General features: G+C 46.1%; 90 protein-coding genes, 1 tRNA gene, 5 pseudogenes and 1 riboswitch (2 of these 97 cut by a window edge). Of the genes and pseudogenes, 88 read left to right on the forward strand and 8 right to left on the reverse strand.

The window, feature by feature from the left end:
• The 4 genes and pseudogenes from Ga0451573_RS04605 to Ga0451573_RS20215 form a co-directional block, all read left to right on the forward strand.
• Positions 1 to 3,514, forward strand: partial view of an S-layer homology domain-containing protein gene (locus Ga0451573_RS04605; protein WP_231682714.1) — the 3' portion only. Its footprint begins 683 nt before the window's first position; only the last 3,514 of its 4,197 coding nucleotides appear in the window; the start codon falls outside the window, past its left edge; its stop codon occupies positions 3,512 to 3,514.
• Between the two features lie 30 nt (positions 3,515 to 3,544).
• Positions 3,545 to 7,567: an S-layer homology domain-containing protein gene (locus Ga0451573_RS04610; RefSeq protein ID WP_231682715.1), complete on the forward strand. Its 4,023-nt coding sequence runs from the start codon at positions 3,545 to 3,547 to the stop codon at positions 7,565 to 7,567.
• 117 nt (positions 7,568 to 7,684) lie between these two features.
• On the forward strand, positions 7,685 to 11,341 hold the full coding sequence (locus Ga0451573_RS04615; RefSeq protein WP_231682716.1) for a leucine-rich repeat protein: 3,657 nt from the start codon (positions 7,685 to 7,687) through the stop codon (positions 11,339 to 11,341).
• A gap of 168 nt (positions 11,342 to 11,509) precedes the next feature.
• Positions 11,510 to 11,602: pseudogene (locus tag Ga0451573_RS20215) on the forward strand (hypothetical protein); the annotation flags it as partial.
• 113 nt (positions 11,603 to 11,715) lie between these two features.
• Here Ga0451573_RS20215 and Ga0451573_RS04620 read toward each other — a convergent pair.
• On the reverse strand, positions 11,716 to 12,042 hold the full coding sequence (locus tag Ga0451573_RS04620) for a type II toxin-antitoxin system RelE/ParE family toxin (RefSeq protein WP_231682717.1): 327 nt from the start codon (positions 12,040 to 12,042) through the stop codon (positions 11,716 to 11,718).
• A complete protein-coding gene (locus Ga0451573_RS04625; RefSeq protein ID WP_231682718.1) occupies positions 12,026 to 12,298 on the reverse strand; it encodes a type II toxin-antitoxin system Phd/YefM family antitoxin in 273 nt (90 codons plus the stop codon). Before Ga0451573_RS04625 ends, Ga0451573_RS04620 begins: the two co-directional genes overlap by 17 nt.
• A 171-nt stretch (positions 12,299 to 12,469) precedes the next feature.
• Here Ga0451573_RS04625 and Ga0451573_RS04630 point away from each other — a divergent pair, with 171 nt between their 5' ends.
• From Ga0451573_RS04630 to Ga0451573_RS04675, 10 genes are all read left to right on the forward strand, one after another.
• Positions 12,470 to 16,255: an S-layer homology domain-containing protein gene (locus Ga0451573_RS04630; RefSeq protein ID WP_231682719.1), complete on the forward strand. Its 3,786-nt coding sequence runs from the start codon at positions 12,470 to 12,472 to the stop codon at positions 16,253 to 16,255.
• 208 nt (positions 16,256 to 16,463) lie between these two features.
• A complete protein-coding gene (locus Ga0451573_RS04635; protein WP_231682720.1) occupies positions 16,464 to 17,612 on the forward strand; it encodes a sensor histidine kinase in 1,149 nt (382 codons plus the stop codon).
• A gap of 15 nt (positions 17,613 to 17,627) precedes the next feature.
• Positions 17,628 to 18,281 carry a response regulator gene (locus tag Ga0451573_RS04640; protein ID WP_231682721.1) on the forward strand — a complete coding sequence of 218 codons (654 nt, stop codon included), beginning with the start codon at positions 17,628 to 17,630 and terminating at the stop codon, positions 18,279 to 18,281.
• Between the two features lie 23 nt (positions 18,282 to 18,304).
• Positions 18,305 to 21,010, forward strand: a complete 2,706-nt coding sequence (locus Ga0451573_RS04645; protein ID WP_231682722.1) for a leucine-rich repeat protein — start codon at positions 18,305 to 18,307, stop codon at positions 21,008 to 21,010.
• A 75-nt stretch (positions 21,011 to 21,085) separates the two neighbouring features.
• A riboswitch (ZMP/ZTP riboswitch) is annotated at positions 21,086 to 21,169 on the forward strand.
• A 128-nt stretch (positions 21,170 to 21,297) separates the two neighbouring features.
• The gene (locus tag Ga0451573_RS04650; RefSeq protein WP_231682723.1) at positions 21,298 to 22,467 is read left to right on the forward strand and encodes a phosphoribosylaminoimidazolecarboxamide formyltransferase; all 1,170 of its coding nucleotides are present in this window, start codon (positions 21,298 to 21,300) and stop codon (positions 22,465 to 22,467) included.
• Positions 22,468 to 22,630: 163 nt separating this feature from the next.
• On the forward strand, positions 22,631 to 23,314 hold the full coding sequence (locus Ga0451573_RS04655; RefSeq protein WP_231682724.1) for a response regulator transcription factor: 684 nt from the start codon (positions 22,631 to 22,633) through the stop codon (positions 23,312 to 23,314).
• A gap of 10 nt (positions 23,315 to 23,324) precedes the next feature.
• Positions 23,325 to 24,572 (forward strand): sensor histidine kinase, encoded by a 1,248-nt coding sequence (locus tag Ga0451573_RS04660; protein ID WP_231682725.1) that lies wholly within the window; start codon positions 23,325 to 23,327, stop codon positions 24,570 to 24,572.
• Positions 24,573 to 24,657: 85 nt separating this feature from the next.
• Positions 24,658 to 25,341 (forward strand): ABC transporter ATP-binding protein, encoded by a 684-nt coding sequence (locus tag Ga0451573_RS04665; RefSeq protein WP_231682726.1) that lies wholly within the window; start codon positions 24,658 to 24,660, stop codon positions 25,339 to 25,341.
• The gene (locus Ga0451573_RS04670) at positions 25,338 to 27,752 is read left to right on the forward strand and encodes an ABC transporter permease (protein WP_231682727.1); all 2,415 of its coding nucleotides are present in this window, start codon (positions 25,338 to 25,340) and stop codon (positions 27,750 to 27,752) included. The genes Ga0451573_RS04665 and Ga0451573_RS04670 overlap by 4 nt, the downstream gene beginning before the upstream one ends.
• Positions 27,753 to 28,049: 297 nt before the next feature.
• The gene (locus Ga0451573_RS04675; RefSeq protein ID WP_231682728.1) at positions 28,050 to 29,081 is read left to right on the forward strand and encodes a PIN domain-containing protein; all 1,032 of its coding nucleotides are present in this window, start codon (positions 28,050 to 28,052) and stop codon (positions 29,079 to 29,081) included.
• Positions 29,082 to 29,169: 88 nt separating this feature from the next.
• On the opposite strand, the gene Ga0451573_RS04680 is transcribed toward Ga0451573_RS04675, so the two are convergent.
• The gene (locus Ga0451573_RS04680; protein ID WP_231682729.1) at positions 29,170 to 30,105 is read right to left on the reverse strand and encodes a tyrosine recombinase XerC; all 936 of its coding nucleotides are present in this window, start codon (positions 30,103 to 30,105) and stop codon (positions 29,170 to 29,172) included.
• A 168-nt stretch (positions 30,106 to 30,273) separates the two neighbouring features.
• Between Ga0451573_RS04680 and Ga0451573_RS04685 the strand changes: the two genes are divergently transcribed.
• The 5 genes from Ga0451573_RS04685 to Ga0451573_RS04705 all read left to right on the forward strand — a co-directional run bounded on the left by Ga0451573_RS04685 (position 30,274) and on the right by Ga0451573_RS04705 (position 35,735).
• Positions 30,274 to 31,068 (forward strand): Hachiman antiphage defense system protein HamA, encoded by a 795-nt coding sequence (locus Ga0451573_RS04685; RefSeq protein ID WP_231682730.1) that lies wholly within the window; start codon positions 30,274 to 30,276, stop codon positions 31,066 to 31,068.
• Complete coding sequence (locus Ga0451573_RS04690; RefSeq protein WP_231682731.1) at positions 31,065 to 34,382, forward strand: DEAD/DEAH box helicase; 3,318 nt, start codon at positions 31,065 to 31,067, stop codon at positions 34,380 to 34,382. The genes Ga0451573_RS04685 and Ga0451573_RS04690 overlap by 4 nt, the downstream gene beginning before the upstream one ends.
• Before the next feature lie 226 nt (positions 34,383 to 34,608).
• Positions 34,609 to 35,121 carry a helix-turn-helix transcriptional regulator gene (locus Ga0451573_RS04695; RefSeq protein ID WP_231682732.1) on the forward strand — a complete coding sequence of 171 codons (513 nt, stop codon included), beginning with the start codon at positions 34,609 to 34,611 and terminating at the stop codon, positions 35,119 to 35,121.
• A 16-nt stretch (positions 35,122 to 35,137) separates the two neighbouring features.
• The gene (locus Ga0451573_RS04700; RefSeq protein ID WP_231682733.1) at positions 35,138 to 35,494 is read left to right on the forward strand and encodes a hypothetical protein; all 357 of its coding nucleotides are present in this window, start codon (positions 35,138 to 35,140) and stop codon (positions 35,492 to 35,494) included.
• Between the two features lie 25 nt (positions 35,495 to 35,519).
• A complete protein-coding gene (locus tag Ga0451573_RS04705) occupies positions 35,520 to 35,735 on the forward strand; it encodes a hypothetical protein (protein WP_231682734.1) in 216 nt (71 codons plus the stop codon).
• Between the two features lie 637 nt (positions 35,736 to 36,372).
• Here the strand turns inward: Ga0451573_RS04705 and Ga0451573_RS04710 are convergent.
• Together Ga0451573_RS04710 and xerA are read right to left on the reverse strand one after the other, a co-directional pair.
• The gene (locus Ga0451573_RS04710) at positions 36,373 to 37,521 is read right to left on the reverse strand and encodes an IS91 family transposase (protein ID WP_231682735.1); all 1,149 of its coding nucleotides are present in this window, start codon (positions 37,519 to 37,521) and stop codon (positions 36,373 to 36,375) included.
• Between the two features lies 1 nt (position 37,522).
• Positions 37,523 to 38,377, reverse strand: coding sequence for a site-specific tyrosine recombinase/integron integrase (xerA, locus tag Ga0451573_RS04715; protein ID WP_231682736.1), 855 nt, complete (start codon positions 38,375 to 38,377; stop codon positions 37,523 to 37,525).
• A 239-nt stretch (positions 38,378 to 38,616) separates the two neighbouring features.
• Between xerA and Ga0451573_RS04720 the strand changes: the two genes are divergently transcribed.
• The 15 genes from Ga0451573_RS04720 (at position 38,617) to hisF (ending at position 52,014) form a co-directional block, all read left to right on the forward strand.
• Positions 38,617 to 38,937 (forward strand): hypothetical protein, encoded by a 321-nt coding sequence (locus tag Ga0451573_RS04720; protein ID WP_231682737.1) that lies wholly within the window; start codon positions 38,617 to 38,619, stop codon positions 38,935 to 38,937.
• A 163-nt stretch (positions 38,938 to 39,100) separates the two neighbouring features.
• Positions 39,101 to 39,280 (forward strand): transcriptional regulator, encoded by a 180-nt coding sequence (locus tag Ga0451573_RS04725; RefSeq protein WP_231682738.1) that lies wholly within the window; start codon positions 39,101 to 39,103, stop codon positions 39,278 to 39,280.
• Positions 39,277 to 39,996 carry a DUF169 domain-containing protein gene (locus tag Ga0451573_RS04730; RefSeq protein WP_231682739.1) on the forward strand — a complete coding sequence of 240 codons (720 nt, stop codon included), beginning with the start codon at positions 39,277 to 39,279 and terminating at the stop codon, positions 39,994 to 39,996. Before Ga0451573_RS04725 ends, Ga0451573_RS04730 begins: the two co-directional genes overlap by 4 nt.
• A gap of 217 nt (positions 39,997 to 40,213) precedes the next feature.
• A complete protein-coding gene (locus tag Ga0451573_RS04735; RefSeq protein WP_231682740.1) occupies positions 40,214 to 40,543 on the forward strand; it encodes a PadR family transcriptional regulator in 330 nt (109 codons plus the stop codon).
• 18 nt (positions 40,544 to 40,561) lie between these two features.
• Positions 40,562 to 41,281, forward strand: coding sequence for a pentapeptide repeat-containing protein (locus Ga0451573_RS04740; RefSeq protein WP_231682741.1), 720 nt, complete (start codon positions 40,562 to 40,564; stop codon positions 41,279 to 41,281).
• A gap of 218 nt (positions 41,282 to 41,499) precedes the next feature.
• Positions 41,500 to 42,132 carry a TetR/AcrR family transcriptional regulator gene (locus Ga0451573_RS04745; RefSeq protein ID WP_231682742.1) on the forward strand — a complete coding sequence of 211 codons (633 nt, stop codon included), beginning with the start codon at positions 41,500 to 41,502 and terminating at the stop codon, positions 42,130 to 42,132.
• A gap of 131 nt (positions 42,133 to 42,263) precedes the next feature.
• Positions 42,264 to 43,637: an MFS transporter gene (locus Ga0451573_RS04750; protein ID WP_231682743.1), complete on the forward strand. Its 1,374-nt coding sequence runs from the start codon at positions 42,264 to 42,266 to the stop codon at positions 43,635 to 43,637.
• Complete coding sequence (locus Ga0451573_RS04755) at positions 43,600 to 45,948, forward strand: ABC transporter permease (protein ID WP_231682744.1); 2,349 nt, start codon at positions 43,600 to 43,602, stop codon at positions 45,946 to 45,948. The genes Ga0451573_RS04750 and Ga0451573_RS04755 overlap by 38 nt, the downstream gene beginning before the upstream one ends.
• An 11-nt stretch (positions 45,949 to 45,959) precedes the next feature.
• Positions 45,960 to 46,676 (forward strand): ABC transporter ATP-binding protein, encoded by a 717-nt coding sequence (locus Ga0451573_RS04760; protein ID WP_231682745.1) that lies wholly within the window; start codon positions 45,960 to 45,962, stop codon positions 46,674 to 46,676.
• Positions 46,677 to 46,878: 202 nt separating this feature from the next.
• Entirely contained in the window at positions 46,879 to 47,046 is a 168-nt protein-coding gene (locus tag Ga0451573_RS04765; RefSeq protein ID WP_231682746.1) for a hypothetical protein, read from the forward strand.
• A 124-nt stretch (positions 47,047 to 47,170) separates the two neighbouring features.
• Complete coding sequence (locus Ga0451573_RS04770) at positions 47,171 to 47,428, forward strand: DUF1540 domain-containing protein (protein ID WP_231682747.1); 258 nt, start codon at positions 47,171 to 47,173, stop codon at positions 47,426 to 47,428.
• 175 nt (positions 47,429 to 47,603) lie between these two features.
• Positions 47,604 to 48,326, forward strand: coding sequence for a hypothetical protein (locus tag Ga0451573_RS04775; RefSeq protein ID WP_231682748.1), 723 nt, complete (start codon positions 47,604 to 47,606; stop codon positions 48,324 to 48,326).
• 164 nt (positions 48,327 to 48,490) lie between these two features.
• The gene (locus tag Ga0451573_RS04780) at positions 48,491 to 50,620 is read left to right on the forward strand and encodes a DUF3160 domain-containing protein (protein ID WP_231682749.1); all 2,130 of its coding nucleotides are present in this window, start codon (positions 48,491 to 48,493) and stop codon (positions 50,618 to 50,620) included.
• 44 nt (positions 50,621 to 50,664) lie between these two features.
• The gene (locus tag Ga0451573_RS04785; RefSeq protein ID WP_231682750.1) at positions 50,665 to 51,219 is read left to right on the forward strand and encodes a hypothetical protein; all 555 of its coding nucleotides are present in this window, start codon (positions 50,665 to 50,667) and stop codon (positions 51,217 to 51,219) included.
• Between the two features lie 54 nt (positions 51,220 to 51,273).
• Positions 51,274 to 52,014: an imidazole glycerol phosphate synthase subunit HisF gene (gene hisF / locus Ga0451573_RS04790; RefSeq protein ID WP_231682858.1), complete on the forward strand. Its 741-nt coding sequence runs from the start codon at positions 51,274 to 51,276 to the stop codon at positions 52,012 to 52,014.
• 54 nt (positions 52,015 to 52,068) lie between these two features.
• On the opposite strand, the gene Ga0451573_RS04795 is transcribed toward hisF, so the two are convergent.
• Positions 52,069 to 52,479 carry a hypothetical protein gene (locus Ga0451573_RS04795; protein WP_231682751.1) on the reverse strand — a complete coding sequence of 137 codons (411 nt, stop codon included), beginning with the start codon at positions 52,477 to 52,479 and terminating at the stop codon, positions 52,069 to 52,071.
• Positions 52,480 to 52,930: 451 nt separating this feature from the next.
• Between Ga0451573_RS04795 and rsgA the strand changes: the two genes are divergently transcribed.
• Positions 52,931 to 54,028 carry a ribosome small subunit-dependent GTPase A gene (rsgA, locus tag Ga0451573_RS04800; protein WP_231682752.1) on the forward strand — a complete coding sequence of 366 codons (1,098 nt, stop codon included), beginning with the start codon at positions 52,931 to 52,933 and terminating at the stop codon, positions 54,026 to 54,028.
• A gap of 160 nt (positions 54,029 to 54,188) precedes the next feature.
• Here the strand turns inward: rsgA and Ga0451573_RS04805 are convergent, their stop codons facing one another.
• Complete coding sequence (locus tag Ga0451573_RS04805) at positions 54,189 to 54,896, reverse strand: ATP-binding protein (protein ID WP_231682753.1); 708 nt, start codon at positions 54,894 to 54,896, stop codon at positions 54,189 to 54,191.
• 239 nt (positions 54,897 to 55,135) lie between these two features.
• On the opposite strand from Ga0451573_RS04805, the gene Ga0451573_RS04810 reads away from it, so the two are divergent.
• From Ga0451573_RS04810 to Ga0451573_RS05025, 44 genes and pseudogenes are all read left to right on the forward strand, one after another.
• Positions 55,136 to 55,561: an EamA family transporter gene (locus Ga0451573_RS04810; protein ID WP_231682754.1), complete on the forward strand. Its 426-nt coding sequence runs from the start codon at positions 55,136 to 55,138 to the stop codon at positions 55,559 to 55,561.
• 180 nt (positions 55,562 to 55,741) lie between these two features.
• Positions 55,742 to 58,993 (forward strand): S-layer homology domain-containing protein, encoded by a 3,252-nt coding sequence (locus Ga0451573_RS04815; RefSeq protein WP_231682755.1) that lies wholly within the window; start codon positions 55,742 to 55,744, stop codon positions 58,991 to 58,993.
• Between the two features lie 165 nt (positions 58,994 to 59,158).
• Entirely contained in the window at positions 59,159 to 60,784 is a 1,626-nt protein-coding gene (locus tag Ga0451573_RS04820; RefSeq protein ID WP_231682756.1) for a methylamine methyltransferase corrinoid protein reductive activase, read from the forward strand.
• A 360-nt stretch (positions 60,785 to 61,144) separates the two neighbouring features.
• A complete protein-coding gene (locus tag Ga0451573_RS04825; RefSeq protein ID WP_231682757.1) occupies positions 61,145 to 61,792 on the forward strand; it encodes a corrinoid protein in 648 nt (215 codons plus the stop codon).
• A gap of 19 nt (positions 61,793 to 61,811) precedes the next feature.
• Positions 61,812 to 63,200: pseudogene (locus Ga0451573_RS04830) on the forward strand (monomethylamine:corrinoid methyltransferase).
• A gap of 100 nt (positions 63,201 to 63,300) precedes the next feature.
• Positions 63,301 to 63,894 (forward strand): hypothetical protein, encoded by a 594-nt coding sequence (locus Ga0451573_RS04835; RefSeq protein WP_231682758.1) that lies wholly within the window; start codon positions 63,301 to 63,303, stop codon positions 63,892 to 63,894.
• Positions 63,891 to 64,061, forward strand: a complete 171-nt coding sequence (locus Ga0451573_RS04840) for a hypothetical protein (RefSeq protein ID WP_231682759.1) — start codon at positions 63,891 to 63,893, stop codon at positions 64,059 to 64,061. Before Ga0451573_RS04835 ends, Ga0451573_RS04840 begins: the two co-directional genes overlap by 4 nt.
• Positions 64,061 to 65,452 carry an APC family permease gene (locus tag Ga0451573_RS04845; protein ID WP_231682760.1) on the forward strand — a complete coding sequence of 464 codons (1,392 nt, stop codon included), beginning with the start codon at positions 64,061 to 64,063 and terminating at the stop codon, positions 65,450 to 65,452. The genes Ga0451573_RS04840 and Ga0451573_RS04845 overlap by 1 nt, the downstream gene beginning before the upstream one ends.
• Positions 65,453 to 66,112 (forward strand): hypothetical protein, encoded by a 660-nt coding sequence (locus Ga0451573_RS04850; protein WP_231682761.1) that lies wholly within the window; start codon positions 65,453 to 65,455, stop codon positions 66,110 to 66,112. It abuts the gene before it with no gap.
• Positions 66,096 to 66,359, forward strand: a complete 264-nt coding sequence (locus tag Ga0451573_RS04855) for a hypothetical protein (protein ID WP_231682762.1) — start codon at positions 66,096 to 66,098, stop codon at positions 66,357 to 66,359. The genes Ga0451573_RS04850 and Ga0451573_RS04855 overlap by 17 nt, the downstream gene beginning before the upstream one ends.
• Before the next feature lie 247 nt (positions 66,360 to 66,606).
• The gene (locus tag Ga0451573_RS04860) at positions 66,607 to 67,254 is read left to right on the forward strand and encodes a corrinoid protein (protein ID WP_231682763.1); all 648 of its coding nucleotides are present in this window, start codon (positions 66,607 to 66,609) and stop codon (positions 67,252 to 67,254) included.
• A 19-nt stretch (positions 67,255 to 67,273) separates the two neighbouring features.
• Positions 67,274 to 68,662 (forward strand): annotated as a pseudogene (locus Ga0451573_RS04865) (monomethylamine:corrinoid methyltransferase).
• Between the two features lie 231 nt (positions 68,663 to 68,893).
• A complete protein-coding gene (pylSn, locus tag Ga0451573_RS04870; RefSeq protein ID WP_231682764.1) occupies positions 68,894 to 69,223 on the forward strand; it encodes a pyrrolysine--tRNA(Pyl) ligase small subunit in 330 nt (109 codons plus the stop codon).
• 15 nt (positions 69,224 to 69,238) lie between these two features.
• A complete protein-coding gene (gene pylSc, locus Ga0451573_RS04875) occupies positions 69,239 to 70,069 on the forward strand; it encodes a pyrrolysine--tRNA(Pyl) ligase large subunit (RefSeq protein ID WP_231682765.1) in 831 nt (276 codons plus the stop codon).
• 24 nt (positions 70,070 to 70,093) lie between these two features.
• Positions 70,094 to 71,281 (forward strand): methylornithine synthase PylB, encoded by a 1,188-nt coding sequence (gene pylB / locus Ga0451573_RS04880; protein ID WP_231682766.1) that lies wholly within the window; start codon positions 70,094 to 70,096, stop codon positions 71,279 to 71,281.
• Entirely contained in the window at positions 71,190 to 72,383 is a 1,194-nt protein-coding gene (gene pylC, locus Ga0451573_RS04885; protein ID WP_231682767.1) for a 3-methylornithine--L-lysine ligase PylC, read from the forward strand. The genes pylB and pylC overlap by 92 nt, the downstream gene beginning before the upstream one ends.
• Positions 72,364 to 73,203 carry a 3-methylornithyl-N6-L-lysine dehydrogenase PylD gene (pylD, locus tag Ga0451573_RS04890; protein ID WP_231682768.1) on the forward strand — a complete coding sequence of 280 codons (840 nt, stop codon included), beginning with the start codon at positions 72,364 to 72,366 and terminating at the stop codon, positions 73,201 to 73,203. Before pylC ends, pylD begins: the two co-directional genes overlap by 20 nt.
• Positions 73,204 to 73,634: 431 nt before the next feature.
• Complete coding sequence (locus Ga0451573_RS04895) at positions 73,635 to 73,934, forward strand: hypothetical protein (RefSeq protein ID WP_231682769.1); 300 nt, start codon at positions 73,635 to 73,637, stop codon at positions 73,932 to 73,934.
• Entirely contained in the window at positions 73,931 to 74,707 is a 777-nt protein-coding gene (locus Ga0451573_RS04900; protein ID WP_231682770.1) for a 4Fe-4S double cluster binding domain-containing protein, read from the forward strand. The genes Ga0451573_RS04895 and Ga0451573_RS04900 overlap by 4 nt, the downstream gene beginning before the upstream one ends.
• 67 nt (positions 74,708 to 74,774) lie before the next feature.
• Positions 74,775 to 75,782, forward strand: coding sequence for an MtaA/CmuA family methyltransferase (locus Ga0451573_RS04905; protein WP_231682859.1), 1,008 nt, complete (start codon positions 74,775 to 74,777; stop codon positions 75,780 to 75,782).
• A 27-nt stretch (positions 75,783 to 75,809) separates the two neighbouring features.
• Positions 75,810 to 77,756 (forward strand): ASKHA domain-containing protein, encoded by a 1,947-nt coding sequence (locus tag Ga0451573_RS04910; protein WP_231682771.1) that lies wholly within the window; start codon positions 75,810 to 75,812, stop codon positions 77,754 to 77,756.
• Between the two features lie 48 nt (positions 77,757 to 77,804).
• On the forward strand, positions 77,805 to 78,791 hold the full coding sequence (locus Ga0451573_RS04915; protein WP_231682772.1) for a tetrahydromethanopterin S-methyltransferase subunit H family protein: 987 nt from the start codon (positions 77,805 to 77,807) through the stop codon (positions 78,789 to 78,791).
• Positions 78,792 to 78,803: 12 nt separating this feature from the next.
• Positions 78,804 to 79,856, forward strand: a complete 1,053-nt coding sequence (locus Ga0451573_RS04920; protein WP_231682773.1) for an MtaA/CmuA family methyltransferase — start codon at positions 78,804 to 78,806, stop codon at positions 79,854 to 79,856.
• 32 nt (positions 79,857 to 79,888) lie between these two features.
• Complete coding sequence (locus Ga0451573_RS04925; RefSeq protein ID WP_231682774.1) at positions 79,889 to 80,545, forward strand: cobalamin B12-binding domain-containing protein; 657 nt, start codon at positions 79,889 to 79,891, stop codon at positions 80,543 to 80,545.
• Between the two features lie 332 nt (positions 80,546 to 80,877).
• Positions 80,878 to 81,534, forward strand: coding sequence for a corrinoid protein (locus Ga0451573_RS04930; protein WP_231682775.1), 657 nt, complete (start codon positions 80,878 to 80,880; stop codon positions 81,532 to 81,534).
• Between the two features lie 58 nt (positions 81,535 to 81,592).
• Positions 81,593 to 82,996, forward strand: a pseudogene (gene mttB, locus Ga0451573_RS04935) ([trimethylamine--corrinoid protein] Co-methyltransferase).
• Positions 82,996 to 83,961 carry an AAA family ATPase gene (locus Ga0451573_RS04940; RefSeq protein WP_231682776.1) on the forward strand — a complete coding sequence of 322 codons (966 nt, stop codon included), beginning with the start codon at positions 82,996 to 82,998 and terminating at the stop codon, positions 83,959 to 83,961. The pseudogene mttB (Ga0451573_RS04935) and the gene Ga0451573_RS04940 overlap by 1 nt, the downstream one beginning before the upstream one ends.
• Before the next feature lie 50 nt (positions 83,962 to 84,011).
• Positions 84,012 to 84,815 (forward strand): vWA domain-containing protein, encoded by an 804-nt coding sequence (locus tag Ga0451573_RS04945; protein ID WP_231682777.1) that lies wholly within the window; start codon positions 84,012 to 84,014, stop codon positions 84,813 to 84,815.
• A gap of 93 nt (positions 84,816 to 84,908) precedes the next feature.
• Positions 84,909 to 86,288: pseudogene (gene mttB / locus Ga0451573_RS04950) on the forward strand ([trimethylamine--corrinoid protein] Co-methyltransferase).
• A gap of 152 nt (positions 86,289 to 86,440) precedes the next feature.
• Complete coding sequence (locus Ga0451573_RS04955) at positions 86,441 to 88,543, forward strand: sigma 54-interacting transcriptional regulator (RefSeq protein ID WP_231682778.1); 2,103 nt, start codon at positions 86,441 to 86,443, stop codon at positions 88,541 to 88,543.
• Between the two features lie 580 nt (positions 88,544 to 89,123).
• On the forward strand, positions 89,124 to 91,562 hold the full coding sequence (locus Ga0451573_RS04960; RefSeq protein ID WP_231682779.1) for a DUF8725 domain-containing protein: 2,439 nt from the start codon (positions 89,124 to 89,126) through the stop codon (positions 91,560 to 91,562).
• Positions 91,559 to 92,488 (forward strand): ABC transporter ATP-binding protein, encoded by a 930-nt coding sequence (locus Ga0451573_RS04965; RefSeq protein ID WP_231682780.1) that lies wholly within the window; start codon positions 91,559 to 91,561, stop codon positions 92,486 to 92,488. Before Ga0451573_RS04960 ends, Ga0451573_RS04965 begins: the two co-directional genes overlap by 4 nt.
• Complete coding sequence (locus tag Ga0451573_RS04970; protein ID WP_231682781.1) at positions 92,485 to 93,339, forward strand: ABC transporter permease; 855 nt, start codon at positions 92,485 to 92,487, stop codon at positions 93,337 to 93,339. The genes Ga0451573_RS04965 and Ga0451573_RS04970 overlap by 4 nt, the downstream gene beginning before the upstream one ends.
• Positions 93,340 to 93,341: 2 nt before the next feature.
• Positions 93,342 to 95,123, forward strand: a complete 1,782-nt coding sequence (locus tag Ga0451573_RS04975; protein WP_231682782.1) for a DUF8809 domain-containing protein — start codon at positions 93,342 to 93,344, stop codon at positions 95,121 to 95,123.
• 36 nt (positions 95,124 to 95,159) lie between these two features.
• Entirely contained in the window at positions 95,160 to 96,188 is a 1,029-nt protein-coding gene (locus tag Ga0451573_RS04980; protein WP_231682783.1) for an AAA family ATPase, read from the forward strand.
• A gap of 1 nt (position 96,189) precedes the next feature.
• Entirely contained in the window at positions 96,190 to 97,071 is an 882-nt protein-coding gene (locus tag Ga0451573_RS04985; RefSeq protein ID WP_231682784.1) for a DUF58 domain-containing protein, read from the forward strand.
• 176 nt (positions 97,072 to 97,247) lie between these two features.
• Positions 97,248 to 97,397 (forward strand): hypothetical protein, encoded by a 150-nt coding sequence (locus tag Ga0451573_RS04990; RefSeq protein ID WP_231682785.1) that lies wholly within the window; start codon positions 97,248 to 97,250, stop codon positions 97,395 to 97,397.
• A 19-nt stretch (positions 97,398 to 97,416) separates the two neighbouring features.
• On the forward strand, positions 97,417 to 99,240 hold the full coding sequence (locus tag Ga0451573_RS04995) for a vWA domain-containing protein (RefSeq protein WP_231682786.1): 1,824 nt from the start codon (positions 97,417 to 97,419) through the stop codon (positions 99,238 to 99,240).
• On the forward strand, positions 99,230 to 102,100 hold the full coding sequence (locus Ga0451573_RS19995) for a VWA domain-containing protein (protein ID WP_231682787.1): 2,871 nt from the start codon (positions 99,230 to 99,232) through the stop codon (positions 102,098 to 102,100). Before Ga0451573_RS04995 ends, Ga0451573_RS19995 begins: the two co-directional genes overlap by 11 nt.
• Positions 102,101 to 102,166: 66 nt before the next feature.
• A complete protein-coding gene (locus Ga0451573_RS05005; protein ID WP_231682788.1) occupies positions 102,167 to 102,598 on the forward strand; it encodes a nucleoside recognition domain-containing protein in 432 nt (143 codons plus the stop codon).
• Positions 102,595 to 103,056 carry a nucleoside recognition domain-containing protein gene (locus Ga0451573_RS05010; RefSeq protein WP_231682789.1) on the forward strand — a complete coding sequence of 154 codons (462 nt, stop codon included), beginning with the start codon at positions 102,595 to 102,597 and terminating at the stop codon, positions 103,054 to 103,056. The genes Ga0451573_RS05005 and Ga0451573_RS05010 overlap by 4 nt, the downstream gene beginning before the upstream one ends.
• Before the next feature lie 38 nt (positions 103,057 to 103,094).
• Entirely contained in the window at positions 103,095 to 103,271 is a 177-nt protein-coding gene (locus Ga0451573_RS05015) for a hypothetical protein (RefSeq protein WP_231682790.1), read from the forward strand.
• Between the two features lie 39 nt (positions 103,272 to 103,310).
• A complete protein-coding gene (locus tag Ga0451573_RS05020) occupies positions 103,311 to 103,916 on the forward strand; it encodes a DUF2238 domain-containing protein (RefSeq protein ID WP_231682791.1) in 606 nt (201 codons plus the stop codon).
• Positions 103,917 to 103,922: 6 nt separating this feature from the next.
• The gene (locus tag Ga0451573_RS05025; RefSeq protein WP_231682792.1) at positions 103,923 to 104,825 is read left to right on the forward strand and encodes a S1C family serine protease; all 903 of its coding nucleotides are present in this window, start codon (positions 103,923 to 103,925) and stop codon (positions 104,823 to 104,825) included.
• Positions 104,826 to 104,870: 45 nt separating this feature from the next.
• Here the strand turns inward: Ga0451573_RS05025 and Ga0451573_RS05030 are convergent.
• Positions 104,871 to 104,946 (reverse strand) — tRNA-Met (locus Ga0451573_RS05030).
• A gap of 80 nt (positions 104,947 to 105,026) precedes the next feature.
• Here Ga0451573_RS05030 and Ga0451573_RS05035 point away from each other — a divergent pair.
• The 9 genes from Ga0451573_RS05035 to Ga0451573_RS05075 all read left to right on the forward strand — a co-directional run.
• The gene (locus Ga0451573_RS05035; protein WP_231682793.1) at positions 105,027 to 105,221 is read left to right on the forward strand and encodes a transcription initiation factor TFIIIB; all 195 of its coding nucleotides are present in this window, start codon (positions 105,027 to 105,029) and stop codon (positions 105,219 to 105,221) included.
• 51 nt (positions 105,222 to 105,272) lie between these two features.
• Positions 105,273 to 107,120, forward strand: a complete 1,848-nt coding sequence (locus tag Ga0451573_RS05040; RefSeq protein ID WP_231682794.1) for an ABC-F family ATP-binding cassette domain-containing protein — start codon at positions 105,273 to 105,275, stop codon at positions 107,118 to 107,120.
• 17 nt (positions 107,121 to 107,137) lie between these two features.
• Entirely contained in the window at positions 107,138 to 108,259 is a 1,122-nt protein-coding gene (locus Ga0451573_RS05045) for an SGNH/GDSL hydrolase family protein (RefSeq protein ID WP_231682795.1), read from the forward strand.
• Positions 108,213 to 109,424, forward strand: a complete 1,212-nt coding sequence (locus Ga0451573_RS05050; RefSeq protein ID WP_231682796.1) for an MBOAT family O-acyltransferase — start codon at positions 108,213 to 108,215, stop codon at positions 109,422 to 109,424. The genes Ga0451573_RS05045 and Ga0451573_RS05050 overlap by 47 nt, the downstream gene beginning before the upstream one ends.
• A 181-nt stretch (positions 109,425 to 109,605) precedes the next feature.
• Complete coding sequence (recD2, locus tag Ga0451573_RS05055; RefSeq protein WP_231682797.1) at positions 109,606 to 111,750, forward strand: SF1B family DNA helicase RecD2; 2,145 nt, start codon at positions 109,606 to 109,608, stop codon at positions 111,748 to 111,750.
• A gap of 67 nt (positions 111,751 to 111,817) precedes the next feature.
• A complete protein-coding gene (locus tag Ga0451573_RS05060; protein WP_231682798.1) occupies positions 111,818 to 112,264 on the forward strand; it encodes a BsuPI-related putative proteinase inhibitor in 447 nt (148 codons plus the stop codon).
• Positions 112,265 to 112,625: 361 nt separating this feature from the next.
• Entirely contained in the window at positions 112,626 to 112,793 is a 168-nt protein-coding gene (locus Ga0451573_RS05065; protein ID WP_231682799.1) for a hypothetical protein, read from the forward strand.
• A gap of 309 nt (positions 112,794 to 113,102) precedes the next feature.
• Positions 113,103 to 113,834, forward strand: a complete 732-nt coding sequence (gene cas6, locus Ga0451573_RS05070) for a CRISPR-associated endoribonuclease Cas6 (RefSeq protein ID WP_231682800.1) — start codon at positions 113,103 to 113,105, stop codon at positions 113,832 to 113,834.
• 19 nt (positions 113,835 to 113,853) lie between these two features.
• Positions 113,854 to 115,343 carry the 5' portion of a hypothetical protein gene (locus tag Ga0451573_RS05075; protein WP_231682801.1) on the forward strand. 214 nt of this gene lie beyond the right edge of the window, so only the first 1,490 of its 1,704 coding nucleotides appear in the window; it begins with the start codon at positions 113,854 to 113,856; the stop codon falls past the right edge of the window.

Below are 115,343 nucleotides of genomic sequence, written 5' to 3' on the forward strand. Positions count from 1 at the left end.
TAATATACAGGGTGCATATAAAGGGATTACCGCTTATGGGACCAATGGCGGTACTGCTCATATAGAAGGCACTGTTACGGCAAGCAATAACCTGGGTGTGGAAGCCTCCGGCGGTTCTAATGTTACTATTGACGGGGACGTTACAAGCAAAAATGGCATTTATGCTTATGGTGAAGGTACTTCAGTCTTCATCAAAAACAATACCACCTCAACCGGTGCAACCGCTGCAGGTGCAACAGCCCTAGGCGGCGGGCAGATAACCATAGATGGTACAATTACGGCTAATACATATATCCAGGTCGGGGAGCTTACAAAAGACGGCAGTGCAGGCAGCCGGACTGAACCGACCACAAAATCCGGGTATTATACATATACAGATGACGGGACAAATATGGTATGGGTTAAAATAGATACCTGCCTTCTTTCCGACTGTGGTTTGTCAGATGATGAGGGCGGATTCACAGAGTACACGGACATTGACGGGGAGAGATATTACCATGTTGCCAACGGGAAACAGCTGGCCCACATAAATGACCACCTGGACCTGAATTTTATCCAGACTGCAGACATCGACCTGGCTGTTGATTTTGCCGGGGGCTGGAATCCCATTGGCGGCATCGTGGATGGTGACCAGTCAACTGATGATGACGAATTTAGAGGCAAATACCTGGGTAATGGCCATACCATTGATAATCTTTACATAGAATACGCAGGTCCGGAAGCTGTCCACATTCAGGTGGGCCTTTTTGCCCGGATAACAGGTGAAGAGTCGCTGGTAGAGGATTTAAATGTCATTATAAACGGCATAAACACTGAAAATTATGGGTCTGCCAAGGTTGGTGCCATAGTCGGGACAATAGATGACGGCAGCATCAGAAATTGCAGCGTAACCTTTGATGGTAATATTGTTACTGATTGTCCCAATGGCAGCACAGGAGGCATAGCCGGAGGTTCCTATTTCGGCGAAATAGACAACTGTTCCGTTGTATTTTCAGGTGGCAGTATCATTACTGACGGGTGGGATAAATATGCCGGGGGCATAGTGGGACAGTGCATGTCTTCTGTTAAGAACTGCGAAGTTACCATTGGCGCCGGTCAAAAAATCAAAGCACCCGCAGTTGGCGGTATTGCCGGTTCCCTCAGTAAAATGAAATACTTTGATAAAGTGGTTGAAAACTGTACCGTGACAGGTGAAGGCAGCCTGGAAATCTTTCCCCAGCAATACTACCCGGTATATATCGGCGGAATCGCCGGCACTATGTGGGAGGGAGAAATTCAGGACTGCCGGAATGAGGTGGCTATAATTGCTGATGTCATCAAAATAGCTGAAGGGCAGTCAGCTTATGCCGGTGGGACCGTAGGTTATGCCGGATCAAACTCAACTGTTTATGGCTGTACCAATACCGGTGATGTGGAGCTGGAAATTGCCGATAATATTGTAACGAGTTATGATGATCCCGGTGTCAGCGAGGGAAATGAATATGCCTATGCGGGCGGTATTGCAGGATATATCAATGGATACTCAAGGGCTTCCATAATCGAGAACTGCGCAAATGATGCCAATATCACTTCAATTAACAACATCCCAACCCTCCGTGCCTATGCGGGCGGCATTGCCGGCCATCTTGACTGCGGTGACGGCCAAGATGCCGGTCTGATTATCAGGACCAGTGCAAACATGGGAGCAGACAAGACGGTATCAGCTGTAGCCGGAACAACCCTCACCGGAGGACTGGTTGGTTCAACCACCTTTACCGACTTCACCACCCCTAATATAATCATCGAAAACAGCTATAACAGAAGTAATGTATCCAGTGCCAGCAACAGCGCCCCCAAGACCGGCACCATGTGTATCGGGATTACGGCCGGCGGAGTTGTCGGTGCGGCAGGTGAAGTGAATCTTAATTATACTTATAGCACAGCAGCAGATGTCACAGCAGTAAACAATCATGAAGGGGATGCCTATGCCGGCGGTATCACAGGTGTGATTTATAACACCTCCCTGACACAGAACTATTATGAAGCCAATGAAAATGTGACTAAAGCAGTGGGAGGCAAGGTAAACACAACTGACATAATCTATGAAAGTGATGTCCCGGACATGTATTCCGGCGCGACGGCAGAGCAGTTAAAAACAAAGACCTTTTACGGCAGCGGCTGGAAATGGTATGTCAGCGGAGGGACTGCACCTGATTATTACAGCAGCAGTGACCCCTGGCGGATCACAACATCTGATGGTTATCCCGTCTTAAAGGGAGCTCCGTATACACCACCTTCATCAGGCGGGGGCGGCAGCGCTCCGGTCCCGGTAAAGGTAACCACTGAAACAACTGATAACATAACCACCACCAAAACAGAGATAAGCAAAGCTGCCTCCGGAGGCGAGGTAACTGTTGAGATATCACCTGCCATTGTTGACGCCTTAATCAAAAAAGCATCAGATGAGGGCGCTGTTTCCAAAGGGGATACCATTGCAGTGGTAATCAAGCCTTCAGCTGATATTAACAGGCTGAATGCCGAAATCGGTCAGCCTCAGTTGGAGAGGATTGCCCGGGAAACTGATGCCGGGTTTGGAATTACTTCCCCGCTTCTATCCATTACCTTTGACAATAAAGCTATTGAGACAATTTCAGATGCCGCAGAGGGTGGTAATATCACCATTTCCGCCGGAATCATTGACGAAACAACCCTCTCGGAAAAAGACCGGGCCAAGGTCGCCGGAAGGCCTGTCTATGACCTGAGTGTCAAGAACGGAGATGTGCAGGTCTCCCACTTTGGCGGCGGTCATGCGACAGTACGGATACCCTATACCCTGAAACCGGGCGAAAATCCCAATGCAGTTGTTATCTATTATCTTAGTGATGACGGAAATCTGAAGGTTGTCAGAGGGCACTTTGATGCGGCTGCCGGGGCAGTGGTATTCAAGACATCTCATTTCTCTAACTTCGTTATCGGCCACAATCCGGTTACCTTCAGTGATGTCAGGGCTGGTGCCTGGTACATAGATGCAGTGGACTTTATTGCCGCCCGCGGGATTACCTCTGGCACCGGAGACGGCAAATATGGCCCGGAGATACGGCTTACCAGAGGCCAGTTTATGGTACTTCTGATGAATGCCTATCAGATTGACCCTGCGAGTGGTGAAATAACCGGCAACTTTGCTGATGCCGGCAATACCTACTATACCAGCTATCTGGCTGCAGCCAAAAGCCTGGGTATCGCCAACGGTGTGGGCAACAACATGTTTGCCCCAGATAAAGAAATCACCAGACAGGAAATGTTTGTCCTGCTCTACAATGCGCTGCAGTTGATTGATGAACTTCCGCCAGCCATAACTGATAAAGAGCTTGGTTCCTTCAGCGATGCTGACAGTGTGGCTTCGTGGGCCAGTGAAGCCATGTCTGCCCTTGTCAAGGGCGGTATCGTCAGCGGAAGTGACAACATGCTCAGCCCGGCAGAAACCACCACCAGAGCCCAAATGGCCCAGGTGCTGTATAACCTGCTAGCAAAATAAACGGAAGTTTAGAATTAGGAGGAATGGGAAATGAAATGGAACACAAAGGGAAAAACCTTATCGTGGTGGCTGCTAACACTCGTAATGGCAGTATCTCTGTTTGCGGTACTGCCCATGAGTGAGTCAGCTGCTGTAGGTCCCGTAACCCTTTACGTTTATTCAGACGGCGGTAATGATGGTAGCGACGGATCTTTGGATAATCCGTATGCCACTATAAACAAGGCCCTTACGGTAGCTCAAACCGTTTACAGCGGTAACGAGGTAATAATGTACTTAATGGAAGGGGACTATATCGCAACAGAGTATATAACTCATGCTAATTTAACCATTGAGGCTTTTAGTGACGGTGAGGGGAATTATGATGAGGTTACAATATATCCTGATTATGACAGTGCGCTTGGGCCGCCTACCGGGATATGGACTGCAGAATGGATATTTGCGGCTAATAGTCTTGCCACCAAATTAGGTTTTACCCTAAGTCATGTCAATTTATCCGGTGATAATTCAGCCACCGGAGAACTTGTTGAAGATGGTTTAGCTGTCACCGGGGTTTACATCTATGATGCCGATGTTACAGGCAGCCATGTTACCCTGGAAGATTGTAATGTCAGTAATATTAAATATGGTCTGTTTCAACATCAATCTGATGCAATCACTGTATCAGTACAAAATACCGATATAGAAGCTGAATTACCGGTATATATGAACTATGGAGCGAGCTTAAATATTGAAGGTTCCAATCTTAAAATGACTGCAACATCTTATAGTTCATCGGTCATAACTGTTTACGGCAATTTAGGTCTAAGTATAAAGAATAACGTGATTGAAGGGAATGCGGGTGTAGGCCAGGGTATATACGGAGACGGCTTTTCCGGAGAGATATCAGGCAACCGGTTTTTAAATATGAGTATTGCTCTGGAAATGGATGATATTGCCAGCCTGCTGATAAAAGATAACTATGTGGAAACCACAGATGACGGTTTTGACCTGGAAACTTGTTATGCCAGCGCCACTATAAGTTTATTAAACAACACCATTATCAATAAAGGCAGCAAAGGCGATGGTAAAAACGGAATTTACTTATATTCCGGTTCTGCCACCACAACAGGAAACTATGTGATCAACAATAATGAATTAGTAAACTTTGCCTATGGTGTATATTACTACGGAAACAACACCAATAATGCTATGACTGTCAGCCTGGGCGGCACCGGGCTGGGCAACATCTTCAGGGGGAACACAATCAATCTGTATGCTGAAGATTTGCGTACCACTTCTTTGACAGACCTGCAGGGAACCGACTGGGGGAGTACCGACATTCAGGAGATTATAGACCGCATATATATTGTTGATGTTTACCCTTCTGCAGACTCGGTGTCACCGGTTTCTGACCCGGAAGTAGCCTTTGTATTTGATGAAACACCGGCTACCTCAGCTCTTGATACTCTGTATGTGGATGACGATTATTCTACGTCTGATGCCGGAGGCCACACCTATGGCACAGATGCCTTCAGCACTATTCAGGAAGCGCTGCCCTATGCAGCCAATGGCGGCACAATCTATATTGCCGATGGACAGTATTATGCCCCGGTATGGCTGGACCGCCAGGTAACACTTGCAGCCACGGGAAGCGCGGTTGTGCTGAACCCTGATCCCGATGATGACTCCTGGAACAGCAAAATGGTTTTGGTTACAGCAGAAGGTGTAACTATAGATGGAATTATATTCAATGAGGGCCAGCGCGGTATTTGTTTTGACAGATACACTCTGCGGAACTACAGCTCCCGGCCGAAAACCTTCTCAGTCCTCAATTGTGAATTTGTTGACCAAACCTCAATCTCCATCGAGATAAACGATGGTTACAGTGATATCTTCCCGGGCGAAATCAATATTGGGGGAAACACCTTCAGGCGCAGTGAAAATAACGAACTGGAGACTGTGGCGTTCTATATTTTAAGTCAGGCGGAGCAGCTTAACATGGTTAATAATTCAATCTACAATTACTCTTCTGCCGGTTATACTACTTCAACCAAAGATATTCTCATTGATAACAATGTTTTTTCCCTTAAAAGGGGTTTGTATGTAAGCGGGCTTTACGTTACGGCCGATGGCAATGTTATGATCCGGGATAATACTTTTGAAGTACCGGAATCATATGCTAACGATTCGGGTCAAGAAGGCGTTCATTTGGGTATCAGTATTCTCAATGCCATCCCGGAGACCGCTGTTACCAAGCAAATACTCCGCAATACCATTGAAGGGTTTAATTACGGCATATATATAAACGGAACAGAAAGCGAAGAGTATTTTGATATCGTAATCGGAGGTGCTGAGGCTGATGCCAACAATCTCAGCGGAAACCAGGTTGGGCTTCAATCTTGGCTGTTCAATTTTAATGATGAATCTACAAATGCGACCTATAATATCTGGGGAGTTGATTCTGACCTTCTCTGGAGTTATATCCAGGGTGAGCATTACAATAATTCATTATATGGCCCGGTCAACTACCTTCCGGTTGCTGCCGAGACTCCGCTGCTTACCGGTCTGACCGTTAGTACCGGAACCCTGACCCCGGGCTTTGATTCCGAGATTTACGATTACGCCGTGAGCGTACCGTATGAGGAAGACAGTATTACTGTTACACCCACTGCTTCAATTGGGACAGTCACCGTCAATGACGCTCCGTTAAACGAGTCAGGTTCTTCTGAAATCAGTTTAACCGTCGGTCTCAATGAAATTCCGGTCACAGTGGCAAACGGTGAATTATCTACGACATATACCGTCACTGTAACGCGGGCTGCAGCAGTTAACACCGGCAGCAGCGGCAGCAGCTATACCCCGCCTGCTATCGAAGTCACAACTGAAAAAATCAATGATACCACAACGACCTCAACTGAAGTATCTGCTTCGGGTTCTTCCGGAGTAGCAGAGGCAGGTATTTCCACTGCGGTTGTTGACGCCCTGCTTAATAAGGCTGCTGCCGAAAACGGAACATCCAAAGGAGATATCATGGAGGTATCTGTCGATACTCCGACAGACACCAGGCAACTTGAAGTGAATATCCCACAGGCCGGGCTTAATGAGATCGCTTCAGAATCAGATGCCGGTTTTGCCATCATATCTCCGTTTATCTCCATTACCTTTGACGGCAAGGCCATTGAGACCATTTCGGGAGCGGCAGAGGGAGGAAATATAACTGTCTCCGCCGGTATCATTGACGGAACAACCCTCTCCGAAAAAGACAGGGCCAAGGCCGCTGGAAGGCCTGTCTATGACCTGAGTGTGAAGAACGGAGATGTGCAGGTCTCCCACTTTGGCGGCGGTCATGCCACAGTCAGGATTCCATACACCTTGAAGCAGGGCGAAAACCCCAATGCAGTTGTCATCTATTATCTTAGTGATGACGGAAATCTGAAGGTTGTCAGAGGGCGCTTTGATGCGGCTGCCGGGGCAGTGGTATTCAAGACATCTCATTTCTCCAACTTCGTTATCGGCCACAATCCGGTTACCTTCAGTGATGTCAGGGCTGATGCCTGGTACAGGGATGCGGTGGACTTTATTGCCGCCCGCGGGATTACCTCAGGTACCGGGGACGGCATCTACAGTCCGGATATGCGGCTTACCAGAGGCCAGTTTATGGTGCTTCTGATGAATGCCTACCAGATTGAACCTGCGAGTGGTGAAATAACCGGCAACTTTGCTGATGCCGGCAATACCTACTATACCAGCTATTTGGCTGCAGCCAAAAGCCTTGGTATCTCTAATGGTGTAGGTAATAATATGTTTGCCCCAGATAAAGAAATCACCAGACAGGAAATGTTCGTCTTACTCTACAATGCGCTGCAGTTGATTGATGAGCTCCCGGCAGCAACAAATGACAAGCAGTTGGGCACCTTCAGTGATGCCGGTCAGGTGGCTGCTTGGGCCAATGAAGCCATGTCGGCTCTCGTCAGGAGCGGTGTTGTCAGCGGCAGTGACAACATACTCAGCCCGGCAGAAACCACCACCAGGGCCCAGATGGCCCAGGTGCTGTATAACCTGCTGGCGAGATAAACGGAAGTTTAGAATTAGGAGCATTCCTGTAACTGGTGAATCCGTTTCATGTAAAGCGGAGCAAGGAACTGGATGATAATTAAAGAAAATGAAATATTGTAGAGGGAGGAAGCTAAAATGCTAAAGAAACAATTTCTATCTACAATCATGATCATTGTAATGTTATGTTCAATGATTACTATCTTCCCGATTGATGCATATGCATTAGAAGAAGATTGGGAATATGTGCTACATGATGGGGATACAACTGTAGCAATTACTGGATATACTGGAATAGAAACAGAAATTGTAATACCCTCAACGATAGAGGGAAAACCGGTTACCCGTATAGACAGCGATGCATTTTTAAACAATACCGAGATTACCGCTGTAACCGTACCAAATAGCGTTCTTAGAATAGAGTCCGGCACTTTCCAAAATAGCATGGTGAATACGATTGATTTAGGAGAGGGCCTTACATATATTGGGCAAAATGCTTTCAATGGCGCTAAATTGGTTAATATAACAATACCTAGCAGCGTAACAGAAATTGGCAATACCTCTTTCGCCAATAATAGAAACTTATGTTCTGTTACTATCAACGGAAATAATTTGTTGACACTTGGTGACGGTGCATTTAGCATCACCTCAATAAGTTCATTCAGGATTCCTACATCCTTATCCACTATTGCAGATTGGACATTTAATGATACTAATTTAAGCTCATTGACGATACCAGCCAACATTACAAGCATTGGATACAATGCTTTTGGGAACAATGTAAATTTGAATTCTGTCCTCTTTGAAGGTAATGCTCCAATTATGGCAGATTATGTTTTTTCCATACCTTCATCCGGCTTCACAGTATATTATTACAGTGGCGCAGGGGGATTTACTACGCCAACGTGGACAGCTGGGTCTGCAACCCTCAATACGGTTGAACTTGAGGTGCCAAGTACTTTTGATATATCTGAAGGTAATATCACCATTGCCGACGGAACCAATACCGGCACATATAAAGTCATTTACGGAGACCCGCAGATGGAACGAGATAATATCCCTCAGGATCAAAGTATTACTATATGGGGAACAACGGCAACTGCAAATAAAATTGCTGTTACTGCAACAGAAGGAAACGTAAAAATATGTTTAAACGGCTTGGAAATAACCGGAGGAATGAGTTTATCCTCCAGCGAAAATAGAAATGTAGAAATATTACTAGCTGATGACTCTGCCAATATTATTAGAAATTCCTTGTCCAATGCCTCTCCTGCTACTGGAGGAGGTCTTGTGATCACCTGTGAACACGCTGATGAACCTGGCCACATCTGTGATGAACACTGCGGTTCCCTAAATGTTTATGGTCCCAGCGGAAATGGCGCTGGAATCAGTGGTCACAACTTAACCATCAACGGCGGTAATATTTATGCCAAGGGAGGCAACAGTTCGCCAGGTATAGGAAAATACGGCGGAACTGCAACCAATCTCCGGTTTAATGGAGGGAACATAACTGCTTCCGGTAACGGTTCTTATGGTACAGCCGGTATCGGCGGCGGAGACATATCAAATGCTGATGGCATATACATTTATGGTGGCATAATAAATGCTTCCGGAGTTAAGCAAGGTGCCGGTATCGGCGGCGGAGACATTTTTTACGGCAGCGGTGGTCAGGCGCATAATATCATCATTCATTCTGGAACAGTTATGGCATCCAGCGGTTACGATACTGCATATGATATAGGTGGTGTAGGCGACTGTTCAAATATACAGATTAACGGCGGCTCTGTAAATGCCAGTTCTATAAAGATCCAGCCGGTCAATGCATCGGCAGAGGAAGTTTACCAAACCATCATCACTCTGGAAGGGATTAACACTGTAACTCGTGTCACCGATATTCAAATGACTGGTGCTGATTATTACAATATCAGTGAAATTTTTACGGATGCTTCAGGGAAAATCTATCTCTATCTTCCTCAGGATTCCACGGTCACTAGCATTACGGCAGCAGGCAATACTTATACCGGCAATATCGTTACCACTCTTGACGGGCTGGCAAATGCTGTTTTTGAATTAGTTGATATCGTCCCGCCAATCATAACAGCAGGAGACGTTAATCGGATCAGCGATACTGAAGCAACCGTAAGCTTTTCATCCAATGAATCCGGTGAGTATTATTATCAGGTAGTGGAAGATGATGCACCTGAACCCTCGATTGACACCAGTGCTAACGGAATCATTTGTGATACTTCCGAGCAGACAATTAGTCTGGATTCACTTGCTGCAGGTGCTAAAGATATTCATATTGCAGTTAAGGATGAAGCCGGAAATGTCAGTGAACAGGTCAAGATGGATATTGCTGAGTATATACCCCCGTCCCCCGGCACGCTGCAATTCGAAGCCAGCAGTCACGGCACCTACGAGGGCTATAACGGCTGGATGATCGGTGTGACGCGGACCGGCGGCTCGGACGGCGAGGTTTCCGTATCCTATGCCATGGCCGATGGAACCGCTATAGCGGGAACCCATTACCAAGCTTACAGCGGAACACTGACTTGGGCGGACGGAGATTCATCCAGAAAGGTAATCATGTTTACCTCTTATGATGACAGCGTCTTTAACGGATACCTGAACTTGACATGTGTTTTGTCCGACCCGACAGGAGGCGCCGTTCTTGGGATACAAAATCCACTAAATATTAAAATCAGTGATAATGATACGCCTCCGGTGCCCACCGGGCTGACTGCAACAGCCGGAGACAAAGAGGTTACACTGAGCTGGGACAGCGTTAAGGATGCCTATTACAAGGTATATTGTTCCGAGAGCTCGGGAAGCTTTACTGAGGAGGAGGACTATGTTGCCAGCGTCTATGACGGAACCAACTATACGGTGGAGAACCTGAAAAACGGTACGCTATACTACTTTGCAGTTAAAGCGGGACACAATATTTATTATAGCGATTATTCGGACGAGGATTTGGCGACTCCTAAAGCACCGACAGGCGGAGGAACGGTTATTACATACTACTCAATCACCGCAAGTGCTGGTAGGGGCGGCTCGCTCTTGCCATCTGGAAATATCAGTGTAAAGAAAAACCAGTCACAAACATTTACCATTACACCAGAGTCCGGTTATGTTATCACTGATGTCCTCGTGGACGGTGTAAGCATCGGAGCGGTTGCGGAGTATACATTCTCTGAGATTACAAAGGATCACACGATTGAAGCCTCCTTTGAGCACCCAAGTAAACGCTTTTCCGATGTGGATAGTAGTCAATGGTATCGTGAAGGCGTTGACTTCGTTCTCAGAGCCGGTTTATTTGATGGAACGTCTGAAACAACCTTCGAACCGAACACGAATATGACAAGGGCCATGCTGGTAACCGTGCTCTGGAGACTGGAAGATGAGCCTGATACAACAATCGCCGACCTGTTTGTAGATATCATCCCGGGAACCTGGTATACGGAGGCAGTTGCCTGGGCAGCTGAAAATAACATCGTAGAAGGCTACGATGCAGATTCATTCGGCCCCAACGATGCTATCAGACGGGAGCAGATGGCCGCTATTCTTTACAGGTACGCACGCTACAAAGGCTATGATCTGACTGCTGCGAATGACCTGACTGCATTTGCCGATGCCAGTGATGTTTCATCGTGGGCGCTGACAGCAATGAAATGGGCTGTTGCTGAAGAGTTGATCACCGGCATCAGCGAAACAAGCCTTGCTCTCTCAGGAAACGCCAGCCGTGCACAGGTCGCTACTATCCTCATGAGATTTATCGAGAATGTTGTAAAGTAGGCCCGTACCATGCAGCATTAAATCCGGAAGGACTGGGTAATCAGGTAAGTGATAATGTAAACTTTATCCCGTTTATAGGTATGAGCAGTAATGCCACCTTAAGTGACCTCACTTTGGCGGTGGTCATGCAACAGTCAGGGGTCACTTTAATGCGGCAGCCGGAGCGGTGTTGTCAGCGGCAGTGACAACATGCTCAGCCCGGCAGAAACCACCACCAGGGCCCAGATGGCCCAGGTGCTGTATAACCTGCTGGCAGAATAATATCTGCCAACATAAGTATTAAACAAGCGCAGTAATAAACAAAGCCCATAACATATCACCCCTCTGCAGAACCCGGCAGAGGGGTGATGTGTTTTAATAATGTTAATTTATGATCATTCTTCTATAGAAAACAATTCGCGAATATAATCACGGCGGCTGTGCAGAATTCGGTGGATGATAACAGTATTTTTGATTATCCGGTAAAAGACAAGATATGGGTGTATCACAATAAAGCGATACCCCCGGTTTACCAGGGTGAATTCATCTTCTGACAATACCGAACCCATATTGGGGAATTCCGCGAGATTGCCAATATCGTCATTGAGCTTGTCTAACAAAGATTCAGCCGCGGCTGCATTATCCTTCGATATATATGAGAAGATTTCATCCATATCATCAACTGCCGCCGGGGCATATTTGACCCTACTTCTTCGCGGCATCGATCTTCCTCCGCATTCTTGCCATCACTTCGTCATGGTCTGTTAATTGCTCGCCCTCAGCAATCTGCTTTTCTGCCGCCAACAACCTGGATTGCAGTTTAATCCGGGCTTCCATGCGGCGAAACGCTTCATGACTCATGACAACCAGGTCTGCTTCTCCGTTGCGCGTAAGTACAACCGGTTCGTCAAGCTCATGGCAGTATTTGGAGAAACCGTTATAGTCCTGCCGGATAGTTGTTGAAGGTTTAATATTCATTAATGTAAACCGCCTTTCATATATCTTTATTCTGATTATATTCTATCAAAATTATAATAGAAAAACAATCATCCGGAATCTAAATTAGTCATTTCTGTTTAGTGGTGGTTTAGTAAAGCTTTGTATAATTAAAACGGACAGTTAAGAAAAGAACGGATGGGAGGAAAGGGAATGAATAAAAAAATCTTTCCAAGGCGGCTGTTAATAGCTGCAATAATACTGCTGCTGCTGGCGGCAATGCCGGCAGGGGTGTTTGCCGTAGAGGACTCCGTATGTCAGATTGGTGAGACAACATACGGTACCTTTGATGCGGCTCTGGCAGCAGTCAATGACGGGGAGACCATTACACTGCTGGATAATATTGAACACTCCAGCCAAATAACTGTGACCGGCAAGGGGATTACTTTTGACCTGAACGGTTTCACCCTAAATGTTACCAATGCTGCCGGTACAGCCGTTGAGGTGGGCAGCGGCGGGGAGGTAGCCCTGACCGGTGAAGGGGATTTCAATGTCAGCGGGAACGGAAATTACGTTCACGGTATATATGCTCATGACGGAGGCAAAGCGACTGTTACAAACGCTACAGTATCAAGTTATCGGGGACACAGTGCATATGCAGCCGGTGGAGGAATCATAGAGGTTACCGGCAACGCTTCGGCAAGCGGCACTCACTGCCGCGCTGCACAGGCTGATGGTGCAGGTTCGGCTGTCACGGTCCGGGGCAGCGCCACATCTGTGAACAGCCAGGGTGTTTTTGCTACTGACGGTGGAAGTATCACAGTTACAGGCGATGTCACCGGACATTACAGCGGTGCATATGCCGATGGCGCTGCAATAACCATCGGCGGCAATGCTACCTCAGACGCAGAAGGCGCTTATGCGCTCGGCGGCGGGACCATAACTATCGGCGGTGATGCTGTATGCAATGGAGACAGCGGCTATGGTGCATATGCTGCGCAAACGGGCTCAACAGTTGTGGTCACTGGTAATGCTATATCCAAGGGCAATTATGGCAGAGGGGCATTTGCCGGAGCCGGTGCGGCTGTCACAATTCACGGTGATGCCATCTCCGAAGGTGATGAGGGTTATGGCGCTTATGCCAGCGGCACAGATGCAACAATCGATATTGAGGGCAATGTATCTTCTGAATATGGCTTGGGAGCAGGGGTAATGGACAGCGGCAGCATTACCATAGATGGCACGATTACCGCTGAAACATATATTAAGCTTCAGGATACTGTGAAGGTCGAAGCTGATGGAGAAATTTCCGGTGGATACCTGGTTTACACAGATGATACCAGCACAGTCCGGACCAGCCTTTTTGCAGGCAATGGAACTGAGGAGGATCCTTACCTGATTTCCACAGAAGGTGAACTCTTTAAATTTGCGCAGGCAGCGAATACCGGGGAGGCTTTTACCGGGCAGTATTTCAAACAAACCGCAGATATTACACTAACCGAAAACTGGGTTCCCATAGCCAGCTTTGACGGTAACTATGACGGACAAAACTATGCCATTGACAACTTGATTATAAATGCTCCCGGCTCGCATTATATAGGTTTTATTCACACTGCAGGGGCCAATGCCCTGCTGGAAAATATACAACTGAAGAATGTTGACATAACAGGGGCCGCTTATGTTGGAGCATTGGTGGCATATAATTACGGAACAATCAGTGGCTGCAGCGTTGATGGAGAAATAACAGGTACCTGGGCAACCGGGGGCTTGGTTGGTCAGAATTATTTCGATGCCGTTTTGGAAGATTGCGAGACCTCGGTAAATGTAACAGGGAGCGATTATGCCGGTGGGCTGGTTGGTTATTCCGCCAAAGCTGATATCAGTGAATGCAGTACATCAGGTAACATAACAGGTGTCTCTTATGTAGGAGGGCTTATTGGCTGCTTGCAGGGGGGCAGTCTTAACGGAAGCTTTTCCTTATGCACTGTTTCCGGTACGGGAAATTATACCGGCGGTTTGATAGGGCAGGTGGATGCCGCCAATGGTTTTGACACCTCAATAGAGAATTGTTATGCCATTTCTGATGTATCAGGTGAAGCTGACAAGGCTGTCGGGGGGTTGATAGGCGCTAATTACTGGGGTAGTTTAACCAACAGCTACTCTGTGGGAACAGTAAACGGGTCAGGCGACAGTGTAGGTGGTCTGACCGGTGCGATTTATGCGGGAACCCAAACAATAAGCAGCTATTATGATTCTGATGTCACGGGACTGTCTGATACGGGGAAAGGGATACCTAAAACCACCCTGGAAATGAAAGAGGCAGATACATATGAAGGCTGGGATTTCCCCGGTATATGGACAATTAACAGTACAGATAATGATGGCTATCCGGCCCTGGCATGGCAGGGGTTCGAACATCAAGCGCCGGAACCGGATGCGACTCTTGCGGGACTTGCGGCATCAGGAATCACGCTGACTCCGGAGTTCGACAGTGCTGCAACAGATTATTCTGCAAATGTCAGTAATAGTACAGCCGGTACAACCATTACCGCTGAAACCGGCGACCCTCTGGCAACAATTTCGATTGATGATACGGAGGGAACAAGCAAAGAAGTGACCCTGGCAGTTGGAGAGAATACAGTTACAATATTAGTAATCGCTGCAGACGGAATAACAACGAAAACCTATACGATTACTATCAACAGGGCTGCCGGCACCTCGTCAGGCAGCAGCAGCTATACCCCGCCTGCCATTGTAGTTACAACCGAAAAAACGGATGGCACAACAACAACCTCAACTGAAGTTTCAGTTACAAGCTCCTCAGGTGAGGCGGAGGCAAGCATTTCCACCGCGATGGTTGATGCCTTGCTTAATAAGGCTGCTGCAGAAAACGGGACATCCAAAGGAGATATCATCGGGGTTTCTGTGAAGACTCCAACTGATACCACAAACCTTGAAGTGACTATCCCACAGTCCGGGTTTGATAAAATTGCCAACGAATCAGATGCGGGCCTTGGAATTACTTCCTCCATTATCTCCATCACCTTTGACGGCAAGGCCATTGAGACCATTTCGGGTGCGGCAGCAGGAGGAAATATAACTGTCTCCGCCGGTATCATTGACGGAACAACCCTCTCGGAAAAAGACCGGGCCAAGGTCTCCGGAAGGCCTGTCTATGACCTGAGTGTCAAGAACGGAGATGTGCAGGTCTCCCACTTTGGCGGCGGTCATGCCACAGTCAGGATTCCATACACCTTGAAGCAGGGCGAAAACCCCAATGCAGTTGTCATCTATTATCTCAGTGATGACGGAAACCTGAAGGTTGTCAGAGGGCACTTTGATGCGTCTGCCGGGGCAGTGGTATTAAAGACACCTCATTTCTCCAACTTTGTTATCGGCCATAATCCGGTTTCCTTCTCAGATGTCAATGGTGATGCCTGGTACAAAGATGCGGTGGACTTTATTGCTGCGCGCGGGATTACCTCAGGCACCGGGGACGGCATCTACAGTCCGGATATGCGGCTTACCAGAGGCCAGTTTATGGTACTGCTGATGAACGCCTATCAGATTGAACCTGCCGGAGGTTCGGCTGACTCCGCTGAGAACGATGACAACACCGGCAACAACGAAGATACCGGTAACTTTGCAGATGCAGGTAATACCTACTATACCAACTATCTGGCTGCAGCTAAAAGCCTGGGGATTGCCAACGGTGTGGGTAACAACATGTTCGCCCCTAATAAAGAAATCACCAGGCAGGAAATGTTTGTCTTACTCTACAATGCGCTGCAGTTGATTGATGAACTCCCGGCAGCTACAAGCGACAAGCAGCTTGCCACCTTCAATGATGCTGACCTGGTGGCTGCATGGGCAACTGAAGCCATGTCTGCCCTTGTCAAGGGCGGTATCATCAGCGGCAGTGACAACATGCTCAGCCCGGCAGAAACCACTACCAGGGCCCAGATGGCCCAGGCGCTGTATAATCTGCTGGCTAAATAATCTGAACAAATTGCGAAAAGGGAAACACTCCATAAGCAGCAATTAATTTAAAACCTCCTGTTGCTAACCAGAGCCTCAGGAGGTTTTGTTCCCCCTTCTTCCAGAAAGTCATATGACTTTTTATTTAAAAGTAACTTTTATCTTTCGAAATAAAGAATAAAATTAAAGCATCAACAGTTATTGTTGATGCCCAATCAGTGGAGTTATTATGGATATTGCAACACACAGATTTTTCTCCCGTATCTTGTTAATCAGCCTGTTGGCCGGTGCGGTTCTACTATGGTTTAATGACCATTATCATGCCCTCACCCTAGTTCTCTATGCCCTTTTTACAGCACTCATCCTCTATCATCACCATCAGTACTACACAGCAGAGCAAAAAGATCCTAAAGGCAAATACTTTCTGGTTTTAGAACTATTTCTGGCTCTATGTATTCAATACCTGGACAATACCGGATTTGTTGAAGTTTACTTTTTTATTGTATTAGGTGATGTGCTGTTGGCTTATGATTCAAGGTTCAGCGCCCCTTTTGCGGCCATTTCCGTGATTTGCTATACAGGGATGCTGTTTTTAAAATCAGGTTCTGTGACTGCCATCGAATTGTGGCGTGAAATTGATGCCACCCTGATGTTAACCCTGATTTACATAGCTGTGATTGTTAACGCGCGTTACAATATCACGATAAGCCGGAAAAACCGGCAATTAGCCATTATGCTTGAAGAAACCGCCGACCTGAGGGCACGGCAAAAACTCCTGCATGAACTCCATGACAACCTTGGACACCTGCTGACCACGGCGGCAATAGGCACACAGGCAGCACGCATGCTGATTGACAAGGATCCGGGGGCGGCAAAGTCACGCCTTACTATGATTACCGGGCAAATTCAGACGGCCATGCAGTCACTCCGCAATGTTGTCCGAAGCCCTGCAACCTCATCGGAAGACAGTGAAAAGACCCTGCTTCAAAGCATGTTAATTCTTGTCACTGAAACCACCAAACTAACCGGCATCTGTATAAACCACAATCTTACCAAAATATCTGAAGATGATTTATCTGTACTCAACAGCGCCCAAAAGGCTTACCTGTATAATGCTCTGATGGAAGGGCTGACCAATGGTATCCGTCATGGCGATGCCAGCCAGTTTCAGTTTACACTGAGTCTGAGTGAGAATACTGTTCATTTCTGTTTACAGGATAATGGCAGAGGTTTTGAACAGTGTGTTCTCGGTTTCGGGCTTCATAAAATGCAGCAGGATGCAGAACGTTTCGGAGCAGACCTGAAGTTATCCTCATGCAATGGTTGTACCTTGAAAATCCGTGTTCCGGTAACCGAAAGAGGTCGGGCGGCAAATTAAACCTGACAAGAGGAGGTGTTTACCATAGGGAATATTAAAGTCCTGATAGCAGATGACCAGCCTTTAATCAGGGAGGGGATCAGTATTATACTTGGTTCTCAGTCTGACATTGAGATTGTTGCTGTTGCTGAAACAGGCCTGGAAGCAGTAAATCTGTGCGATATCTGCAATCCGGACCTGGTGCTCATGGATATTCAAATGCCGACCTTATCAGGAATTGATGCGCTCAAAGAAATAAAGAAGAAAAGACCTGAAACAGTTGTCCTTATGCTTACCACTTTTGACCCTGATGAATACATCTACAGCGCTTTTCAGAACGGTGCCGACGGCTACCTTCTCAAAGACATGTCCGGGGATCGTCTTATAGACATGGTGCGGGACGCTGCTGCCGGAGATGTTCTGATTCCTGCTTCCATCGCTGCCCGCTTAATCGCTCAAATTCCCCGCGAACGGCGCAGGAACAGGCTGACTGATTACGGACTTACCGCCCGTGAACAGGAGATTGCCGATTATCTGCAGCGTGGTTATCGTAACGATAAAATTGCTAAAATCATGGGCATCAGCCTGGGCACTGCAAAAAACTATATCAGTACCCTGTATTCAAAGCTTGAAGTAAAAAACCGGCAGGAGGCCATCTGTCTGATTAAGAGTTTTCAAAAAACGACCTGAAATAATTTGTGAGGGGGATAAAAATGTGCAAAAAAACCTTAACATGGTTTTTGACAGTCACCATGATATTGACCATGTTTGCCGCAGCGCCGCTGCCGGCATCTGCAGGAGTGGACGGCGACTGGCTCTACTCGCTGTATGATGATGGCACGACGGCAGCAATTACCGGTTATATTGGTACAGATACGGAGCTTACCATACCTTCTGAATTAGCCGGGAAACCTGTCATCAGAATAGCCAGCAATGCTTTTATTGATAATGTCAGTATTACTTCTGTTACTATTCCGGACAGTGTTTTACGGATAGAATCAGGCGCCTTCCAAAACAGCGCTCTGGCTGAGGTTGATCTGGGTCAGGGGGTCACTTACATTGGACAGCACGCTTTTTATGGCACTAATCTGACAATCCTGTCTGTCCCCAACAGCGTGGAGACAATTGATTTTGCCGCCTTTGCCGACTGTAGTGCCCTGGCCGATATTACTATCGTTGGCAATAATCTGGATACTCTTGGCCAGGGGGCTTTTTCCGGTACGGCAATCACAGAAATAAGTATCCCGACGTCCCTGTCCATCATCGATGATATAACCTTCCAATACTGCACCGCTCTGACAAGTGTAACTATTCCTGCCAATATCATGAATATTGGCTACAGCGCCTTTAATGGCTGTACCGCTTTAACTTCTGCTGTTTTTGAGGGTGACGCCCCCGTGATGGAAAATTTCGTGTTTTCCAGTGTTCATGAAGACTTCACGGTATATTTTTATACCGGAGCTGCCGGGTTTACTACTCCTATATGGTCTATCGGTCTAATGGACTATCCTTGTGTGGAGGCAGGTGCATCGGATACCACTGCTCCCGTCCTGACTGCAGGTGAAGCTAACCGTATATCTGACACGGAAGCTATTGTAGATTTTACGTCAAATGAGCCTGGATATTACTACTACTCAGTAGTGGAAGACGGCGCCGGAGAACCAATTATGGATACCGGTACGGTGGGGACCGATTGTGATACCACTGAACAGACAATCATGCTGAATACGCTCACTGCCGGAGCCAAAGATATCTATATCGTTGCCAAGGATGCCGCCGGAAATGTCAGTGAAAAGCTGAAGATGGATATTGAGGTCTATCAGGACCCGAGCCCACCTTCTTCCGGAAGCACCGGGACTGAAACTGATGCCACACTCACGGGACTCTCGGTTTCAGGTATCACCCTGACTCCGGAGTTCGACAGTAACACAACAAATTATTCGGCAGGTGTCGGCAACAGTACGGCCACCACAACCATAACCGCTGAAATCACCGATCCTCTGGCAGTTGTATTGATAAATGATACAGAAAGAACCAGCAAAGAAGTTACCCTGGCAGTTGGAGAGAACACAGTTACAATAGTAGTAACCGCCGCAGACGGAATAACAACGCAAACATATACAATTGTTATCAACAGGGCTGCCAGCTCCTCAACATCCAGCAGCCCGTCAGGAGGCAGCACCTACGCTCCACCTGCCATTATTGTGGCAGCAGAAGAGGCAGACAGTTTGACTATTGTTAAAACAGCAGTTTCTGCACAAAATTTATCAGGAACAGCTTCAGTCAACATTTCCTCTGCAATCATTGATGCCCTGCTGGACAAGGCAGCCGCCGAGGCAGGGACATCAAAAGGAGATATCATCGAGGTTGCTGTTAATACTCAGGGTGATATTGAAAAGCTCGAAGTAAGTGTTCCTCAAAGCGGTCTGTTGAGAATTGCGAATGAAACTGATGCTGGTTTTGTCATTTCTTCCCCATTTGTTTCTATCAGCCTTGACAACAGAGTCATTGATGCAATATCTGCCGTTGCAGGCGGGGACGATATAATTATCTCTGCCAGCATTATCGATAAAAATACTCTTTCTGAAGCAGACAACGTAAAAGTAGATGGAAGACCGGTCTATGACTTTACCATAATTAATGAAGATACCCTGGTTTCGGATTTTAGCAGCGGCTATGCATCTGTCACCATACCTTATACACTTCAAATAGGAGAAAATCCAAACTCCGTTGTAGTTTATTTTCTGTCTGATGATGGCAGCCTTCAAAGCGTAAGAGGTTATTTCGACAGTACGAAGGAAGCTGTTATATTTAAAACTAATCACTTTTCAAGATTTGCGATTGGATATAATGCGGTTTCCTTCAGTGATGTTCCCGCCGGTGTCTGGTACAAAGAAGCGGTGGAATTTATTGCTGCCCGCGGGATTACTTCAGGCACCGGAGATGGCAGCTACAGTCCGGATATGCGTCTTACCAGAGGCCAGTTTATTGTGCTTCTGATGAATGCGTATCAGATTGCCCCTGCGAACGGTGCAGATGACAACACCGGCAACACCAGCAGCTTTGCTGATGCAGGCAATACCTACTATACCAGCTATCTGGCTGCAGCCAAAAGCCTAGGTATCGCTAAAGGTGTAGGTAATAATATGTTTGCCCCTGACAAAGAAATCACCAGACAGGAAATGTTCGTCTTACTGTATAATGCGCTGCAGTTAATTGATGAACTCCCGGCAGCCGCAGTTGACAAAGAAATCGGTACCTTCGATGATGCTGGCCTGGTGGCTCCGTGGGCCAATGAAGCTATGTCTGCCCTGGTACAGAGCGACATAGTCAGCGGCAGTGACAACATGCTCAGCCCGGCAGAAACCACTACCCGGGCCCAAATGGCCCAGGTGCTGTATAACCTGCTGGCGATATAAATAAACAGTTTCCGAAATATGGTTGACAACCATCTGTTTGTGATAATATACTTGTCTTAAAAATAGTATTAAACAAGCAGATCACGTAACTGGCGGATAGTGGGGGCACCCACAGGGAGCGTGATTGGAGAAAGATTATCGACCGCCTGGGTAGACTAGAGCCCAGGCGGTATTTTATTCGGACCGTTGAAAAGCGTCGTCTAACTGCGTCAGAAATCGTCGTCCACAGGCGAGCCATGCGCATGAATTTAAAGTTGGTCAAAACGTAAGAGGAGGGGTTTGTTTTAATGAAGTCAATTGAACTTAAGTATGGAGTCAACCCAAATCAGAAGCCGGCCCAGATCCGTTCTGCCGGAGATGAGCTTCCCATTAAGGTGCTTAACGGTAATCCCGGGTATATCAATTTCATGGATGCCCTGAACTCCTGGCAGCTGGTAAAGGAACTGCGGACTGCCCTCAACATGCCTGCAGCCGCTTCCTTTAAGCATGTCAGCCCTGCCGGGGCCGCTCTGGGAGTGCCAATGTCTGATGAACAAAAAAAGGCCTGCCATGTCAGTGAAATTGATTTGTCACCTCTTGCGGCAGCATATGCCCGTGCCAGAGGAGCTGACAGGCTGTCTTCCTTTGGCGACTGGGCAGCGCTCAGTGATATTTGTGACAAGGCAACGGCGGAAATTCTCAGGAATGAGGTATCTGACGGTGTCATTGCCCCCGGATACACCCCTGAGGCCCTTGAACTGCTCAAGCAGAAGAGGGGCGGGAAATATAATGTTATCGAAGTTGACCCATCTTATGAACCCCCGGAAATCGAAACAAGGTTCATCTATGGTATTGAATTTCTCCAGAAGAGAAACAGCGTAATTCCGAGTTTTGCTGATCTTGACAATATTGTCACTGACAATAAAGAACTGCCTGAGACGGCAAAAAGGGATATGATCCTGGCCATGCTGACACTCAAGTATACCCAGTCCAATTCCGTGTGCTATGTGTATGATGGCCAGGTTATCGGATGCGGTGCGGGCCAGCAGTCAAGGATACACTGTACCCGGCTGGCAGGGGATAAGGCCGATATCTGGTATCTGAAGCAGCATCCCAAAGTACAGGGTTTTAAATTCAAATCAGGAGTGGGGATTGCCGATCAGGATAATGCCATGGACCTTTTTGTCAGAAATGATGTCACCGAATATGAATTTAGTATGTTAAAGGATATCCTGGAAACAGTTCCGGAGAGGTTTACTGATGAAGAAAGACGGGAATGGCTTAAAGGACTGAAGAATGTGACCCTGGGCTCTGATGCCTTCTTCCCCTTCAGGGATAATATTGACCGCGCTGCCCAGAGCGGGGTTAAATATATCGTTCAGGCAGGCGGTTCATTAAGGGATGATATAGTAATAAATGCCTGCAATGAATACGGTATGGTCATGGCTGCAACGGGCCTCAGGCTGTTCCATCACTGATATGTTCCGCCACTGACATTTGAAAATATTAATGAAGCCATTGCGCAGGTAATACCGGTGCAATGGCTTCTGTTTTTGCGCTGATGACAAGGAAAATGTGAATACAGCAGCGAAATCTTCATAAGGATTTTTCTCAGTTTTACAGAGGTAAATGGAGGCACAAATGAAAAAAATACTGTTGGTTGAAGATGATTTAAGCCTGATTGAAGGATTGGAATTTTCCCTGTCCAAGCATAACTTTGAGGTAACTGTGGCCAGAACGGTACAGGAGGCAAGAGGGCGTTTCCATGACGGTATCTATGACCTGGTTATCCTGGACCTGATGCTTCCTGATGGCAGCGGGTTTGACATCTGCAAAATGATTAGGCAAACTTCCGATATTCCGGTAATCTTCCTGACCGCCGCCGATGAAGAAGTAAACATTGTCATGGGCCTTGACATTGGCGGGGATGATTATATCACCAAGCCCTTCAAAATAAATGAACTGGTATCCAGAATCAATGCTGCCCTAAGGCGTTCCGCTGCCATAAAGGAACAGATCACCGAACTGAGCTCAAATGGGATTACAGTCAAACTCCTGGAAGGCAGGGTAATAAAAAACGGAACAGATATAGACCTTACTTCTGCTGAGTATCGATTGCTGTGCCTGTTTATGCAGAACCCGAGAATTATTCTGTCCAGGGAACAGATCATGCAAAAATTGTGGGATTCCCGGGAAAGCTTCATTGATGATAATACTCTCGCTGTTTACATCAGCAGGCTGCGCGACAAAATTGAAGATGACCCCAGACATCCATCCTTTCTGACCACAATCAGGGGCATGGGGTACAAATGGCATGTTATGTGAGGAGTTTGCTATGAATTTATTGGTAAATCGCAGTGCCAAAAGGCTTTTAATCCTGTTAGTGTCGGTTCTGTTTGCAGGGGCTGTTTTTACACAGATTACTGCATACAACAATGCCGGCCGCTTTAAAAATGAAATGATCACACATGACTATGCTCTGGCCGGATACCTGAGCGCCAAGCATCCGGAGCTGGCTTCCGATATCCGGGCTGCTTTCACGGCAGATAAAACAGAGAGCGGGATTGAAGCGGGCAAAGCCCTGCTGGAACAGGCAGGATATATAAAAAGCATCAATTCAAACCTGCTCCCCGGGGTGAAGGAATTTTACAGGTCCAATGTGACTATCAATCTGATATATTCCCTTGTCATGGGTGCTGCAGTCTTCTTAACAGTCTGGTTGTTTCTGAGAGCCCTCTACAATAAATTAGATGAGTACAATCATAATGTCATCAAAATTATCGAAGGAGAAATTTCAACCAGGCTTGATGACAGTGAAGAGGGAACCCTGGCGAAACTGGCAGCATCTGTAAATACATTGACTGCTTCACTGAATACCCATATTGAACGGGAAAAGCACAGCAGGATTTTCCTGAAGGATGTTTTGACAAATGTATCCCACCAGTTGAAGACACCCTTATCGGCCCTTACCATGTATACCGAGATTATGAGGAATGAAAATCCTGATAATGAAGTAATCGCAGATTTTCTGGATAAGAGTGAAAACGAGCTTGACCGCATGCAGGCATTGATTGCCAATCTCCTGAAGCTGGCCAGACTTGATGCCGGAATTATTGAGCTCAGTTTAAAGGATTATGTTCTCAATGACATCATCAGACAGGCGGCGGCAAGCTTTGAAACCAGGCTGCTGCAAGAGGAAAAGACCCTGGCAGTAAAAGCTGACAGTGAGGTTCACTATGCCTGTGACAGGGAATGGCTGCTGGAGGCCTTGAGTAACCTGATAAAAAATGCTGCGGAACACACTACCCGGGGAAACCGCATCGGGGTTTCGCTTGAAGAAACACCGGTGCTGGTGAAAATTACTGTCCGGGACAATGGAGAGGGTATTCACCCTGACGATATCAACCATATTTTTAAACGGTTTTACCGCAGCAGGTTTTCTCAAAACAAGCAGGGGACAGGCATCGGGCTGACCCTGGCAGAATCAGTAATTGAAATGCATGGCGGGTTTATTTCTGTTGAAAGTTCGGGTAAAACAGGTACGGAGTTTACCGTCCATCTGCCCAGGCTTACAAAATTGTAAGCCTGAATTCATTTTAGAGTAAGGTTGGAGTGTTATTCTATGGTTGTTCTAAATGAACCATAGACTTAGTCACAGAGGTGAGGAAATGGAAATACTGAAGACAGAAAACCTGTCAAAAATATACGGAGCAGGCGAAACAAAGGTGGAAGCCCTGAAAGGTGTATCCTTCTCGGTTGACAAGGGGGAATTTGTTTCCATTGTCGGGCCTTCGGGTTCGGGGAAGAGCACCCTGCTTAACCTGCTGGGGGCATTGGACCTCCCGACATCAGGGAAGGTGTATTTGGACGGCAGGGATATATTTTTGATGAAGGAAACGGAGCTGGCGGTTTTCCGCAGGCGCAGCATAGGATTTATATTTCAGGCCTATAACCTGGTCCCCGAATTGAATGTTGAAGAAAACATCACTCTGCCGCTGCTGCTCGATTATAAAAGGCCTGATGAACAATACATTGATGAGCTTCTTCATATACTTGGCCTGACAGAGAGAAGGCATCACCTGCCCAATCAGCTGTCAGGAGGCCAGCAGCAGCGTGTTGCCATCGGGCGGGCCCTTGCTGCCAGACCGGCCATCATCCTGGCAGATGAGCCCACCGGGAACCTGGACACCAAAAACAGCAGAGATGTGATCAACCTGATGAAGCTGTCGGTGGAAAGGTATAACCAGACACTGGTAATGATTACTCACAACCAGAACTATGCGTCATATGCGGACAGGGTGTTTAATGTTGAGGACGGGGTTTTGGCCGAGCTTGGAGGTGCCGGGCAATGAAAAGCTATCTGTCCATTGTCCCCCGGTATTTATCGGCTCACAAGAAGAGAACCAGGCTGACCATGATCAGTGTGGCCGTTTCCGTGGCTCTGATCACCGGGGTTTTCTCCATGCTGGATGTCTTTATGCGGTTTGAAAAAATACAGGTAATCCATGATTTCGGCAATTACCATCTCCTTGTTAAAGATGCAGATAATGAGGAGGCAGCTGCAATCCGCAGCCGCATTGATGTGGAGAATGCCGGAAATTGGGCGGCTCTGGGAAAAGGCAGCATAGATGATGTTACCTGCAGCCTTGGGGCATTGGATAAAAACTTCGCGGAAAACATGAATATAAGGGTTGTTGAGGGTGATTTTCCGACGGGGCCGAATGAGATTATGCTGGAACAGTGGGCCATGGAAGGCCTCAACCGGGACCTGAAGATTAATGGTACTGTAGAAATATCTTTGGCGGACAATGTTAAAAGAGAGTTTATCATAAGTGGAATTTATCAGGACCTGGGCAGCACCAAGGCAAGGGGGGTGCCGGGTATTTTCCTGTCAGTAGCTGCTGCTGGTGAGATGTTCCCTGAAGTACAGAGATTTTTTCTGATTCAGTTTAAGGATGGAGTAAATATAATTGAAGCTGAAAAGGAAATAAAAGAAACCCTGAACATCGCTGAAGGAAGAATTGACCGCAATGACCGGCTGCTGGCAGTGATCGGACAGAGCAAACACAAGGCTGCCATAGGGTTATATACAATAGGGGCCATCCTGTTCGGAATTGTCCTGGCTGCAGGTGTTGTGATGATGTACAATACCTTTAACATTTCTGTGATGGAGCGGGTCCGGCAGTTCGGGCTTTTAAGGTGTATCGGGGCATCACAGGCACAGATAAAAAGGCTGGTCAGGAGAGAGAGCCTTTATATTACCCTGAAGGCAGTCCCAATTGGGGTATTGGGCGGTATGCTGATTACCTTTGTTTGTTCCGCCATATTAAAATTCTACAACAGCAGTCTTTTTGGGGAAATGCCGCTTTTTAGTGTCAGTATAACCGGCATAAGTGCCGGAATCGTAATCGGGTTTCTTACGGTTTTTATCGCATCCCTGCTGCCTGCCCGAAAAGCGGCCAGGGTTTCTCCTATCAATGCAGTAACCGGAAGCAATGACATGAAAATTTCCAAAAGCAGAAAAAGGGGCCTGCTAACCAGGTGGTTTCGCGCTGAAATTGGAATAGGTATAAACAATGCCATCATTAAAAAGAAAACCCTTTTCCTGATGTCATGTTCAATAGCCATAAGTATTGTCATGTTTTTGGGCTTCCAGGTCTTTGTTGATTTTTTGCACTCGTCCCTTAAGACCACCAAGCCCTACACACCTGATGTTTCTCTGCGGGCAGAACAGGGCATCGGGAGTGATGTGTATGACAGGCTTTCAGGGCTAGCGGGGATTAAAAAGGTTTATGGGAGAATGTTCGGATATGTTGATGCCACTTTTGATGCCTCCAGGCTTTCTGACACCTATAGGGAAACACTGCCTAGAGTACAGGTCGCAGATAACGGTTTACTGGAAGCTCCCGAAAAATCCTGGCTCATCTCATATGATAAAAGTCAGCTAAACTGGGCCAAAGAGGATTTGATTGCCGGAGAGGTTTCAGAGGATAAAATCAATGCCAAAAACGGCATCATCGCAGTTGCCTTTAACACAAGAAACGGTGTTCAGTCCGGAAGCGTCAATTTTAAGCCCGGAGACAAGGTTTATATTAAAACTCCTGCCGGCAAGAGAGTATTTATTGTACAGGGGATACTGCGTTCAGTGCCATTCAGTGACGCGGAGCTCAACCTGGCCACTTTTATTACTACTGAAAAGCTGTTTAAAGAACTAACCGGGGAATCGTCCTATGAGGTAATAGACATTCAGCTGAACGAACGGGGTCAGGAACAGACTATCAGTGAAATTAAAGGCATAGCCGGCAGCGCCGCTGCTTTTCTGGATGCGCGGCAAAAGAATGCCGAAATGGACCAGACCTTTTTCACCATGGCTGTTTTTGTATATGGTTTCGTTGCTGTAATTGGATTTATCAGTGTCCTCAATATCGTCAATACAATGAATACAAGTGTTGCCGCAAAAACCAGGTATCTGGGGGTTATGCGGGCAGTGGGCATGTCAGGTGCCCAACTGGACAAAATGGTTCTGACAGAAGCGGTAACCTACAGTCTGACAGGCTGTATTGCCGGATGCATCCTGGGAGTCATCCTCCAGAAGGTATTAATCGAAAACTGGCTGACCCGTTTCCAGGTCACCTGGGAATTTCCCCTGGTCCAGATAATCCTGATACTTATTATTACCTTTGTAGTGACCGCATTCTCAGTCATCGGCCCATTGAAGCGGATTAAAGCCAGGGGCATAGCAGAGGTAGTTAATTCACTGTAACCGGAACTGCAGAGAAAAAGATTATAAAGATAGACAAAGTACTACACATTAACTTATAATATTCTTAGCTGGGAAATTTAAACATTGTATGGGGAATTTGGGGGGGACAACCGCAAACTTTTAAGGTTGCCCTTTTTTGGTTAAATGTGTGCAGCGATTGTCTATTTGGGGAAGTTGAAATTAAGATATTAGGCTGTATTGACCATAATTTATAGATTGTCAGGGGCAACTCCGCTGGGATTTTGCTATACCCAGAACTACCACACTACTAACGTTTATGAAAGGGGCAAGCATTACGTGTTTAAGATTCTTATTGATACTTGTGTCTGGCTTGATCTCGCAAAGGATTACCACCAACAGGCGATTCTAGCTGCGCTTGAAGAATTAATTCAACAGGGAGATATAGAGCTAGTTCTGCCGCGAACAGTGGTTGATGAATTTGCTCGTAACAAGGCGCGCGTTATCGAGGACAGTAGCCGCAGCTTGTCTAGCACCTTGAAGCGAGTCAAGGAGGTAGTTGAGAAATTTGGCGACCCAGGGCAAAAAAACATTGTGTTATCACAGCTTAACGACGTTGATCATCGCCTTCCGACTTTGGGTGAGTCAGCCGTGGACACAGTCAGCCGGATTGAGAAGTTATTCGCGAGCACGCCCATAATAGAGATTTCAGACGCTGTGAAGCTCCGTGCAGCGCAACGCGCTATCGACAAGCTTGCTCCCTTTCACAGACAACGGAATGGGATTGACGATGCCATTCTGATTGAGGTTTACACAGATGTGATCGGAGCGAAAGCAACGGCTAGAAATCGGTTTGCCTTTATCACGCATAACACTAAGGACTTTAGCAATCCGACCGCAAGTAACAAGCTGCCGCACCCGGATATTCAAGTTTGTTTTTCACCGGTGAGATCCCTTTATTTTATAACCTTGGGTGAGGCGCTACGACGCATTCAGCCAAATCAATTTAAAGACCTTATGATTGAGCTAAAATGGGTTGAAGAACCGAGGCGACTGGCTGAAATCGTCGAAGCTATAGACGAGTTTGTTACGAAAGTTTGGTATAATCGTCATCAGATTCGACGAGAAAAAATAGAGGATGGAATTATTAAAATAGTCGAGAAGGAGACCTTTCCCATCAAAGACCATGAGACTCGCCCTATTCAGCGAGATATTTGGGAAGGAGCACTTAGATCAGCGGATAAGGTCGAAAAAAGATTTGGTTTAGACAACCTAGGTCCTTGGGATGATTTCGAGTGGGGAATGATTAACGGCAAGCTCTCCGCATTACGGTGGGTTCTAGGCGATGAATGGGACATGCTAGATACTTAACCAGTTATGACAGGGGGATAATTCTCTGGTGATCTCAACTAACTCATCCATACATTGCCTTAAAAGCTGCTAATATGCTCTGTAAAAGTTAATTAAACATCATAGCTAACGGGTTTGAATTTACTGCCGCTTGTAATTGAGATTCATCAATGTCAGTATAAATTTCTGTAGTTGCTACGCTTTCGTGGCCTAATATTTGCTGTAAAAATCGGATATCTACACGACCATACTTATATATCAGTTTTGCAGAGGTATGTCGTAACTTATGGGCAGATATAGTATTTGAATCAAGTCCGGCAAGTTTGACATATTTTTTTACCACATCCTGAAGGGCTCGTGTAGTGATGCGTTGTTTGTTTCTCGAAATAAAAAGTGCTTTTGTAGGCACGGTAAAAGTATTTCTGATTTGCAAACATGTGATAATTGATTTTTTTGCTGCCGGAGTTAAGAAGATTTTCCTTTCTTTGTTTCCCTTACCGATTACAGATAAAATGTCATTATTGACTTGATCAATATTTAGACTAGCAAGCTCAGATAATCGTAAGGCACAGTTAAGAAATATAGTAATTATACAGTGGTCTCTTGGGGAGGGCTCACACTCGATTAGTAGACGAACAGATTCTTCAAGAGTTAAATACTTAGGAATTCTCTTAGGCATCTTCGGCGTTTCAAGTTCTTCTGTAATATTGTTATCGATAAGATGAGCTTTGGTTTTTAAGTATTTCCAAAACTGACGTATAGACACAATCTTTCGTGCTCTTGTGCCGGCTGAAGATTTAAGAGTGCTTTGGCAGTAAGCAATGTAAGCATACATATCATTAAGATTAATGGATTTGATAAATTCAATATCTATATCTTGGAAATTTTTATCAACAAATGGAATGTTTCTAGCTTGAAGGATAAATTTGAAAAATGACAATATATCAGTTCGGTATTCTAGAATTGTGTTGTCACTGCGTCCTTTAATTACAGTAAGATACCCAAGGTATTGTTCTAACAATGGACAAGTCGTATTAGATTGCATAATATCACTCCTTAACAGGAGTATCTACAATACATGTAATATTTTACCAATTTTTGTGTAATTGGCATTTCATAACTATAAGGCTAATAATTGAAATTTCGCGATTACGGAAGTAAAAGCAATTACTGCCTTAAACCGCACTGTAATAATCAAAGGAGGGGAAAAGCATTGGATAATATCATAAATGATCATCCCACAGGAACGCACCCTTTTGCTGTTTCCCTGCTTTCCACAAATGTGACTACTGCGTGCGGTGTTGCACACAGAAAGTTAGAGGAAAACGGTCACAATGACGTTTTCCTTGATTTCATTGTGCCTGCGTTACAAACCCATCATATTAATCTTGATGCTTTAGAGCGACGAAAGGACTTGATTCAATCTCTTAGGATTGCGAATGCTCCGATTCCTCCGTCGCCTTATCCACAAAACACCACAACCCGGAAAGGAAACTTTGCAGAGGTTTTTCTTGCCGAATACCTGCGGTCAACCACCGAAGCTCAAATCCCTGTATATAGATTAAGATATAATCCAAATGTTGAGCAATCCATGAAGGGTGACGATGTACTGCTTTTCGATATGGATTCTGAACCTGTGCGGATTATTGTTGGAGAAGCAAAGTTCAGGGGAACCCCAACCAAGCAGGCCGTAGTTGATACGATTGATGGATTGGTACGTTCAAACAAGGCCGGTCTGCCTGTTTCATTGATGTTCGTCGCAGAACGGCTCTTTGAAGAAGGCAAGAATGATATGGCAAAAAAAGTTCAGAGCTGCGCCATATTATTTGCAACAAATAGACTGCAAATAGATTACGTAGGGTTGCTTATGAGCAATCGCAATGCAAGCAATCACGTTAATAACGACACTACAAACGAGCTACATAATTTGCTTATGATTTCTTTAGGGATTCAGTCGCCAGAAACGATCGTACAGCAAGCCTTTGCACGATTGGAGGATGCGGTATGAGTATCCCTACAGATTACGCTACAGATTTGCTTAATAACTTATCTCAGGGGCGAATTAAAAACCTCATAGCTCAAGCAGATGCACGAAGGATACTGCAAGAAGTCAAGGAAACTACTGAGAATTATCCTAATTTCGACCCTTCGCTCACAGAAAAAGCAACACACATAGCGTATGTTCTGCTTTCGTGTGGTTGCTCAATGGTTGAAAATGAAGATGCCGAAACTAACGAGGGATTACTTGCTTTAGAAAAAGCCGGGAAAATACTATCAGATACCTTTAGCTTTAATCCCAATGAGGATAAAGATAAAAACTATAATCTCTTGATTGCGGGGATGACTTTATATGCAGCAAAGCAGTATTCCCGCGCTTTTACAGTGCTAAAAGACATCGACTCCGATTTTACTGTTGGACAAATAATAATCAGTTTTATAAAAAAAGATTTTGCCTCCCTGATGAAAGCTACGAGCAACGTGTTTTTCTCTTCTGCGCCAGCACAGTCAGATCTTCGCTGCTTTGATGAGTGGGTAATCTCACACGAGGTCGCACGATGCTTTTTTATCATAATTGATTTTATTCATACCGGAAACGAAGAAAACTTTATTCATGCAAATGATATTCTGGAAAAACTCCTGTACCTCTCTTCCGAGGACAACTTAACGCTGTACTGGCTTATCATTCGGCTACTGAGGATAATTTTATCTACGTTTCAGAATTCATCTCTTTGGTCGGTTTTGCCGCCATTATTTCCGGCAAGGCACATAACCGAGAAATACATACGGTTACTCAGTAATTTCAAATCTCCCGTTACTGAAATGTGGCCGTCGCAGACGGCTTCGCTGCCGCTTGCTGTTGGCGACAATAACGGCGCAGTTATCAATTTGCGTACAAGTGGAGGGAAAACAAGAGTAGCTGAGATAGCCATACTAAAAACGTTATCGACACACATTATGTCAAAAGTGCTGTATCTTGCCCCTTTTCGCTCATTAGCCTTTGAAATTGAACAGAGCCTGAATAAGACTTTCTTCCCTCTTGGTATTACTGTTTCGCAGCTATATGGTGGTTCGACCGCAAATGTAACGGATTTGGAACTTATTAGTCAATCACAGATTATCATTGCTACTCCAGAAAAAGCAAAAGCCCTTATTCGCTGTGGCTCAGGGATTGAAGCAGAAATCAAACTGATCGTAATCGATGAGGGACACCTACTTGGAGCAGAAGAAAGACATATCCGAAATGAAATGTTCCTGACTCATATAAAAGAATTTGCTTCACGAAATGAAGTAAGAATTTTACTTTTATCGGCTGTATTGCCTAATGCTGATGATTTAGCTCAATGGGTTGCTGACGATTCAGCTTTGGTAGCAAAATCAGAATGGAAGCCCTCTCTTGAACGACTGGGGTTGTTACTCTGGGATGGAACTCGCGTGAGACTGGAATGGAAAAGTGACGGGGAGCCATTTAATCCAAACTTTATTCAAAAGGCACCTTTAGGGTTTGGGCTTAGGCGCAACCTTTTTCCAAACAATAAAAAAGAGGCAATTGCTGCTACGGCAGTGCGGCTGGCTCAAAACGGGACTGTTATGATCTATTCCGCAAGAGCAAACTCTATTAATGGACTGGCTGGAAGTGTTTTGCTGGCTTTAGGAGAACATCCAGAAGATTATCCTTGGGATAATTCATTGTGGGCTGTTTTTCAAAGCATTTGCAGTGAGGAACTCAACGGTGATGATATTGTTTTGAAGGCTGCAAGAAAGGGAATTATTTGCCACAGTAATAGATTACCTACGCTTGTGCGTATTGCAATAGAACGGCTCATGCGCTCTAAACCACCATTAGTCATTATAGCTTCTTCAACTCTTGGACAAGGTATTAATGTTGGAATTTCAACAGTGATTGTTGCGACTCCATATTATAGCAGTGACTCGATAAGCAATCGGGATTTTTGGAATATTTGCGGGCGCGCAGGCCGCGCTTTTGCTGATACGGAGGGGAAAATACTTTACGCAATTGATACCGAAAGGAAACACTGGCAAGTTAATAACGATAAAAGGCTCGCACAGGTCTATTTTGATAACCAGCGGATGGAGGAAGTTCAAAGTGGCTTGTTTGTTGCGTTAAAAGCTATTCTTTGGGTCGCGAGAAAAACAAATACTGATTTTAACCTACTTGTTGAAGCAATTGGTAATGATTTCACCGAACTTGATATTTCAGACAAGTTTTCCAATTGGTTAAACGGGTTATTTGATTATCTGGATGACGAACTTCTCGCGATGCATGAGGATTTCAGTGCAGACGATAAAAATATAGACTGGGTTGACGATGTTTTTAGAAAATCATTGGCTCTCATTCAAGCTGAAGCCGAAAATGAAGAACTATACCTGCGGTTATTACGAGCGCGAACAGTTGCCTTGCTAAACCGGGTAAAAAACAAGACGGATAGAAAAAAACTTGTGGCCTCGGGTGTTCCTTTATCCGTGTCAAAATCTATACTTGAAAATATTGATTTTTTCCGAAACCTTGCCATATCATTTGCTCAGGAGCTTGCTGAAGGACATAATCGCATTGAGTTGATGAACAATACTATTCGTGAAATGGAAATCTGGAGTAACGAAAATGCCAGCGGACTGATGGAATCAGTGCCTGCTCAATTATCTCTTGATAACATACGACGAGATTGGATAAGTGGAATCTCGCTTTCAACAATCTTAAATTCTGAACAAAACGCCGATACAATCTCAAAAGACTATTATGGTTTTACATTACCTTGGGTTATACATGCAATTTCTCAAATGTTTGACCCCGAAGTTGAAAAAGGCATTGTCCAGACGTATTCCACTCTTGCAATGTTCGTTGAGTTGGGGCTACCCGATGAAACTGCCGCAAGTATCTATCTGGCTGGTGTGCGTTCGCGCAGTGCAGCGTTAGAACTTTCTGCACTTGATGCCTTTCAAAACAAGACTGTTGCCGAAATCAAACAAATCTTGTTAGACCTCTCTTCGCAAGAAACTAACTTTTCGGATAAATCACGAGTCTGGATTAACTTGCTTTCTGAGTTTTATAAAGCTCAAAAGCCTAAGACAATCTCATTTCCAGCTTTTACATGGAAAAAGGATGGACTTCCACAAAAATTATATCCTCGTGAAAAGAATGGAGAGTATTTCTTGACTTCGAGTGATGGGTATTTTCAAGAGAAGGTTAACTCCAATGATGATCTACCTTTTGCTAAAGCAGCCAATATTAGTGGGCTTTTTTTCGAATTGAACCATGGTGTGTGGCAATTAAAATCCTATAACCCGCTCATTTTAGTTGAATGAGAAAAGCTTACTATTTGATTCATAAATACAGACAACTTATGATTAATAAGAACTATTATAAATGAAATGCCTATTAGGCTAATAACAAGAAGTTGCTCAGAATAAATTCAGGTTCTAAGTATTTATATAATCCACATTGGTTACGAGGTTAAAATAATTTACCTTGTCAAATATATAGACAAGGTAAATTTTGTGTGGTAATATAGTTTCAAAGAGGTGTTTCTATATGAATGATAAAGAAAAGAAACAAAAGCAAATACAGCTACTTCAACAAAATCTATGTAGTATTAGAAAAATTGCTGGTTGGACAGCGGAACAACTTGGAGAAAAAATTGGTGTTACAAAGCAAACTATCAGCAACTTAGAAAATTCGAAAAGTCCAATGAACTTGACACAATATATTGCAATTCGTTCGATTCTTGATTATGAAATTGAGTCAAACCCAGATAACACTGTCCTCCCACAGGTTATCAATATTTTAGTGGATAGAGGCGCGGAACTTGAAGAAGAGAATTATTCTGAAATAAAAGAAACGGTAGATACAGTGGCGGCATCAGCATCAGATGGTAAAACAGGAGCATCACTTGCAAAAATATTTACAAGTCTGTTGACAACACCTAAGGGCATTAGTGCGCTCGCAACATTAGGCATTATGCTTGGTCAGTCCGAGATGCTGGCAAAAATTGCAGGTGCCACAGCTACAGGAACAGCAAATTGGCTGAAAAAAATAATTAAGTAGGAGGAGGTAATAGCAAATGAGAAATCCAATCGAGAACCTTGGTGATTATAATAAAGTTAGAGAAGCCTTACAAGCGGCAGGAGGTTGCAAGGAAACTCTTTACAAGAGTATTGGAGATACTGCTGTTTCCAAAGCAACTCCGAAACTACTATTAGTAGGTGGTTTGATAGCGACAGGCTTAATTAGTATTGTTCACTTTGGGAATAAAGGGATTAATTTTATCAAAGATAGAAAGCGTAAAATAGAAAATGAACCAGCTTTAAAGAAAGAGTTTTTTGAAACAATTCAAGTAGCGCCATCGAAAACGAATAATGAGGAACTCACAGATTGTGACGAAATAAATAAAACAGGAGATGATTTGGATGTTCGATAAATACTGTAATCTATGCGATACACTTATGAAGCACCATACTATCGGTGAATACTGGGAGTGTCCTAATTGCAATAATAGTATCACCGATGAGGAGATAAAAGTATATGGTGGCTTTTTTGATAATGAGGATGTGACCTATGATATTGATGAAACCTACACCCCATCAAACCCCATGTGTGTTGCGTGTGGCGATCCTAACTATCCAAAATGTACGACAAGCTGCTCACGAATTGATGACTGAAATCTGATAAAAAATGAGAATTGGCTTATGAAAAAACTTAGTACCTTTGGACTTGTAATTGACTTTATACTGGTTTATGTACCGGAGGTTTATGGCTGATTTGGATACTCATAAGATATTTAAGAAACCATTAATTTTTAAGAAAGAAAAAATGGCCAAAAACAAATGGGGCACATGTTTTTCACACCTGTGTTCTGTTCATTAAGAGTACATAAAATTTTCAAATTGCCAATGAGCGAAAGTATGGAGTTTTAGCATGATTCTAAACCGACAAATTCCAATTTTTCGGTGAGATTATAAGCTTAACGGGAATATTGATTATAATATGACAGCTTCCCCTAATCCTTAGTGAATTATACGAAGTTAGGCATCAAAAAACTCAAGCCATTTTGAGAGCTTGAGTAACATATATTTGCGTTAGCTTGTTGGTAGAACATCCCTAACTTTGGATAATTCGGATTGCACGAAACTGCGAATGGTATTACCTATGGGGTTTGAATTTTTTTTCTTCCTTTAGAAAATTTTAAAATGCGACTGTCAAATATGGTATATTGAAAATCTCTTGCGGGGAAACAGCTTAAACTGCCGCAAAAAGGGCACAAGTACCCCCTCCCCAAGAACAGGCACTTTTTTTGAACTATGCAATTTGAGAAATTGCAGGTGGAGATTTGCCAAAGTAAGAATATCGACTGAGCTTATCCGAACCGCAGCACCGGCACTTTGAAATATCTTTACCAGTAATCCTTTGAATTAGCTGGATAGTGGATATTATTGCCTCAGGGATAGTCGGTGTATGGGTAAGTTCTTTACAAACTTTAAGTTTGGTGGCTTTATTACGATTTCCCAAGAATCCGTAATGCCGGATTTTCATAAATCTAGGTGGTAAAATGTGAATAAGAAACCTGCGGATAAATTCCTCTGCCGAAATGGTCATGACTTTCCATTTTGAATTATCCCTATAATCACGCCACTTAAAACGAATCTGGCCATTCTCTAAGCTTAAAATACGTCTGTTTGAGATTGCGACTCTATGTGTATACCTACCGAGATATTCAACTATACCGGCAGCATCTTTAAAGGGCGACTTACAGTAGACAACCCATTCTTTTTGATATAGCGGGGTGAGGAAAGCATTGAAATCTAAAGGATCAGATAAATACCTTTGCTGTCCATGGAATTCAAGATTGGCCTTTTTAAAATAGTATAAGAACTTACCTCTAAATTTACGGGATAGGACTTTGACTGGCATAAAAAATTTTTTCCGGGAATGAACCCATTTACCTAGATTATTTAAACCGCCACCTGGAATTATGCAATGAATATGTGGATGGTGCATCAGGTTTTGTCCCCAGGTATGCAAGATAGAAGTGAAGCCTAAGGTGGCTCCAAGATACTTCTTGTCCAAAGCTAATTCGGTAAGTGTTTCAGCGGCAGCCTTAAACAGAATATCGTAAACTATTTTTTGGTTTTGAAAAGCAATAGAGTTCAGCGCATCAGGAATAGTAAAGACTACATGAAAATATTTTACGTTTAGAAGATTACTTTTCTGCTGGTGAATCCAGCGCTCTTTAGTAAGTGTTTGGCATTTGGGGCAATGACGGTTCCGGCAAGAGTTGTAAGAAATGTCTGTGGTACCACACTCCTCACAAACTTCCACATGACCTCCCAAAGCGGAGGTTCTGCAATCCTGTATGGATGACATTGCCTTTGATATATGTAATGGGAGCTTATGGTTTTTGCGATAGGATGTGCCGTACTTTACAAAGATATCTTGAACTTCAGGCATCTTAGCAGGCTCCCGGCGCAGGAGTGTCTAGGGGGCTGGCCACATTTAATTCACTGATTTTTACCAGGTGCAGGTAGAAACAAGTGGTGCTGATATCGGAATGCCCAAGGAGCTGCTTGATGTGAAATATGCTGACACCGTTTTCAAGTAGATGGGTAGCAAAAGAATGGCGCAAAGTATGGCTTGTAACATTTTTAGTAATGCCAGCTAGGTCTTTGTATTTATGAAAAACATTTTGAATTGCTCTTCGGGTAATATGTGTGCCTGTTCGGTTGCGGCTGTAAAATAGCCATTCGGTAGGTCGATATTGTTTCCAGTATTCCCGAAGCACATCAAGGCAAGCCTGTGAAAGTATGGCAAATCGATCTTTACCACCTTTGCCATCCCGGATAAGTAGTTGCATTTTTTGGCTGTCAATATCTGAAACTTTTAAATTTGCAACTTCGCTTATACGCAATCCAGCACTATACATTGTCATAAGCATGCATTTATCTCTTAAATTGTCACAAGCATCAAAAAGGGCACTGACTTCTTTGCGAGTTAAAATATCAGGGAACTTACGCTGCTTGCGGTGGCATGGTAATTTATTAAGGTTGATTGGCACATCCAAGGTAGCAGTATAGAGGAATCTAAGTCCACTGTTATATGTATTTACGGTAGCGGGAGAGAGCCCCTTTTCAGCTAAAAGAAAGTATAAAAAATTCTGGATGTCCTCCAAAGTAAGTTCCGTTGCAGGCTTATCATAATGATCTTGGAACTGCTTAACCTTCGAGAAGTATTCATTCTGGGTGTTTCTACTAAGCCCTCTAAGCCTTGTTTGAAACAGCAGTTTTTGAAGTATTTCTTCTTTTGTCATTTGTAAATACCAACTCCTATAAAATATTTGTGCCGCTGAAGAAGCACTATGAATATTTTATAGGGTTGATTTTAATGAGGAAACTGTTATTGAAAAATACCATGGTCGAACAAAAGGCAAATTACTAAACCACTGCGAAGCAGTTTAGTGCAATCCACAAAATCAAGCAAAAAAGCTTAATGCATAAATATAATATATAAAAAGAAGTATCAAGTAATTATTTGAGTGAGGTGGATTCCATGAAAATCACCTTTCTGCCCAAAACCCATTTAGGTAAATGGTCTGTCGCCATGATGATTGCCAGCTGGGTTTTGTTTGTAGTCGGCTCCGTGCTTCCATCGAAAACCGGTTACTCTGGTTTGGAGATTATTATTCAGAATCCCCTGCAATCGATTATAACCATTTTGTTATTGATTCTAGGCATCGTTGCTTTTATTATGGCGGTGATCTCGGTTATCAGGAAACAGGAACGCTCGATTCTGGTTTTTTTGGCTATTTTCTTAGGATTGCAGAGTATTCTTGGTTTTTTTGGCATGGTTGTGAACTTGTTTTTCGGTTAAATCTGATTCAGGGTAAATGAGCAATCAAAATGATTATGAAGAAGGATATGACGATGTTCTGAGAAAATTTCATTGTGTTAAAGCGGAGGGGCATTTCTATATCATTAATTTGGGCAAAATAAGGCGTAAAAAAGTCTAAAACTAAGTACAAGGAGATGTTAAAATGAGTGTTAAAGAAAAGGTATTGGAAGTAATGAAGTCAGCAGGTAAACCTGTAAGTGCCGGAGAGGTAGAAAAATTATCAGGTCTGGAACGCAAAGATATTGATAATGCATTTAAAGAATTGAAGAAAGAAAATGCTATTGTTTCTCCGGTTCGTTGTAAATGGGAACCGGCAAAATGAAAAGTAAAATTGCGGATTCCATAAAGTTAAAAAGTCAGCCGGTTGCTGTGTTCCGGTCAAATGTCAAACCAGAGAATGAAGTAGTGCAGTTTCAGGAAGGAAAATGGGGTTGTGTTATTTCGTTGTTAAATGCTGCAGCCAAAGGCAGTGTGGCGGTATTTGAAGATAAGACCACAACGTGTCAGGGAGGTAAAGTTGGACTAGGGTTCAACCGCTTTCAATTGGGTTTTATTGAACACTTCTTGTCTACAGGTGTTCCCGGTGGCAGAGAAGGTGAATTTTACAAAAAGAATCCGGAGTTAGCAGCGAAGTTTGCCTCTGAGTTACCGGAAATTGTCCCTCAAAAGTATATTATTTTCAAACCTTTATCGGAAATGACTGAGGATGAAACACCGGAGATTATTATCTTTTTGGCCAATGCAGACCAACTTTCCGCCCTGATGTGGTTCGCCAATTATGATAAACCAACTCAAGACAACGTTAAGGTAGACTTTGGTTCAGGCTGTCAGCAGTCCGTTTTATATGCTTTGGCACAGGCTGAGGAGAAGAATCCAAAGTGCATAATTGGACTAACTGACCCCTCGGCAAGAAAATTTATCGACAAAGATATCCTTTCATTCAGTATTCCTTATAAACGCTATTTAGAGTTGGAAGGGCAAGTGGAAGAGAGCTTTTTAACCAAAGAAACATGGTTACAGATTGCTGCAAGAATATGACCATGACGCATAAGATGCAGATTAGTAGACTTGGCAGGTGGGTTCCCTTGGGCGTTTTTCCAAGGGAGCTTTTTATTTTACAAAGTACCCTGCAGGTTCATGAAGTTAAATCCAGGAAACGAGATAATGGTATGACGACAGTAAAAATATAGCGACCATAAAAGTACCTTGACAGTCGTGGTAATATGATGTATATTGTAGCTATGGAGGTGATAAGGTGGTCAATAATAAAATCTCCTCGGATCTGCTCAGAGGACATGCGGATACGATTATCCTAAAGTTGTTGATAAGTGGAGATAAATATGGGTATCAAATAACTAAATTGATACATGCAAACTCCAGAGGAGAGTATGAGCTTAAGGAGTCTACCATGTTTTCGAGCCTGAAGAGACTGGAGCATGACGGTTGCGTAACTTCATACTGGGGTGACGAGAGCCTGGGAGGAAGACGCAAGTACTATAGAATAACGGAAAGAGGAAAAAGTATTTATTCCGAAAACAAGAAAAACTGGGAAGACGCTAAGCGTATCCTGGACCTGCTGCTATAAAGAAAGGTGGTAATAACAATGAATGAGAAATTAATGAGATATTTAGACGGGATGTTTTTACCGTATAAGGACCTGCATTCGGTTGAGGAATTAAAAGAAGAACTCCATGTTGATTTACAGGAGAAATTCAGCGATTATAAAGAAGCGGGTCATGATGATGAAACTGCCTATCGCATGACTATTGAGTCTATTGGCGATATTGAGGAGATGGTTGACAGCATTACTCATAGGATAAAAGACCTGCGGCAATCGGCGAAAAGGGATATATCCATGAGTAACCTTCAGGAATCAGATTTTAAAGGGATAATCCAACATAATGCCAAATTTGATTACAGCTCTTTGCTGGGCTCAGACTTTAGCGGTGCGGACCTCACCAATTGTTCCTTCAAATGCAGTGGTATGGTAAATGTCAGATTCGATGGCGCTAATCTTACGGGAGCCAAATTTGTCATGACCGCCCTTAGAGGTGCGAGTTTCAAGGACTGCATATTGGATAATACGGACTTCAATACTTCTGATTTATCCGGTGTATGTTTTGACAATCTTACGTTTAACGGTACGATTTTTAATAAAGCCGGGTTAAAGGGTACTTCTTTTAAAAGTGCCGTTTTCAGAAACGTGTCGTTTAAAAATACCGACGCCAGGAAGGCCGTTTTTGACGGTGCTGCCATGGATAAGTTAACTTATGCTGTATTAAAAGGCAGCAAAGCAAATTTGACCAATGTCACTGTGATTTAAGGAATTAGGTTTGAGGAAAAAGGAAATCTTGCGTATGATATTGCTTTTAAAGAAGTTGCCAGGCTGGCATTATGCTCGGAATATCATTTTCAAAGGATGTTCTCTCTCGAGTGTTAAGCCATTAGGCCTGCTTAGTATTTTAATATAAAGCTTGACATTTTCTTTTGGCAGGTTTATTATGGAACTACCGACCGACGGTCGGTAGGGAGGAGCATGGTATGAAAACAGTCAAGGAAGGTGAACTGCGAAGACGTGAGATTCTGGTTGTAGCGCGGGAATTGTTCGTCAGGAAAGGTTATGACAAGACCTCTGTTAACGATATCCTGAAGATTGTGGATATAGCCAAAGGCACCTTCTACTATTATTTTGCTTCCAAGGAAGAAGTACTGGAGGCAATCATTCTTGATATCGTTGAAGAAGGAGCAAGGAGGGCAGAAAGGATTCTAAAGGATAAATCAATTCCTGTGGTAAATCGTATTATGATGGCCATAATGGCACAGGCTCCGGAATTCGAAGGATCAGATGAAATAAAGGAACAAATCCATAAGGTTGAGAATGCAAAGCTGGAACAGTTATATTTAAGGGCAATGCTGAAGCGGATGACCCCTGCTTTGCAGGAAGCTGTTTTGGAAGGCATTGACGGGGGTGTTTTCCATACGGAGTATCCGGTGGAATGCATAGAATCCATGTTACTGTTGGGACATATGATGTTTGATTGCGATGTTTTCCAATGGAAAATGGAGGATTATCCAAGGAAAATACAGGCATTCTTGAGTAATGCAGAGAGAATGCTGGATACCGAAGAAGGGGAACTTAAAGTCTTTTTAGAGATGTTTGGACAGATGTCCTAAATGAAAGGACAGTTGCAATTTTTTTTGCCTGCTTACCGACCGATGGTCGGTAAAAGAATAAAGTGACGAACAATTTACAGCTAAATGTATGAATATTATATAGGGCTTATCAAGGTTTACGGAGGGTAACAATGAATCAATATGACGAAATACAAAACAGGGAAACACAAAACAGGGTAACAAAAAGCAGGAATAAGGCAATGAAGAAGTTTACGATACTGGTGGCCGGCCAGATGATATCTAGTATCGGCAGTGGATTAACGGACTTTGGTCTGGCAATCTATGTATTGGCGCTAACAGGATCTGTTACGGCCACTGCCATTGTCAGCATTTGTGCATTCCTGCCATCCATTCTTCTGGCTCCTGTGGGAGGCGTCTTGGCGGATCATTATGACAGAAGAGTGATGATGATTCTCGGGGAATTGTTTTCCGGCCTTGGGCTGGTTATCTGCCTTGTCTCCATTATGAGCGCAAATCCTTCACTTGCGGTAATCTGCGTTGGTGTTGGTGTCAGTTCGTTATTTAAGGCTTTGATGGAACCGGCATTTAAGGCGACCATTACGGATTTATTATCAGAAGAAGATTATGCCAGGGCGGGCGGAATGGTTCAAATCGCAAATAATGCCAAACTTTTAATTTCCCCGGCTATTGCGGGATTATTGTTACAGATTACGACTGTCAGTACCCTGATAATTATCGATATTCTTACTTTCTTTACAACGGTAATTACTATTGCGGCTGTGAAGAAAGGCATGGTTAAGAAACACAGGGAAGCTGTCGGTTTGAGCTTTCTTAGGGAAATGAAGGAAGGTATTGCTGCAATACGTGGGAAAAGCGGCATTGTGGCCATGATTGTGATTATGACAATCACAGTATTCTGCCTTGGTTTTGTGCAGATTTTAAGTAAGCCGCTCATACTTGCCTTCGCCGGTGAAACAGAGCTCGGTATTCTTACGACAGTAAGTGCATTTGGCATGATGGCCGGAAGTATGGTAATCAGCTGCAGGCAGAAGGCCAAATCTTATGTGAGGATGCTTTCTCTCGGATTATTCGGCTGTGGAATCTTTTTTGCCCTGATGGGAGTTAAGGAAAATTTGTTTTTGATTGCGGCATTCGGATTCATGATGTTTGCATTTATGCCGGCTGTTCAGATTGGAGCAGAAGTCCTGATACGTAAGAATCTTGCCAATGAGGTACAGGGACGCGCTTTTGGACTGATAAGTTTTATTACTCAGATGGGTTACATTTTTGCATATGTATTGTCCGGAACCCTTGCTGATTATGTTTTTGAGCCGTTTATGCGCGGTAACAGCCTGTTGGCGATAAATATCGGGAAAGTAATCGGTGCCGGTGCGGGAAGAGGAATTGCGCTGCTGATATTGATGGCAGGCATGGTCCTGGCAATTGTCGGAATCATTGTTTCCGGACTTAAAAGTGTAAAAACGTTGGATAGGAGAATAAGCACAAATGAAACTATTGCTGAATCTTGTCCGGAAGGACTTTAAGAAAAACAGGGTTATCACAACTGCCTTGGCGGTATTCCTGATTCTTTCGGCCCTCTTGATGGCAGGCGGCTTAAGGGTAGCCGGTACAATAATATCTTCAATCAATGGGTTAAATGAACTGGCTGTGCCGCCCCAATACCTGCAGATGCATAAGGGAACGTATGATTATAAGGGAACGTATGATGAGGAAGTGTTTCAGAGCTTTGTGGAAACCCATGATTATATTAAGGATTCGCTGATAGTCAGGATGCTTGATATCAGCAATGCAAATATCATTTATCAGGGTGAAACACTGGAAAAGTGTCTGATGGATAACGGATTCGTCATTCAGAATGAAGGATTTGATTTCCTCCTTGATATGGATAATGAAATTGCTGTTGTTCAGGAGGGGGAAATCGGGGTTCCTGTTTATTATGCGGAGGAGCTTGGTATTCAGGCCGGAGATGTCATTACATTGCATGAAGGTAATTACCGTAAGGAGCTGGCTGTATCCACAATCATTCGGGATGCAGCGATGAACGCAGCACTCACATCTTCAAAGCGTTTCTTAATCAGTAAGACAGATCTTGATGAAATAAGTCTGCACATGGGAGAATGGGAATACTGTTTTGAATTCCTGTTAGAGGAGGGTACATCCACGGCGGTTTTGGAGAAGGATTATATGGATGCGGGCATGCCTTCAAATGGTGTGGCGGTAACAGGCAGCCTTCTGACTATGCTGAATAATCTTTCTTTTGGCCTGGCAGCATTCATAATCATCGCCATCAGTATTTTTTTAATAGTGATAGCAGTCCTGTGTTTATCTTATATTATTCGGGCAACCCTGGCGGAAGAGAATTATGCCATCGGGGAGATGAAAGCAATTGGATTTCCGGGAAAAGCAATTGAGAAGTTATATCAGATGAAATATATAATACTTGTGCTGGCAGCGGGAGTGATAGGTTATCTGGGAGCCATCCCGTTCGGAGATATTTTTTCATCCCCGGTTATTTTGTACTGCGGATATGGTACCGGCGAGTGGATGAAATGGGTATTTCCTTTCATCGGGCTAATCCTGCTCAGCCTGATTGTAATGCTCGGATGCCGCAGAATCATTCGCAGCAATCTGAAAAGTACTGTTGTGGAACTGATGCGCGGGGATGAGAAGACAAAGAAGGAAGGTCACTATTCTTTACCTTCCGCAGGATTGAAGCATCACAATCTTACGATAGCACTTGGTGAATTGAAATGTAAATGGAAGGAATATGTTGTTATCTTTTTAGTATTTGTATTTTCGTCATTTCTGATTCTGCTTCCGATGAATATGAAGAATACCATTGAAAATCCATCTTTCATGACTTATATGGGTGTAGGGGAAAGCGATATTCGCATTGATATTCCGTACAGCGGGAAACTGGCGGAACAAAAAGATGCCGTCCAATCCTATCTGGAGAATGATTCAGAAATTGAGAAATATGCAATTTACCGGAATGGTTACGTACAGTTTCAGAATGCGGATGGGGAACGGGAATACATCCGGGTGGAGAATGGTGATGAATCTGTTTTCCCATTGGAGTATCTTGAGGGCAGCGCACCGGATGACAGCAAAGAAATGGCGCTCTCCTATCTCAGCGCTTTGGAGTCAGGAAAAGAAGTCGGCGATTCCATGACGGTAATCTACCAGGGGGAAGAACTTTTGTTTACCGTCTGCGGTATTTATCAGGATATTACTTACGGTGGCAAGACAGCCAAAGCAGCCATTGATTTTGATGGAGATGATGTGGAAGTCTATATTATTTATTTGGATGTCTCCGATGGTGTTACTGTTCAGGAAAAGACGGATGAACTGAGAAGTATGCTGACTGACAGTAAAATAACTCCGGTCAGTGAGTTTGTTTCCCAGACGCTTGGCGGTATTACGGATACCATGAGCCTGGTGGAAGGTGCAGCCATCATGATTTCATTGCTGTTAAACATATTGATTACCGTGATGATTTTGCAGCTTATCACAGCGAGGGAACATAGTGCAATTGCAATTAAGAAAGCGATTGGCTTTTCAAACCGGGACATCAGGATACAGTTCGGAATACGGATTCTTATGATACAACTCGTGGCAATCGTTGCCGGAACGGTCATCGCGAACTTTTTGGGAGAAGCTGTTTTCGGATTGATGCTTTCTTTTATGGGTGCATCAAAAATAACGATGTTAATTGAACCGGTTACGGCCTATCTGCTTTACCCGGCAGTGCAGTTACTTATAGTCTTCATCACAGTGCTTGCGGGAACCAAAGTGGTCAGAAACTATCATATCAGAGATCAAATAATGGAATAAGGAGTCGGGCGATGATTAAAGTTGAACAGATCAGTAAGTCATTTAAAGATACTAAAGTTTTGCATGACATATCTTTTGAAATCAAAAAGGGAGATTTCGTTGCGGTTATGGGACCTTCCGGTTCCGGCAAGTCAACGCTTCTTTACGGCATCAGCGGAATGGATAGCCTGAGCTGCGGCAGGGTATTGTTTGCAGGAGTAAACATATCCGAAATGAAGGAGGATGAATTATCCGGATTCCGGCTCACCAAAATGGGATTTGTATTTCAGAACGCACAGATGTTAAAGAATCTTTCTGTCTTTGATAATATTATACTGCCCGGTCTTGTAGCTAAAAAAGAATCTGCGGATGAAATAAGGAAACGTGCCTCGGAATTAATGAAGCGGATGGAAATTGAAGGAATCGAAGAGCGTGATAATCGGGAGGTTTCCGGCGGACAGTTACAACGAGCTTCCATTTGCCGGGCCATGATCAATAATCCTGAAATTCTGTTTTTGGATGAACCGACAGGAGCTCTGAATTCCGGCGCCACGGAGCAGGTATTGGCAATCCTGGAAGACTTGAATCGTGATGGAATGACCATAATGACTGTAACCCATGATCAGCGTGTCGCTGCCAAAGCAAGGAAAGTGCTCTATATCAGGGATGGACAGATTGCTGCCTGTAAGGAATTCCCGGTGGGTTCAGACCGCGAACGGGAACTGGATGAATGGTTAAAAACTATGTAAAAGAGTGACAAAGCTAGAAGGTATTTGGTTAACCCGGATAGAATTATCTTCGCAATACAACTGCTTTGACACCATACAGACTCCTATCTCTTAGAGTGTGAGATATAAAGTTATATTATTTTTACCAGCAGATTGCTTTTATGTCTTATAACAACTATGAAACCTTCAGGGGGAAAGCAGTGAGAAAACATGGGTCCAGAAAATGCTGATTGAAAACTGGCTGACACGTTTCCAGGTCATTTGGGAATTTCCCCTGATCCAGATAGTCCTGATATTGATCATTACCCTGGCGGTAACCGCCTTTTCTGTCAGAGAACCGTTGAAACGGATTAAAGCCAATGAGATAGCAGATGTGGTCAATTCGCTGTAAAGCCTGGAACTGCCGAAAAAAGGATTTACAGTGAGTTTTCAGCATTTCCGCAAGTTTCCAGGGATAGAATGGATGAGAAAGTGAGAAAATTATTTTTGAATAAAAGTATGAAGGGGGATAATCAATGCCAAATCAGGTTCAACAGCACATTCATTGTAGTGTAAGCAACTGTCATTACTGGGCACAGGGAAATATGTGCCATGCAAATGAGATTTTGGTTACCTCTGATAGTTTATCTGATACTTTGCCGGATCGGATCGACGCCCCGGCGGCCGCTCAAATCCAGCAAACCCCGGTAAGCACATGTATGGACAGCTGCTGCAAGACATTTGTACCAAAAGGGTCAGGCAAAACCAATGCAGATGGCGTGATGAATAAATAGCTCTTAAATTTTTTCTCTCTTGGAGGAGCAAATTATGAAGCAGACCATTTTGGGGTCTGCTCAGTCAAACAGAGCTTTCTAAAGAAAAAGACCTGCGAAATTGCAGGTCTTTAATGTTGTTAAATTGAACTCCTTAAAAACGGCGTATTTTATCCTTAAAGGGGGGGTTCTTTATATGTTTAAAACCCATAAATGGTTCTTAACAATAATTATATTAATGTTGTCGGTGTTTGTATATACACCCACATGCTATGGGAATTCAGCGGAGCCGCCATCAATATTGATCATAGTAAGTAATGCGCCTGATGATCTTGAAATAAGCATTAAGTCCGGAAATGAATATATAAAAGCCAATAAAACAGACAAGGTTATTGAAACGTATTATACTTTTTATTCACATGAGATAAGAACAGCAAGTAATTATACTTTAAAAGTAAGTACGGAAAATAGCTCTTTTGATGTATTGTTGGACCAGCCTACAAAACTATATAACAACATATTTACATTTGATTTAAAAAATAAAACACTTGCACCTGGAAAATTGTTTTCAAGATCAGCTTTTTTAGTATCCCTGCGTACAACCTTGACACTTTTAATTGAAGCCATGGTATTTTGGTTATTTGGCTTTAGAGAGAAAAAATCATGGATTGTTTTTCTAATAATTAATTTAATTACCCAGGGGGCTTTGAACGTTTGGCTAAATGGATCGACGCCTTTGGAAAGCTATGTCATTCTGACGCTATTATTTGGGGAAATACTGGTATTCTTTATTGAAACTATGGCATTATTAACCTTAATAACAGAACATAACCGTATAAGAACTTTCTCGTATGTGATTTTAGCAAACTTATTAAGCTTATTTGCCGGAGGATATATAATTACTATCCTGCCAGTATAAGCTGAGATCAAAAATGGACAGTTCTGTTGTGTAAAGCAAGAAGCTATATTTGGTTAGTAAACGAGAGAAAAATATGTAAAAGAGTGACAAAGTTAGAAGGTGATTGGTTAACCCAGATAGAATTGTTTTCGCAATATAATTGCTTCCAGGAAAGGGGCGTTAGTATGAAAACAAGAAAACCTGCTTTCATTTATCTGTGCGCTGTAATGATGATAATACTTCTGGCAAGCCTGGCCGGTTGTCAGTCTTCTGCCAAGGATACATCCCAATTTGCGTCATATCAAGAGGTTCCGGTTACTTTTAAGCCGTCAGTTAAGGCCTACCGGGTAGCTGATGATCTAAGTAACGTTACTAACAGGGACCAATTTCAATTCTCTCCCCAGGCAGAAAGCCTTTTGAGTAAGAACGGCTTTGTGGTGGTCCCTTCATCATCTCGCGAGTTTTTCAGCATCTACGAGGCAAACCGGTATGATTCTGTTCCCAATTTTGTCACCACAGATGCCATGCTGCACAACTACCATTTATATTTTAATCACCTGCTGCGGACGTTGGAAAAAGATAAGCTGCGTGGTGAGCTAAAGAGCTTGACAGGGTTAATGCTGACTGAAAGTCAAAAACAGCACCAGATACTTAAAGGAACGGATTGGGAAAACGCGTCGCAACGCAACGTGGCTTTCTTTGCCGTGGCTGCCCGGCTTCTTGATCCGAAGGCTGATGTTCCTGCTTACGTTCACAGGGAGGTGGATGATGAACTGCAGCTTGTTATGGATCACCGGGAAATCTTTGTTCCTTCGCCGGTGATGAATATCGGAAATCCGGGAGCTGATTTGGCCGAAGCTTTAAAAGAAGACTACACCCAATATATTCCCCGGGGACATTATGCCAAGTCGGATGAGCTGAAAACTTATTTCCGGGCCATGATGTGGTATGGGCGCATGACGTTCCGTGCTGCCGGTGAGGATGAAACGAAGTCGGCGGCATTGATCACACTGATGCTCAGCCGGCAACAGGCATATGACCACTGGAACCCCATTTACGAGCCGACCAATTTTTTCGTCGGCAAGAGTGACGATTTGGGCTTTAGCCAGTACTGCGAGCTATTAAAGGAAGTCTATGGGAAGCTTCCTGCCCTGGAGCAACTGACCGGTGAAGCTGACAAGTGGAGTGTTTTTCGCGATGGTATTAAAAAAATGGAGCCCCCGCAAATAAACTCCATTCCTATCTTTGACGAGACCATCCAGCCCGACCGCGCCAAAGAAATTAAAGGCTTCCGTTTTATGGGTCAGCGGTTTACCCTTGATGCATCGGTCTTCCAGCGCCTGGTGTACCGGGAAGTAAAAGAAAACAACATGGGGCAGCGCCGGATGCTGCCGAAAGGGCTTGATATCCCTGCCGCTATGGGTTCAGAAGAAGCCTATGCTATCCTTGCTGAGATGGGTGAGACCGGGTATGAGAAGTACCCGGAGAATATGCGTAAGCTGCAGACCTCCATCGCTTCCATGGATACCAAGAACTGGACACAAGACCTTTACTGGTCCTGGCTTTACACGTTGGAACCACTGACAGAACCAAAAGGGGAGGGGTATCCTTCGTTCATGTGCAGCCAGGCCTGGACTCGTAAGCAGTTGGAGACCTATCTGGGAAGCTGGACCGAGCTTAAGCATGATACCATACTCTACGCCAAGCAGGTTTACGCCGAAGCGGGCGGGGGGATGGAACTTCTTGACGACCGGGGTTACGTTGAACCCAATCCTGTCGTTTATGCGCGCCTCGCCGCACTGACGAGGATGACCATTGAAGGGCTGAATAGCAGAGGGTTGTTGAACGAACGCGACCGTACTTCTCTCGAACGGATGGAAGAACTGGCCCTCAAGTTTAAGGAAATCGCTGAAAAGGAACTGACCAGCCAACCCCTGAGCGATCAGGATTACGAGCTGATCCGTGGTTTTGGCGGGCAGCTGGAGCATTTTTGGCTGGAAGCAATGCGTGATGAGGGTGTTGATCACCCTTCGGCCATCTACGAGAATCCGGCTGCACTGGTCGCAGATGTTGCCACAAACCCCTCAGGTGGTCAGGTGCTTGAGGAAGGCACCGGGTTCGTGAGCCATATTTATGCGGTTGTTCCTGTGGAAGGCAAGCTGCGCATCAGCAAGGGTGCAACCTACTCCTATTATGAGTTTCCCTGGCCGGCGGAATACCGGCTCACTGACCAGAAGTGGCAGGAGATGCTGGAGAACAGCAAAACACCTGCTCCCCCCTCTTGGACACAAATCTTTAGGGCACCGGCATGGTAAAGCCGCCGGTGAGATTCTCCCGGGTGGTTCCCTTAGCAGTCATATTGGCCGTCCTTTTAACCGTCTCTGTAACGTTAAAGGACACAGGAGGTATCGGCTCCCGTACCCGGGCTGTGAGTGATCTTGACGGTGACGGGATGACAGAGGAATATACCCTGGTTGATCACCATCTTACTGTAAGGGAAGGAGAGAAGTATCTCTGGCGGTCACCGAGTGATTGGCGCATTGACAATTTTGCCCTGGGTGACGTCGACAACGACGGGACGGTCAACCTGGTCCTGACTCTATGGAAAACGGGCAGTTTTGGCTCTATCAAACCTTTCTGGCAAACCGCAGAGGATACCAGCTATAAGAATCACCTTTTTGTATACCGGCTGCAGAACAAGGCCATGAAGCAGGTCTGGTGTTCGTCTGACCTTGATCGTCCAATTGTCTCTTTCACCATCCGGGATGTCGATGGTGACGGCCCGAGTTTGGTTGTCGAGGAAGGAAAGTACCGCAAGATGTCCGGAGAAAGCTATGCTCTCGACACAAAAGCCCCAGTCAGGACTACTGTCTGGCGGTGGGATGAATGGGGCTTTCGTCTTGTCACATATTAAGTTTGATAGGCTATATTAAATAAGGGAGGAATACCTTTGAAAAACGCGTTGATTATGCCATGCCTTGATATTAAGGATGGACGAGTGGTTAAAGGAGTACATTTTGTTGGTCTTCAGGATGCCGGTGACCCTGTGGAATGTGCTAGAGCCTATTGTGAGGCAGGAGCCAATGAGTTGGCTTTTCTTGATATTACTGCGACCATCGAAGGGCGGAAAACCATGTTGGAAACGGTGAAAAGGGTTGCCGCTGTAACTACCGTTCCTTTCACTGTTGGGGGTGGGATTCGCAGTGTCAGTGAAGCGGAAAATGTTTTAGCTGCCGGTGCTGACCGTGTTTCCATAAGCAGTGCAGCGTTCCGGACACCAGAACTTATTACTGAATCGGCAAAAGCATTTGGCAGCGAAAAAATTGTTGTGGCCATTGATGTAGACAAAAATCCTAACCTGCCATCTGGTTATGAAGTGTATATCGATGGCGGAAATACAGCCACAGATAAAGATGCGATAGAATGGGCTAAGGAAGCCGAGGACCGGGGCGCCTCAATTATCCTTCCTACCAGCAAAGCGTGTGACGGTGCCAAAACTGGCTTTGACCTGCCATTAATCAGTGGCATCAGGAAAGCTGTTAAGGTACCAATTATCGCTTCAGGAGGAGCAGGAAGTTTAGAGCATTTTGCCTTAGCTGCAAAAGCAGGAGCCGATATTCTACTGGCTGCCTCTGTTTTTCATTTTGGGGAAATAACTATTTCAGAACTTAAAAAATATTTATTGCAGCAGGGCATTCCTGTAGAATAAAGCAGTTGTCAGTGATAATAATCACGAAAATGTCTTTGCCAGCTCCCAAAAATATTATTTTCCACCCCTGATAACTTTTATTTCAATGTCATGACTCTGGACAATATCAGTTAAATGGTCAACCTTGTTGTCAACCAGTTCGAGTTTTTCATATACTAGACTGTATCCATCAAGGGCGGCTTCAATTTTAGGTTTAAGGTCATTTTCTAACGCAATAACCTGGGAGCTCAGGGTGTCAACTTTATTTTCCAGCTTAACTTGGTTGTTTTCCAGCTTAATCAGATTATTTTCCAGCTTAATCAAATTATTTTCCAGCTTAACCTGATTATTCGCCAGCGTAACCTGATTATTTTCCAGGTTACGCTGGTTTTCCTTTAATCCATGGAAGTCACTTCGGAGTTCACTAAAACCAGTTTGCATTTCAATGTACATCTTTTCTATTAACTCGAAAACCTTTTCTTCCAAGGGAAACACCCTTTCGACATGTAAATATCTTACATTTACATTATACCGTTGGTTGATATGAATTACAATTTAATTTTACAGAACACAGGTGAAAATTTCTGGATGGTATTTTATTTATGTGGTGAAAACGAGAGCATTGGCTAACGCTGAATCTTATTTTGTTATCAAATATTCATACGATATCTCGGACCAATTACAGGAGGGTAAGTGAAAACAGGTGAGTGTGAAGGGTCGTTTAGTTATTACATTGATATAATCATTGTAAAGGTGATATAATCATTGTAAAGGTGATATAATCAACATATTACACCAATTTTTTTCGAAGGAGCTGATTTTCATGTTTAAAACATTTAATGCGGAGATAGCAGTGAAAGGGGAGGTGGCAGCAGAATAAACTAACTCTGCCCTCCCCTTGCCGTGCTATTAAAAATACGGGAGGACAATTCAAATAATGACTGGAAATAATTTAAATGATATAGGGCTTTCGGAACGATTTATCCGGGAAGCTGCCATGTATGACAACAATCTGCATCTTGCCAGGGTTTCAGCCCAGCATAAGGACATGTACCGGGTGATTACCGAGAGCGGAGAGATGTGGGCGGAAATTTCGGGCAAACTCGCTTACTCGGCATCTGTCAATGATGATTATCCTGTTGTTGGTGACTGGGTATTGGTTGACCGGACGGAGGATACCGCCGGTCATGCGGTGATTCGTCACATTCTGACCCGAAAAAGCTGTTTTTCGAGGAAGGCAGCCGGTACCGGCCAGGAACTGCAGAAGATTGCTGCCAATATTGATACAGTATTTATCTGTATGTCACTTAATAACGATTTCAATGTGCGCCGTATCGAACGGTATCTTGCCATTGCCTGGGACAGTATGGCCGTTCCGGTAATTGTGCTCACCAAATCCGACCTGTGTGATGATTTGCCTGCCAGGCTCAGAGACCTTGAAGCTGCTGCAGCTGGAGTAGACGTGGTTGTGACCACGAGTATGAGTGGTGATGGTTACACCGGTATCAGCCAATACCTGCAAAAAGGCAGGACCATAGCCTTTATCGGTTCATCAGGTGTGGGCAAATCCACCCTGATTAACAGGATGATGGGTGAACAGATGCTGGCCACAAAGGAAATCAGAGATGACGACAAGGGCAGGCACACGACCACCCACCGGCAGCTGCTGGTACTTCCTGAAGGCGATGGCGTAGTTATTGACACGCCGGGTATGCGGGAAATTCAGCTTGCGGGAGCTGATTTGTCCAGGTCTTTTGCTGATATTGAAGAACTTGCCGCGAAGTGCCGTTTCCGGGACTGTGAACACGAAGCTGAACCGCAGTGTGCGGTTAAGAAGGCTGTTGAGGACGGCACATTATCTGCTGAGCGATTGGAAAATTATAAAAAGCTGCAGCGGGAGATGGTATTCGAAGAACGTAAAAGCACCATGTCGGCGGCTCAGGCAGAGAAACAGAAGGTTGTTGATATGATGGGGTCGCTAAACTATTGCAGGCAGGTCCTGAAAAGTAACCGGAAATACAAAGGGAACAAATAAGAGGCATCAGGAAATAGTAAGGTAACACGAATTATAAGGCTGTACTGAGTTTTGCCTCAGTACAGCCTCAGTTTATTGCAAACCCCACCGCCATCTCTAAAGCGCTAAAGCGCAAAGAGCCCGTTCGACGTGCTCGGACGGACGACAGACTCCTGCTATTTTAATCAGGAATTATTGTGCCATCTGTATCAATAGTGACCACCTTGACCGGGATGTCCTGACCACTGTTGATCACAGCCTGCATGATCCTGTTAACCAGGCTGCCGCAGCAGGGGACTGTCATCCTGACTACCGTGATGCCTTTGATTTCATGAAGCCGGAACATTTCCGTCAGTTTCTCCGCATAGTCCACATTGTCCAGTTTGGGACAGCCAATGAGGGTGACACGGCCCCTTATAAAATCCTGATGGAAATTGCCATAGGCATAAGCAGAGCAGTCGGCAGCGATTAACAAGTCACTGTTGTCAAGAAAAGGAGCATTGACTGGAACCAGCTTAATCTGGCAGGGCCATTGGCCAAGCTGTGAAGGCGCCGCTGCTCCGGGTGCACATGAACAGCCGGCTGATTTTTGCAGGACCGTGACTGAACTGCCCGGGCAGCCGCAGGCTAAGGTTTCAGACTGAGAGTTCCTGGACTCCATATGCTTCTTCACGGCTTCTTCATCAAAAGCTGCGGCTTCTCTTTCAATAATATTAATAGCATCTGCAGGGCAATTGGGGAGGCAGTCTCCCAGGCCGTCACAGTAAGAGTCCGATACGAGCCGGGCCTTGCCGTTGACTAACTGCAGGGCTCCTTCGTGGCAGGCAGCGATACAGAGACCACAGCCGGTACATTTTTCTTCGTTTATCTCTACTATTTTTCTCAGCACTTGTATCAACCTCACTTTGAATCTTTTTAAATCTAAGGTTATTATAAAACCTAAATGATAAAAAAACAGTGAGGTTAATCACATTCGTCAGATTCTTTGCTCACTGCCCCACATGTTTTGTTAAACTAAAAATTCTACTGGAGATTTGTTCCCTATTGGGTTATGATAAAAAGAACGGTGTCCATCACCAAAAACTTCACTGGTAATGTAACCCGAAATTTCATTGGAGGTAACAATATATGTTCATGTATGTTTTCTCAATTATACTCATAGTAGCCTCAAATGTGATCTACAATATATGTCAGAAATCAACTCCTGATAGGGTCAATCCTTTTGCGGCGCTTCTGGTTACTTACCTGACCGCGGCAGCCTTAACCGGGGTGATATTTTTGTTTTCCAAAACCGATAAAGGAATTATGGAGTCGGTTAAGGAGCTGAACTGGACGAGTATAACCCTTGGTATTGCAGTAGTAGGCCTTGAAATTGGGTATCTAATGGCTTACCGGGCCGGGTGGAACATAAGTGTGGGGTCACTGGTGGCAAATATCCTCCTGGCATTAATGCTTATTCCGGTGGGGGTATTGTTTTATCATGAAGGGTTTGGAGCTAATAAAATATTTGGGGCGGTTCTTTGTATCTTTGGGCTGGTTATGATCAACAGGTAATAAAAAAATGAGATATTATAAAAAACCCCCTGTTTTTTGAACCACCTGTGAATAAGCAGGTGGTATCTTATTTTGGGAATTTATCTGGAATGTTGTGGTAATAAAATGTGATTGCAGTTATAATCTAACTACAGCAGATTAATTTTTGACAGCCTGTTAAAAAAAAGGAGGGAAAAAATAATGGTCAAGAGCAGAATCGGGTTTATCAGCGGGGTATTGATTATCGCTGTCCTGATCAATATCACAGCAGGCTTTGGAATGAGTGGCAATGCTTCAGCACTGGTGGAAATTGACAGCAGCGCCAGCTCCTGGGCCGTACCGCATCTTCAGCAGGCATATGATTATGGACTGACATATCCCGACATTATGAAGGATTTTAAAAGACCTATTACCCGCCAGGAGTTTTGCACAATTGTAGTCAAGCTTTATGAAAAACTCAGCGGGAAGACGGCAGCAGCAGGCAGCAGTCCATTTTCAGACACTGCAGACCCAGAAATAATCAAGGCTTATCAGCTGGGAATCGTCAAAGGCACCGGAGTCGGAAAGTTTTCACCTGGCTGGAACATCACCAGACAGGAAATCTGTGTCATGATTTTTCGGGCTCTCGATGTGGCGGTACCCGGGCTGGATAAAACTCCCGGTAATGATTTTCCCTTCAGTGATCAAAAGATGATTGCCTCATGGGCGATTGATGCCATGAAGTTTTCTTATAAAAACAATATCATGAACGGTGTGGGCAGCAATAAAATAGACCCTTTGAGCAATACCACCAGGGAGCAGGCTATTACCCTGGTTAAAAGGACATATGAGGCTTTCCGGGTAGATGAGCTTGATGCCACTGTTCTTGTTGGGCAGGCAGATCTCAAAAAGCTGACGGAAAGAGAAAAGTTTACTAATTTGGATTTAGGTAACCGGATAGCCTTCCCCAGATATGACTCACGAGTCGAGCTTTTTGTGGCTACCGAAGCCGGTAAACCTGCCAAACGGCCATCGGCTGCCGCGAGTGCCGATACGGACCGTTTAGTCCGTGCAGCCGCTCTGAATTTAGTGAATGATGACCTGAAACCAATTCAGTTAATCCAGCCAAATCTGGAAATACAGCCCGGTTCATCATCTGGGATACAGCCCGTCTTATCGCCGGTGATACCGGCGGGGTGGCTGGTTCCCAGACCTAACGGCCCCGTATATACCAAAGCCCAGTGTGCTGCTTTAATAGACAGAGACGGGGACAAAAAGCGCTGGTTTGCATTTAACCTGAAAAACGCCCAGGCTGTCAAGGTAGTCTGGCAGGTATCCAAGACACCCTTCACAGGCTTCAGGGACAACTGGAAGTCTCCCCGTGGGCTGGTGGCTTCAGGTGAGGTTTCACCCTCTGCAGGAGAATTTGTAGTTGACTTTGGTTCCATTGCCTCAGGACAGCTATCAGGGAGCCTATGGCAGTTGAAGCCGGCAGGGCAGTTGGTCTGGAATATCACCTCAACCTACCGGGAAATCCCCAAAACTCAGAAAAAATATTATGTCCGGGCCATCCCTGTCGACGGGACCGGGAACTGCATCGGTGATCCCGGAGAGGGGCTTCAGGTTCTCTATGGAAAACCGCTGACAGCTTCGACTGCTGCGCAGAAAGTGAATGCTTCCTTTGAACTCTGGGCCCCGCGCCGGGAAGGAGTTCCCCAGGGAGGCGGACCTGATAACAATGGTTACAGTGGGGAATTCCCCAACCTGCTGGTTCATGAAAGCAGCCCCCGCTACTACAACTGCGAATATACATCTGATTACTGGTTTTTATTCCATGGTTTTGATAAGGCTGCTACCAGGGTGGTGGTTCAGGTAGCTGCCCAGCCTTTTACCGGCAGCACGGTTGATTGGAAATCCCCCAGTGGGTTGGTGTACAACAAGTCCTATGGGAACCTCCCGGTTAAGCTTGAACCGACGTTTGACAATGCGGTTCCCATCAAGTTCAGCCAGTTTGGCCCGGCCAAAGCGGCTATGAAGCCTGATGAATACATTTCCTATTATGTACGGGCAGCTGCAGTTAAACCTTCAAATATTCCGGGGAGTGAAGAGGTTGCCTTTTCGGAGACTATTACGGTCAAATATGGCTATCCCAACGCCGTCAAGTGGTACATTCCCCAGGATGTCAATGTAAAGTCATATATCCCGACAGTGAAAGTGCTTCATTATCAGCCGGTACAGTGGGAAAACCCCCAGTGGCTAAACAAATACACAGTCTACCGGACCCCCCGGTGGAATGAAATTAAATGTAAGTTTAAAAACGTACAGACCGGACAGATTCTGTATCCGTATTATCATTACTTATTAGGTGACCCGTCAATTACCCCGACGAAGTATGAGAATGAAATTATTCCCACCGTCCTTAAGCAGGGCACTAAAGTTACCATCGTTAATAATGAAGGAGACAAATCCTGGTGGGGAGAGCTTTGGGACAGCATTGCAGACTTCTTCAGTTCAATAATAAATGTTTTTAAAGATATTACCAACTGGGTGAGTAATGCCTATGCCAGCCTAAAATCAGGCCTGATAAGTTTTGTCGCGGCTAATTTTCCCCTTATTCCCGATAATTGGCGGGCCGGACTGAGGGTCGCCCTCGAAGCCCTGGTAAATACAGGGCTGGCAGCTATGGGGATCCCCCCCTCCCTGCCGAATTTTGACCAGCTTGCCAATATGAGTCTGGACTATATGGCGCAAGTTGCCCTGACCGAAGCCGGCATTCCTGCCACTGAGATAACCACCCAAATGGTGAAAGATACAGCTGCGGGGGTGGGCAGCCAGCTTTCTGCTGCCACTAATTCGGCTAGCCCAAATCCTATTGACTCCCCATTCTTAAAGAATCATCCTGACTATCTTTACCGGCCGGCCTATATGGATATAGAGTTGAGCAACTCCTATGACGAGCCGTCCTTACCGGGCAGTTTCAATATAGATGCCGAATGGGAATGGACAGAGAATGTCACTTTGGACCATGAGGTTTTCAGCCATTGGCCGCAAGAGCAGCAGTATGCTGATGCCTTACAGTATGTGGTTCATTTTCTCTACGGACTGAGCAGGGGACATAATGGGTATCCCATTTACTATCCGGTATATGAGCCGGTGAGAGGGCAGCCAATCCCCATAATACAGCCTGGTGAGAAGCTGACGGTCCGGATTTACCTGAAGGAATATATAGGGAAACCGTATCCTTTTAGCGTAAACGGGGATTCGGTACTAATGGAAGACTTCGCCCATCTCTATTGGGGTGACCTGGGCAAGGTGAAATTCAGTGTCACCACAGACCTTTATGACCTGCCTGACCCCCGGGAGGCTGCCAAAGCCCAGGGGTTCCAGGAAGATGATGACCACATGTACACCTATAGATATGACAGATTATACAGCGGCAGTTATTTCCAACAGGTGCCGTCTCAGGCCTATTGATGTCAGTACTATGACATAAAAAAAGTCTGGACTTAGTTATAAAACCGCCATGGATTATCTGTGGTGGTTTTTTTATTTTAATGAAATTCACCTGAACTGCTGGATTTGGCATTAATCTTGCATTAAAAATACTATGCACTAATTCACTTAAAGGGGGGCATTTTTGTGAGCCAGATTGGAATTGCACTGGATTTAGGCACCAGCGGCTTCAGGGGGCAGGCTGTCGACCTGGCAAAAGCTGAGATTATCGGTACTGTATTAACGGCACGGCATCCGCTGCCCGGGGCCAATGTTATGGATCACCTGAATTTTGCTGTTGATATGGGTTTGGATGTGGCCCACAGTATTATTATTGCCACAATAAATCAAATTATTGAGACTCTTAATGTACCTTGTAATGACATCAGGCGGCTGGCAGTTTGCGGTAATCCCATTCAGCTCTCCTTGTTTGAGGAGATAGAAATAAGGGACCTGGCTTATGCGGGTGAGCGTAAAAGAAAAAAGCTGGGGATTGTATCTCCCAATAGGGATGCCAAAAAGCTGGCAGCAAGAGATATCAGGGGTTTGGCTTTGCCGGCTGATGTGGAAATCTATATTCCGGCGGCAGTGAAACACGAAATTGGCGCTGATGCTCTGGCGATGATGGTAAAGTCGGATTTGCTGACAAATAGTGATATTACGCTGGTAACTGATTATGGGACCAATGCCGAAATGGCCCTGAAGGTCGGTGACAAGATCATTACCGGTTCCTGTGCTGCCGGTCCGGCTTTGGAAGGGCAGCACATTCAGTATGGCATGCTGGCTGCTCCCGGCGCTGTTCATGACATTCAACCGGAAAAAAACGGTTTCAGGTGTTATGTGCTTAATGATGATATGACCAGCGTACCGGGGGATTTGGTGGATTTAACCAGACCGGGTATTCTTGAAAAAGGACTGGCAAATGCAGATGGAATTACGGGTACCGGAGTTATCGCCGTCCTTTATGAGGGCATGAAAGCACAGCTCATCGGGCTTCCCAAAATCAAGACTGCAGATAACAGGCTGCACCTGGGCCGGCATGTGTCCTTTAGTGAACATGATATAACTGAGGCCGGCAAGGCTATTGGAGCAATAAGGGCGGGATTTGTGACTCTGGCCATGGAAGCCGGAATTGAATTGGGTGAAATTCAGACTGCCTATATGGCCGGGGCATCAGGTACTTATGTAAATGCTTTGAAAGCCCTGCAAATTGGGCTGATACCTCCGGGTGCCAGCAAGATTTACCAGATAGGCAACACTTCACTGGCGATGGCGAGGGATATTGTAATTGACCCTGAGCAGCATCTGATGCTGCAGGAACTGGCACAGCAGTTAAGGGCAAATCACTGCATGTTCGCTGATTCTCAGGTCTTTTCCAAGTCCTATCTGCTTGAGCTCTCCCTCTGGGGTGAAGGAATGCCATGGGATATGTATCATCAGTTTAGCAAAATGTATGGGCTGACAGAACTAATTCCTCCTAATTTAAGCGCAGAAGTAATCAGGCTTTATGAACGGGATATCCCGGACCTGGGATATCGTGGGGTGTCATATATTGAGACTGTAGGTTATCCAAGTACGGTGAAATTTCCCGGCTGTACGGGGTGCGGCATCTGTATCAAAAATTGTCCCGAGAAGGCCCTTTCAATACCTGAAGCAGATGATTTTGTCATATCCATTCGGCCTGACCGGTGCAATGGAACGGCCTGTAAACGCTGTGAAAGTCAATGCCCGGAAAAGGTATTTAAGTTTTCCTTAATTCCATTTGCGGAGTAATTATATTTCATTATCGGCTGCTATTTCAAAAAAGGCATTGATTCCAAAAAGAATCAATGCCTTTTCCCTGTTTAATCGGTTATCACTTGATTACGTTTGGAATGGCCTGATAATAAAAGGAGTGCAGAGGCTTTGAAGCCACAATGGACAAATGGGGCAATTCCATTTGTAATCAAAACAGCTAAAATAGTCTGCTGCTAAAACTATTTAAATAAACCTCGCATTTGAATATAATCAAGCCCTGGCAACAAAAAAACTACAAGTGTAGTATAAAAAACGGTAACGTTTATCGTTTTTAAAAAGTTGGCATTGTTTTTGCAAGTAAATATCAATATGAACGGAAGGAGGTGAATTTCAGTAATGAGCAGAGAGGATATTCTGAACAAACTGAAGGATTCAATTGAGAAGCTGGACACAGGTATGGCCGAAGCGGCAGCCAAGGAGGCAAAAGCAGCAGGGATAGAGGCCATGGATGCCATTCAAAACGGTCTCTCCCAGGGTATGAATACCATCAGTGATCTTTTTGATGAAGGTGAACTGTATGTACCACAAATACTTGTGGCTGCAGAGGCCTTTGAAAAAGGAGTAGCTATTTTAACTGCAGATATGCTGGAAGCAGAGCGTAACAAGACCAAGGCCGGAAAGGTAATCTGCCACACTGTTGAGGGTGATATTCACGATATCGGCAAGAACATCGTGAAGATAATGCTAATTGCCAGTGGTTTTGAGGTAATTGATTTAGGCCGGGATGTACCGGTGGATGAGGTTGTCCGCAAGGCAATCGAAGAGGGAGTGGACATTATCACAGGTTCAGCCCTGATGACCACAACTATGCCTTCACAGCGAGATATCATCAAGGTCCTTGAGGAAGAAGGCTACCGTGACAAGATCAAGTGCATGTTCGGCGGGGCTCCGGTATCCCAGGAGTGGGTAGACCAGATTGGTGCCGACGCTTATGGGGACAATGCAGCTGAAGCTATTAGCAAAGCTAAGGAACTGATGGCATAAAGGAGAAAGGAGGTAAAGTATGGCTCTCGCAAAGAAAGTAACGGTTTTTGATGTTTTCGACCGGGCTAAAACCGGGAAGAAAGTTAATGAGAACGACTGGGATTATAAGATTATTCCCCAAACAGCCAGCAGATTAAAAGAGAAGTATGGCATAAAAATGGACAAAAAAGTCATCGTGCCTACTGATAAGGCAATGATTGACAACCTGTTCAAGGCTGGTTTGGAAATGCTGGTTGAATGCGGTATTTACTGTATGGATACCGGGCGTGTCATAAAATACACCGAAGAAGAAATACTGACATCTGTAAATGCAGCGCCGAGCCGTGTTGTGCTCGGGGAAGGCAAGGATGCAGTGATAATGGAAACCCGGAGCTACCAGGATTCCCGTCCTCCTATAATTCAGGGGGGACCAACCGGGGCGCCGGTTTCAGAGGACATGTTTATGGCACTGCACCAGTCATATGCTACAGAACCACTGGTAAACACAATAGTTGACGGAGTGCTGCAAACTATCAACGGACATGACCCCACACCGGGAAGTCCGTGGGAGATAGCAGCCGTTAAGTCTGAAGCCATGTTAATCCGGGCCGCCCAGGCAAGAGCAGGCCGCCCCGGGATGGCATTGTAGGGGAACGAGACATCATTATCCGCTGCCGGTGTAATCGCTGCTGATTTCCCGGGCGGAATGCGGGCTTCTGACAGCCATGAGGTATCCCAGCTAAATGAGCTGAAGATTGACGTAGGTGCGTTAGCCTTTACTGCTCATTATGTACTGGCCGGAGATGTTATCATGTGTGAACAGATGCCTATTTACGGGGGTTATGCCGGAGGGCTGGAAGAGACCACGATAGTAGATGTGGCCACAACTCTGAATGCCTTTATCATGACCCAGGCAACCTGGCACCTGGATGGTCCGATTCATGTGCGCTGGGGCATTACTACAGCCAGAGAGGCTCTGGCGGTGGCAGGCCACTGTGCCATGGCGATTGAGGCCAATACCAATTTGATGCTGGGTAACCAGTATTACACCATCGCCGGACCGTGTACGGTAATGTGCCTGCTGGAGACAGCAGCCCAAGCCATTACAGATACGGCCAGCGGGCGGGAAATACTGTCAGGCGTAGCCTCTGCCAAGGGGGTTGCTACCAACTATACCACCGGTATGGAAGCCCGGATGATGGCCGAGGCCGCCAGGGCTGTGGCTGGTATGGAGACTGATAAGATTAATGCGATCCTTGACAAATTAGTTGCCATGTATGAAAAAGACTATAAAACGGCGCCTAAAGGCAAGCCGTTCCAGGAGTGTTACGATGTTGTCCGCCTTGTCCCGACCCAGGAATACCTGGATATCTATGATGAGGCAGTTAAAATCCTTACCGAATTAGGGCTCGATTACTGGAAGAAGTAAAAACATATAGAAAAAGTCCCGGTCTGTTCGAGCACAGACCGGGACTTAATTAAACATTAAATTGCCCCGAACGCAATTTATGATTAAAGGAGGGAACCTGATGTCAATAGACAATCCTATTGAACCGCGCCAGACACAGGAACAGATAAAAATAAGCGAAACGCGCATTGATAAGATGTTTCATGGTGACAGAAAAATGCTGGTTTTCTGGATGGTTTTTATGTGGATTATATTAGGGGCTGTTTATCTTCAGGTAATGGCCGTTGCTGACCCAACTGTCAAGATGGTTGCCCTGGCAGCCGGTATCATGGTTGGAGCTTTTAATACTGTGGCTATGGCGGCTTTGTCAGGTCACCTGAAGAAGAAAAAGACTGAGCTCTATACAGAGGATATATATTACCAGGAAAAAATGAAGGCTGCAGGAGGCACCAAGTGGAATCTGGTAATGCTCTTTGATGTCCTCTTTATACTGGTTCTTTGCTACATTTGTCTCCTGATACCCATCCTGCTTCGCGGAAAGGTTCTGGTAGGCGGCGGTGGCGGCGGCGGAATGGATTATTCCTTTACCTGGGGAAGCCTTGTCCTCTGTCTTGTTGCCGGTGTGGTTTTCGGATATTTTCTCCTGACACATTCCGAAAAGGAACTTAAAACCCTGATTGACAATGTATACGGAAAGAAGGGGGAAAACAAATGAGCATCTGGAGTTTGATGAATTATGCTGCCTGGGCTGTATCTGCTCTGATTTATTTCTGGCTTTTTAAGGATTTTCTGGCAACTAACAAGAATTACAGTGAAGATGTTCTGCTGGGAACCTATTCAGAAGAGGAACTGGACATTTCCGGGGAAGGGGGGCAGGGTTAATGAGCGCTGAATCCGTTAATGTCGCTGTAAGGGAAGAAAATGAAACCGGAGCCCGCCTGGTCAAGGTGCTGGGGCCGATGCATATATGGGCTCTGGGTGTCGGTATAGTTCTTGTAGGGGAGTTTATGGGATGGAACTTTACGGTTGCCAAAGGCGGTACCCTGGGTTCCATTATAGCCTGCTGGCTGATAGGACTCCTGTATGTTTCCCTGATTATGGTCAACACAGAAATAGGGTCAGTTATCCCGGAGGCCGGCGGTCAGTATGCTATGGCCAAATACCTGATGGGTCCCCTGGCTGCATTTAATGTCGGGGTAATGATTGTATTTGAATATACTATGCTGGAAGCGGCAGACTCGCTGGTGGTAGGTGCGCTGATGAACAGCCTGAACCCGGAGCTGCAGCCTCTGCCCTGGATTATATTAGGGCTGGCGATTCTGACAGCTTTGAATTACCGCGGTGTTTATGCCACCTTAACAGTTAACTTTATCATCACGGCAATTGCTTATGTGACGATATTTATTCTGCTATTTTCCACTCAATTCTGGTCTCCTAACAGTATGATTAATTTCCCTGACTTGATGAGCGGCTTGCCTTATGGATGGCTTGGAATCCTGGGCGCCTTGCAGTTCGGGATTTGGTTCTACCTGGGTATTGAGGGAACCGCCCTCACTGCTGAGGAGTGCCGTTCCACCGGTCGGTCTCTGCCTGTCGGCGCCATGATAGGTATGGTTTCCCTGCTGGTTGGCGCTACTATTACATGGTTTGTCTGCTCGGGTCTGGTGCAATGGGAGACCCTCGGAAGTTCAGTTTATCCCCTGTACGATGCTGCCTTGGCAACTAACTACTCGTTTGTTATCTGGGCATTGTTTGTTGGGACCATTTTATCATGTCTCGCAAGCGCCAATGGATGTATCAATGATTCTTCCCGGGGCTGGTTTTCAATGGCCAGGGATACGCTGATACCGCAATGGTTTGGCGCAGTTCATCCCAAGTACCATACACCGTACCGTGCCATTGTCTTCCTGGCTCCTATTGCCATTAGCTTCGGTTTTACAGGGCTTCTGGACCAGGTTATTACTTTTTCCATTATTTCAGGAACAATAATATATGTACTGATGGGTTATATGGGGTTGAAGTTCAGGCAAATGTACCCACTGGGGACTATTGAAAGAGGCTATACCTCCCCCTGGCATCCCTTCCCGTCAATTTTTCTCTTAATCCTTGCTATCCTGGTTTTGGTAGCAACCTTCCTGGGATACTGGATTAACCTTCTGGCAGCGTTTATGTTCTATATTATTTGTTCATTATGGTTTGTTTTCCACAGATATAAATTTGTTAACCCCCATACGCTGATAAAAGCCCACTGGCCTCGCCCTAAAGGGTACTAAATGACCTACTTATCTGGCGGGATGCTGGTTCTCTTGACATTGGGGAGTGCATATTACCTTATGCGCTCCCTGCAAGAGATCAGAAAAAAAGAGGAAGTATTTTACCGGGAAATACTGCCACATATGAAACAGGCCAGTTTCAGTGAAAACAGGGGGTTACTGCCGTCTCTTGAAGGTTTATATCATGATTTAAGAATTAAGATAGTGCCTCTGGGGGATAATTTATGCTACCGGGGCCTGCCTCGATTATATTTAAAAATTTACCTGGCAGTTGATAATGATAAATTATGCCGGGTAGTCAGTATCAATGAACGAGCCCACCTTTTTCCACCCGCGGAGTTTGAAAAATCCAGGACTTTTCTGGGGCAAGACAATCCAGGTTTTGAAATATGTTTACCTGAGGAACCCAAGTTAGAACCCGAGAATTTGAATAATTTGGTGAATATTCTCTCTAAAATTGACAATTGTTCCGAAATTTTGATGCAAAAAAAATATATCAGATTGACCTTGTTGCTGGCACATGGAGAAAAGGGTTATTACTTTGTCTTGCGAGCAATGAAATTCCCCGCTCTGGTTTTAAAAGATGAGAATTTAAGCAGAACCGTTCAGTTATTATTTGAACTGCGCAGGGAGGTTGCTAAAATTGAAAGTGCTTGTTAATAATAGAAAAGTGCCATTCTGGTTTCCGATTTTTGCCGCTCTGGTGATTCCGGGGTCTGGTTATGTTTTATTGGGAAGACCAATGCGGGCTCTGCAAATGCTATTTTTCATGGGCTTTTTCGGGTTTGTAACCTATCGCCTGTCAGGTATGGATATCTCTCTCATAGGCAGATTTGCAGGCGCTTTTGCCATTTGGGCGCTGTCTGTAGTGGAAGTACACCGGTTGGCTAAGCTCAAAAGTGTTTGATTCTTTTAAGATTCCAAATGGAATCAACACCGGACTGGGATAACCCTTGCTTTAAAATATTGAGTTGGCTTATAATTTCGGCATTTTTGATTCTATACAGAATCAAAAAGGTGTTGGGAAATAGGACTGAAAACGATCAAGCCCCGGAATTAACGCGATTTTTAAAGTTGGCATTAATTTTGCATATAAATTTGGTCAGGGTTTGAATTCTTATATTAAATAAATAATGAGGAGGTGAATTGTTAGAATGAGCAAACAGGATATTCTGAACAAACTGAAGGATTCAATTGAGAAGCTGGACACAGGTATGGCCGAAGCGGCAGCCAAGGAGGCAAAAGCAGCAGGGATAGAGGCCATGGATGCCATTCAAAACGGTCTCTCCCAGGGTATGAATACCATCAGTGATCTTTTTGATGAAGGTGAACTGTATGTACCACAAATACTTGTGGCTGCAGAGGCCTTTGAAAAAGGAGTAGCTATTTTAACTGCAGATATGCTGGAAGCAGAGCGTAACAAGACCAAGGCCGGAAAGGTAATCTGCCACACTGTTGAGGGTGATATTCACGATATCGGCAAGAACATCGTGAAGATAATGCTAATTGCCAGTGGTTTTGAGGTAATTGATTTAGGCCGGGATGTACCGGTGGATGAGGTTGTCCGCAAGGCAATCGAAGAGGGAGTGGACATTATCACAGGTTCAGCCCTGATGACCACAACTATGCCTTCACAGCGAGATATCATCAAGGTCCTTGAGGAAGAAGGCTACCGTGACAAGATCAAGTGCATGTTCGGCGGGGCTCCGGTATCCCAGGAGTGGGTAGACCAGATTGGTGCCGACGCTTATGGGGACAATGCAGCTGAAGCTATTAGCAAAGCTAAGGAACTGATGGCATAAAGGAGAAAGGAGGTAAAGTATGGCTCTCGCAAAGAAAGTAACGGTTTTTGATGTTTTCGACCGGGCTAAAACCGGGAAGAAAGTTAATGAGAACGACTGGGATTATAAGATTATTCCCCAAACAGCCAGCAGATTAAAAGAGAAGTATGGCATAAAAATGGACAAAAAAGTCATCGTGCCTACTGATAAGGCAATGATTGACAACCTGTTCAAGGCTGGTTTGGAAATGCTGGTTGAATGCGGTATTTACTGTATGGATACCGGGCGTGTCATAAAATACACCGAAGAAGAAATACTGACATCTGTAAATGCAGCGCCGAGCCGTGTTGTGCTCGGGGAAGGCAAGGATGCAGTGATAATGGAAACCCGGAGCTACCAGGATTCCCGTCCTCCTATAATTCAGGGGGGACCAACCGGGGCGCCGGTTTCAGAGGACATGTTTATGGCACTGCACCAGTCATATGCTACAGAACCACTGGTAAACACAATAGTTGACGGAGTGCTGCAAACTATCAACGGACATGACCCCACACCGGGAAGTCCGTGGGAGATAGCAGCCGTTAAGTCTGAAGCCATGTTAATCCGGGCCGCCCAGGCAAGAGCAGGCCGCCCCGGGATGGCATTGTAGGGGAACGAGACATCATTATCCGCTGCCGGTGTAATCGCTGCTGATTTCCCGGGCGGAATGCGGGCTTCTGACAGCCATGAGGTATCCCAGCTAAATGAGCTGAAGATTGACGTAGGTGCGTTAGCCTTTACTGCTCATTATGTACTGGCCGGAGATGTTATCATGTGTGAACAGATGCCTATTTACGGGGGTTATGCCGGAGGGCTGGAAGAGACCACGATAGTAGATGTGGCCACAACTCTGAATGCCTTTATCATGACCCAGGCAACCTGGCACCTGGATGGTCCGATTCATGTGCGCTGGGGCATTACTACAGCCAGAGAGGCTCTGGCGGTGGCAGGCCACTGTGCCATGGCGATTGAGGCCAATACCAATTTGATGCTGGGTAACCAGTATTACACCATCGCCGGACCGTGTACGGTAATGTGCCTGCTGGAGACAGCAGCCCAAGCCATTACAGATACGGCCAGCGGGCGGGAAATACTGTCAGGCGTAGCCTCTGCCAAGGGGGTTGCTACCAACTATACCACCGGTATGGAAGCCCGGATGATGGCCGAGGCCGCCAGGGCTGTGGCTGGTATGGAGACTGATAAGATTAATGCGATCCTTGACAAATTAGTTGCCATGTATGAAAAAGACTATAAAACGGCGCCTAAAGGCAAGCCGTTCCAGGAGTGTTACGATGTTGTCCGCCTTGTCCCGACCCAGGAATACCTGGATATCTATGATGAGGCAGTTAAAATCCTTACCGAATTAGGGCTCGATTACTGGAAGAAGTAAGGTAACATCTGACTGATGGGGCAGGCAGCCTGCGGCGCAGGGATACTGTGATGTGTCCGTTCGGCTTTTGCCGGCGGAGAGGCATCGCTGCCTGCCCCCCGGTCGTTTAATTACATGGAGGGTTGATCGGCAAGATCATGGAGACTCTAAATCTCCACAGCCGGGTTGGACTCCCGGACTCTCCTCCAATTAACCGGCGGGGACTCTAAAAAATGCCGAGGAGGTATGGAAATGAGTTTACCCGTACAGAAAACAGAGGCTTCAAGCCCCAAAAAGGCAAAGAAACGTTATTTCCGGAAACATGAGGATTTAGCCGGTGTTATAGAAAAAATAAAGCTCTGGCCGTCCCGGTCAGGAGTGCTTCACGGTGTCAGGAAAATTACTGTCAAGGGCAGACATATTGAGATAGTTACCCATTGCGGCAATCAGTTAGATATTAAAAATTCAAAGACAAGCCGGGTTTCCCGCTGGTTGAGAAACAAATGGTATGCCAAAGCCTGTCCAAAGTGTAAAATACCTACATGGAAGTTGGAGAAATTTTCTTCAACCTCTTTTCAGTAAAGGGGGCATTCTGTTTTGAAACTTGCCTTTACTGTTACACAGAAACAGAGGCTTATCGAGCTTGATGCGGCGGAGGGAATTGATGGGCTTGTTTTTATTAATGCGCAGGAACGAGACCATTCATTTAAAAAGATAAATCAGGAATTGGTCCTTAAGAATAAAGAGCGTTTGGAAAGACTGCGGTCAGAAAGACTGCGTCCATCTATCAGAGAGCTTGAACAGATTTTGGTTAACTGCCTGAACAGGGCTGGTTTTGTTGAAGTAAATACACCTACCACGATAGCGAAGGAAATGTTGGTGAAAATGGGGATTACTGCGGAACATCCTCTATGGAACCAGGTATACTGGACTGATAAAAACAGCTGTCTGCGTCCGATGTTAGCCCCTAACCTGTATTACCTGTTAGGACGGCTGGCAAAAATCTGGCCAAGGCCTATTCGAATCTTTGAAATAGGACAGTGTTTTCGCAAGGAGTCAAAAGGGGCTAAACACCTTTCGGAATTCACCATGCTCAATCTGGTTGAAATGGGCACTGCCGGCGATACCGGGGAACGATTGGCCGAATTGGCAGACCTGGTTATGAATGCGGCAGGTTTACCCTACAGCCTGGATGCGGAAGACTCGGAAGTTTATGGTGACACTACTGATGTTATGGCCGACAATGTTGAAATTGCCTCCGGAGCCACTGGGCCTCATCCTTTAGATGGCAGCTGGAATATTACTGAACCATGGGTTGGCCTGGGTTTTGGGCTGGAGCGCATGGTTATGGTGAAAGAAGGGTTTCAGAATATCCGCCGGGTGGGACGCGGCCTGATGTACCTGGATGGTGCCAGATTGAATATTTAATTGAGGCTGAAGGAGGATGGAATAATGACGCTGTTTTCTATGAATAAGCGTTATCTGGACGGAATCTTATATAAGGCGGAAAGCGGAATTTCCCTTTCACACCGGGAAATTGTCAATCTGCTTACCTTGGAAGATACAGAGTCTATCCAAAAAGTAATGAAAAGCGCCCGGAAACTGCGTGAACAGCATTTTGGCAACAAATTGTTTCTTTATGGGTTTATATATTTTTCCACCTACTGCAAGAACCACTGTACCTTCTGTTTTTACAGGAAGACAAATAGTTTAAGCCCCCGGTATCGCAAGAATCTCTCAGAGGTTGTGGATATTGCTGCCAGACTGGCTGATTCCGGAGTACACCTGATCGACCTGACTATGGGGGAAGACCCTGACATATACCGGACAGGCGGTTTTGATGTGCTTTTGGAAATGATTGACCGGGTAAAGGTTACCACCGGTTTGCCGGTGATGATTTCACCTGGGGTGATACCTGACGATATCCTTGAAAAAATGAGTGATTCCGGGGTTACCTGGTATGCTCTTTATCAGGAAACCCATAATCAGCTTCTCTATAGGAAACTGAGAGTTGGCCAGGGCTTTGCGGCACGCAAAAACAAGAGGCTTAAGGCCCGTGAACTGGGAATGCTGGTGGAAGACGGAATGCTGCTGGGAGTTGGCGAAACGACCGGTGACAGGGCTGATTCTATTTTATGCATGAAGCATGAGGGGGTTCATCAGGCCAGGGTGATGAGTCTGGTGCCCCAGCGTCAGACCCCAATGGCTGGAAGGGTTGCTATTCCCAGGATTAATGAGTATTTATGTATAGCCGTAATGAGACTTTTAATGCCTGACAGGCTGATTCCGGCTTCATTGGATGTGGATGGCATTAAGGGCCTGGAGATGCGGCTGGAGGCAGGGGCCAATGTGGTTACCTCCATTATACCGTCCAGCAGCAGTCTTGCCGGTGTTTCCCAGAGCACTCTGGACATTGAACAGGGTCTCCGCGCAGTACCGGAGGTTAAAAAAATATTGGCCGGCAAGGGATTGGAAGCAGCCGGTTTAGGTGAATACAGCGCCTGGATAGCCTCCCAAAAAGGCAAAATAAGCTCGGGGGTGGGTGAGTATGACGAGAATCCTAATAGTAGGCGGACAGCTTCAGGGGCTGGAGGCAGTATATCTTGCCCGGCAGGCTGGACTGGAAGCAGCGCTAATTGATAAAGACCCGTTCGTACCGGCAGCGGCTTTGGCAGACGAGTTTTATAATATTAATTTATTGACTGATGGCAAGAAGGCAGAGCGCCTGTTAGGTGAGTTTGATCTAATCCTGCCGGCCACTGAAAATTACGATGTCTTAACCTGGCTTTATCAAGCAGCAAATCGTTATCAGGTGCCATTAGCGTTTGATATGCAGGCATATAGTATTAGTTCCTCAAAGCTGAAAAGCAATCGTTTTTTTCATCTTAAAGGGATTCCTATCCCGGAACGGTGGCCGGAATGCGGTTTTCCGGTAATCGTGAAACCTTCCGGCCTGAGCGGCAGCAAGGGTGTCGAGAAAGCAGACAACCATGCAGAGTTAAATTCGCTGCTAAACAGGACCGGCCGGGGAATGGTGATCCAGGAATACCTGGAAGGGCCTTCTTATTCCCTGGAAGTCATTGCTGACCATGGTAAGTGTCTGGGACTACAGGTAACAGAATTGAACTTTGATGCTGACTATGACTGTAAAAGGGTCATAGCGGGACCCAATACAGGCAGGGAAATCGAGGCTGCTTTTCTTGAACTGGGGGATTGGATTGCTTCAGAGATAAAGCTGTCAGGAATTATGGATATTGAAGTAATTGATAACAGTGGACAGTTGAAGGTTCTGGAAATAGATGCCAGGCTTCCCAGCCAGACCCCTGCCGCAGTATACCATTCAACAGGAATTAATATGGTAAAACTTTTGGCGGATTTCTGGATTAATGGAAAACTGCCTGTCCGGCAGGAAATTTTCGGGGACAGCCGTGCTGTGGTTTATGAACACTTCAGGCTTCACCGGAGGACTCTGGAAACAGCCGGGGAGCATGTTATTGTGGGGGCTCAAAACCTAAAGATATATAAAGACAGGTTTTCAGCCGATACCCTGATAACAAATTTTGATAGTTCTGCTGAAGAATGGGTAGCTACAGCCATATTTACCGGTGATACTGAAGAGCAGGCGCGGCAAATCCGCGATATGGGAGTAAGAGGCATTATTGAGTCTTTCAATGTAAGGCGATATGTTGATTCAGATCCTTTTAGTGACAGGAGTAAAGAATATGACCAGATTATACTATGAAATTATCAGGGATATTCCCAATTCTCTGGCAATATTGGATAAAACGCTGCTGTTAAGCACCGGACTGGATTTATTGGGGCTTGGGGCGGTATGTGCCGGAATGGACCGTGATGGGGCAGCCAAGGAAATCGGTAATTATTCTGCTGCTGTCGTCCCGGTATCTTCTGGACAGGGCATTATTCCCGGCTTTGCAGAAGGGGTCAATGCTGTTCTTGGACATATAGGTTTAAATGCAGCTATTACCGCTCAAACAGACATTGGTGGAATCGGAGAAGCCTTTGACAGAAATGCTGATGTTATTTTTACAGCAGATGACCGAAAGTTTTTAGCTTTGAACCTCAACAATATGTCTGTTATTGATAATTCCCGGGCCACAGCTGCAGTATTTGTCCAGGCTCTGGCGGCTGCTGCTCTGATGAGGGGCGGGGGTTTGGATGGGCAGGGTGTGTTGGTTATCGGCCTTGGGCCGGTAGGTTCGGGTGCGGTTTCCGTGCTTCAGGAGCTGGGCGCCCGGGTTACAGTCTTTGACACTGATATTGGTAAATCACATCATTTTGCCGATATGCATAAAGATGTTGTTGTGGCCGGCAATATTAGGGAGGCCATGGCGGAGCTTGATTATGTAATTGACGCTACGCCGGCGTCGGCCATAATTGATGCTGATTTTATCAGGAAATCAACGATAATATCCTGCCCGGGAGTGCCCCACGGGCTGACATCGGCAGCCCTGGTAAAAATCGGCCACCGTCTGATTCATGATAATCTTCCCATGGGAGTTGCCGCTATGGCTCTCCAAAGTATCTTCAAACCATGGGATTAACTCTAACCTCCTCCAATTGAGAGTACAGACTCTCTTTTTTTTTGCAAACAGTTGAAATCGAATCAAAGCAATGATTCCATTAAGAATCTGGCCGGTTCATGTTAAAATCGCCATAGATTTCGCAGGAATAGGCGCTTTCCGGTTTCTTTTGATTACAGACATAATCAAATAACACCCTGATTACCTGAGTAATCATGCGAAACGGGATCTGCAAAGCTCCTGTAAAATTATTAAATTAGCCGGAAATGTTGCGTATTCAGTATGGTTCCGGGATAAAGGAAATTTTCAATAGGTATGAACCGTTTTTTTGGCACGAATTTTGCTTTTGAATATAAGAAAAATATAAGAAAAAATCCGCTAAGTAGTGGTGCACGAATTAAGTTGTAATTTGTATCCGGCAGGTCAGTTAGGAAAGGGGGGGAGGAGAAATTGTGAAAAATTTTTTGTACGATTTTCTCGACCCTGCTGCCAGGCAATCTATTGACAATACACACCAAATTCAAAAGCATATCTATGGTGTGTATGAGCCCCCGCTGCTAAAACAGTTGGTAAGTTTAAGACACCTCTTAATCAGGACCGGTTATCTGGAGGCTGACAAATTGAATTGTGAAGAGCTAATGGGGCTTAGCAGAATTGAATGCAAGATGCTGTTAAAGAAACTAAACAGTATATATACTTCGCAACATCGGAAAAGACTCCCAAAACAACCAAGACGAGGTGAACTCAGTTGAAAAGGTCTGCTGCCAAGTTAGAGTATCCAAGAAACCAAGATGTGAATAACGCTTATACCATTGATACCATTAGCTTTTTTAAGATGGTACGGTCATGGGGGGCCACCATGGTAGGAGCAGGTGATGTCAGGGAAGGCCTGGCCATGGAATTCAGTCATTTACCGGCAGCCATATCTCTTGCCATTGCACATCCTCCTTTAAGAGACAGCATTATTCGCAAGGACTCGGTGTCTGCCTACACAAACCAGTTTCCGGCTATAGATGCCAGTCTGGAAAAGATTCAGAAAAGGATTGCTTCATATTTACGCTCCATGGGTTGGAAGGCCTTTGTGATTCCACCTGATACGGATAAACAGGATCCTTCATTTGCGGCCCGCCTGTTTCCCTTATTCCCTCACAAAACTGGAGCTACCTGTTCCGGCCTGGGATGGGTGGGGAAAAACGGACTTCTAATTACCAGAGAATACGGAGCCCGTTTAAGCTGGGGTACAGTGCTTACCGATGCCCCACTGGAAGTTTCGGCACGGCCGTATTTCAAAGGAGAATGTAATTCCTGTAACAGGTGTGTGAGAGTTTGCCCGGCTGGCGCCATTAAAGGACGAGAGTGGCGCAGGGATAATTCCGGCGAGCAGCTTTTAGATATTGAGAAATGCTCACAGCAGCTAAAACGCCATAAAACGGTTATCGGAAAAGCTATTTGTGCCCACTGCGTCACAGCATGCCCGGTAGGGAACCGCGAAGATGCTAATTATTTTATGGAAGGAGGAGATTGATAAATCGGTAAGTCCGGTTTCTAAAATAAAAACCGTTATAATTCGGAAGGAGGAAAAGGTGTTGGAAATGACAAGCAGAGAACGTTTTATGGCTGCACTGAAGGGTGAAGAGGTAGACCGTCTACCGGTAATCAGTGTTTGCCAGCATGCTACTTATGAACAAATGGAAAAACTGAATAGTTATTGGCCTGATGCGTTGTATGATAGTGAATTAATGGCTAAACTGGCAAGTGGTGCACATTCAATCCTTGGCTTTGATGCAGTAAGGGTGCCGTTCTGCCAAACCCATGAGGCTGAGGCTTTTGGGGCTGGATTGAAGGATGGCGGTAAAAAAGGCCTGCCGAGTGTAAAAACACACCCGTTTAAAATTGGAGATACGGTTGAGTTCCCTGAAGATTTTCTGGAGCGGGGCCGGATCCCCAAACTGTTGGAGGCAATCCGGATTCTGAAAGATACTTTAGGTGATAAGGTTATCATCATGGGTGGTATTATAGGCCCATTCAGTATCGCCGGCCAGATTCTTGAAGTTACTTCAATGCTGATGGCGGCTTACCGTAAACCGGATAACCTGATTCATTATGTGGAAATGGGTGAAAAGGCCGGTACAATGCTTGCCAAGGCTATGATAGAAGCAGGGGCCGATGTTATTACAGTCGAGGATATGATGGCTTCACTGGATATGATCAGTCCGGATATTTACCGCAAGCTGGCCCAGCCGTATGCCAAAAAACAGGTAGAGTCATTGGATGTACCGGTTATCATACATATTTGTGGCAAACTGGACAGGATTGTCGTAGATATTGCCAAAACCGGATGTGCCGCTATCAGTGTTGAGCCTGTAGTGAATGTCCCCGGAGCCTTTGAGAAATTCAAGGCTGAAGGAATTACCACTCCTCTTATCGGCGCTGTGGACCCGGTTAATTCCCTGTTCCAGGGTGATGTCGCCAAAGTCCGTGCCGAAACTGCAGAGTGCATTGCCAAGGGATTTATCATGATTTCTCCGGGATGTGCCGTGCCTCCGGCAACAAAGACGGAAAACCTGACAGCAATTGTCGATACAGTTAAGGGGGCATAAATAAACGTAGGGAGGGTATCAAGAGTCATGGAACATAATGTGATTTTCCAGCCTTCCGGCAGAAGAGGAAAAGTTGCCGAAGGGAAAACGCTGCTGGAAGCATCCTATGAACTTGGGGTGGAGATTGAAGCACCCTGTGGTGCACATAAAGTATGCGGCAAGTGTAAGATCAAGATTGAGACCGGTTTCTTTGAGAAATTCAACATAGATTCCCGCATTGAGCACCTGTCACCAATAAATGAAGAAGAAAAAAACCTTCTGAAGCCTGAGGAAATAGCAGATAATTACCGCCTGGCCTGTGCCACGGAAATTAAAGGGGATATTCTGATATTTGTACCGGAGGAGAGCCGTAAGGCCGACCAGGTGGTACTTGACACAGGGAAAGAACGTGTCTTCACCCTGGACCCGGCGGTGAAGAATTACTATGTGGAGATGCCTAAAGCTACTTTGGATGACCACAGGGATGATTTAAGGCGTCTGCAGGACGCGCTTAAAGAGCAGTTTGGACTGGATAACTTATATATGGATTACTTTGTGCTGCGTGAATTGCCTAATAAAATACGTGAGGGAGACTGGAAGGTAACGGCCACTGTTTTGTATGACCGTGAAATTATAGATGTCAGGCCCGGCTTCGTTCAGAAGTGTTACGGGATAGGAATAGATGTAGGAACGACAACGGTAGCGGCATATCTGTGTGACATGAGTACAGGCCAGATGCTGGTAAAGGATGGGATGATGAATCCTCAGGTAAGGTATGGCGAAGATGTCCTGTCCCGGATAACCTATGCGATGATGAATAAAGAAGGCAGGGATAAACTGCATGATGCCATTATTGAGGGGATAAATACACTGGCATCCCGGATGACAGAAAAAGTGGGCCTGACACCAACAGATGTTGTGGAGATAACACTGGTGTTTAACACAGCTATGCACCACTGCCTGCTAAACCTGGAGCCGAAGTTTATGGGCCGTTCTCCCTTTGCCCCGGCAATCAGCGCCCCGTTTGATGTCAAAGCCCGGGACCTCGGGATTAACATTTCCAGGTCCGCCAATATACATGTCCTGCCGGTCGAGGCAGGCTTTGTGGGCCCGGACAACGTTTCCGTGCTTATTGCAGAGGAACCGTATAAGCAGGATGAGGAAATGCGCCTGCTCATCGATATTGGTACCAATGGTGAGATAGACCTGGGCAACAGGAATAAACTTCTCTCCACCTCATGTGCTACAGGTCCCGCTCTGGAGGGCGCCCAGATTAAGTTTGGCATGAGGGCGGCCCCGGGAGCAATTGAGGGAATTAAAATTGACCCCGAAACCCTGGAAGTGACCTACAAGGTAATCGGTGATGAAAAGTGGCATTCCAGGGGCGGTAAATCAGGAGCCAAAGGTATTTGCGGCTCAGGGATTATCGATATGGTCGCCGAGGTGTTCAAAGCCGGGATAATTAATAAGTCGGGCAAGGTAAATATGAACCTGAACACAGAGCGAATCCGGCGCGGTGAGAGCGGAAAAGCAGAATTTGTGCTGGTATTTGCCGATGACAGTGGTATAGGCAAAGATATCACGGTAACCCAGGGAGACATCCGGGCCGTCCAGCTGGCCAAAGCAGCCCTTTATGTGGGAACCAAAATGCTGATGAGACATCTGGGAGTCGATAAAATAGACCGGGTAACCCTGGCAGGGGCATTCGGCAGTTATATCAATAAGGAATCTGCAATGGTAATCGGGATGTTCCCGGACTGTGATCTGGACCGGGTGGCGGCAGTCGGTAATGCAGCCGGAGATGGGGCCCAAGCGGCGCTGTTGGATAAAAACAAACGTATTGAGGCCCGGGATGTGGCCGCAGGTGTTGAATTTGTGGAAACTGCGGTTGAGCCTGACTTCCAGGAACGTTTTGCGGAGGCGATGGCCTTCCCCCATTCCAAGGACCCATTCCCCAGCATTAAGCATATTCTGGACAAAATTCCCCAACGCTGATGCTGATTTAGCCGGGTCATACCATATATGATTCCGGGTTAAAAATTTATGATAGTAGGTGAGATGATGTTTAAACTGGAAAAAGACCAAAGGGTCTGCCAGATAGGAAATTTTAAAGTCGGCGGCCGATACGGGGAGAACCCCCCGCTGCTTATCTCATCCCTTTTCCATAATGGGGATAAGGTATTGGAAAGCCGCAAGGAAGGCAAGTGGGACCGCGCCAAAGCAGAAGAATATGTTAAGAAACAGGAAGAACTGGAAGATCTCACAGGTATTCCTTCAATAACGGCTATGGTGGCTAATTCCGCTGAGGAAATGGCGCGCTATGTTGACTGGTTTACCAGTATCAGTGACCGGCCTTTTGCCATAGACATGTGGGTCGAAAAACCCCGTCTGGAGGCAGCAGAATATATCGCCAAAAAAGGACTCCAGGACCGCTTGGTATATAACAGCATCACTCCCTGGGATAAGGATATTCCGGGACAGGTAAAGGCTTTGAAGGAAATGGGAATCAAGCATATTATCGTTCAGGCTTATGAAGTGACAGACCCGTCACCCAAGGGCAGGCTGACAGCCTTTAATAACATGATGGCAGTGGTGGGTGAAGGCAGTTTTGAGTCCATCATGGTAGACACCTCGGTGATGAACCTGCCGGCAATAGCATTCTCTGGCGCTGCCAACAGGATTATCAAGGAAGCTACCGGATGGCCCTGCGGGGTGGCCAGTTCCAATGGTACTTACATGTGGAAGGAGGCCAGGGAACTATTTGGAAAAGATGGTTTTGCGGCTATGAATGCTTCGGGGCAGGGATGTTCGGCTCTTCTTTGGACTGATTTTATCTTCTACGGCCCGATTGTGGCAGCGCCGAAAATGTTTCCGGCAGTAGTTTCCGGGGCTGTAATGGCAGCAACAATGGGATTTTATGAGACCGGGAAACTTCCTGATAACAAGAATCACCCCATTTACAAGTTTTTTGGAGACTTTACTGAAAAATTGGCTTCAGGGGATCAGCAGTCCCTTCCGGAACATGATTAAACTGGAGGTAAAATGATGAACGCAAAGGAACGTATTCTTGATTTGCTTAATGGCAAGGAAGTAGACCGGCCGGCATGCTTCAGCGGCATGGGAAATGTAACTACAGCAGGGCTGGAGCAGTTCGGATATAAGTTCGCGGCTGTACACAGTGATGCTAAAATGATGGCAGATACCGCAGCCTCATCATATAAGCTGTTTGGCTATGATTGTGCGGTAGTCCCTTATGACCTGTGTCTGGAAGCAGAAGCTGTCGGATGTGTGATGAACCCCTATGAGCAGGTGGACCAACTTCTCTACCCGACTATTAAAGAAAAGGTATGCCATTCCGAAGATGAAATGACAACCTTCCCCATTCCAGAGGATGTTGCCAATCGGGGCAGGGTACCTGTAGTATGTGAGGCCATCAAGCTGCTTCAGAAGGATATTGGCAGCGAAGTGGCCATCGGGTCATATGTCCTGGGACCCTTTACCCTGGCGGGTCAGTTAATGGATCTTAATGAATTGTTTAAACTCTCCTTCCGAAGCCCTGACAAGGTGAATGCGATGCTGGACCGCCTGGCTGACGTAACCATTAAGATTGGCAGAGCATTAAGGAGTGCAGGGGCTGACTATATTACCATCAGGGAAATGGGAGCGACAACTGATGTGTTAAGTCCCAAGGTATTCAGAAATGTTATTTTCCCACACCTGAAAAAGGTCCGGGAGGCCTTGCAGGATGTCCCTACTATCCTCCATATATGCGGCGGAACCAATAAGATAATGAATATCTTAAATGAGGTCGGGTGTAATGCCATATCTGTAGAGACCAAAAACGACCTCGCTAAAAGCCGTGAAGATATAGGAAATGAGCCCCTGATTTTTGGCAATGTGGATGCATATAACATCCTGGTATCCGGAAGCCCTGGAGATGTAGAGAAAGCGGTCGTGGCTGCCCTGGAAGGAAGCTGTGATTCCATTTGGCCCAGTTGTGATATCTGGCCCACAGCTCCAATCGAGAACCTTAAAACCATGGTAGAGACAGTTAAAGAGAACGGCTCTGCCAAATGGGTCCGCAAAAACAGTTAACCTATTACATTTAAAACAAGGAGGCTAATGTCATGAGTAAAGAACAGGAAATTTTTGACCGGTTACGGAACGGAGTAGTGGAATATGACAATGATATGGTAATTAGCGCTGCCAATGAGGCTTTGGAAGTAGGCCTGGATGCTGAAAAGGCTATCTTTGACGGGTTGGTGTCAGGTATTGAGGAAATCGGCCGGCTCTATGAACTGGAGGAAATATTTGTCCCCGAAATGCTGCTGGCAGCAGATGCCATGTATGCCGGATTGAATATCCTGAAACCCCATATGAAGAAAAAGAGTGATGGCAGCACCAGGGGCCAGGTCATCATGGGTGTTGTCCAGGGTGATGTGCATGATATTGGTAAGAATATAGTTAAGATGATGTTTGATGTAGCCGGATTTGAAGTGCATGACCTGGGCCGTGATGTTCCATTGGAGACCTTTATCGAGGAGCAGTTGAACACAAACTCCGACCTGGTTTGTCTTTCGGCAATGATGACAACAACTATGGTCGGGATGCCTGAGATTATCGGAAAACTCAAGGAAAAAAACCCCAATGTCAAGATAATGATTGGGGGAGCTCCGGTAAACGAAAACCTTGCCGGGCAGTGGGGGGCTGACGGATATGCCAAGGATGCCAATAACGCCCTCAAGGATGCCATTAACATGGTTGCTTCTCTGAGGAATATGTAATTGATTCCAATTGATTCCGAACAGAATCAAACGATTTTGCCCGGAATCAGGCAGATGTGGTTTCCCTACAATGAATAGCAGGTAAAAGGGTCTTTGATATGGCAGTAAAAAATATTTTTTAGGTCAGAAACAGCATGGGCTGATTCCGTTGTGAATCAGCCCATGCTGTTTCTGGCAGATGATTTACTTGTTAATCACCATGATTCTTACAGGAATCAGCGCCTCTGTTTTTATAAGTAATTGGCACGTTTATTGCTTGTATTAGTTATTGGGCTGTTATATAGAAACAAGCCTTTTCCGGTTCGACTTTGAGTTAATTGAGGAGTGGTAGTATGGGTAAGGGAGAGATCCTAAGACAAGCGATGCAGGCAGTTGTTGTTGGCGATGAAGAAGCTGCGGTGGCTGTTGCTAAAATGGCGGTGGCAGAGGGAATCAATCCTATTGAAGTAATTTCTGACGGACTTTCTGCAGGGATAAAGGAAATCGGTGATTTATTTGAAAAAGACGAAATCTCTATTCCTTTCGTGATTATTGCAGCTGAAGCAATGTCCAAGGCGATTGCTGTCCTCGAACCCCATATCCCTAAGGAACATAAAGGGAAAAAAGTTGGCACCGTTGTTCTGGGCACAGTGGAAGGAGATATCCATGATATCGGCAAAGGGATTGTTGCCACCATGTTGAGAGTTTATGGTTTTGAGGTTCACGATCTGGGACGCGATGTTCCGGTAGAGGTTTTTGTCAGCAAGGCTCGGGAGGTAAATGCTGATATTATTGGATCTTCCACCCTGATGACTACAACCCTGCCTGCTCAGAAGTTACTGCAGGAAGCGGTGGAGGCTGCCGGACTAAAAGTCAGAACCATGGTTGGAGGTGCCGCAGTCAGCCAGTTATGGGCTGACAAAATCGGAGCAAGTGCATATGGGGAAAATGCCGCCGAAGCAGTGCGCAAAGCCAAGGAATTAGCTGAAAATCAGTGGCAATGGAGGTGAGGGTGTGAAACGAGGGTTACAGACCGGGGTCAGAGAGCGGCGGGGCTTCAGCATTAAGATGTTCAGCCATGATGAACTGGAAGAGATTCACTTGGCTACTCTGGAGATACTGGAACATACAGGAATTAAAGTATTCTGTGATGAGGCCTTGGAAATTCTTGCCGGAGCAGGCGCCGCCGTTGACAGGACAGGGTTTACCGTCAGATTTCCCCAGCATATGGTCGAAGATGCCATCCGTTCAGCGCCTGAAAGGGTTTTATTGGCAGCCCGGGATCCTGAGAAAGATGTTACAATTGAAGGAAACAGGGTTGGCTTTACAAATTTCGGCGCCGGGGTCATGATAGAAAATCCCTACACGGGTGAGATGAGAGAGACCACCAAAAAAGATGTTGGTAATACCGCTCTGATTTGTGATGCCCTTGAAAATGTTGATATCTATTCGAGCGCTGTGGTAGCCCGTGATATGCCGGAAGGGACTGCTGATTTACACGAGGCTGCAGAGTTTATGTCCAATACAACCAAGCACTGTCAGCACTTTAACTTAACAGGGGGAAGCGGAGCCAGAAGCTTTCTGGAGATGGGTGCGGCAGTAGCCGGCGGAATGACGGAGCTGTACCGGCGTCCGGTAATTTCAGCTCTGGTTTGTCCGGTAAGTCCGCTTCAACTGCATACAAATACCAGTGAAATAATAATAGAATTTGCCCGGGCGGGGGTTCCCCTGAACATACTTTCAATGGCCATGTCAGGTGCATCTGCACCCATTACACTGGCAGGGACTCTGGTGATTCATAATGCCGAGGTTTTGAGCGGTATTATCCTGGCCCAGGCTGTAAGGAGGGGTACTCCAGTAATTTATGGCAGTTCAACTACAACTTTTGATCTGACTCATGCGACAGCTCCGCTTGGAGCTCCGGAGCTGGGCATGATTAGTGCCGGAGTAGCTGAACTTGCTAATTTTTACCGGCTGCCCTGTTATGTAGCGGGTACCTAGGGTGACTCCAAGCTTTCCGATGCCCAGGCAGGTCATGAAAAAACGATTACTTCCCTGCTGCCTGCGTTGGCTGGGGCTAATCTGATATACGGCCTGGGTATGCTGGAACTTGGAGTGACCTTTAGCTATACACAATTACTGATTGATGATGAGATTGCTGCCATGGTAAAACGAGTGATGCAGGGCATCACCGTTAATGATGAAACACTTGCTGTAGATGTGATCAGGCAGGTCGGAGCCGGGAAAGATTTCCTGGGGCAACGACACACGAGGGACTATATGGATAAAGAGCAATCCAAACCCAGATTAATCGACAGGAGAATGAGGGGCGCCTGGCTTAACCGGGGGGGCAAGAGCATGGCTGAACGTGCCAATGAAAAGGCCAGGGAGATTCTGGAAAATCACAAACCAACCCCACTGCCCGATGCGGTTTTGGCAAAATTTGAAGAAATTATAAAGAGGGATGGCTAATGCTGCAAGAGATTTTTGCAAGAGTCAGAGACAGCGTAATTGGCAGAGAAAACGAAATTAAGTATATTCTTGCCGCCATGGATGCCGGGAAACACATTTTATTGGAGGGTCCTCCGGGAACCTCCAAGTCAACCTTATTGCGCAGTATTTCAGGTGCGGCAGGTATTCCCTTTTTCATCCTGGAAGGCAATATAGACCTCACTCCCGCCAAGCTTGTAGGCCATTTTAATCCCGGTAAGGTATTGGCAGACAACTATCAAGCGGAGTATTTTGAAAAAGGCCCTCTTACCAGGGCTATGGAGGATGGGGGCATCCTCTATATTGAAGAGTTTAACCGTATGCCGGCAGATGTTTCCAATGTGCTGATTACTCCAATGGAAGAAGGGGAAATTTCTATCCCCAGGTACGGGACTGTTAAAGCAGCGCGCCTGTTTACTGTTATTGCTGCCCAGAACCCTTACGACGATGTTGGTACTGTCCGGGTTAGCAGAGCATTTATGGACCGGATTTGCCTGATCAGGACAGACTATCAGGGTGAAGAAGAAGAACGGGAGATTGTCAGGCAGCGGACAGGTTCAGAGAACCTTAAAGTTGTTAATTCAGCTGTACGGGTTGTGCGCAAGACTCGGGCACATCAGGATATTAAAATGGGAGCCTCGGTGAGGGCTGCAATTGATATGGTTGACATTTTTGTCAGTATGCAGAAACTGGCGGACTGTCCCCAGGACCATTTTGTGTCAGCAGCTCACATTGCGCTGGTTAACAAGATATGGTTAAATGAGACCACCGACAGGAGCCCTGAGGAAATAATTGATGAAATACTGGATATTCCGGGACTTAATAGAAAGGACCTGATACCTGATACCGGCACCGATAGTGATACTGATTACAGTGAACAACCACCGGGCATGCAGTCTCTGTCAGCCGGTGAAGAAGAAGAGAAAAAAAAAAGGACCGTCTGGTAGGTGACCGGTTCCTTGATAATAACAAAACCAATGTCTCGTATTTTTACGGGGTGGCATCTTACCTGAATAGGCATCCGGAAGAACTTGGAGCGTTTTTTGAGAACGATGATTCCCTGGAGGTATTTGCCAATATTTTCACTATGCTGACACATCAGGTTCGCACCAAGGCAGTAAAAATTGCCAGCCGTCTGATAGTAAAAATTGCCAGGCAAATTGCTGATACGGGTTACCGGTCCGGACCGCTCAAGCTGGCTCGCGGCTTTCAGGACGGGGCTGAAATTGAGTTGGACAAAAGCCTGGAAAACTATACAGCTGAGCCTGAGCGGGGGATATTGGACAATATTGTTTCATACACCAGACAGAGAGAGAGATTAGCCTTTGTTATTATGCTGGACCACAGCTACTCAATGAAGGGACTCAAAGTTATCCTGGCTGCAATCACTGCGGCTTCCATTGCCCAGCATTTTAAAATGGACTATGCAATCCTGGGTTTTTGTAACCGGGTCTCGGTCCTGAGGGACATTAATGAGGCCACGGGGCCGGAGACGGTTGTGGAAAGAATATTTGGACTGGAACTGAAGGGTGACACTGACATCCATCTGGCTCTGGAGGCCGGGTTAAAACAGGTCGGTAACTTCGAGAGAAAAATAGGCTTACTCCTGACAGACGGGGCCTGGAACCAGGGAGATGACCCCTTGGCGGTGGCGGCAAAATTTGACAAGCTGAGCGTAATCGGCTTTCCACCGGCAAAACCGGATAAAATTCGCCAAATAGCTCGCAAGGGTAAAGGAGAATTTTCCTTTGTCACCGATGAAAAGGGAATTTCGGAAGCAATTCTGAAGTGTTTGAAGTGATGTCAGGGATATTATTAGTTGATGGGTGGTGCCCGCATGTTAAGGGATCTAAAGGCAAATAGTTCGCATTGGCTGGGGTTGGGCATGCAGTCAATGGCTCCGGCACAGTTGGATGAAATTCATAATGCCACCTTAAAGGTGCTGCAATTTACCGGGATAAAAGTTTACTGTCCGGAGGCGCTGCAGACCCTGGCAGAGGGAGGCGCAGATGTGGATTTTGTTTCCGGCAGGGTACGTATTCCGGCTTATCTTGTCGAGGATGCCATTGCCTCTGCCCCGTCCTATGTAATCTTAGCTGCCAGGGACCCCCAGCATGATGTCTATGTGGGCGGCAAGCGGGTACATTTTACGACTTTCGGTTCCGGGTGCAGAGTAGTTGATTATATAACAGACGATGTTCATGAGTCCACTAAAACTGATGTTGAGATGACGGCACTGGTATGTGATGCCCTGGACAATGTTGATATTTATGTAAGTACCCTTAAGGCTACGGATATGCCAATAGAAACTACCGGGCTGCACGAGGCGGAAGCTTTTTTACTCAATACCGTAAAACACTGCCAACATACCAATCTGGGCAGCGGGCACGAAGCTGTCAACTTCTTTAAGATGGCTGCCGCCATTACCGGCGGAACGGAGGAATTGCGCAGGCGTCCAATCGTTTCCGCAATGGTTTGCCCATCCAGTCCCTTGCAGTTACACAAAGCAACCTCTGAGATCATTATGGAATCTGCCAGAGCAGGTATCCCGGTTAATATTCTCTCAATGGTTATGGCCGGTGCTACCGCACCGGTAACTTTGGCAGGAACCCTGGTAGTTCACAATGCAGAAGTCCTGGGTGGAATTGTATTACACCAGTTGACTAATAAGGGCGCCCCCGTTATTTACGGCAGTTCCTCGACCATTTTTGATATGAAAAGCCTGACAGCCCCGGTGGGCGCTCCTGAAATGGCAATGCTGAGCGCGGCTTGTGCTGAACTGGCCAACTTCTATTTGCTGCCAAGCTTTGTTGGAGGCACTTAGGGTGATTCCAAACTGCCTGATATCCAGATTGGCCATGAAAAAACAATAACAACTGTGATTACTTCACTTGCCGGGGCCAATATGATTTTCGGCATGGGAATGATAGAATTGGGGTTGACATTTAGCTTTACCCAGCTGATTATTGATGACATGATAGTAAATGCTGTAAAGAAAATTATTAATCCTGATATGGGAATAAGCAGGATTAGAAACCGGGAGTGGCTCAACTGTCTGATCGGAAAAGGTTTTCCAGTCAATGGTTGGTCGCCCCATAGAGTCAGAAATAACTCCTTCCCCGAAGTTTACCAATACAATAACACACCTGACATCATCCGAACGGCCAAGGACAGGGTCCAGAGCATTTTGAACCAGCATAAACCGGAAGAACTCCCTAACAGCATTAAACACAAAATAAGAGAAATAATTATTGATACAGAATCAGAATCATAATATTGCCAGAATAAATAATACAATTTACTGATTAGATTAGATAATTACCACTCAGGCAACTTAATCTGACATTGAAGGAAGAATGGTTGAAATCACTACGGTTAGGCATTATGATTTGATTAGGTCATGCCAGAAAAGGGAGGTTTAATGAATTGATTTTGATTAAGGACTTAATGCTTCATAATCCACCTTTTCTTTATGTTAATAATAAGGTCAGTCATGCCAGGTTGATTTTCGGGAACAGCAAGCTCAGCAGCATTCCGGTTATCTATAAAAACGGCGCTCTCGCCGGAATTCTGGATAAAAATATAGTGCAGCAGGAACATTTATCTCCCTTATCACAGGTGGGCAATTATATATATACATGTGAAAGTCTGATCTATGAAAATGACCCTGTCGCTGTTATTTCAACTTTAAGTATTGATGCAAAAACCGCTATACTTCCGGTACTTTCCCGCGAAGGAAAACTAATGGGAATAATTCCTCTTCCGATGGTTTTAAAAGATATTCTTGACGAATTCATCAAATGCCTGGAGCTGGTAGCGGTTCACTATGATAAAGACCCCAGGACTTATGGGATAATTATTGTAAATGATGATGGAGAAATCGTATATTTTAATGGAAATACAGAAAAGATAACCGGTCTTCATGGCAAGGAAGTCTTCGGAATTCATGTCAACAAGGTTCTGTATGATTCCAAGCTGCATGAAGTTGTCAAAAAGGGCAAGACTCATCTCAGCGCCCGGATGAATGCCGATAATGTGGTTTTATGTACTAACAGGTTTCCTCTTCATAAGGATGGGGTAATTGTAGCAGCGGTCGGAATTTTTGAAGACATTTCCGAGAAAGAGCGGCTTCATGAAAAATTGCGCAGCTTACGGGGCCTTAACCTGGAAATGGTAGGCATCCTTGAATCCATTAATGACGGAATTATTCTTGCAGATAATAATGGCAGCATTCTTAGGACCAACTCTGCTTTTGAAGCAATTTCAGGTCTTTCGGCAAGCCAAATTTTGAGCAATAATTATGATTACCTGGTTGAACATGCCAACCTGCCTGCGATGGCTTTTTGGGGGGTGCTGGAAAAGAAAAGGCCCTTTCATGTTCTTGAACACATTAATGGCCGGGATTTTATGGTAGCCTCAAGACCGGTGTTTGATACCGATGGCCAGTTGCTAAAAGTAATTGTATTTATTAAAGACATATACCACCTGAATGAAATGATTTTGAACCTTCAGCTTACTCAGGAACTAGCCACAAGGTACTATAATGACAGGGATATTGAACACAGCCAGTATGAACGGGATGATATGGTCGCCAGCAGTAAGGCGATGAAACGAGTGGTATCACTGGCACATAAAGTGGCTAAGGTTGATTCAAATATATTGATTACGGGAGAAACCGGTGTGGGCAAGGAAGTTGTGGCCCGCTCTGTCCACAACTGCAGTCATCGAATGGATGGGCCTTTTATCAAGCTGAACTGTGGTGCCATTCCCGAACACCTGCTTGAGTCTGAGCTGTTTGGCTACGAATCCGGCGCTTTTACCGGGGCCAAAAAAGAGGGGAAGATCGGACTGATAGAGCTTTCGGATTGTGGGACATTATTCCTTGATGAGGTTGCCGATTTGCCGGTAGCCCTGCAGGTTAAACTGCTGCGGGTACTCCAGGAGCGGGAAGTAATGCGCGTTGGCGGCACAAAATCCAAAAAAGTAGATTTCAGGCTGATAGCCGCTACCAACAAAGATTTGGAGCAGATGGTCAAGGAGCAGAATTTCAGGGAAGACCTTTTTTACAGGTTGAATGTAGTACCTGTAATAATACCTCCATTAAGAGAGAGAAAAGAAGATATAATTCCTCTCGTGCTTTTTTTCCTGAATAAATTTAATAAAAAATATAATTTGGGTAAAAAGATATCTCCTGAAGTTATTCAGAGTCTGCTTAAATATGATTGGCCGGGGAATATCAGGGAACTGGAGAATACTATTGAACGGCTTATAGTAACCAGTGACAGTAATCTAATTCAAATTGAAGAAATGAAACAAAACACCAGTATTAATATTGTTCCTAACATTGATACCGCAAACTCCCCCAAAGCATTGGGTGATCTGCTGGAAGAAACTGAAAGAAACCTGATTTGCCAGGCCTTCAAAAACTGCAAAACAACCCGTGAAATGGCGGATACACTTGGCATAAGCCAGTCAGCGGTGGTCAAGAAGATGAAAAAATACGGAATCAGTAAGGTGGCAAACGGATAATATCAATTGGCTCAGATAATAACGTAACCCTCTGCCTTTGGCTATCTCTGCCAGCTAGAGGGCTTTTTTGTGTTTGCCTCCATAGCAAGCGCCGGAAATGGCCGGGAAGGGAATATGGTGGGCTGTTGTACCGATTTTCCGCAGTGCCACCTATGAGTCTAGCTGCCACCCCCCGGCAACAAGGCAGCGTCCCCGAACTCGATGGCTCATGGGGCCTGTTTCATAAAATGGCCGCCTCTCGTTTTGGCAGGCCAAAACTTCCCGGCGGCCTTCGCCATCTTCGGACATGCGGGGACTCCCTGCCTTGCTGCCGGTGACTTGCAGCAAGACTCATAACGGCGGCAGTGCAAGGAAAATCTTTGTACAACAGCCCACCATATTCCGCGGCCATTTCCGGCGCAGATGGAGGCAAACCTGGAACTTCCTTTATATGGAAGCTGAAGGAGCCGAATAATAAAGGGGTTTTTTGTCTCTTTGCAGAAATAACTTATGAACATATGGGAACTTTCAGGCCCCTTTTTACGTCAATATTCTTATGAGGGAAGAGAGTAGAAAAAATTAAAACCTTGGGGGAGGAAGGATGACACAAGTGCCTGATGTATTCGCAATTTTTAAATGGGCAGGACATGCCGGCGCCCGGAAATTTGCGCTGGTGGTTATCACCACTGCAATTATTTGGTTAAATGCGGGCTTAGCGGCAGCAGCCCCGGCGGAAGAAACGAAAAAAGAAATTACCATTGATGCCAAGAGCGCTTTCGGGTATCACTCCAAACAGGGGGCCTGGCTGCCACTGCAGATTGAGGCTGTCAACAGCGGCCCCGATATTGAGGGCCAGATTAAGGTTGTTTTCAGCAACCAGGAGCGTTTCCCTGTGGACTACCGGACTAAAGCAGTTATTCCCTCAGGAAGCACAAAGAAATTTGACCTTAATATCCCTGTCAATGAATATACAGGAAGCCTGAAGGTGCAGCTGGTAACCGGAAAAACAGTTCTCGCCGAGGATAAGATAAACCTGACTTTTCATCCTGCTGAGCAGCCTGTTATCGGACTTCTGGACCGTGAACCGTCCGAATTCAGGTCTCTTTATGGAATTAGTCCCATCAATGGGAATTCACCTGTAGTATTAAACCTGAAGCAGGAATTTTTTCCGGAACAGGCAGAGGTGCTGTCATTTTTTGATATTCTGGTGATAGATGATGTTAACCTGAGCCTTGACAGTAAACAACAAGAGGCCCTTAACCGCTGGGTTAATCAGGGAGGCATCCTGGCAGCCGGAGGCGGGGCGGGGTGGCAGAAGGTAATCCCAAATCTGCCACCCGAACTGGCAATTGCCAGGGTATCGGGAGTTGAAACCAATAACCTGGCTTCCCTGCACCGCACCATGGGCAGCGCCGGGGTAACAGCTTTGGGGGGACCGGTACAGACCGCTGTCTTTACCGATATCAGCGGCAGGGGACTATATGGTGACAGCGGCAGATATCTGGCGATAGAAAAGATAATCGGCAGCGGGAAGGTAATCTACCTGGCATATGACCCGGCGCTGGAACCGATGGCCGGATGGAAGGGAACCGGGGTTCTTTGGCAGGAACTGCTTTTTGGGGGGCAAAACCCAAATACAACAGATAAATCAATAGCTTACGTGAAATATGGAGGAAACTCCTGGGCTCTGATGGAAGCCCTGAACACCATCCCACAGCTGCAGCTTCCCTCCCTGAATGGGATGGCGGCAGTGTTGGCGTTATATGCACTGCTGGTGGGTCCCCTAAGTTACCTGGTACTCAAAAAACTTGACAAACGCGAATGGACCTGGGTATTAGCGCCGTCGCTGGCCATAGTATTTGTGGCAGTTATTTATGTAGCCTCATTTCAGGAAAGGCGCAGTGAAGTCCTGACTCACCAGATAGGAATTGTGGATGCCGGCGCAGGGACTGCTATTGCCAGGGCGGAGACCACCACTGGAATTTTTGCCCCGAAATTCGACACTTACAGGGTGGAACTGGAAGGACAGCATTTTATTAATGCATTACCTGCTAATGAATACAGGGCTTACGGCCCCGGTCAGGTACCGGAGTCTCAGTTAATTGTAGAACAGTCACCCACGAGTACGGTAATTGAGCTGAAGGATATGGATGCCTGGGTCATGCGGGGGTTCAGCCATGAAACAGATATCTCTCTTGCCGGAACTATTTCGGGGGAACTGCAGTTTGACAGTAAGGGCTGGGTCGGAGTGGTTACCAACAATACGGAATATGACTTTACAGACGGTGTACTGGTCACGGCATATGGCTTTAAGAAGACCGGTCCTCTTAAGGCGGGAAAAACACTTAAGGTGGAAATGCCCAAGGGCAGTCTTGCCACTCAGGGCCCGCCGTTCTATTACCAGATATACAACCCCGGTATGCAGTGGCAGGGTCCGGGAAGCCCGCCGCGGCAGACCCAGCAGGAGATGCTCCGGCAGCAGCTGCTGGAAGCCCTGTTTAACGGCGCCGAATGGAATCCCGGCGGAGGGCAGACAATGTTCCTGGCCTGGTCAGACCAGAAAATAAAGGGTACGGTGGAAATTCCCGGTCAGGATATAAAACATTATTATACCACGTTATTTAAATTGCCTATGCAGCTGAAAACAGATGCCGATAACCTAAATGTACCTCCGGGATTTATCATGGGCACGGTTATTGACAGCTCCAATATTGGTTTCGGACCACCCGGGATAATTCATATGCAGCCGGGAGGGAAGGCGGTTTACCAATTTGAGCTGCCTGAAGGTTCCTTTGACACTATGGAAGTGTACCTGTCAGGAGGCGGTGGTCCGGTTAGTATGGCGGGATTCCTGTATAACTGGTCAGAACAGCAGTGGGACACCTTTAATGTTCGCCAGGGCGGCAATGCTGTTAAGGATTACCAAAAATACGTAAATAATGACCATATGGTTAAATTCAGAATTGAAAGCGACAGGGACGGGTATGAAGTGACCGGAGTAAGCATATCCCTGAGCAGTAAGGGTGGTGGCACAAAATGATCAGGGTTGACGGACTCGCAAAGCAGTATGGAAAATTTGAAGCCCTGAAGGGGATTACCTTTAGTATAGATGAAGGCAGTATTTTTGGTTTTGTCGGCCCCAATGGCGCCGGCAAGACGACGACCATGAAAATCATGGCTACCCTGATGACGCCTACTGCCGGACAGGCTTTTGTTGATGATATTGATGTGACCAGGCATCCTCAGAAGGTACGTCAGGTGGTCGGCTATATGCCTGACTTCTTTGGGGTCTATGATAGATTGAAGGTTACCGAATACCTTGACTTTTATGCCTCCTGTTACCGGATTGCGGCTAACAGACGGAAGAATATAATTGCAGACCTGCTGGAACTGGTGGAGCTGAGTCACAAGGCTGATGCTTACGTGGATTCCCTGTCACGGGGGATGAAGCAGCGGCTTTGTCTTGCCCGGTGTCTGGTGCATGATCCCAAGGTGCTGATCCTTGATGAACCGGCATCAGGTCTTGATCCCAGGGCCAGGGTGGAAATGCGGGAACTGCTCCGTGAGTTGAAAAAGATGGGTAAAACCATTATTATATCGTCACATATCCTGTCAGAACTGTCAGAGCTCTGTACTCATGTGGGTATTATTGAAGCCGGGGAACTGGCGGCAGAGGGCACTGTTGAACGGATAACGGAACAACTGAGCTCTGACAGGTTGATTCAGGTAAGGGTAAGTTCGGGACAGGAAACAGCAGCTGATATTATCAGGGAACAGCCTGGGGTAGCTGTTGTTACCGAGACTGCCGATGGGATTCTCCAGGTGAGTTTTTCCGGAGACAGCGCCGGTCAGACTGAACTGCTCCGCAAATTAATCACTGCGGGAATCCCTGTACTGTCTTTTGCAGAAACCAGTAATAGTCTGGAAGACCTGTTTATGCGCATTACCAAGGGGGTGGTCCAGTGATCGGGAATCCTGTTTTAACCAAGGAACTGCGTGACCGGGTGAGAACCTGGCGCTCTCCACTGGTAATTACCCTTTACTTGGGGCTGCTTGCGGTTGTCGGCGGATTTTTCATATTTGAACAGACCAGGGGCGGTATGGGCGGACCGCGGGTATACCGGATGGGAATTGAGATTTTTAATGTGATGGCTGTCCTCCAGATGGGCATTATAGCTTTTCTGACCCCTGGCCTGACAGCAGGGGTTATCAGCGGGGAAAGGGAAAGGCAGACACTGCCCCTGCTGATGATAACCAGGATGTCCCCACTGGCGGTGGCTGCAGGCAAACTGATTTCGGCAATCAGTTATATGTTGCTGCTGACCGTGATTTCCCTGCCCTTGTACAGTATTGTTTTCTTTTTTGGCGGGGTTTCCCTCAGCCAGTTCTTCTACGTGTCGGGTATTCTCCTGGTGACAACTGTTCTCCTGGGGAGTATCGGGATGTTTTTTTCCTCGCTTTTTAAACGCACTACGGTTGCCATTATAGTTACTTATGCGGCAACTTTTATGCTCTTTATCGGGACGATCTTTTTGACTGCTTTTATCATGCAGGTTACCCGGTATTATATTGGGGGGCCGATGACTGGACCACCGGGTGTACCGTTTGTTATTTATTTTAATCCACTGGTGGCCTTGGGTTCAGTACTTCCCATGGGTGGCAATATTCTGCCGTTCAGCAGCGGCAATTTGGCTATCCAGTCCCTGACCCCCTGGCAGGTGAACCTTTTGTTGGATGCGGTTATCATTCTGCTGACAATGGGACTTACCGTATGGTTGATTCGTCCTAACAGGGCAGGGACCAAAAGGAGAGGCTGAGTATGGATGAACGACAACAGCTTCAGGGGGCTTTGCGCCCGGCGCTGCACCGTATTGCCTTCAGACACTATACTCAATGGGCGCTCAGAGGCCTGGTTTTTGGCTTGGGTGCAGTTTTCGGGCTGCTCGTAGTTTCGAGATTCGTGCCTGTTGCTGACAGCCTGTTCCGGTCAGGGGCTTTAGCGCTGATAGTTATTACTCTGTTTTTGGCTGGGGCCTGGCATAAGAGACCGGGCTACAGGGAAGCCGCGTTGGCTGCTGATCAGACCGGGCTCAGGGAAAGGGCGGCTACAGCCTGGGAATTTAGGGATTGCAGTGACCCTCTTATGGTGAGACAGCGGGCTGATGCTCTTGGCTTCCTAAGGAAAATGGACTACCGGAGTATTCCGCTCCGGTTAAAATCGTTAAGGGAACCGGGGATAGCTTTAGCGCTGCTGCTGGCAGTTGTGGTCTTAGCTTTTTGGCCGAACCCCATGGATAAGGTGGCTGAAGCCCGGAAACAGGAGCGCCTGGCCCTTGCTGAAGCAAAGAAAGAGGTCAGGGAACTGCGCCGGCAGGTGGAGAAGGATGAAAAAATCCCTGATGAGATGAGAAAACAGCTTGATGCTGAACTGAAAAAACTGGAGCAGAAACTGGCGGAGGCCGGTTCTCTGGATAAAGGGGCTGCGGCCCTGGCAAAAGAAGAAGAGGAAGTTGTCAGGAGGCTCTCACAGGAGGATATCAAGTCAAAGCTGGCAGCAGTGGCCGCAATGTTAAAAGAAGATCCCCATACTGCTGCTGCCGGGAAGGCTTTGGAAAAAGGTGACCTTCAGGGCTTTAAGCAGCATATGGAGGCATTGGCCGATTCTGTGAAGGAACTTGATGCCGAAGAACGGAAAAGCCTTGCGGCAATGGTGTCCGACATGGCCCGGACCATGCAGGATAAGGGTGAAGCCAAGCTGGCTGATTCTCTGAAAAAGTCTGCGGATGAGGTGGGGTCAGGTGGCAGCCGGGAACAGGGCAGTATAGATGAACTCAAAGAAGAGGTTGCCGGGCAGTTGGCTGATGCCCAGGCGGCTGACCGGATGGCAGGTGATCTGCAGGCTGCTTTGGGACGGGCAAAAGAAGGCATGCTGGCAAGAGGTGGTTCCGGGGGGCAGCCGCGGACGGCTATGAACGGCGCTTCCGGCTCGGGCTCTAGCTCCGAAGGAAGTTCGGGAGGTAATGGTAATGCGGGAGGTACAGCCGGAGGTAATGCCGGCAGCGCTGCCGGCACGGGAGCAGGCGGACAGGGCGGTGCCGGGGGAACAGGCGGGCAAGGTGCTGCAGGTGCCACAGGTTCCGGAGGTGATTCTGCCTCCGGCAGCGGGAGTGGCAGCGGCTCTGGCTCTGGCAGCGGCTCCGGCTCTGGTTCAGGTTCCGGCAGTGGCTCAGGCTCTGGAGCAGGGACCGGTTCCACCAACACTGATGGCGGGTCCCATTCCGGAGGGAGCGCCGGTTCAGGTTCGGGACAGTACTGGGGCACAGCTCCGGATAATGAGGGCCAATATGAGTTTATTTATGTGCCTACCAGGCTGGGCAGTGACGGGCAGCCTGACTATGTAAGGGGGGCCCCGGGGGATTCGGGGACATCGGTTTCTGTGGACATGGAAAACGGTCCCCTGACCGGGGGCCGGCTCCTGCCATATTCTGAGGTTCTGTCTCAATATGAATCTGAAGCAATGCAGGGTCTGGAAAAGCAGTATGTCCCCGAGAATATGAAGGATATGGTCAGAGAATATTTTATGGGTCTGGCCGGAGAGTAGGCCGGCGGAGATTCCCGTTAAAATTGGTTTGGAGGGATGATGGTGAACCGGGATAATATAGTGGACACGGCTAAAATAGATGAGGCACAGGTTCAGGAGGTTGTTACCAGGGTCCGTCAAATAGAGGCAGAGGTTTCCAGGGTTATGGTGGGACAGGGGGAGGTCATCAGACAGATCCTGCTTACCCTGATGGCAGGCGGACATGCCTTGCTGGAAGGAGTTCCCGGACTGGGGAAAACCCTGCTGGTGCGGACCCTTGGCCGGGCGCTGGGGCTAAAATTTGCCCGTATCCAATTCACTCCTGACCTGATGCCTGCTGATATAATCGGTACTAATATCATGACTGAAACAGACCAGGGAAGGGGCTTTAAGTTCCAAGCGGGAGCGGTTTTTGCTAACCTGGTCCTGGCAGATGAAATCAACCGGGCGACTCCCAAGACTCAAAGCGCTCTTCTGGAGGCAATGCAGGAACGGACGGTATCTGTGGCCGGAGTAACCAGGCCGCTGCCGGCCCCTTTCTTTGTGCTGGCGACCCAGAACCCTCTGGAAATGGAGGGGACTTATCCGCTTCCGGAGGCTCAGATGGACCGGTTCCTGTTTAAGGTTCAGGTTGATTTCCCCGGCGAAGCAGACCTGCGGGATATTTTACTGAGAACCACGGTTCATGGCGAGACTGAGGTTAACCAGGTAGCCGATGCTGCGGATTTGGCAGGGCTGATCAAAACAGCTACTGCTGTTCCTGCTGCCGGACATGTAACTGATTATATCATTCGGCTTATTCTGGCGACTCATCCCGAACGCCCGGAGGCTTCTGAGCGGGTAAGGAAATATGTGCGTTACGGGGCCAGCCCCAGAGGCGGCCAGGCAATCCTGCTCACGGCAAGAATCAGAGCCCTTCTGGAGGGGCGCTTTAATGTAGCCTTTGAGGACGTGGAGGCTGTCGCCCTGCCTGCTTTGAGACACCGGTTCTTCCTGAATTTTGAAGGTGAGGCTGAAGGTATTACGGGTGATATACTGATTAAAGAATTGTTGGAATCAGTTCCCAAAGCCGGGGGAGTGAAATAGAGTGGAGGGCCTTTTTTTTGAGCGGGAATTTCTGAATAAGCTTGAGAGTATGGGATTTCTCCTGAAGAAGGCCATGACCGGACGGTACAGCGGACAACACCGCTCCCCCAGGAAAGGGCAGTCAGTGGAGTTTGCTGATTACCGGCCCTACAGCTCCGGAGATGACTGGCGGCAGGTTGACTGGAACGCATATGCCAGGCTGGACCGGCTGTTTATCAAGCTGTTTATGGAGGAACAGGATCTTTCTGTGCATCTCGCAGTAGATACCAGTGGTTCCATGGAATGGGGAGGCGGGGCCAAGCTTAAGATGGCCAGGGAAGTGGCCGGAGCGCTGGGATACCTTGCCCTTGTCAATATGGAACAGGTGGGGGCTGCCGCCCTCAATAACAATATGTCCGGTTTTCTGCCCCTGCAGAGAGGGAAGGCAGGCATTAGCCGGCTTTGGAGCTATTTGGGGCAACTGCGCCCGGGAGGGGCCACTGATTTGAATCTGGCCCTGCGCAAGGCAGGCCGGTTTATCCGGAGGCCCGGAATCACGGTGCTTATTTCTGACCTCCTCAGTCCGGCGGGGTATCAGGAGGGCTTGAAGTACCTGCAGCACCTTGGCCAGCAGGTGGTTGTGCTTCATATTATGTCCGCAGCGGAGAAGAACCCTGAAATTCTGGGAAATTACCGGCTGGTTGACTGTGAGAATCAGGAATTCAGGGAAGTGAGTATTACACCGATGCTGCTGGAAGCCTACCGCAGGCAGGTGAACGGTTTTGTCGAAGGTATTGCGGGTTTTTGCGGCAGCAGGCAAATAACTTACCTGAGTGTGACGGCAGAGGATAACCTGGAGGATATTCTGCTGCATTCACTGAGGAGTATTGGTGTATTGGTATAGAAGGTTCCGGAAATGACCGGGGCATATGGTGAGCTGCTGTACAAGATTTTCCTTGCACTGCCGCCGTTATGAGTCTTGCTGCAAAGCACCGGCAATAAGGCAGGGAGTCCCCGCATGTCCGAAGATGGCGAAGGCCGCCGGGAAGTTTTGGCCCGCCAAAACGAGAGGCGGCCACCTTGCAGAAAAGCTTAATGAGCCATCGAGTTCGGGGACGCTGCCTTGTTGCCGGGGGTTGGCAGCTTAGACTCACAGGCGGCAGTGCGGAAAATCGTTACAACATCTCACCATATGCCATCCCGGTCATTTCCGGAGCCAACGATAAGTAATAGAAGGAGGGGCGTTGATATGCAGTTTCTGGCTCCCGCAGCATGGGGGTTTTTTCTGATTATCCCCGTAATTGTGTTATTTTACCTGCTAAGGCAGAAGAAAACTGCATATGAAATCAGCAGTACCCTGTTATGGCAGCGCGTTCTAGCTGATACCCTATCCCAGACCCCTTGGCAGAGGCTGAGGCGTAATCTGCTTATGTTTCTTCAGCTGCTGTTGGCCTTTCTTCTGGTAATGGCCCTGATGCGTCCATATCTGGTAAGCATTCAGCAGAGCAGTGAAGATCTGATGATTCTGCTGGATACCTCAGCCAGCATGGCAGCACTTGAAAACGGCCGCACCCGGAATGACCTGGCTAAAGAGGAGATTACAGCGTTGGTGAAAAGCCGGAAACCGGGCACCCGGTTTTCTCTGATAAAGGTAGGCAGGACACCACAGGCGCTGGTGACCCGAACCGAAGATGCCGGGGAGGTTCTCGCTGCATTGAAAAAAGTCGCCCCCGGTTATTATGAAGCTGAATTGGAGACAACACTGTCTCTGGTGACTGCGCTTCTGGAAAAAGGCGCCAGGACACAGACGGTTTTTTTCAGTGATGGCGGGATTGCAGTTCCCGAGGGTGTTTCCGGGATCCCGGGTTTTGAGTATCGTAAAATCGGCAGGAGTGAAGACAATCTTGCTATCGGGGCTTTTTCCACAGGTGAGGGGGAAAAGGGCCTTCTGGCTATGACCAGGATAGATAATTACGGGCCTGAGGAGATGGAGACTGCAGTCACCCTCCGGTCAGAAAATGCTGTCCTTGATATCAAGGCGGTTAAGGTAGCGCCGGGTCAGGCGGCACACGTGTATTGGGATATTCCGCGGGGACTGCCGTATCTCGAAGCAATGATTGATGCCAAAGATGCTCTGGAGGTGGATAATGTCTCCTGGATAGTACCGGAAAAGGGCAGGCAGGTGAAGACCTTACTGGTGACTGCAGGTAATATCTTTCTGGAACAAGCCCTGAAGTTAAACCCCGGTGTGGAACTCCATAAGGCTGCTCCCGCTGATTATCCGGATATACAGAAAGATGCATATGCCCTCAGCGTTTTTGACGGTTTCTGGCCTGAGCCGGACCCGTCAGGATATTTTGTCGTTTTTAATCCCCCTGTAGGCAGCGGATTGGTGGATTCCGGGGAGCTGCCTGCTGCCGGAGAGTTGGCGATGGAAGCCGGCCAACCGGTACTGCGTTATGTATCCTGGAATGATGTTCACATCGAAAAAAGCAAGGGCCTGAAAACCTCCGGAGGCTGGGAACCGGTGCTGCAGCTCGGAGACAGAGCCCTGATTACAGTAAAGAGTTCCGCGAATTCAAGGGCGGCCGCCTTTGGTTTTGACCTGCACAGGTCAGACCTGCCGTTAAGGCCCGCATTCCCGATATTAATGCAAAATATCCTGGACTGGACCGTTCCCCAGGGAGCCGTCCGGGAAGTGCAGGTCAGCGCAGAAACACCGGTTCAGCTCAATATTGCCCCCCGGGCAGAGGAGGTTGTGCTGATTAATCCTGATGATACCCGAAAAACACTGAAATCTCCTTATATGTTGAATTCAGGGGATACCCGGAAACCGGGGCTTTATAAGGTTGAGCAGCTTGCCGGCGGAGAAAAGCAGGTTGACTACATGGCGGTCAGTTTTGTTTCTCCCCGGGAATCCAGTATTGCGGCGGCTGACACACTTAAATTAGGTAATCTTGATGTAAAGACAAATGAAGGAACCAGGGTTAACCTGGAACTATGGCCTTTTATCATCATAGCGGTCATGGTATTCCTTTGTCTCGAATGGTGGGTGTATTTACGTGGGCATTAGTTTTTCTCAGCCATTTTACCTTATACTGTTGCTGCTGCTGCCTTATTTTGTCTATCTCTGGGCACGCAGTCCCCGGGCATTTGCGTCCTGGCAGCAAAAGGCCTTCCTGGCCCTGCGCCTCCTGATGGTGGTTTTGCTGGTGCTGGCCCTGTCAGGACTGGAATTAACCTTCAGGCATCAAGAGAGGTCGGTTGTTTATGTTGCCGATACCTCTATATCTATGACCGGGGTTGGCCGGGAAACCGCTGACTGGGTTAACGACTCACTGGCCGGTCTCCCTGCAGATGCTGCCGCAGGTGTGGTCAGTGTTGGGCAAAAGGCCATGGTGGAAAATCCGGTGGGCCCTCGCCCTGATTTCCAGGGTTTTCAGTCAGTGACCAATCCGGACTATACCGACCTGGCTGCCGGAATGGGGCTGGCCCGGGCCATGCTGCCCGAAAACCGGGGCAAGCAAATTGTTCTCATCAGTGACGGCAGGGAAAACAGGGGAGATGCCATAGAACAGGCCCGGCTGCTGAAGCAGCAGGGAATAAGGCTTGATGTGCTTCCGGTATCCCCGGAGATGGGACCCGAGGCGCTGGTGAAATCAGTTTCCCTCCCTTCACATTTGCGTAAGGGAGAATACTTTGACATCCAGGCAGTAATCGAGGCTACAGCGTCAACCAAAGGCACGATCCGGATTATGGCCGACAACCGGATTCTGAAAGAGGAGCCTATTAGCCTGTCCAAAGGTGATAACAGGCTGGTATGGTCTGCCAGGGCTGAAAATCCGGGATTGTATACGTACCGGGTAGAGCTGACTGCCGAGGGAGACACATATAAGGAAAACAATGTCGGCATAGGCATCACCCAGGTTTCCGGAACACCTAAAGTGCTCCTGGTTGAGGGCACAGCGGGGGAAAGCCGGGCTCTGGCCGATGCCCTGGGGATGGCGCAGATAGAGAGCGAGGTTACCGACCCCCGGTTCATACCCGCAACCCTGGCCGAAATGGCCGGGTATTCCTCCATCGTCCTGGTTAATGTATCGGCGACTGAAATTCCGGATCAGACGATGAATTCTCTGGAAACCTATGTTCGGGACCTGGGGCGGGGACTGGTTATGGTGGGTGGTGAGAACAGCTTTGGGCTGGGAGGCTATTTTAAAACCCCGGTGGAAAAAGCGCTTCCCGTGAATATGGATATCAGAGGTAAAGGTGAGATTCCCAGTGTCGGCCTGGTCCTGGTAATTGACAAGTCAGGCAGCATGGGAGGGACGGACTACGGTATTCCCAAGATTGAACTGGCCAAAGAGGCAGCGACAAGGGCAACGGAAATCCTTGATGCCAGGGACAGTCTTGGTGTAGTCGCCTTTGACAGCAGTTATAAATGGGTCGTCGAGACTGCCCCGTTAAAGGACAAGGAAAAGGTTGAAGACAGCATCGGGTCTATCAGGGCAGGAGGCGGGACCAATATATTTCCCGGCCTGCAGGAAGCCTATAATTCTCTGGTCAAGGCTCCGGTAAAGGTGAAGCACATTATTCTGCTTACTGACGGCCAGTCGGCTTATGGAGGAGAATATGAAGGGCTTCTGAAGAATATGAAAAAAGACAATGTTACCCTCTCAACTATTGCCGTGGGTGGTGATTCCGATGCCAGACTGCTTGCTTACCTGGCTGAATCCGGCCAGGGGCGGTATTACTTTACCGATGACTTTGAGAGCATTCCCAAGATATTTACCAGGGAGACAATTATGGCTACCAGAAGCTACCTGGTCCAGGAACCCTTTACCCCTGTTCGGAGCGGGAGCAGCAGCCTTCTTCCTCCGGGAGGACTGCCGCCTCTGTTTGGCTATGTGGCCACTGCCCCCAAGAGTACGGCGGAAATTATCCTGTCAAGCCATCAAGGGGACCCGGTGCTGGCCAGATGGCAGTATGGGCTTGGGCGCACAGCGGCCTGGACCAGTGATGTCAAGGGCCGGTGGGCCGGAGAATGGATTAAGTGGCATCGGTTTCCCGAGTTTTGGGCCAAGGTTGTCAGTTGGACCCTGCCCCAGGAATCCCCAGGTGATATGATAGTCTCCACAGGACGCGAGGATGGCCGCGGCTGGGTAAGTGTGGAGATACCGGGGGAATCGGGGCAGGTGCATGATATTTCAGCAAAGGTTATCTCCCCTAACGGCTCAGGGCAGGAAGTACCATTGCGTGCAGTGGGGCCGGGCCGGTACCGGGAATCCTTTGCAACTGAGCAGCCCGGGGCCTATATAGTTCAGGTGGTGCAGCGAACCGGTGAAGGTATTGGCAGGCAAAAAACCGCCGGTCTGGTGATGCCATATTCGCCTGAGTTTCTGTTCCGGCCTGTTAGTGATGATTATTTTGCCACCCTCGCTGCGGCAGGCGGCGGCAGGGTGCTGGACCCGGAAAAAGATATCGCGGAAATAGGCAGACTGCCAATACCTGCAGTCTGGGGGAAGATTCCCCTGTGGACGGGGCTGCTGGCTGTGGCAACACTAATGTTCCCGGTGGATATAGCTGCCCGCAGGTTTAACTGGAACCTCAGGTGGGCCGCATTGTTATGGCAGCGTTTCCGCAGCAGGGCTGTGGCTAAAAATGAAGCTAAGGGTGAACATACTTCTGTGCTGGGCGCAGTAAAAAGACAGAAAAAAGACCGGGAGGACTTCTATCGGACCAGGACCGGAACCCCTGGCCCCCGGGAGGCGCAGCATACCACCTGGGCCGGAAGTCAGGAAAAGGACCCGGGTGAAGCAAAAGGGAAAGTTTCTGTGGCGGGACAGCAGGAAAAATCACCTGTTTCCGGCGAAAAGAACAGTGAGGATTCCTTTACCTCCAAACTGCTTGCAGCTAAGAAACGTAGTAAAAAGTAAAGCTTGCGCATATCTGTGGCAGCAATCGGGAAGGGCTTGGGAAGGTAAGGCCGCAGGAGGACTTCTATGTTAAGCATAATGACAATCAAAAACGGGCTCAGAAAAGGACTTATTACCACCTGGGAACTGGCACTGGTTATGGTTCCGGTATACCTGATTGTGACCCTTCTTGGGGAGACCCCGGTGATGGACTGGATATCCCGAGCCGCTCAACCCCTGATGGGCATGATGGGTCTGCCCGGAGAAGCAGCCGGGGCCCTGGTAATCGGGAATTTTATTAACCAGTATGCAGCCATTGGCGCTATGGCAGCTATCCCCATGAGTGCGCGGGAGGTTACAGTGTTATCTCTGGTACTGCTAATCTGCCACAACATTCTGGTGGAGACTGCGGTTAGCAAGAAAACAGGCATCAAGGTCAGGTCGCTGGTATTGGTAAGGGTGCTCGGCGGGCTGGCTGCGGGGATTATCCTAAACCTGGCGTGGCCGGGGTGGTTATGATGGGAACAGCACAGTTTTGGCAGCAGACCGGTCTCGGTTTGGTGGAACTTGTCGGACAGATTGCAGTTATTGTAATACCTCTGATGATTTTTATGGAGATTATGAAGGACCTGAACGTCCTGGACAGGATATCAGGCAAACTCCACTGGACCGTAAAGCCTTTTGGGATGAAACCGGATGCCGTATTTCCTCTTATGGTTGGCCTGGTTTTTGGGATTGCTTATGGAGCGGGTTTAATCATCCAGGCGGCGCGTGAGGGCACCCTTTGTAAGAGGGACCTTTACTTGATTAGTCTTTTTCTGGTCATTAACCACTCGGTATTTGAGGATACCCTGCTTTTTGTCGCTATCGGGGCCAATGGGTGGGTACTGCTGGCATTCCGTTTTGCCGCATCCATATTGGTGACCTGGGCAGTGGGCAGGTTCCTGATGCCTGCGGGCAGGGAAGATACTGCATGAGGCAGGGGAATATAATTTAACTTGGGGGGAGAAATGTTATGAATGTTGATGCAGTAAGCTTTGACTTCGCCAGGTCTTTATGGCAGATTGTTAATCTATTAGTCCTCGTACCTTTGATACTGTTGAGTATTGGTTTACCGATATATTTGCTGGTGAAAATTAAATCTATTGATAAAACATTGAAGGAAGTACTGAGGAAGCTGGAAGAAAAGTGAATTGCAGGCTGAATGTTCTAAGCAAAAGGTGGAGTGAAAATGGAAAACAGGGTCAGCAGGGAACACCTGGGTTTGCTGCTTATTTTCCTGGCAGTATTTGTCTGGTCCGGAATCGGGCCAAAGGATTACTATACATGGGTTCTTGAAGTTCTGCCCGCTGTAATTGGACTAATAGCGGTTATAATTACATATAACCGGTTCCGAATGACAAACCTGATATATCTGCTCATCTGTATTCACGCAATAATCCTGGTTGTGGGGGGACACTATACTTATGCTGAAATGCCGGTCTTTAACTGGCTCAGGGATGAGTTCGGCCTGGCCAGAAACTACTATGACCGGCTGGGGCACTTCGCCCAGGGCTTTATCCCGGCGCTTATAGTCAGGGAGGTTTTACTCCGGAAAACGCCTTTGCAGCGTGGCAAAATGTTGTTTTTCCTGGTTGTCAGTGTGTGCCTGGCGATAAGCGCCTTTTATGAATTCATTGAGTGGTGGGTAGCTGTCGCCAGTGGTGAGGCAGCTGAGGACTTTCTGGGTACTCAGGGGGATGTGTGGGATACCCAGTGGGATATGTTTCTGGCTTTTTGTGGGGCGATTATTTCACAACTGGTTTTAAGCAGAAGGCATGATAAGCAGTTAGGGTGAGGATGAGTGGCCAAGGAGCGGAAAAACTGGGATGACCCCATAAATCCGGAAGACAGTAAAGAGCTGGATCTTGAATTAATAGAAGAACTCAACTTTAAGGGCACGGAGGTTGAAGCTGTAGAAGGTGAAACCGTGGAAGATAAAGCTGCAAAAAATGGCACCGCAGCGGATTTTTCCGGGGTTGACCGCCCCAAACGAGTTGTCCTCAGGGTAATAGGCCTTTTTGTGGCAGTAGCTTTTTTGGCTGCCATATGGGGCAACTGGTTTCGCATTATAAATGCACTTCCCCTGGATTTCCTGGCAGAATCCCAGGAGCTTTCCCAGGACCCCGGGATTCAGAAATTACAGCAGGCGGTTGTCAGGGTTGAGGTTTCCGGAAGCCGGGGGACCGGATTTAATATTGACCCTGAGGGTCTGATTGTAACTAATGAGCATGTGGTTGACAAGGCCCAAAATGCGGGGGTGGTATTTCAGGATGGCAGCTATTACAGTGGCAAGGTGCTGGCTGCTTATCCCGATATTGACCTGGCTGTAATAAAAATAGCGGGCCGGAATCTGCCCAGTCTGGAACTGAAACCTGATTCTGCCGTGACAGCAAATATGGAAGTGCTTATTATCGGGAACCCCCTTGGTTTTACCGATGTCGTCACCCAGGGCCGGGTCACCGGCAGTGTTAAGGTAAGGAGTTGGGCGGTGCCGGTCATCATGATTGCCGGTGAAATCAGGAGCGGGAGCAGCGGCAGCCCGGTTCTGAACGATAATGGCCAGGTTGTTGCAGTGGTTTTCGGGTCGGTGGCTTCTGATAAAGCTAAAGGAAAGGGACAGCGGAGAGCTTTGGCTGTGCCGGTAAAGTATTTGGACAGGTTCTTTGGGGAGCAGGGTGAAGATGGGACTTATCCTAAAAAGTAAAAGTAAATAAAAAAAAGAACCTCTCGGTTCTTTGTGTTTTTAAATTGGTTGCGGGGGAAGGACTTGAACCTCCGACCTTCGGGTTATGAGCCCGACGAGCTACCAACTGCTCTACCCCGCGTCAATCAACTTGTTTAGTATAACACATGTTACAGGGGAATGCAAACCGGATTTTTGCAGTAAAATTTAGGAGGTGGGTTTGTGGATAAGGATTTTAGGTGTCCGGAGTGCGGTTCAAGGAAGATTGGGAAAGGGAAACTTGATGGTTATGCAGTACTGCGTCCGGCAGACAAGCTATTCAGTACGGGATCAGCGATTATTGCCGAGGTATGCTCTAATTGTGGTTTGATTATTCAATGGAGGGTAAAGAAGCCTGAGAAATTCAAGGGACAGTAATTTGACTTAACAAGGGGACTGTGATTATACCTAACAGAGGATGTGAAAACAGTGAATTTGCTGTCAGCAGAAAACCTGACGAAAAGCTATGGACTGAAAACACTTTTCAGTGATTTAACCTTTGGGATTGCAGAAGGGGAAAAAATAGGTCTGATTGGAATAAACGGCACCGGGAAGTCTACTTTGCTAAAGCTGTTGGCGGGGAAAGAAACTCCGGATCAAGGGGAGGTTACTGTTGGCAGCGCTGTGCGGGTTGCTTACCTGCCGCAGAACCCTGATTTTGATGATGAGGCGACGGTACTGCAGCAGATTTTTAATAACAATGACTATATAAGTAATGACCATATAAATAAAGATCCCTGGCAGGCTGAAAGTGAAGCCAAGACTATCCTCACCAGGCTGGGGATTTACGATTTTGATGCCATCGTGGGTACTCTTTCAGGGGGCCAGAGAAAAAGGGTAGCTTTGGCAGGGGCTTTGCTTAGCCCGGCTGATCTGCTGATCCTCGATGAACCGACCAACCATATTGATAATGAAACTGTGGGATGGCTGGAAATTTATTTAAATAGGCGTCGGGGCGCCCTGGTAATGATAACCCATGACAGGTATTTCTTGGATAGGGTGGTCAACCGGATTATTGAGCTGGAGAACGGCAGGCTGTATAGTTATCCCGGCAATTACAGCAAATACCTGGAACTAAAACTGGAACGGCATGAACAGGAAAGATCGTCAGAGCTCAAGAGGTTAAATATTCTGCGGAATGAACTGAAGTGGATTAAAAGAGGGGCTAAAGCCCGCACAACCAAACAGAAGGCCCGGATTGAAAGGTTTGAGCGGCTCAGGGATGAGGCCCCGGACGCTAAACCCGATAAGATGGAAATATCGGTGGGGGCAGCCCGTCTGGGTAAAAAAGTAATTGCCCTGGAGGGTATCGCAAAAAGCTTTTCCGGGGAAAAAGTCATAGATAATTTCAGTTACACATTTCTAAGAGATGCCCGGGTGGGTATAATCGGACCTAATGGGATTGGGAAATCAACACTGCTCAAAATCATCGCAGGTACGCTGGAGCCTGATGTCGGGGTTGTTGACAGGGGGCAAACCGTCAGGATAGGTATTTTTTCCCAGGAAACCAGGGAAATGGACCAAAGCCTGAGGGTTATTCAATATATCAAGGAACAGGCGGAATTCATCACAACTGCTGACGGCAAGCTAATCAGCGCCGCTCAAATGCTGGAACGCTTCCTGTTTCCTCCGGAATTGCAGTGGACCCCTCTTGAGAAACTGTCCGGCGGGGAAAAGAGAAGACTTTACCTGCTCCGGGTTTTGATGGGTTCTCCCAATGTACTGTTGCTGGATGAGCCCACAAATGACCTGGATATAGAGACCCTGACAATCCTTGAGGACTATCTTGATGAATTTCCCGGAGTCGTAGCTGCCGTATCCCATGACCGTTATTTCCTGGACCGGGTTGTTAATGAAATACTTGATTTTAGCGCTGGTGGCAGGATAGCGCATTACCTGGGGAATTATTCTGACTACCTGGTTTCAGCAAAAACGCGGGGGGCAGAAGGCAAACCACTGGAAAATCCCGGGAAATCTTCAGAAAAGTTAGATGAAACATTGGATAATACCCAAAAACAAAAAAACCGGCCCCTAAAATTCAGCTACAAAGAACAACAGGAATTTGAGCAGATTGATGATGTGATCAGTGGTGTGGAAGAGGAACTCCGGACAGTCAAGTCGAAAATTAATCATGCCGGAAGTGATTATGTGCTGCTTCAGAACCTGGCCGGAGAACAGCAAGGCATTGAGATGCAGTTGGAGGAACTATTAGAGCGATGGGCATACCTGAACGAATTGGCGGAAGAAATAGAACGCAATAAAAAAGGCAGATCCTGAGCGGTGGAGAAGTATTTATGTGTAAAGGTTTTTTAAATTATTTTCGAATAACTGCAAAATCCAGCCTGCTGACGATAAGTTTACTGCTAATTCTTGACTTGGGAATAAGGCTGTATTGGGCAAATCTTTATCAGCAGCCTGGTGGTGTCAGATTAATTAACAGTGAATTAGAATCCTTGCAAACAATGATAAATGAAATAAAGAAGGCTGAAGGCTATAAAATTGTTTTTTTAGGTGATTCGCAAACTTACGGCTCAGCTGTAAAAGACAGTTCAAATACAATTCCGGCTTATTTGGAACGAGACTTAGCAAAACTGTTTCCGGATAAGCAAATTAAGATTTTTAATCTTGCTTTTAAAGGGTATGGTATTTCGGAGAATTATTTCATATTAAATTCATTAATTAACGATGATGTTGATGTTGATTTAATTATTTATAACATAAGTACCAGCTGGTTCAATAGAAATGAAATTCTGGAACATCAGAATGTGGTCGAATTGTCAGATGACCACGTTGAAGCAGTGAAGCTGGCTGACCTGAAAATTAAATATGATAAGAGTTTTGCAGAAAAGCTTAATGCTCAAGTCAACTTACAGGTTGGCAAGGTTTGGAGCCTTTATCAAAACAGAAGCGCTATTACAGGCATATTATTAGGGAAGTCTTTTCGGGAAAAACTAACTGATTGGGAATTAAAACTTATTAATCCTAAAGAGGCCTTAAAAAGGGAAAAAGAAGCAGAAGAGTTGTATCAACCGTGGTTTTCCAAAGATTGGGACTCCAAGATTGGCAAGGCAAGTTATACATTTGGAACTGTAAACACTAATAGCGCTAACCCGCAAATAGTTTTTTACAAGATGATTTTAAACCTGGTTAATGACAATGAAATGAATGCCATCTTTTATAACAGTCCGCAAAACACCAAAATGATCGATAAATATTACGGGATAGATAAGGAAGCCTGGCGTAAGAGCTTGGCAAACCTGAAGGCAATTACTACTAATAAATATATTACTTATTTAGATTACACTAATTCAGTTCCGGATATTTATTTTTCGGATACTGTCCATTTGAATTCCAGAGGAAACGAATTGCTTGCTAAACAGCTGGAAAAAGACATCATCAAAAACAGGAAGTGGTAATTTGACCTTAACTTCATGGATCTATGGATTGTTTTTGATTATTGTAACAGCAATATATTGGCTATTGCCGAAAACTTTAAGAACCCATCTCCTGCTGGCTGCAAGTGTTGTTTTTGTGTCTTATGCCTCTCCATATTTTGCTTTGCTGTTGTTTTGTCTAAGCAGTCTTGCTTTTTTTGCAGGCAAAATTGTTAGGGAGCGCCGGTTGTGGTTAATTATTGGCATTGGAATCCCCATATCCATTTTAATTTATTTTAAGTATCAACCGCTGATAAAACAAATTATGTCCTTTTGGGGTGGAGAAATAACGTTTAGCCCAACTAATCTGGCAATCCCATTAGGAATCTCTTTTTTTACTTTTAAGCTGATACACTATTTGGTTGACAGTTATCAGGGAAAACAGTCCCCTGGAGGCTATGGCCAATTTTTGTTATATATGTTTTTCTTTCCGATATTACCCTCAGGGCCGATTGAACGTTGGCAGAATTTTGCTGCTCAAGATAAGGATGCTCGTTATTTTAGGTGGGAATACATCTGTGATGGGGTTTCAAGAGTTATCATCGGACTTTTTAAAAAATTAGTTATTGCTGATACAATGGCTATTTACGCAGAGAACTTGCATGCTGCCGGGTTAAGCAGCATGGTATATTGGATAGCGGCTTATGCATACGCCGTACAGATTTATTTTGATTTTTCCGGTTACTCGGATATTGCGATTGGCAGCGCCAGGCTTTTGGGATACCGAATTATGGAGAATTTTGATTACCCGTATTTTAAGCGCAATTTGTCCCTATTTTGGAAAAGCTGGCATATGTCACTGACCGCCTGGTTCAGAGACTATGTCTTTATTCCCTTAGGGGGAAGCCGGGTTAGCTTTAAAAGAATAGTATTGAATACGCTCATTGTAATGGGGCTGACCGGTTTATGGCATGGAGCAGCGCTTCACTTTATGGCATGGGGTTTGTATCATGGAGCAGGTCTAATAATTCTGCGTTTATACAGTAAATATATTTCAAATAAGTTACCCCAGGCGTGGCAATCGTCCAAACTTGCCGGAATTTTTAGTACTTTTCTTACTTTTAATTACGTTGTGGCAGGGTGGGTTTTTTTCGCGACAAACTTCAAACAAAGTATTTATATCCTTCAGAAACTCCTGTTTTTTTGAAAGGGGATTATGATGAAGAAGTATAAATTTATTATTAGCGGCATATTCTGGACTTTTTTTATTGTATTAATCGTTTTGTTTTCCACCGGCGGCGAGACTCCGTTTATTTATACCAACTTTTGATCTGAAACCTATCTGATGAAGAATTAAAAATCAAATCAAAGCGGAGGTTCCTGTTCTTATGGAATACCTGTCAGGAATAGTTGAGCGAATCACATATGTCAATGAAGAAAATGGGTTCACTGTTGCCAAGATAAAGTCCAGGGGTTTTCCGGACCTGGTAACAGTGGTAGGGAATATGGCTGCCGCAAATGTGGGGGCCGCTGTTAAACTGAAGGGTGAATGGAAGGTTGACAGCAGGTTTGGCCGCCAGTTTTCGGTTATTGATTATATGGAGACAATCCCGGCCACTGTTGCCGGAATTGAAAAATACCTGGGGAGCGGATTAATCAAGGGTATCGGGCCTGTCAATGCCAAAAGAATTGTGAAGGCTTTTGGTGTTGATACCATAAGGGTAATCGAGGAAGAACCGGAGAAACTGGCTCAGGCTGAGGGTATCGGCAGGAAAAGGGTTGAAATGATTACAGAGGCCTGGCAGGAGCAGAAGGAAATCAAGAATGTGATGCTGTTCCTCCAGTCACACGGGGTCTCCACCTCTTTTGCGGTAAAGATATATAAAACTTATGGGGATAACAGCATCAAAATAGTCCAAGCCAACCCCTACCGCCTGGCTGATGACATCTGGGGCATTGGTTTCCGGACTGCTGACATAATTGCCGGGAAACTTGGTTTTGATAAGAATTCTTACGAACGGTGTCGTTCGGGAGTTTTATATATCCTTAATGAATTATCAAAGGAAGGCCATTGTTTTGCCACAAAGGAAGAACTGACCGACCAGACCGAAAAGATGCTGGAACTGGAAAGAGATAACATAACCGGGACAATAGAAAAACTGGCTGCAGAAAAGCTGCTTATCCCTGAGGGAGAGGACAATGTTTACCTGCCGCCTTTTTATTATAGTGAAGTCGGCGCTGCCAGAAGGATACAGGAAATCACTTCCCGGGAAAGCAGTTTCAGCGCCGGGGATATTGAGGAAATAATCGGGCAGGTCCAGGCAGAATGCGGCATTACCTATGATGAGGTCCAGAAAGATGCTGTTCGGACTGCAGTAAAGGCGAAGTTTATGGTCCTTACCGGAGGGCCCGGTACAGGCAAAACAACCACAACTCTGGCGGTCATCCGGGCCTTTGAGAAAATGGACGCCGTCATCCTGCTGGCCGCCCCTACCGGCAGAGCTGCCAAGAGGATGACAGAAACTACCGGTATGGAAGCCAAAACCATTCATCGACTGCTGGAGTATAAGCCTCCCGAGGGGTGCCAGAGAAATGAAGAAAACCCGCTGGACTGTAACCTCCTGATAATAGATGAGACCTCCATGGTTGATATTATTCTATTCTATAACCTCCTTAAAGCTGTCCGGAATGATACTGTTGTTATCCTGGTGGGCGATGCCGACCAGCTTCCCTCGGTGAGCGCCGGGAATGTGCTTAATGACATCATTGATTCCGGTGCGGTCAGTGTGGTCAGGCTGCAGCGGATATTCAGGCAGGCCCAGGGAAGCATGATTGTAACTAATGCCCACAGGATAAATACCGGGGAGTTTCCTGTAATCAAGGGAGGGAAGAACAGTGACTTTTTCTTTATCGAGGAAGATGACCCGGTAAAAGCTGTGGAAATAATCAAAGACCTGTGTTCCCGGAGGCTGCCCAGTTATTACGATACTGACCCGGTTGATGACATTCAGGTTCTCTGCCCGATGCAGCGCGGGGAGACAGGCGCTGTCAATCTGAACCGGACTCTTCAGGATGTTCTGAATCCCAACCCGGTGCATATCATGCACGGGGGAGTCCAGTACCGGGTCAGGGATAAAGTAATGCAGATCAGAAATAATTACGATAAGAACGTCTTTAATGGTGATATCGGCAGGATTGTTTCAGTTGATCGTGAGGATAGGACGGTTGAGATTAAGTTTGATGACTCTGTTATCCAATATGAGGTATCTGAGCTGGATGAAGTCATCCATGCCTATGCCACGACCATTCATAAGAGTCAGGGGAGTGAATACAGGATTGTGGTGGCGCCCTTTTCCACCCAGCACTATATGATGCTGCAGAGAAACCTCCTGTACACGGCAATTACCAGGGCCAGGGAAGTGATGGTTATTGTCGGCTCCAAGAAAGCCCTGGCCATGGCAGTGAAGAACAGGAAAATCTCCCAGAGAAATACCCTGCTGGCCCAGCGGCTCAGGGAGCACAGTCTCATATAACCAGCCATCGTATCTTTTTGTCTTCTCCAAACATAGGATAAAAAAACTGCGTTTTGGAGGGGATTTTATGGGCAGGTCAGTAGTGCAATATGGCGGCCTGGTAACAGTCCTGTCAACAAATAAGGATTTCTATTTTCCGGGTGAACCGGTACAGATGTTCCTGAACACGGTTAATGTCTCACCACAGCCGGTCAGGCTTACTTTCCCTACGACACAGCGTTATGATTTTGTTGCTGCCGGACCGTTTGGTGAAGTTTGGCGCTGGTCGGCAGGCAGGTTTTTTGCTCAGGGGGATCACTATGTTCCGCCGTTTACGCCGCAGGTTGTGGAGACTATCATCCTGAGACCGGGCGAAAACCTGTTTTACCGGGAGGTCTGGAACCAGGAAGACAATGGCGGGCGGCGGGTTCCGCCGGGGGTTTATGTGGTATCCGGATGGAATACCTTTAGCGGCTCCGAGTATCTGCCAAGGCCGTATGTGTATATAACAATCGGGAGACCGTGGTTTTTTTAACCGGCAGGGAGTATAGAAAGAGTTTTTTTCCTGGTACTGCAATTCTCATTCATTGCCGCAATTCACAAATTTAAAATACCCATCCTGTAAGATAATTAAGAATGAACTCTTGTTTGCATTTTTCTTAATTAGGGGAGGGGTATTTTTGTGTTTGAAAATTAGTTGTACTGATATGTAAATTAATGCATAAATATAATAAATGTAAAGAGACAAAAATTCCAACCCGAATTAGAATACCTAAGAGGATTTGAAACCTATGATTATAAATTGTAACAAAGTATACCTATAAGGGTTATAAATTTTTTTTCTAAAAATATATTTTACTATGATTATATATTGTATAGATATGGAGGGTAACAAAATGGAAAAACAAATTCGCCATGAAAAGTCAAATATGTCTTTCGTCCAGGTGAACTGCTCAAAAGATTTACCACCTCTTGAACTATGTTTTTCAGTGATATTTTTTGAGTCTAGTTTGGATGTATTTGAAAAAAAAGTTAACGAACAGCCAACATACACTAAAGAGTAAAAAGTAATTGTCGAATAGTATCGAATTCTGACGAACGAAATTAATATGAATTTGAAGGAATGCTTTGGAGCAAAGTAGAATTACTGTAAAAATTTACAAAGTTATTTATAAAACCGTCAAATGATGGGTGAATCACACCATGGATCTGCGGCCGGAAGACATAAACGAAATTATAAATTAACTATAAATTAAACTAAAAGATGTATTATTGTATTAGGAAACCGACTGTTCCTGTATGGGAGCAGTTTTGTCTTTTAACTGACAAACTACGGTCAGTTTTTACTGATAATTTATAAAAGAGGTGATACAGTGCATATTTATTTTTCTCTGCATTCGACAGGCCAGTTGGAAATACCATTGCAATATAACCATCTAGTACAGGCAGCTGTATATAATGGCATTGATCCTAAACTAGCAGCTTTTTTACATGAGGAGGGATACCAAAGCGGGAGCCGCAACTTTAAGTTATTTGCTTTTTCACGGTTGTTGGGAAGATTTCGGATAGTCAAAGAAAAAAACACCATCATTTTTTCTGACAGTTTAACACTTGTTGTGTCTTCCCCGGTGGAGCATTTTTGCCAATCCATAGCTAATGGGATGCTGACCAAAGGAACAGTAAGATTTGGCAGCAGCAATCTGGAAGTCGGGCAAATGGTGGTCCAACATCATAGCGTTGAAGGAGACCGAGTGGTGCTTAGAACGCTGTCACCTGTTGTGGTATACAGCACCTTGCTGAGACCGGACGGAAGAAAGTACACATGCTATTTTCAGCCGGGAGACCCGGATTACAATTCTCTGGTGGAAAATAATTTGCGAAAAAAATATCAGGCCTTTTACGGGAAGGAAGCGCCGCAGGGCGTGGCCAAAATCCAGAGGTTAGGCAGAGGGGAGATGAGGTTGCTAAACTACAAAGGTACTGTGATTAAGGGATATACCGGGAAGGTGGTGTTAACCGGGCCGGGAGAACTGCTGCAAATGGCTGTGGATGCCGGGATTGGGAGTAAGAATTCACAGGGGTTTGGGTGTGTTGAGCTAGCTTAAAGAAAGGGGGGGGAATGAGATGATTTCCCATGACTTTAGTATCAGGCACAATTGGTGGTTTGATGCGGGGCTGGCTGGGTTACAATCTATTGCAGTCGAGGTAAGGGATAAGGTTAAAGATTACAAAGATATCAAAATTAGGGTTACAAATGAACATTTGACTTTTCAAGCCCCATCAAAGGAAGTTTTGCGGAATCTGCTTAATGATTGTTATTCTTTATTAGCAGATAGATATTGGAACATATCTGATAAAAAACAACGAGAGAGTTTGGAGTTAGTAATTTATTACCAGGACACCGATGATCTGGGACTAATACCTAAAAGGAAACCTACGCCAATACCTAGCTTATTTACCAAAGGCAGCAGTTGGAGAGCTGAAGCAGAAGAGTATGCGAAGCTTTCAACTGGAATGAAACAGCGTGTGGATGAATTCTTGAAAAACAATAATAAAAAACTATGGGGTAACAAAAAAATGTTGCTATTTAAACCGCCGGTCTGCCATCCACAGCTTGAGTTATTCCCCAATAAAAAAAACAAAACAATATGCTGTGTCTGTGGGCGTGAAATGGTGTGTTCAGATGTAAATCAGACTTCGTTTCTGCTATTTGCCAGTAAAACAGCTGCCTTATCTTTTAATTCTCAGGCTAAGAGACCGGATAAAATATGTTGGGAGTGCGAATATTTAAGCAAATTTGCTGTTGAAAGCGCTTTTTATAAACAAAATGGAGATAACATTTTTATTCTCCAACTAGTCACGGGAAATGCGCAAAAAATGGTAGAAAGCCAGGCTGTACTAAGTTCGAATAAAGCAGTACGAAAACTCGACGAGGATAATTTTCGTGCTAATATTGGCGCTTACAAACAAGACAATAAGCTGTTGTTTTATGCTCAGCTGCCTTATGAAATATTGTGGACATTTTTCTACGATACATATACTCTTTTAAGAGAAGAAGCGGATTTGCATGAGGATTATACCGAAGATGAGAAAGATGAGTTTTGTACCAGGCCATTTATTGAATCACCGATCCAACTTGTGTTATTAAGGGTGGCGACCAAAGGGCAGACTTTTATCACCAAAGAAATAATCTATTATACGGAAACAGCCTATATATTTAGGCTTGTTAACGAGATTCAGAAACTAACATCCAGCGGTGATAATCTGCTTTATAAATTATTCCATGATTTATATTTACCAAGAGAAGGCAAGGCATTTGATATTAATAATTACCTCTGGCGGAACCTGATATTACAAAAGGTTTTACAGAAAAAAAGTGTTTTGCAGGATTTTGAACGTTTGACGTTCCGGAAATGTCAGGCGCAGTTATTTCCTTATCTGGGAAATATGCTCGAATTTGTACAGCATTATGAAGCGATGATTCGGGAGGGAATTGGTATGACTAAGGAGCACATTGAGCTAGCAGTGAAATTAGGGCAACAGATTGTAATTGGCGCTAAAGGAAAAGATTCTGGAAAAGAAGGCAAGGACAGTAATTTTGATCGGGTTAAAGG

Origin of the sequence: Phosphitispora fastidiosa (genome assembly GCF_019008365.1) — a bacterium.
In the GTDB taxonomy this organism is placed as follows: domain Bacteria; phylum Bacillota; class Thermincolia; order Thermincolales; family UBA2595; genus Phosphitispora; species Phosphitispora fastidiosa.

Bases quoted from the DNA above. Each gene is read 5' to 3' on its own strand.
- Ga0451573_RS04610 (WP_231682715.1), top strand. From the start codon at position 3,545: ATGAAATGGAACACAAAGGGAAAAACCTTATCGTGGTGGCTGCTAACA.
- Ga0451573_RS04615 (WP_231682716.1), top strand. From the start codon at position 7,685: ATGCTAAAGAAACAATTTCTATCTACAATCATGATCATTGTAATGTTA.
- Ga0451573_RS04620 (WP_231682717.1), bottom strand. From the start codon at position 12,042: ATGCCGCGAAGAAGTAGGGTCAAATATGCCCCGGCGGCAGTTGATGAT.
- Ga0451573_RS04625 (WP_231682718.1), bottom strand. From the start codon at position 12,298: ATGAATATTAAACCTTCAACAACTATCCGGCAGGACTATAACGGTTTC.
- Ga0451573_RS04630 (WP_231682719.1), top strand. From the start codon at position 12,470: ATGAATAAAAAAATCTTTCCAAGGCGGCTGTTAATAGCTGCAATAATA.
- Ga0451573_RS04635 (WP_231682720.1), top strand. From the start codon at position 16,464: ATGGATATTGCAACACACAGATTTTTCTCCCGTATCTTGTTAATCAGC.
- Ga0451573_RS04645 (WP_231682722.1), top strand. From the start codon at position 18,305: ATGTGCAAAAAAACCTTAACATGGTTTTTGACAGTCACCATGATATTG.
- Ga0451573_RS04650 (WP_231682723.1), top strand. From the start codon at position 21,298: ATGAAGTCAATTGAACTTAAGTATGGAGTCAACCCAAATCAGAAGCCG.
- Ga0451573_RS04655 (WP_231682724.1), top strand. From the start codon at position 22,631: ATGAAAAAAATACTGTTGGTTGAAGATGATTTAAGCCTGATTGAAGGA.
- Ga0451573_RS04660 (WP_231682725.1), top strand. From the start codon at position 23,325: ATGAATTTATTGGTAAATCGCAGTGCCAAAAGGCTTTTAATCCTGTTA.
- Ga0451573_RS04665 (WP_231682726.1), top strand. From the start codon at position 24,658: ATGGAAATACTGAAGACAGAAAACCTGTCAAAAATATACGGAGCAGGC.
- Ga0451573_RS04670 (WP_231682727.1), top strand. From the start codon at position 25,338: ATGAAAAGCTATCTGTCCATTGTCCCCCGGTATTTATCGGCTCACAAG.
- Ga0451573_RS04680 (WP_231682729.1), bottom strand. From the start codon at position 30,105: ATGCAATCTAATACGACTTGTCCATTGTTAGAACAATACCTTGGGTAT.
- Ga0451573_RS04690 (WP_231682731.1), top strand. From the start codon at position 31,065: ATGAGTATCCCTACAGATTACGCTACAGATTTGCTTAATAACTTATCT.
- Ga0451573_RS04695 (WP_231682732.1), top strand. From the start codon at position 34,609: ATGAATGATAAAGAAAAGAAACAAAAGCAAATACAGCTACTTCAACAA.
- Ga0451573_RS04700 (WP_231682733.1), top strand. From the start codon at position 35,138: ATGAGAAATCCAATCGAGAACCTTGGTGATTATAATAAAGTTAGAGAA.
- Ga0451573_RS04705 (WP_231682734.1), top strand. From the start codon at position 35,520: ATGAAGCACCATACTATCGGTGAATACTGGGAGTGTCCTAATTGCAAT.
- Ga0451573_RS04710 (WP_231682735.1), bottom strand. From the start codon at position 37,521: ATGCCTGAAGTTCAAGATATCTTTGTAAAGTACGGCACATCCTATCGC.
- xerA (WP_231682736.1), bottom strand. From the start codon at position 38,377: ATGACAAAAGAAGAAATACTTCAAAAACTGCTGTTTCAAACAAGGCTT.
- Ga0451573_RS04720 (WP_231682737.1), top strand. From the start codon at position 38,617: ATGAAAATCACCTTTCTGCCCAAAACCCATTTAGGTAAATGGTCTGTC.
- Ga0451573_RS04725 (WP_231682738.1), top strand. From the start codon at position 39,101: ATGAGTGTTAAAGAAAAGGTATTGGAAGTAATGAAGTCAGCAGGTAAA.
- Ga0451573_RS04730 (WP_231682739.1), top strand. From the start codon at position 39,277: ATGAAAAGTAAAATTGCGGATTCCATAAAGTTAAAAAGTCAGCCGGTT.
- Ga0451573_RS04740 (WP_231682741.1), top strand. From the start codon at position 40,562: ATGAATGAGAAATTAATGAGATATTTAGACGGGATGTTTTTACCGTAT.
- Ga0451573_RS04745 (WP_231682742.1), top strand. From the start codon at position 41,500: ATGAAAACAGTCAAGGAAGGTGAACTGCGAAGACGTGAGATTCTGGTT.
- Ga0451573_RS04750 (WP_231682743.1), top strand. From the start codon at position 42,264: ATGAATCAATATGACGAAATACAAAACAGGGAAACACAAAACAGGGTA.
- Ga0451573_RS04755 (WP_231682744.1), top strand. From the start codon at position 43,600: ATGAAACTATTGCTGAATCTTGTCCGGAAGGACTTTAAGAAAAACAGG.
- Ga0451573_RS04760 (WP_231682745.1), top strand. From the start codon at position 45,960: ATGATTAAAGTTGAACAGATCAGTAAGTCATTTAAAGATACTAAAGTT.
- Ga0451573_RS04765 (WP_231682746.1), top strand. From the start codon at position 46,879: ATGCTGATTGAAAACTGGCTGACACGTTTCCAGGTCATTTGGGAATTT.
- Ga0451573_RS04770 (WP_231682747.1), top strand. From the start codon at position 47,171: ATGCCAAATCAGGTTCAACAGCACATTCATTGTAGTGTAAGCAACTGT.
- Ga0451573_RS04775 (WP_231682748.1), top strand. From the start codon at position 47,604: ATGTTTAAAACCCATAAATGGTTCTTAACAATAATTATATTAATGTTG.
- Ga0451573_RS04780 (WP_231682749.1), top strand. From the start codon at position 48,491: ATGAAAACAAGAAAACCTGCTTTCATTTATCTGTGCGCTGTAATGATG.
- hisF (WP_231682858.1), top strand. From the start codon at position 51,274: ATGCCATGCCTTGATATTAAGGATGGACGAGTGGTTAAAGGAGTACAT.
- rsgA (WP_231682752.1), top strand. From the start codon at position 52,931: ATGACTGGAAATAATTTAAATGATATAGGGCTTTCGGAACGATTTATC.
- Ga0451573_RS04810 (WP_231682754.1), top strand. From the start codon at position 55,136: ATGTTCATGTATGTTTTCTCAATTATACTCATAGTAGCCTCAAATGTG.
- Ga0451573_RS04815 (WP_231682755.1), top strand. From the start codon at position 55,742: ATGGTCAAGAGCAGAATCGGGTTTATCAGCGGGGTATTGATTATCGCT.
- Ga0451573_RS04825 (WP_231682757.1), top strand. From the start codon at position 61,145: ATGAGCAGAGAGGATATTCTGAACAAACTGAAGGATTCAATTGAGAAG.
- Ga0451573_RS04835 (WP_231682758.1), top strand. From the start codon at position 63,301: ATGTCAATAGACAATCCTATTGAACCGCGCCAGACACAGGAACAGATA.
- Ga0451573_RS04840 (WP_231682759.1), top strand. From the start codon at position 63,891: ATGAGCATCTGGAGTTTGATGAATTATGCTGCCTGGGCTGTATCTGCT.
- Ga0451573_RS04845 (WP_231682760.1), top strand. From the start codon at position 64,061: ATGAGCGCTGAATCCGTTAATGTCGCTGTAAGGGAAGAAAATGAAACC.
- Ga0451573_RS04850 (WP_231682761.1), top strand. From the start codon at position 65,453: ATGACCTACTTATCTGGCGGGATGCTGGTTCTCTTGACATTGGGGAGT.
- Ga0451573_RS04860 (WP_231682763.1), top strand. From the start codon at position 66,607: ATGAGCAAACAGGATATTCTGAACAAACTGAAGGATTCAATTGAGAAG.
- pylSn (WP_231682764.1), top strand. From the start codon at position 68,894: ATGAGTTTACCCGTACAGAAAACAGAGGCTTCAAGCCCCAAAAAGGCA.
- pylB (WP_231682766.1), top strand. From the start codon at position 70,094: ATGACGCTGTTTTCTATGAATAAGCGTTATCTGGACGGAATCTTATAT.
- pylC (WP_231682767.1), top strand. From the start codon at position 71,190: ATGACGAGAATCCTAATAGTAGGCGGACAGCTTCAGGGGCTGGAGGCA.
- pylD (WP_231682768.1), top strand. From the start codon at position 72,364: ATGACCAGATTATACTATGAAATTATCAGGGATATTCCCAATTCTCTG.
- Ga0451573_RS04905 (WP_231682859.1), top strand. From the start codon at position 74,775: ATGACAAGCAGAGAACGTTTTATGGCTGCACTGAAGGGTGAAGAGGTA.
- Ga0451573_RS04910 (WP_231682771.1), top strand. From the start codon at position 75,810: ATGGAACATAATGTGATTTTCCAGCCTTCCGGCAGAAGAGGAAAAGTT.
- Ga0451573_RS04915 (WP_231682772.1), top strand. From the start codon at position 77,805: ATGATAGTAGGTGAGATGATGTTTAAACTGGAAAAAGACCAAAGGGTC.
- Ga0451573_RS04920 (WP_231682773.1), top strand. From the start codon at position 78,804: ATGATGAACGCAAAGGAACGTATTCTTGATTTGCTTAATGGCAAGGAA.
- Ga0451573_RS04925 (WP_231682774.1), top strand. From the start codon at position 79,889: ATGAGTAAAGAACAGGAAATTTTTGACCGGTTACGGAACGGAGTAGTG.
- Ga0451573_RS04930 (WP_231682775.1), top strand. From the start codon at position 80,878: ATGGGTAAGGGAGAGATCCTAAGACAAGCGATGCAGGCAGTTGTTGTT.
- Ga0451573_RS04940 (WP_231682776.1), top strand. From the start codon at position 82,996: ATGCTGCAAGAGATTTTTGCAAGAGTCAGAGACAGCGTAATTGGCAGA.
- Ga0451573_RS04960 (WP_231682779.1), top strand. From the start codon at position 89,124: ATGACACAAGTGCCTGATGTATTCGCAATTTTTAAATGGGCAGGACAT.
- Ga0451573_RS04965 (WP_231682780.1), top strand. From the start codon at position 91,559: ATGATCAGGGTTGACGGACTCGCAAAGCAGTATGGAAAATTTGAAGCC.
- Ga0451573_RS04975 (WP_231682782.1), top strand. From the start codon at position 93,342: ATGGATGAACGACAACAGCTTCAGGGGGCTTTGCGCCCGGCGCTGCAC.
- Ga0451573_RS04980 (WP_231682783.1), top strand. From the start codon at position 95,160: ATGATGGTGAACCGGGATAATATAGTGGACACGGCTAAAATAGATGAG.
- Ga0451573_RS04995 (WP_231682786.1), top strand. From the start codon at position 97,417: ATGCAGTTTCTGGCTCCCGCAGCATGGGGGTTTTTTCTGATTATCCCC.
- Ga0451573_RS05005 (WP_231682788.1), top strand. From the start codon at position 102,167: ATGTTAAGCATAATGACAATCAAAAACGGGCTCAGAAAAGGACTTATT.
- Ga0451573_RS05010 (WP_231682789.1), top strand. From the start codon at position 102,595: ATGATGGGAACAGCACAGTTTTGGCAGCAGACCGGTCTCGGTTTGGTG.
- Ga0451573_RS05015 (WP_231682790.1), top strand. From the start codon at position 103,095: ATGAATGTTGATGCAGTAAGCTTTGACTTCGCCAGGTCTTTATGGCAG.
- Ga0451573_RS05020 (WP_231682791.1), top strand. From the start codon at position 103,311: ATGGAAAACAGGGTCAGCAGGGAACACCTGGGTTTGCTGCTTATTTTC.
- Ga0451573_RS05045 (WP_231682795.1), top strand. From the start codon at position 107,138: ATGTGTAAAGGTTTTTTAAATTATTTTCGAATAACTGCAAAATCCAGC.
- recD2 (WP_231682797.1), top strand. From the start codon at position 109,606: ATGGAATACCTGTCAGGAATAGTTGAGCGAATCACATATGTCAATGAA.
- Ga0451573_RS05060 (WP_231682798.1), top strand. From the start codon at position 111,818: ATGGGCAGGTCAGTAGTGCAATATGGCGGCCTGGTAACAGTCCTGTCA.
- Ga0451573_RS05065 (WP_231682799.1), top strand. From the start codon at position 112,626: ATGGAAAAACAAATTCGCCATGAAAAGTCAAATATGTCTTTCGTCCAG.